Genomic DNA, 91228 nt, shown 5'->3' with positions numbered 1-91228 from the left:
TCCAACAGAACGATAATGAATTGACTGTGCCGATAGTGCTAAAAGCCCTATCAATTTGGTCACTCAGTTCATTGAAACCGAAGTGCTTATTGCTAAGCATTTTGATTATCATCAACGAGTGCCCACACAGATTGATTGGTTTAAATTGTTAAAGAGCTGGCTTGCGAATCTCTCGTTGAGCTTCGAAGCGGAGGTGAATTCTAGCGAGTTAATTTGAAGAGTCAAACACTTTTTCAAATTTTCTTTTTTAGAAGCTTTCCCTCAACCAACACTGCCTGAAGCCTTGCGGCGTCTGCTGTGTCAGTGAGGGCGCATTATAGGGAGTTAGTTTAGCTTAGCAAGTACTTTTTTCTATTAATTTTCCGTTCGCTCAAAAAGCCATCGGATCATTAATTTTTGAATAAAATTCCAACATTTGAAGAGGGTCACAGCAATCGATTGGAAAAACGCCAAGCATAAACGTAAGATTCATGTGTCTATATTGTTAATCTTAGATACGCCTCTTACTTTCATTCTGATTAAGTAGTATTTCAATATGAGCTCGAATAAATCTACATTATTTATTGTTGCACTGGCTATCATTGGTGCACTGGTTTTTTCTCTATTATCGATTCATCCCGCGGTAAGTTTTGTTATTGGTGTTATTTCTGCCGCGATCACTCTGCAAGTTTTATCAAATCCTTCCGTAGTATCAGTGAATGCTCCATCAACCGAGGAGTCATCCAGTAATACAAAAACGCTTTACGTCGGAAACCTACCCTATAAAGCTAATGAATCGGATGTGCGTGATTTGTTTGCTCAATACGGTGATGTGTTTGCGGTCCGATTAATGAAAGATAAACGCACAGGAAAACGCCGAGGGTTTGGATTTGTAGTCATTGCCACGGCCCATGCCTCTGCGGCGATTAATGCACTCAATGAAAAAGACTATATGCAGCGCACACTCAAAGTGAGAGTTGCTAATGATCCAAAACATCCAGATGAGGAAATGGACGAACAGGATTAAAGCCCATTTTAATTAAGTTCGCATTCAGAGCGCTCTCTTTCCAAGGGGGCGCACTGGCGAAAATCGTGTGCGGATGCTGATGCTTTAAGCTAGGTTCTACATCAAGCAACTGCTGTACTCGACGAGCTATCGCCTGACCAGAATCAATCAACATCACATCATCACCTAATACTTGTTGAATCTCTGCTTTAATGAGTGGGAAATGGGTGCATCCTAATACCGCAACATCTATCCGCTGAATCAGTGGACTTAAAATCGTCGCCAATTCCTCTTTATCGACGTCTTGCCCGCGCAGCTTCTCTTCCGCCATATCAACTAAACGTGTCGACCCAAGCAGTTCAACACTTTTTTTACTCGAAAAATTACGGATTAAATCATGTGTGTATTGTCTTGTGATCGTTGCGGGAGTAGCAATCAAGCCAATCGCTTTATGGGCAACGAGTGAGGCTGGCTTTATCGCAGGAACCACGCCTACAACCGGAATGGATAATTTAGCACGCAGCATGGGGAGTACAATAGTACTAGCGGTATTACAAGCTATCACTACTAAATCAAAAGATTGCTGTTTGACTAATGAAATAATTAAACGCTCAACACGGTTAAGCAAAACTTCCTGCGCTAATTCGCCATAAGGATACGCGGCGTTATCAAACAAATAGGTATAATCAAGCTGTGGTAATAGTGAAACTATCTCTTGATAAACTGACAATCCACCAACACCTGAGTCAAAAATTAGAACCTTATGTGACAACTGTTGCTGCATACTACACCCCAAGAAGAAAGAGTCAGTGATCATACTCCCTCTTTATCATTAGGCAACCACTCTCACTGTAATGAAATAGTAATATTATGAGTATGGTTTGTCAGATAGTTCTAAAAAATAAGACCGCTGTAAGGCGGTCTTATTTTTTAGAACTGGTAACTGGCGTTTAGGTAAAAGGCCCGCTCTGGGGCACGATACCCGAGCGCACTTTGATACTGCTCATTAAAGAGATTTTCTATCCGACTACGAATGACCATGGTATCACTTAACCAGTAGCCTACAGACACATCCCACAGGTTAGTGGAGTGAATATAATCGTTACTGGTTGGCTCTGGTGTAGGCAAGTCTAGGCGCTTACCCGTATAGGTATAAGTTGTATTTATATCGAAGTTACCCAATTGTATGGCAGTAATCCACTTGTAGTTTTCTTTTGCCCGACGAGCCAACTGCACATGATTATCATCTTTATGATCTTTGTACTCCGCCACTAAAGTATGATTGATTGGACCCGTATCAAAGTTCACTTCCAATTCCACCCCTTTAATTCGTGCATCGGTATTCAAAGTGCATCCTCCCCAATTCACCACATCACACACGGCACCGTTAGGATCAGAATACCAGATAATCAAATTATCCACCTGGTTGTCATAAGCCGATACACTCACTCGCGCTAATGGATAAGTGATATCGAATCCTATCTCACTATTCTTAGACTTTTCTGGTTCAAGATCAGGTGCCGTTGATAAATCGGTGTAACTCGGTGCTTTAAATGCTGTGCCATAGCTGGCCCGCATACGATAATGATCGTTAACTTGATAACCGGCAGCGAAAGACCAAGTGGTGTAGTCATCATATTTATCATGCTTATCGTGACGAATATTCGCTTCAAAAACCCAATCACTCACCGTCAGTTTGCCAGAACCAAAAATACCGTAGGTATCTCGGCTTTCTCCCGCCAACACATGACGACTACCATAACTGAGCGCATCATGGTCTAATTTTTCCCAGCGGCCATCAATACCCGCTCCAAGTTGAATAATGTCATTCAGCTGATAAAGGTTCGCCCATTGCGTCTGGGTAAGATCGATGTTCGCCTTGGTATTAGCATTATTTTTACCCTCGCTTTGGGTATAATCGAGTTTTTCTGTTTGCTGATAATTAAGCATCAACAAACTTTTTAAGCGCTTCCCTTCGTAATTCATCTTCCCAGTAAAACTCTGGTTGTCGGAAAAACTGTGGTAGAGCGTACCGGAAGAATTGTATTCTACATCACTGTCAAACCAGCTAGCTGATACATACCCCAACCAGTTCTGATTGAAGCGATGTTCATAGCCGCCCATCAAATTCTGGCTTTCATAACCATAGTCCACACCTGTCTGCGGACTTTTTATATCGTAACCATCGGTTTTCTCAAAACCTGCAGAAAGTTGTAGATGCCCCAGCTCATTCACATCCGTCCTCGTGACCACTTCACCTTTACGGGATTGGTTGCTGCCAACACCAAGCGTCACTTGCTTGAGATTATTTCCACGATGAGAGCGAGTGATAATATTGATCACACCACCGATAGCATCAGATCCATACATCGCGGCACCAGAGCCACGAATCACCTCTAAACGCTCAACTAAGCCAATTGGAAAACGATTAATGGCAACCCCACCAGCGGCTGAATCAATCCGAACTCCATCCACTAAAATGAGAACATGACTGCTATTGGTACCTCGCATAAAAACAGAAGCCGTATGCCCTCGACCACCATTTTGAGCTATCTCGATTCCGGGTACTCGACGTAAAACCTCCGTCAAAGATCGCGCTTGATATTGTTCAATTTCTTGGCGTTCAATCACCGTTGTTGCCGCCAGTACCGATACCTGCTTTTGCTCAAACCGATTGGCTGTTATCACCATGGTCTCATCAACGGGTAAACTTTGGGCATAGGTAAGAGAGCAATAAGAGAGCGCTGACATCATCGCCAGGCTTAGATAAGATTTATTCATTATGTTGTTATCCTAAAACGCGTAGATTCTCCTGAGCAAAACACCACTGCTGGCCCAGTTGCTGGCAGGTATTCGGACTCGAGAGCATTAACCTAATAACTCGACTTCCCACCATTAGGCAGTGTCTTGATGAGCGTTCGTTCTCCCTTACCGCTGCGCGTCACAGACTTACAGTTGGGAAAGAATACGTTTAAAAAATAGATTAGATAAGGATAAAGCCTTTAATAATGGGAGCTAGTGCGTCTAAAACTGAAAATATCTACCCAATCCGTATCACTGTCTAAATTTTTCACATTCTCTTATGGTCTGTCTAACTTTTTATTCAATTAGACCATTGAGAATCATGAGATTCGCGTTCTTACTTTCCCTGCAACATAGACGGACAGAAAACCTAAACCTGCCAAAAAAATCGATTTTAATCAAAACCAACTTGATTACCAGTTTAATCTATTGAAATTAAATAAAGTTGTTTATGAAATTTATTAATAGTAACTATTCAGGGGGCAATTGGAGATAAAATTAGAAATCGGGAATTAGTACCACTCATAACTCTTAAGCGATGATTATAAATAATATAAGTGCTATCAATGGAGAAAATATGGCGACCTTATAGTAACCAAGCCATTTACCTGTCGACTTAAAATGTTTGTTTAAGCGACTCTTCATTGCTGTAATTTCAGTATTTAACTCATCTGGGTACTCAGCTTCTTTTCCATCAATAGAGCTAAATACAAGATCTTTAGCTTTCTCCAATGATTCATACTTATTCTTTTGACTTTTAAGCAATCCGTACATAAGCAGAATCGTAACAATAACTCCGATTACTAGCAGGACAAAAACTAGTGCGTCTAACTGACCCTTTTGCATAATTGCGGCTAATGCCATAACAGAGGCTGGGACGGAAAAAAGCTTAAAAACAATGTCACTAGTCAGATTAGTTAATTTTTCAGATAGCTCAATTTCAGCTTCAGCAACTTCTTTTTTAGCCTTATGAAACGAAAAACCACTTAAGTAAGTAGACAGATTATTCTGATATAAAGCAACGAATGCTCCCCAAGAATCAATCAATTTGTTAAAGGCTTCATCTGGGGCATAACCTCCACCTAAAAATTCATGCAATGAAGCATAAAAAACACTCAGTTTATCACTGTAGTGCATATTCAATTCGGATTCGGCTGAAGTCAACTCATTCAAAAGAGAGAAATTAATGTCTTTCGATAGTAAATTTTCAGAAATACTTACACTTAAAACTATAGGTGTTCGATGTTCACCTGAGAGATAAACTAAAGTCCGAGAATCACCCATTTTTTCATCATGATAATGAGCTAAGTTTTCAAGTTTAGCTACACTTCTAATTAGTAATTTCAGCCGGCTAAAAATATCATCGTCATCAGATTCTATTGAGTTAGCTGAATAATATAAATCTTCATCGAATAAATAAAATTCAGGCAATTCAACAACTTCAGAATAAGAAAATGTAAAGTTATCAAGAAAAGCATTTAAGTTTTGGTAAAATTGAGATTCATTAGTTCTAGGCGTTCGAAAAGTTAACTCAATTTCTTGGTCTATATAATCATTAAAATTGACTGAATTTCCATCAATATCACTACCATTTATCTCACGCAGGTATTCACATTGCTCAAGAATTTCAGCTATACCCTCAGTAACATGAACAGAGCAACTAAACACAGGCCGATTAAAGCTATGCTGAGATGCTGCTCTGCGTAACTGAACTAAAGGATAAAAAGACACTGGTTGCTACCCATTAATTTGCTGATTTAGTTTATCAATCAGATCTTGTGGAAGATCCTTGATTATAACTTTAGCTCCATCGAAGTAAACCCTTGCACTGGGATTACCACCTATATCTTCCTTATCAAATTCTAGGTGTAAATCGTCACCTTTGTAGACTAAATGAGTCATTGTTTTGAGTTTTGTCTTATTAACAGGGAACTCAGGTGGAACACCACTTTCTTCGCGGTTTAAATATGTAACAAACTCATCAGCATATCTATCAGCCTGCTCTTCATCATCGGTAGGAAAAAAACGTCGGGCGATTCCTTCGATATCAGGTAAAGTTGCTGGTTCATTAGATTCAGCTTTTTGTTCCAGATAAACAGTCAACGCTCTTTTTAAGTTTGGAGCATGCGCTTTCAAATCTTCTTTAGACTCGAAAAAACCAACACTTTCATCAACAGCCGCTTGAGTTGCTTTTGCTGAAGGTGCACCAGCTTTACATCCCATCGCCTGAATGAAATATCCAGCTGCTGACTGACTTGTTTGTGGACTAACAAAACTTAAATACGTAGAGTCCTGACGTTCAATATCATCAGCGTTTTGATAGGCGCTGTATTTAGAAAAATTAATTTTAATTGCTTGATGAAGCTTACTTAAATCAATGTATTCAAGATCTTCCACACCGAGTGTATCGGAGAATGCGAATCCTGACTTTTGCTTGATCATCGCAGCTAAATAGAATCTAACTCCATCACTCTCATAATCCGAAAATAAGATATGTCCACCAGTAGCGAATGCAACCCCAGTAGCTTCTCGAAATAACTCCTGCATGACTGACTTTGATAGAACCATGAAGTCTTCATCACTAACATCTTCTAGTTCTGAGTATTCATAAAATGAATCGGGTACACTTCCAGAGGCCTCATCGTCCCGAAAAACACCATATCTGGCACTGTTATTCTTTCTTCCATAAATATTAACAACGCCAGCAATTACATTCTGTACACTCTCATTATCTACAGGTAGAAGGGATTGTCGGTAATGCAATGGTTGAGGTTCTTCATTTTTTTCTTTTATCAATTCATGCACAACAGCTCGATGAATAGTGATTGCCATGTAAAGTCCTTGAAGATAATTATAAATATGCAATCGCCTTACTATATAAAAGCCACACGAGAGAGTAAATGAGACCCGCTTACATTTTTTGCACTTTACACATAAAAACAAAGATTAAGAATTGCCTACTTTTTCATAACTTTCCCTGAAGTATTATCCATACGGTACTGTGAGATCGTTCCATCCAAGATATGTTTTATTACTTCAACAACTGTCGCCAGCGGTACATTAAACCACTCTCTGGGCTTGTAGCTCTGCCCATCATGTCCTTTGAGGGTGATATTCAGTCGCTGGTATCCCAAGAAACCATGCACTAAAGTCTCTAGCTTATGAGCATCTATGTTGTAACATTCTGTCGTCATTACCACGCGAACAGGTGCTTCCAAAAACGTACGATCTTTCTCTGCATGTTTAATACGGTCTTCAACACTACCTTCGGTGAACCCAACTTTGTAAAGGTTCGCCTTATAGGGTGCAAGAACACTATCTGGACTCTTAGTAGCAAGCACATATACCAACCCGGTAGGAACTGGGTTACCGTCAGGCTCAAGCAATGCTCCCTCACGAATAATTTTACATCCATGATCGTCACGGACTAATCCGTGTGTCAAAGACTGAAACAGCATATGTAGCTCTGTGCCATTTTCGAAGACTAAATGCAGCCTTGCATTGTAGCTACTGTAACCTTCCAATCTTTCTCCAGCATAATGAACATACCCCATCAAGCCATTAAGAATAAAAAAATCACCAACCTGTATTTTTAGTTCATGGCGAAAACGCTCAAGTGACGCAGCGCCTGCTTTAAGTTCTTTTTGGACTGTTTCAAAAATAGGAGCATATCGAGGAAAATCCGCACATGGCTGACGTTTGGCAATTTCTTCCGGCTGCGATTTTTTTTCTGCAGGAACATGGCGAATAGTGAAAATGTCAGGGGCATCAAACTCTAGCAGATCATCATCATCGTCAAAGATATCATCCAAAGACGTAACTAATTCAGACTTATCTATTTCAGACGAGGGTGTTGATTCTTGAATTTCGTAGGTTGAAGAGCCGACAGATTCCATTGACGGTATGTACGAACACTCAGCTAACAGGCCATAAGAATCAAACTTTTTAAGCGATTCTCTCTGTTCACCGTTTGATTTAAAGGCTTTTAAACGTCTAGCCAACCGCTTTTCATCGAATGAATCCGCATCACTAGCTGGTATACGTCCATTCTTTTCAAAGAACGCTGTAATTTCCTCAAACTGACTTTCAATCAGATTACCAGCAGGTGCTTTTGCCTTTAACGGAGCTACATCAAGCAGCCCCAAGTCATCGTCTTCAGAAAAAATATCATCTAAGTCTCGCTTTGGCGTTTTCTTAGAAGAGCGTAAACAAATCACACCTTATCCCTCTTGTTTTGCCATTCTCTGTTGCTTCATCTTGCGAATATAAGCAAGCACCTCCGCATATCGGACTTCAATAGGATCAGATGCAGTTAATGACGGTTCTCGTTGATGTTCTTTACTGAAAGCTTTAATTCTAGGCCATAGCATCACAGCTTCTTCTTCAGAGACTTTGGCTTGACTAGCTCTTACTGTCTCTTGAATCGTCTTCAACATTGCGGCATTTACAGACTTAGATAATATTTCATAAGCACCATGAAACGGGTTTACAGCATCAATCAAGTCAATATCTAAATTTTCAATGTTGACGAACTTATCACCCATCTTAATAAATTGCCGACTCGCACCAGAATCATTATTCCCAGGCTGATTATTTTTACCATTTCCTGATGTTGAACCATCATCGATATCAGCATCATCTGGCAAATCTTTTTCATCGATAACACCGCCATGTTGACCAATATACAGGCTCTGAAGAACCCCTGAGCGAACCTGCTCAATCTCATGCTCTTCCAAGTCTGGGTATAAAGTTTGAATTACAGAAGGTAGCTCTATTTCATTGATAACTTCTGGCGGTGTTGTTTCGGTAATGACACCTTTTACAACAGGTTCTTTTGCCATTAATGCCGACAATATTTCACCTTTATCACCATTTAAAATATCTAGAACTTTCTGGGATACTGGTGTAGCTGTGTCATCGATGATAAGAGTGTTGGCAGGTAATTCCCCACCTTGCCATTGAGAGCGAGGTTTAAACTGTATACTTGGAGCCAAAATCTGCTCCATAAGTAACGATGTAGTAATCGCTTTAAGCATATTGTTAACCGATACCTTAACATCGTCGTCTTGCGCATCCGGTTGAGCGATGAGGTTCGTAAACTGAGCGTGTGTTTTACCTTTACAATCGCGAGTTGCTCGGCCAATTATCTGAACAATTTCGGTCATTGAACTACGATAGCCGATGGTTAGAACATGTTCACAGAACGGCCAATCAAACCCTTCTTTTGCCATCCCCAAAGCGATAATGATATCCATCTGTTCAGCAGACTCGATATCTCTTAAATATGCTTGGACTTTTGGTCGCAGATGAACGTTATCGTCAACTAAATTGGCAACCAACAGAGTTCGCCCAGTTTGCTTGCATTTTACTTGGTATATACCGGTGTTGGGATCTTGCAGAATAACTTCGCCAAGAACTTCAAGAATTTGATCGACCTCCATGTGCTTATCTTTGGTCGATTCGCCAGAATTTACGTTAGGAATATGAATGATGGTTTTTTTAGAAGGGTCAAGAATTGATGGCAAAGCCTCTACATAAGGGCCTTGATAAAAGTGATAGCCAATACCCAATGTTTTTAAATGGTTATAACCATTCAACTGTTCATAATAGGTGTATGTCACCTTCGTGAACTTTGCTTCATCTTCTGGCACTAAAATAGGCACCGTATCTCCGCGGAAGTACGAACCAGTCATCGCTAGAATGTGAGCAGAAGAGCCATTCATCAATACATCGATAAGATTCCCTAATCGACTATTCTCATCTGCAGACACATGATGAAATTCATCTATAGCGACAAGACAATTATCGAAATCTTTCGGAGACAACTTGTCGAATACACTGCGCAATGTTGAGTGCGTACAAACCAATGTTTGCTCTTCGCTCTCCATGAAACGCTTAAATGCGTTCGTTTTACCTGATTCACTACCACTGATACATAGATTGTATTCTGGCTTAATCGTCCAATCAGAGAAGAATCCATATTCAGTCAAATTGGTATCTTTAAATGAACCACCAATAGACATTTCAGGAACAGCGACAATTACTTTTCGCAGCCCCTGATGAATCAGTTTATCTAGCCCTAAAAACATTAAAGCACGAGACTTCCCTGAAGCCGGTGGCGCTTTAATCAACAGATACTGACTATCACGTTGGGCAAATGCCCGCGCCTGCATTTCACGCATCCCCATTTCGTTATGGTTCGTGCTTTTCCCGGTCTGTTTGTAGTTTACTTCCAAAATATTGTTATTCATTCCTTCAAACCTTTTGCCAACTAAATTAAATTTATTTTTCTTGTTTAACGACCAGTTCTTCATAACGAGCCAATAGGTAGCTTAAGCGGTCAGCAGTATCTTTAAACGGCTTGTCTCGGTAGAGCTTATCAACTGCAGCATCCAATTCTTGATGCGCTATTAGCAACTCTGGAGGCATTGAGTCTGGGTTATATAGCTCAGCAAGAGTTTTCCCTGGGAAGTCCTCTCGAACAAATAAAACATTTTCAGCAAGAGTGATAGCTTTTGCTTTTTGCTTCTCATTAACTTCAGGCCAAGGGAAGGTGTTATAAACTACTGAAGCGGAGTAACGATAATCACTTTTCATTCTTCCTGCGACCAGGCGCATCCATTCGTTGTGAAGCAATGAAGATAGAATTGCAAACTCGTATAAAGTGCCATCTGGTATTATATAGTTTAAGTTTGTAGAGATAATATCCCCTGTAAACATACCAAGAGGAACATATTTCCTTCTAGCAGATGAAACGCTCGGCATCAGAATGAAGCGTTCTGGATTGTTGAGATCTCTAAATTGGTGAGGCCTATCAGCGAGCTTTTGTGTACCTTTATCCGGGCTCATTCTTCTTTTTTCTGCCACCAAAGCTACTCTTTCGGAAACCAATGGCATTGACTTAAGATCAGTCTCACAAGCATCTTTAAGCCATAAACACCAACGTTCTTTAGAGTTTAAAAATTCATCTGCACCCAGAACTTTTTTCAACCACCTTTCAGATTGAGGCTCTTTCTCTATTAATAAAGTTTTCTCTGAACGACTTAACAATAAATGCCCCCCATCATTAGGCATATTGCCAAATAACAGCGATGGCACATTGGGACTTAACGTTTTCTTTGATGCCACAATACAAGTATTGCTGCCTTCTAAAAGATAGGGACTTATGTTGTTGACAGATTTTGAGTGCCAATTGCCTTCAATATATTCAAAAAGTAAACGCTTGTTAGGGCTAGCTGATAAACCGATGATGACCACATGCACAGCGGCTTTATCTTTTGCATTATTCTCCCAAGTAAAAGTTGGATAAGCTAAATGAATATGTAAACCTCGATTTATAATATGCGGCCACAATGTTCCAACTTGTTCCCCTTGCGCAATTGAATTGGTAGAAACTAATGCGAGCTCAGCTTTGGAATTCTGAATGTAGTTACTCCCCAACCAAAACCAACAGGCAACATAATCTAAGGGACCAAGTGATTTAAATCCTTTAAACACACTTTTCATTTCTGAACGTTGACTATCATTTTTACCTTGATGTCCCTTGAAAGGAGGGTTACCAATCAAGTAAATCTCATCGTCCCCGGAGTTAGGACAGACACTATTCCAATCGATCGTTAGACTATTACCACCTACTATTTTACCTGTTGCCTTTAGTGGCAGAGGTGGCTTAGCTGATCCTATATCTTTTTCCCATTGCTTGTTAATTTGATGTTCAGCTAACCAGAGAGAAAGCCTCGCAACTTCGCAGGCAAAATCATCAATCTCGATACCATAAAACTGATCAAGATGAATATTGCTCATAAAAAAGCTTTGGTCGATTTTCATCAACGCTTTAATAACATCAATTTCTAGCAGTCTTAGCTCTTTATAAGCAATGATCAAGAAGTTTCCAGAACCACATGCGGGGTCAAAAACCTTGATTTGGCTTAGTCGAACAAGTAAACGTTTAAGACCATTTATACTGGAACATTGTTTCTCCAGTTCAGCTCGCAGTGAATCAAGAAACAGCGGCTGAATGACCTTCATGATATTACTGTAGGATGTGTAGTGTTGGCCTAAGCGTGCTCGCTGATCAACATCAATCACTGCCTGAAACATGCTGCCGAATATATCAGGATTGATAGCACTCCAGTCTTCATCTCCGCATTCAATTAAGGTTTTTCTACCTTTTTTTCCTAGTTCGGGTATTGGAAAATCAATTTCAAACAAACCACCATTTACGTAAGGAAAATCAGTAAGGTGCTTAGGAAAGTGCTGACGGAGATCGCTACCATCAGGACTATTCATCACCGAAAATATCTGATGAATAAATTGAACTAAATCGCTACCATCTTGTTCTGTATAGCTTTTAATTGCAGAAGTAAATTGACCTTTTTGCTTGAAAATACCGGTATCTTCAGCAAATAAGCAAAACAATAACCGTGTAAGAAACACGTTTAGCGCATGAATATCTTCTGGTTTACTTAAGTGATTGTTCACACGGATTAAGTCGAACAGCTTACCCATTTTGACTGCAGCCTTTACATCTGCAGGCTTTTCGCTGTTCAAAATAGCCTTTTCTAAGCCAACCAGTGGCAGGAAGAAACTGTAGTTGCGATGCAGCACTTCAAAGTCAATATCCAGTCGCTCGCTAGTTGCTGTATCCCACGCAAGAAAACGTTCAAAATCGGTAGTCAGAATAAAGCGAATTTTGTTCTTAGCTATCGATGGATCGGCAATTCGTTCATCCAATGCAGCATCAATATCCTGACCTTCTTCTACTGGAAGATAATAAAGTTTATTCTTCAGCCCAACATGGCCTGGAATCTTAGCTACATTGCGAGCGCCTTCCTGACGAACCTGAGTAATCGTTGCCTTGGGGAAGTTAAAGGCTGTTAGGAATCCATATATAAATTCATTGGTATCTACTGATTCAACAAGAGATTCAAGTTGTTCAAAAATCTTTGCCTGATTGACGGCCATGGTCTTTCCTTCATGAAAGCTGCTAATCTGCAATTCAGTAGCAATCTTGTCTAACGGCAATCAATTCTTATCAAAGGAATTGATTTCCTTTTAAAAATGCTACCAATTATACATCAAGTCAGTTATGCAATCCCATGAGTCGTATCAGATAAACCGCTCATTGATACGTTCGCTCCCCTTATGACTAGCCGATGACTTAAGTCGCTGAAGATATTGTTCAAAAACCTTTACACGAGAGGTTAATCAACCTTTCTTATGTGTGTGGTGTTATATTGGTGACAATTATGGAGACGACTGTTCGTTACTACCAAAGAATAGGCAGCCAAAACCCTGCCATAATATCGTGTAGCAACTGGCACAACAATCATTGTTTAGAAGGTTATAAATGGAAGACTTAGCTAAGGAAGAATTGTTTTCTCAGATAGAAGAACACTTAAAGTGCAGTGAACAAAGTTGGCTGTTGGGTGCAGGAATTAGCTTCGATGCTAAATTACCTTTGATGTATCCCTTAACCAACAAAGTTAAAAAAGACTTGGAAAACAAGCATGAAGAGTTGTTCAACGATATTGTTGTTCCTTTGTTCAATGAATTACCGCTGGAATGCCATATAGAACACGTACTCAGTCACCTAGGCGATTATGCTGCTTTAGCGGAAAGAAACAAGGAAAAGAAGACAACGATTAATGGCAAAGAAATAGAGTTATCTCGTCTTGAAGACATCCATTACGCCATTTTGGAATCTATTTCTAACGTTATTAGATGTGGTTATGTCGAAGATAAAGACGGTAACACAGTTGAAGAAGGTACATTATCTGAACCAATTGTTGATATCGAGGCTCACCTAAATTTCATTAATATGCTTTTCAACCATGCATCCGCTGGAGTTTATGAAAGAAGAAAAACGGTCAATATTTTTACTACCAATTACGACACTTTATTGGAAGACGCTTTAGCTCTGAATAAAGTTCCGTACTGGGACGGATTTGCAGGAGGCGCTGTAGCACATAGAACTCAACGATACGGCGAGCCTATTCCTTTGAACGGTCAACGCGCCAACGTAATTAAAATGCATGGTTCTATAGACTGGTTTCTATGTGAAAAAGGTTATGTATGGCGAGTTAGAGATAATGACTGCTACCCAGAAGTAAACCGTAGAGTTTTAATCTATCCCCAAGCGACAAAATATGTTGCAACTCAGCAAGACCCTTTTTCGGCACAATTTGATCTGTTTAGGAAGACTCTAAATTCCAATAGCAGTAATGTTCTCGCTGTATGCGGCTATAGCTTTGGTGATGAACACATTAATAACGAAATCGAATTTGCCTTTTCTAAAGAAGAAAATAAAACAGTACTCATCGCATTCTTGGAATGTAGAGATCAAACCCTCCCTAATTGCATTGAGAAATGGCGCAATTCAAGTTTTGGTCGAAGAGTTATCATCGCATCCTTACATGGTTTGTATGTGGGCAATGAAGGACCATTTACAAGAAAGGATGGTGATGACTATTGGTGGACTTTCAAAGGTGTCACATCAATATTAGAAAATGGATGCGAGGTATAACATGTTCACACCAGTTGACGAGTTGAGAATAGGACAAGTTGTTGAAGTATCAGGCACCAATATTAAAGTTGAGATATCTGATAAAATTTCCGAGTTGAATCGAACTTTTGATGGACGAGTTTATTCGATAGGACAAATAGGAAGCATGGTTAAGATTCACTATGGCCGAAAAGTGATTTTTGGCTTAGTAACCATGCTTAGAATGCGTTCAGAGGAATTAATTGAAGCTGGTAAACCAGTTAATGCAGATGCCGATCAGAGAGTAATGGAAGTTCAATTATTAGCTGAAGGTAGCTGGAATGCTGTTAAGGAAAAACTAAGCTTTCGCCGTGGTATTAAAACCTATCCTCTACCGCAACAAGGCGTATTTCTTCTAACAAGTGAAGAAATAGCCTGTGTGTATCGCTCAGCTGAAGGAACAAGAGATGAAGAGGTCGATCCATTAGTTCCTTTCGCAACATACAGTGCATCGGAGTCAACTGCTTGCAGAGCTAATATTAATAAGATGTTTGGTATGCATTGTGCCGTTCTGGGATCAACAGGCTCTGGTAAATCAGGTACGGTAGCAGCCATTATTCACAGTGTTCTTTCCCATAAGCACAACCAAGTAGAGCTATCACCACAAATAGTAATCATCGACCCACATGGAGAATATGGTACAGCATTTAAAGAAAGAGCTATTCAATATCGTGCATACAATATTGCGGCTGGGCAAGATGAACAAGAGGAAATAAAACTCCCTTACTGGTTAATGTCTAGTGATGAATTTACTAATTTGGTAATTGGAAAAACAGAACATAGTGCTACTAGCCAAAATAACGTGGTTCAAAAGGCTCTCGCACATGCCCGGATGGTGGCATGTGGTATTGTGAAGCCTTGCCCTAATGAGTTTGGTACTGATGCGCTGGTTCATCTAATTAATATGGATGACCCGGATTTATGTGACGATAAAGATACGTCTGATATCTTAGAGTTTGACCGTGACAAACCGAGACCTTTTTCTTTGGACGAATTTGAAAACCATGTCCGATACATACAAGGAGGCAGAATAAACAAAGGTAAGCATGAGAGTTTAACTAATTCAGATTTAGCCAAATCTCCAGTTCCCTCTGTACTTGAGAAATTGAAAGTTCTTCGTAGAGATACTCGTTTGGCATTTATGATGAAAAACTGGGCAAACAATGGTGATATAAAATTGCATCAAGTTCTAAATCAATTTGTTGGGGCACCTCAACAAGCAGGTAAAGATATCAGAATTATTGATATTTCTGGCCTGCCTAACGAAGTCGCAGGACCTCTAGCAGCATTAATAGCTAGATTACTTTTTCAATACAAAGTGTTCCAAACTCAAGATGAAAAAGAAAAAGATCCCATTCTATTGGTATGCGAGGAAGCCCACCGATACGTTCCAGATCATGGGGAGGCTCAATACGCAGCTGCGCAGGGAGCGATACGACGGATTGCGCGAGAAGGTCGAAAATATGGCATAGGATTGATGTTGGTAAGTCAACGACCTGCCGATGTTGACAGCACTGTAATATCTCAATGTGGTACATGGGTAGTATTAAGGCTTACAAACTCTGCTGACCAGCAGCATGTCGCTCGCTTCTTACCTGATGGTCTATCCGGGATGGTTGGAGCCTTACCTATCTTGTCTCAGCAGGAAGCCATTTTTGTTGGGGAAGGGGCCGCTTTACCCTGTAGAGTTAAAGTTAAAGATTTGAAAGAAGATCAGTTACCTAAATCTAGTACCATTCCGTTTGCTTCTGGTTGGTCAAAAGGTCGATTAGATCTAGAAGAACTTGAAGATATATCTCGAAGAATGTGTTCTTAAGTTAAGTAGGATGCAATCTGTTAATTTATAAGCCATGATTCAATAAAACTAACAGATTGCTCCAAAATCAGGTTTGCGCTGCAGAACGCCCCCCCATAAAATAAGACCTAGAAAATGAAAGTTTACCTTGATGATGAACGACCAACTCCGGAAGGATGGCATAGGGTTTACTGGCCTGAAGAGGCCATTGCCATTTTGAAGCAAGGACATGTTACTGAAATAAGCCTCGATCATGATCTTGGCAACGATGAACACGGCACTGGCTATGATGTTGTTTTATGGATTGAAGAGGCGGTTGCAACTCAAGGTTTTCAACCACCGGTTATACGAGTTCACAGCGCTAATTCATCTGCAAGGCAGAAAATGGAGTTTGGGATTGCCAATATCAAACGTTTGAATATGTTGGGTTAACACCACATGACATGTATTACAGCGCTACCTGATATAGGTATAGAGGTTTCAAGAACAGAATCGCAATCTTGATCTGCAACGACGAAAATTGAAAGCATATCTATGAATCACACAGTTAAGATTCAAAATAATCGGTACGGAGATACGTTCAGCTCACTGTTTTTAAGGTAATAATCGTCCCAGCCACGAGTATCAAATGGAACTTGTTTACCTTGTATATCTATATGCAAATAACCTAGCTTTGCACCAACAACAGCTTTCGAACGAGCAATTGGCATCACAATCGCGTCTATCATCTTTTGAGCATCAGATTTTGAAGCGGGTTTATATACCAAAGCTACTTTATTACCTATCTTCATACACTTACGGCTAAAGGTTATATGTTTATCACCAACTTTACCATAAGCCTGACTTCTAAGTTTGCCTAATTCACATGTTGGTTTCTCTAAATTGACAACCCCAAATCGAACACCATAGTCAGTGTATTGATTTTCTCGGTTCGCATATAAAATAGCGATCAAATCGTCATTAGCACTGAATGCCGGATAAAATGAATGTGACTCTTTCATCCAAAAACTATCCAGTTGTGTCGGCCGGTTGAACTCTAAGTTGTATCCATACTTCGCACTTGCTACGAATCCATCACCGTTGAATTTTAACTGGCGACCAGTTGGCTTTTGATTCAATGAACCACGTTCAGGATCAACGAATCTTGCATTTCGCGTTTGAAGTGAACCATCGCGGTTGAAATACTCTCTGAGCCGGTACAACCCGTTTTCCAGTGTATGAGAACTTATCGAACCATCATCAAAGTGAGTAAACTTTTCTTCTTTATCATTCACGTAAAATGTCGGCTTTGGCGACGTGTTGTCATTGGCTTGAACACAAGGTTCCCCCAAACACATTGCTACTTTTTTCTCGCTCGTTGTTGAGCATCCACTGAGAGCCAATATAGACAGCCCAATTACAAACAACCCCTGCTTTTTCATAAATTACATTCACCTTTTTATTTTAAACCTAATAAACAACCTATCTTTGTATCTATCTGTTTTTTCTTAGATTTTACCTTGCGATAAAATAAGACTCTGCCGTTAATCACCCTCTTAATCACTAAGATTAAAGACTCTGTACAACGAGTAGCGATCTCTTTGTTTTGCAGTAATTTTAGGGTTGAAGTAAAACACCGTATCGTCGCTTAATCGCTTGATATACGGGTTAATCGATATGCGCTGCTGATTATACCAGCCTGTAAAATAGGAAAGATTTTCCTTTCTCCAGAGGTCTTTGTGCCCATTCATTTTTACAGCTGGTACATAAAGGAATTGCTCAACCCCAGCAACGTTAGCAAATTTTATCTGCTCTATTGGAAAACCAATCGGCAAGTAAGTCTTAGCAGCCATATAATCGCCACCTTGCGGCACTAGCGGGATATAACCATTATTGTCGCGGATAAGCATAGGAATTCTGGCTGTGAGTGAGTAGCAAGGCGAATAGACAGCAGTACAACTCTCATCTGAAGTACTGGTCACTTTAATTCTGTCCAAGAAATAAAAACCTTCTGAGCCCACTTTTTGATATTCTTCCTTCGCTTCACTTCCCATTGCCATTTTTATGGTATCTACAGCAATTCGGTTAACGTATTGTGCCTGAGTATCCAAGTCTTTATTGTTATCCACTTGAATAATTGTGTAGAGATATTGTTCGCCTAAAAGGGAATCATAGCCAGATCGCGAACCTTGTTGAGCTAGTAATCCCATCACCGCATCAAATGAGGTGATACTTCCTAATCCAGCGGCGACAACTGTAGCCACAGAAGAAGTATTAGCCAGTTCTTTGTGTGAATTTGTATCGTAATAAAACTTGTCTAAGTTGTTGGCATTACGTCCAGGTTCTATCCATCTTAGTGGATAGTAGAACCGTGTAGCTTCGGAAAATTCTTCCACATTGAGCGCATAGTCATCCGCATATTTACCCTGAGATTCAATGGACTCATTGGGAGTGCTTGCGCATCCAGATATCGCTAAAGTGAGAGCTGAAATCATGACGTTTTTTTTCATAGCACTATTTTTTGATGAGTTACCTAACATTAAATTTCCTATATTTATCAATAAGTAAACTTTTTGGCGAATGGCGTTTTGAGAAGCTTGATACCGAATGAATGAAGTCAGACCAACCCCACAACTTTCATTTTTAAATGAACTGAATTGCAACTATCATGACTATAAAAATTGCAGACAGTTTTATCGCAAAGACTATAGGTACCCTCTTATAGGTTTGATAAATTACCTCATAAAGTTCGTCCTGCTCTCTCTGCATGCTCTTTTCTTGAGACAATAAGACGCCATCACGTACCTTTTGAGCAATTCCTGGTTTCCACTGTTCGTACAGCTTTAGTCTTTCTGGAGAAGGAAATTCATCAACGTAATTTCTGCCCCTGATAGAAGCGAGAATCTGCTCTACGGTTCCGCTCTTTCTTAAAAACACCCTCATTTGTCCCGTAAAATGTTATCAGTCAAATTTGGCATATTGGTCGCTTTTAACCTTAGAATCTGGGCGAGTAATTCACTCGTTACTCCTTTTCCAAATTCTGAACGTAAGTGACGTTCCGGATAGGGTTGTAATAGTTCTTCAGATCCAATTTCGCCGCAGGCGTACCATTGCGCATTCAATCCATGTGCGTGGGCTATCATCCGACGCACAGGGTCGTTGTCGTCCATTTGCATCCTGAAGGGTAATTCTGTATCAGGCGCTAATTCATCAGCGGAAAACACACCATGTTCAATAAGGTATGAACGATCATAAAAAATCCCTAACGGGTAAAGTAGTAGCCCCGATTCTGACGCTGCATTTTTTAGCTTTGCGATAGCTTGAAAATCCGGTTCCACCATTTCTAACAGTGTCTTTGTGCGAGTATGGAACCATTCTTTATACTTAGTGTGCACACTTGCATTACGTTGAAAATACTCATTCGAATAAAGCAAACTAAGCGTATCAAAATATAAAACCTTCACTGAAACCACCTAGTTCGTATTAGGCATAGTTAAAATGGTGCTTCATGAAAAAGTCCAGATGACATCCTCTTTCTAACGCTCTTTCCTCAATTTGCTTCCATAAGAGTGGTAAATAGGCTTTCAGATCTTCCGCTTCCGATTGATGATATTCATCCTCACAGTCCCCTGCAGCAGCTTTTAGCCACTCTGAAGGTGTTAAAATAGTGAGCCCAAGATGAAAATATTCTGGAATGGCTGCCCGTATTGATTCTTCGCTACCGCTAGCAACATACATTGTGAGGCCTTCACCTGTTGCGTAATAATGGCTAACACCGATGTAGAACATATCAATACCTCGCTAACATATTGTCTAATATTAAAAATATTTATTACTGAAATGCAGCAATTACACGCTCTCTGAAATTTCCTAAGTTCAATTGACCAGAAGAAGCTGAGTATGCAGTTATGATTGACGGTTTTTCCAAACGTTCTTTATCCCAACTAAGCTGTGTCTTCCCAATATCAGTTTTTTTCTTTTGTTGATCAGAGAAATAGGCTCGATCTAACGAAACAGAAGCTTGAGGTCTATCTTGCCAATTATCTGGTTTGATAAATAAGCATGAGTCCGGAATATCTTGCTCGATCTGCTCAGCAAAACTCACTAGGCTTTCTTCAGCAAAAGTGTACAACCAAGCTTGCTGATTCGAGGATTCATGCGTTCGCAAAATTCGTCCTAAAACTTGCCTGAAATAAAGTTCTGTCTTCACAAAACTTAAATGGCAACAGACTTGTAGACGTGGGATATCGGTTCCCTCACTAATCATTCCGACGCTGATAATCCACTGAGTCGTTCCGTTTCGATACCCATTGATTTTTTCTAGTGGATTTTCATGATAGTAAGTGACTATCTCTGTACTTTGCTCATATGTCTCAGTCAAAACTTTCTGAATTTCGATTGCATGTCCTACTGATGAAGCAACAACCAAACCACCGGCATTAGGGTTATCCATACGTATATCTGCTAGCTTTTTGCAACCAAGGCCAAGTACATAAGTCATTGCATCAATATTTTGCAAAATGCTTTGATACGGAGTTGCTGATTGCTTTAAAAGGTCAGGAATTGACGAAAATGACTTTGATTGTCCACTTTCTGAAATAGATAAGCGATCATTATCAATTAGTACAATTTTAGGTGAGCGACAGACCTTATCGATAATCGCTTGCTTTAAACCGTATTGATAATCACAGTGGATACGACCTTCTGCGTCAGAATACTGTGCTAACGTAATTGGCAATAAATCTGAGCGCCAAGGAGTGCCAGATAGGGATAATGTAAACGCAGCAATCCCTTGAATTTGTCTCAAAATTTGCTCACCCCATACATTGGCATTTTCAATTTCATCACCTGAACAATGGTGAATCTCATCAAATACAACCAATACGCGGTGCTTTTTAATTGTTTCCCAAAAGCTATCTCTAAGGTATTTCATACTCTGATATGTAAACGATGCACCTATTGAACCAAGTCCACCGGAAAAAGAGCATCCCAATCGCCATGAAAAGGTATTTTTGATACCATCAGCAATCGTTAATGATGGCGAAAAACAGAGGACCAGGTCAATTTTGTCTAAGTCATACAGCCTTTTGGCAATTTCGGCAGCGGCCACCGTTTTTCCAGCCCCTGGAGTCGCCTGAACCTGAAAATGTGAATGTCCAGCTAGATACTTTTCTAAAGCCGATCCAACACACTCCTCTTGCCATAGTCTTAACATTTTACTTCCCCACAATTACTAAGCTTTAGGGCGTGATTAAGAACATTTATTTTGGCTAGATATCTAACAGAGCGTTCTCTAGTTTCTTCGGATAGTTTTAACAATGATGATTTCTGTAAAGGTAACCTTTCAGACAATAGTTGAAATTCTTCGATCTCAGCTAAAGCTATCGCAAGTTCAGCTTCATACTTTCGTCGTTCCAAAGTCAGCTCATCAAGGGTAAGTGCTTCGTCCGAATTTTTTACGACTGTTTTTAGCTTTTGTTGCTTACGCTTTTTCGGTTTGAATACAGTTTCTTTAAACTGCTCTGATTTGTGGTATGTCCTTGTCCGCCCTTGGCCATTAGTCCAAAGTAGCCCTTTCTTTTCTAAAGGCAATAACTGACGATAAAGAAATTTACGCGCTTCCGTTATATCCTCAAATTCTCCCGTAATCGTTAGTAGTTCGTCCCTTAAGGCAGGAACCGTTAATCCATCAAGTCCTTTCTCGATGAATAAGGTAAAAATATATTCATTAATCGCTGTTTTCTTCGTCATAAGAGCTCAACTACGAACCAAAATGCGGATTATAGTCCGTGGCTATAAAATCCGCAATGAAGGATATTCTTTCATTTTGAGTACCATTAAAAATGAAAGACTTAGCGAAACGGTTTGGGGATAACTTACGTAAAGAGCGTAAGCTTAAAGGTATATCTCAGGATAAATTGGCTATTTCAGCAGACATCGACCGAAGCTATGTCGGTCGAATCGAAAGAGGAGAGGTCAATATCACACTGGAAAAAGCATACCAGTTGGCAAGTATTCTTGGTTGTGATGTGCGTGATTTGCTGCCATAAGGTAAACCCTAACTATAAGATTTATAAACACCTAAGGAAGTAAAATATTATTGGAGAAATCGAGAGATAATGGTTTGCAAAACTAATCTAGTTTTTCACGCTTTTTAAAGTCTAAAATGTTACTGTTCATTCCCATATCTTGAACATCAATCATCAACTCAACATGTTTTTTTTCATCAGGAATCTGCCCCCACATGGCAACATTCATTTGATGCATTCTTACTGCTTGCTCTTTTATACGCTCTTTATAGCTCTCTAACTTTGAGTTTTTCGACGTTAATTCTGCCTTGAGCATTTTTATTTCAGCCTTAGCTTTATCTAGATCATTTTTAGCTTTAATGTATAAAGGATGCCTACGGATGGCTTCATCAGACACATCTTTTACAGGACCATATTTACGAGCAGCTTCAGCGCTCAGAATATCTTCCTTTAGTTTTGGATAACGTTCAGGTTTAACTACACCATTCGATAATCCAGCTTCCTTCTCGACACTTGAAACAGTAATTTTCAACTTATTGGCTTTAAGCTTCTGTTTTAACTCCCTTTGGGTTGGCCTTTTGGCAACAAGGCGTGCTAATGCGTCTCTTAACAGCCTCTCGGTCGGGCTTAATTCAGTTTCATCTGTCATATCTTACGCCACCGTTTTTGTTGGTATAACCAAACTCAACACATCTTCTTCAAATTCGTACTTATCATGCTCGAACGCTAAATCATCCATTATTTCTTCAGCAGCTTTTACTTGCATATAGTATTTGGTTGCAGCGCTTGAATTTAACTCATTGTTTTCTTTTAAAAAATCAATATTTCTCATCGCATCCATACGGGACACTTCAGCGTAAACAGCATTTTCAATAAAGTCATATTCACAGTCAACACACTCAGTTAAATCAATATTGATACGCATTGAGCATTGAGTGTTAGTACAATACATACCAGGAGCCACAGCATGTAAATGAGCCTTACCGTTGGTCAACAGATCTATCCAGTATTCCTTTGACAGCTTACGTTTATTTACTCCATCTTCAAAATAGCTTTCACCTTCACGACTTATTGCTTGACCTTTACCCCCTGCAATACGTTCACGGTTTGCCATTTTTTGATATATACGAGCGAAGATCTCAGCCTGTTGCGTGATCCGCTCTTTTTGAATTTCGCTGTAAATTTTTTCAAATGAAAAGGCGTTGCGAGCATACCAGCGTGTCATCGCCATCGACCAATGCGACAACTGTTGCTTCAAAGCAGGGAAAGAACACAACTCATAGCCAATTAGGTAATATGCAAGTGAACGTCGCAACTGATGACACGTAAAGTGAAATTTGTCACCCAGTTTAAAAGATGTCTGGGTTGGATCTGATGTTTGTAAATAGCCCATATCATCTAATGTCAGAATAGAATCAACGTTGTTTTTATTAAAATTATTTACGACACCTTTACCCAACGCAGACTTTCCTACAGACTTGAAATAGGTAACCTTTTGCAAGTTTGCGAACATTCGATGACTGTCATTCTCTGTAAACCTGTTTCGATAAGGTGTATGAATGGCATTTAACACATGAAAGGCTTTCCAACCAGTTTCAGTGGTAACAAAAACATCATTTTTGGTTTGACTGTTGAGTGTAATTTTTGATTGGCGTGTTGTTAGAAAGTAAATTTGTTCCTTGCCTGTATCTGACTCATCGCCATCTTTATCAAACTTCTTTTCCTGCGCTCCATATACAGGACTAATTCGATACAACTCATCTATCCTCATCCCTGATAACGCCAGACATAACCACGAGGCCTTTGCACTAAGGCTAACTAAATACCGTCTAAATTCACCCCAGTCATAGAAAGTGTCACCGATGTACACATTAAAACGGTGAAATTGTGAATCTTTTAAGAGAATACGAGTTTTAAGAGAGGTGAATATTTCCATCCATCGCGGATTTTTGCCTTTATCGACTAAAGCAACTCCCTCGCTTTCTAATGCTTGAGTGAATCGCGACCAGTTTTTCTCATAACCCTTTATAGGTTTATATATCTCTCCATTTCTTATATCTAAAAGCCTCCTTTTTTCTTCATATTTATAAAAAGAAAGCATCTGCTCAACCGCTTGTTCGATTTCATCTCTTAACCCATAGGCTTTTGCAATCCCTTCGCTGTACTCCGTTAATGCCGCAAAATATATCCGCGGAGGGATAACCAATGTTCCTTCAGTGTCATCAGGTCTTGCGTTAAACATTTTATGCGTTAGGCGATTAAAATTAACCGTAAATGGCAGTAAACCTTTTAAAGCGGGAAGATAGTTTAACCCAGTAAACACTTTGGAGTTAGACATGTCAAAAAATCCATCTTCGACCAAAATTTCTAGATGCTCTTGGTTTAACTCTTCAAAAGAAGTAATACCACGCTTAAACAGTTTAACAATATAATTTCGCAAAAGACCTATCTTGCTTGAGAGAGAACCTAACTCAATATGTTGACCTGAAAACCACATATTCGCTACTGCGATACACTTCACTTGATTAACTAAATGACGTTCGTTTTGACGAAGTACAATGACATTCTCGCCTTGTTCTAACTCTATATTAAAATAAATATTTGACTTATTTTTTCCTTTATAAGCAGACTGTGCAAACATCCAAGCATCTTCCCCAAACAAGATTGTCTTTCTCTCATCTTGATAGACAACCATTTTGTCCAACTCTTCCCAATTACCTCGCAGTAGCGCTGGGAAAAGCACTTGCTGCAAATAATCTTTTTGACCACCAATGGAGCGCATGGCATCTAAAGTTAATTCTAAATCTTGCGAATTTTCAAAAGACAACATAAGTATGATCCTTATAGGTATTGGGTAACAGAAGATAATGAGTTAAAAAGTAAATAACGCCCTTTTTCTTCTAGCAAATATTCAGCTTGTTCAATTGTTTCTAATGGTACGTCATCAAGATGGGCTTGAAAGCGTTCTATCTTCGATTGGATGATGGACGCTCGTTCTGGATATTGATCAATACCTTCACTTAGCGCATCGAGAAAACTCAGCAATTTATAAATAGCGTAGGGATCATCAACAAGCTTGGCGCTTTTGCAAAAGGGGCAAAGATCGTATTGATAACAGGTGATATCCTGCCCTTCTTCAATAATCCCCTTTTCTTCTGCAAATTTACGCGCCGCATAATGCCAATCTTTTTCTGAACTCAGATCAATTTGACCGTCACAATCAACACCGTTAGGGTTAGTGGGTCGGTTGCGTTTTTTCCAAATTTCGTATTCTAAGACAGGAATTTTTAGCTCTTTCTCAACTGTTTCTATAGCTTCATTGCGTGTCTTTCCCGCAGCGATGTGACTTAGCACCATCATTCCTTGCGATGTTTGCTTACTATTTGAAACAGGATGCCCATTTCGGTATCGCCTATCAGCCGTTTCAATGCTGTGCTGCAAAATCTTTTGAGCAGTCAACCCACGCTCTTCTGGTTTGTATTCCAAGTCAGAGTGAGTAACTCGAATTCGACTTGAATTTATATTTAAAAAGTAGTCTCCATGATCTATACCGCACAAATTCAACAAATATGAGCTTATAGGCACCTTTCCTTCGGACCACTGGTAAGTATGATTTTGCTTCCCCAAAGGCAGTAGAAAAGGAGGTTTGGTTCCACCACTACGCCGATTACTCAGACCAACTCGCGTTATACCAGGTATCGGGTTTCTCGTTGCTGCATAGCGCTCAACTAATTGAAGGAAACGGCGGTATTTAGAATCAACTGTAAAATCGCCTTTTGAGCCATCAAGATATTTAAAAGAAATCGTGATATTTCCATCTGTATCTTTATCTGAATAGCTGAGTGGCATCAGTACGTTTCGAAGTGAAACATCCGTCATACATGAGATGGCAGCGTAAGCTATGGGAATTGCTCTTTGTGTTACAACTTTTTTACCTAGTTCGATGACCTGCCTGTCCATTACCCATGAGTTATCTTCTCTCTGAACCCAGTTAAAAGTGGTCATCTTTTGATTTTCAACAATATCGGTATAGGTTTTAACTAAGTGAGCGACTAGCTCACCTCTGTCACTAGAAAGTAAATTTAAATTCCTTGATAACGCCGATAGAGCCTGCCCCATCTCCACCTTAGCTTTTTCTCCTTGGCTATTGAGAAGATATATTAAGGTATCAAACGGGTCATCACTGTACGTTTTTGAGAGTAATTCAAAGGTCTGGAGAAATGTGATGCCGTCGGCTTTCCCGACACTGTCTCGTTTATTAATATTAGCAACAATAAACCCAGCACTTTTTTCACTAGCTTCGGGATGCAAGTTTTCTTCTGAACCTGAAAACAACGCCTTTACGTCTTTTGCTGCACGACCTTTATATGCGCGAACTTGAGCTGTTTTCGATGTGCGATTTTCTGCCTTCGATACTACTACTTTAATAGGATGACGAACCTCTTTGATCGGAGTGTCATTAAATGCGGTGTAGTAGGCAAATAAGGTGTAAGCTGCGGCCATACATTGATTAAAAGGACTCCCAGCTCCATCTTTTACATCACCGCCCCCCAACTCAATTGTAATGTCACGACCATTTACCCTATCTACGACAATACCTTCTAAGCATCGAGGGGGAAGTACTTCAGGGTTCTCCTCTTTTAGAGCAATAAGTTGAGTTGCCAAAGAAAAAAAGAAAAGTTGAGTGCGTCGAACTAATCCATACCACTCACTTGATATATAAGGTTGTGTTGATGGTTCATCCTTCATAGTAGAAAAAGGTTTAAGCGTGGCTTGCCACTCAGATATATCAACACCAAGCACCGAAAGAAGATTATCGAGGAACATCTTTCTCCTACAAGCAGTGGATTCCAATATGCCAGCTTCTTCACCATCATAGTATTGAAAGCTATATTTTTTCTGCTCACACCCCTCATGAACTAAACGCCACAATTCACCAGCGTTCCCAACATAAGAAAGGTATCCAGCCTGACAAAAAGGGGAGTTCTTTTTAAAGTCACAAAAAACAAGGTACTGCTTTAAAATGGATAACCTAGCAAATATAGAACCTTCACTACTGTTATTTTTTTTCTCTTGATCAACCCAGAACCTTAGCTTTTGCATTATTTTCAAGCGAGATGGTTTTACTAATGGCCTTTGGGGATCGCACTGCTCATGACACCAATCAAGAAGACTGAATTGATAACCATACGCATTCTCTTTTCGATACAGTTTAAAACTCAAATCTAATGAAGTAACGTTATCTTTCGCTTTTGGTTGAGTAATGAGTTTATTTTTATTTCTAGATGCTGCTAATCGACTTTTTGCCATATGCTCACCTCAACACTTCTTGTGCAAATTGATTTTTTCGCTGAGAGAACTCAAACCATGTTTTATCATCATTTAGATAGTTAATGTATTTTTGAGTAGTACCTGTATTCTCATGCCCCATCAAGTATGCTAGTTCGGAGATGAGTGCCTCAAAGGGCTTACCTGTTTCAATATGTCTCTTGTACAGCCAATCGGTCGCAAAAGTAGCTCTTAAATCATGCGTAACAAAATAAATATCAAGCCCGCTAAGAATCATATCATTGCGTACAGCTTCCACATGCTTTTGAATTGTGTTTGGTGCGTAAATACTGCCATTAGATTGAACGAATAAGTGATTATGACGCAATAACCCACTGTCAATAGCTTCCTTCCTTGCCTTACTTAGCTTGTACTCATACAAAAGATCCATAACGTAGTCTGGAATTTCGATCGTTCTCTCTTTTCTGTATTTGGTAAGACAACCATTGATGCGCTCACCAATTGGCACTTTCATAACTTTAGATTTTGGCCTCTCTACGACAGAAGCAGGAAAAGTTATCAGTTCCTCAAGTCTTACCCCAACCTCAGTTGCCGTGTACAACATTAAGTCCTTAGTATCAGATGAATTTTGCACATCGATATATCGGTAAAAGGCTTGTTTTTCATCTTCACGCAAGGGACGTAGCTCTCGGATATCAGCATCTTGAGGCTTTTGTCTGTTCTTAAATGGCTTGGTGAGACCCGTCGTATACACGGTAATATCGCCGCGATAACTATTGAGATGTGAGAGCATGTCATGTTGCGCTCTCTTATTTTTGTTCTGTATACGAACTTTCTTGGCTGAAAACTCAAATGGGCGAAAAGTTTTGCTAAGTGGGACTATCCGTTGGCGATGAAGATAGGTGTAGTAAGCAACTACTTTTAGTACATAGCTAGAAGCCGTATTTGGAGAACCACCGATTTTTCCATTTTCATCTTCGGTATAAAGATTCTCTAATAAGTAATCACGATATCTAACGACCGGGCTTTCTTCTACTTTCTCTGTGCAGTCAAATATTGTTAATGGTAGCTTCTCTTCAATCAAGACACCTGTTCTTTTGTCAGTATGTTCTGGGATTTCCATACTCATCCAACGATAGAAGCTTAATAAGGCATTTGCATGAGATTCAATTGTATCAACGGATGATATATCTGGATTTGACAATAGAGAGTGCAGGTATAAATTGACTGGCACTACATTAATGCCATCTGGGTCAACTAAAATCGGAAGTTTATAAATAAATGGTTTTGAATTGTCATTTACTTCGTGGACTATTTCTCCACTATCAGGGGCCGCCCTACTGGTAAAAGAAGGATATTTATCCGTATTGATCCACATAAGACAGTAATCAACACCATAGTCCTCTGGAAATGCCTTACTCTGCTCAATCAAATTAGCACCAAATAATCAAACAATTATAGCACTACACTAAGCTAATAAATCCATTATGTCTAATTTTTTATACTAACAGCTTATTAACTTGCGTCGTCTAATAAAGATCCCAACCGTAGTTCTGGATTTACACCAGATTCCCTTTTCAGAATTTAGCCATCTAGGCAGCTAAATATCACCAGCTATAATGATACTATTGACCAATGGTGAGCTTGTCTAGTATCACCGATGATAATCAAGTGATTTGTCATTACCTTAAACTTGGTAAATCACCAACAAAACTGGACATGTAGGTCAGATTGAATAAAATCTGCGCTCTTTCAATAAATGCACCAGTAAAAGGTAATACCATCATGGCGACGCTTGACGTAAATCCTGAACATTATTCAGCACAACTGGCTGAGAAAATCACCCGCCTTACTGAAATGTTTCAGCCCTATCACGTCCCAAAGCTAGAAGTATTTGAATCTCCAGAGCAATATTACCGGATGCGCGCAGAGTTTCGGGTTTGGCATGAAGGGGATGAAATGTATTACGTCATGTTTAATCCAACTACTCGAGAAAAGTATCGAGTTGATCAGTTCCCCGCCGCCAGCCGTTTAATTAACGACCTAATGCCACTGTTAATAGAAGCGATGCAAGGTAATAAAACATTGCGTCACAAACTGTTTCAGGTGGATTTTTTATCAACCTTGAGTGGCGAGCTATTAGTTTCTTTGATCTACCATCGTCAGCTTGATGAAGCATGGACATCTGAGGCTAAGCAACTCAAACAACGACTGAACGATGAAGGCTTTAATCTCAACGTGATCGGACGAGCTCGGAAAATGAAAATTGTCCTAGACCGAGACTATGTCGTAGAAAAACTACACGTTAACGATAAAGCATATCTTTACCAACAAGTTGAGAATAGCTTTACCCAACCCAACGGAAAAGTTGCCGAGAAGATGCTCGAATGGGCAGTAGACTGCACGCAAGAAAGCCAAGGTGATCTACTAGAGTTGTATTGTGGCAATGGTAATTTCTCGCTCGCTCTCGCGCAAAATTTCGATCGCGTATTAGCGACAGAATTAGCGAAGCCTTCAGTAGAGTCCGCACAATACAATATTGCCGCGAATCATATAGACAATGTGCAAATCATTCGTATGTCTGCGGAAGATTTTACTCAAGCGATGGAAGGCAAACGCGAATTTAATCGCTTAAAAGAGGCTGGCATTGATCTTAAAAGTTACCGCTGTAACACTATTTTTGTTGATCCGCCGCGTGCAGGAATGGATGTTGATACCTGTAAAATGGTACAAGGGTATGAGCGTATTTTGTATATTTCTTGTAATCCTGAGACCTTAAAAGAGAACCTAGATATTTTATCTACTACGCATAACATCACTCGCTTCGCTTTATTTGATCAATTCCCGTACACCCACCACATGGAAGCAGGCGTGATGCTAGAGCGTAAAGCATAAAAGAAATTAACGAGCCTAACGGCTCGTTAATTTTTGCGTCCGATAAAGCCGAGCTTTTTACCAATCCACCACAAAAGCCCTAATACCACAATCACTGAAAACAGCATTGAACCTGAATCGGGGTATTGAGCCTTCATAAACGCCGAGTGGCCAAAAGCTCCGACAAAAAAACAGGCTAAACCAACCAACGGAATATCGTCTGCTACTGGATGACGTAAATAGTCTTGGTATAACATTTGTACCGACAACACGAGAGCAATCAGTGGAAAGAGGGAGAAAGAGACCTCGCTGATCGTCAGCCATGATAAAAGTGCGTCACCGCACATGCCACTAATTAAGGCCAGCAGCAATGTTTTACTATTGGAAGTGGGTGATGTTTCGTTACTCATTACTCTATCCCATTTTTTAGTCGATTACGTTCACGCTCTTTGCGATACCAAAGAGCCCCTTTCGCCATCATACGCAACTGCATAATCAGTCGCTCTGACAATTCATCACGCGCTTGTCGTTCTAGATCTAATGCTTGCGCGCCGGAGCTAAAGACTAACGTCACTGACGCTTCAGCTTGGATGACCGCTTCTTCTCGTCCCATACCGGTATTGATCAGGTATTCGGTAAGCTCAGCAGAAAAATGTTGAATTTCACGCACTACTGCGGCGCGAAACTCAAACGAAGTTCCAGAACGTTCGCGCAACAGTAAACGAAACACATTAGGACTACTTTCAATAAATTCCATAAAGGTTTCCACTGACGTACGTATGACACTGCCCTCTTTAACAATTCTCTGCCGCGCTTGACGCATCAGTTGACGTAGCAGCAGTCCACCTTCATCAACCATGGTCAACCCTAACTCATCCATGTCTTTAAAATGTCGATAAAAAGAGGTGGGGGCAATCCCAGCTTCGCGTGCGACCTCACGTAAACTTAAATTAGAAAAGCTGCGATCCGCACTCAATTGGCTAAACGCTGCGTCAATCAATGAACGACGAGTTTTTTCTTTTTGTAGCGCGCGAATTCCGGTAGATTTCATACTGAACCTATTCTCATAGCCTTATCATCAACCGCATACTATAACGCGAAATGCACCATTGTCGATCCCAGCTTGCATAGCAGTGTCAGCATTTTCTCAACCATTCAAACAACACAAAAATACCACACTTAAATTCTCCAGCCGCTATCCTATAAAATGTCGTGATCCTAAACACCCTATCGGGGAAATGGGATTTACCTAGCAACACAATCAGTTACAATCTCGCTACAGCACTGATAAGCATCGATAACAACAAGGATATCCTATGACACAGAAGCACCAGTTTGACGTTATCGTCATCGGCAGCGGACCTGGCGGAGAAGGCGCAGCAATGGGATTAGCCAAAGCTGGCATGAATGTCGCGATCATAGAAAAGGAAAGCACCGTCGGCGGCGGTTGTACACACTGGGGAACTATTCCCTCGAAAGCTTTACGTCACGCCGTCAGTCGAATCATTGAATTCAACAGTAACCCGCTGTTTTGTAAAAACAACACCAGCATACACGCCACATTTTCATCCATTCTCGGTCATGCAAAAACCGTTATCGATAAACAAACTCGCTTACGACAAGGCTTTTATGACCGAAACCAATGTAGCTTAATTTTTGGTAGCGCCGAATTTATCGACCCTCACACTGTCGCAGTTCATAAACACGATGGCAGCATCGAGCACTATCAAGCCGATAAATTTGTGATTGCCACTGGCTCTCGACCTTACCAACCGAATGATATCGATTTTACCCATCCTCGGATCTACAACAGCGATTCGATTTTAAATTTAAAACACGATCCACAGCATATTATTATTTATGGTGCAGGGGTGATTGGTTGTGAATACGCCTCTATTTTTAGAGGGTTAGGCGTAAAGACCGACCTGATCAACACTCGTGATCGCTTATTGGCTTTTTTAGATAATGAAATTTCTGATGCGCTCTCTTACCACTTTTGGAATAGTGGCGTGGTGATTCGCAACGATGAAACCCATCAGAAAATTGAAGGCACTGATGATGGCGTGATTGTCCACTTACAATCGGGTAAAAAGATGAAAGCGGACTGCTTGTTGTACGCTAACGGCCGTACGGGTAATACCGATCAACTGAATTTATCAGCGGTTGGTCTCGCCGCCGACGCCCGTGGTCAATTAACCGTCAACCACAATTATCAAACCGATGTCGAGCACATCTATGCGGTTGGGGATGTGATTGGTTACCCAAGCCTTGCCAGTGCTGCTTACGATCAAGGCCGTTTTACCGCCCAAGCGATTACTCAGGGCCAAGCGGTGAATAAGTTGATCGAAGATATCCCAACGGGTATCTATACCATCCCAGAAATCAGTTCAGTTGGAAAAACCGAACAAGAACTTACCGCAGCGAAAATCCCTTACGAAGTAGGACGCTCCTCATTTAAGCATTTAGCACGCGCACAGATCTCTGGTAAAGATATCGGTAGTTTAAAAATTCTCTTTCATCGCGATAGCAAAGAGATTTTAGGTATTCACTGCTTTGGGGAGCGCGCGGCAGAAATCATCCACATTGGACAAGCAATCATGGAACAAAAAGGCACTGCTAATACCATCGACTATTTTGTCAACACGACCTTCAATTATCCCACCATGGCTGAAGCTTATCGTGTTGCCGCGCTCAATGGATTAAACCGCTTGTTTTAACCATGGTTTGTTTTAACCATGGCTTATTTTAACAATGGTTGATGACGGCGACTTAAACAAAAGAGTCGTCGTCAGTTTAAGCTGTCTCTTCCTAAGCTAGAGAAAATCGCCTCGCTGCCACTGGCGCTTTAATACCCAACCTAAACTCAGACCACGCAATGCCATAAACGTTAACATCGCTAGCCATAAAGCGTGGTTTTGCCAAGCAGAGAAAAGTATAAACACCAGAAAAAAACCACTGGCGGCAATAAACATGCTGTTACGCATCTCTCGCCCTTTCGTGGCACCAATAAATATCCCGTCGAGCAAAAAACACCACATCGCCACTAGCGGCATCGCGACTAACCACGGCAGATATTCCTGAGCGGTCTGCTGTACACTTGGAATAGACGTAATTAAACCAATCAGGTTCGAGCCTGAAAACGCAAAGACGGCCGTTAGCCCAAGGCAAATTAGTAAGCTCCAAAACGTACTGCCAATAATAGAAGCTTTAAGTTGCGACGGGCTTTTCGCTCCTACCGCTTTGCCCACCATCGCCTCAATCGCGTATGCAAAACCATCCATGCCGTAAGAGATCATCATCAAGAAGCTCATCAGCACCGCATTCGCAGCGACAACTTGATCACCAAAAGCCGCGCCTTGAAACGTCATAAAACTAAAGGCAGCCTGCAAACATAACGAACGCAAGAAAATATCACGATTTAAACGTACAAAACGACTCATCCCTTGAGTACTTTGCAACAATAAAGCCCAAGGTGATGGTAAACCTTTAGCACGCCAAAAGCGCCAGACACACCATAAACCAAAAGCCATACCAAGGTAATCGGCGATCACTGAAGCCAACGCGACGCCAGAGACTTTCCAACCAAAACCGAGCACAAACAGGACATCGAGCACAATATTGGTCAGATTGGTGATGATCACCATCCACATTGGCGCTTTAGCATTTTGCGTCCCCAATAACCAACCAAGCAGCACAAAGTTGATCAATACAGCCGGCGCACTCCAAGCTCGAATCATAAAGTACTGCTGAGCATAATGTTTCACTTGTTCACTGGCTTCACTTAAGGCAAAAACGCCTTCACCAATCAAACGGTGCAGTAACAAAAAGACCGCCGCAAATCCAAGAGACATCAGTACGCCCTGTACCCAGACTAAAGCCAACTGATTACGGTCATCAGCGCCATAGGCTTGTGCTGTTAATCCGGTCGTCGACATGCGTAAAAAGCCCAATAACCAGAAAGAAACGCTGATCAGCATGCCCCCAAGCGCGACGCCACCGAGATACCATGCGTGCTGTAAATGACCAATCACCGCCGCATCGACCAAGCCAAGCAATGGAATGGTAATGTTGGACAACACCATAGGAATGGAAAGCAGTAAGACTTGACGATGAATGGTGCGGTTGGTAAGAATTTGGACTAGCGACGCCACATAGAAATCCTCTTAAGATCGGCCATCCAGTGTACCGAAAATAATCAGCATTCCCAAGTGATGACGACGGACAGCGCTTAATGAACATCAATCCCAATAACGCCAAGACATTACCAACGAACTTGGACCACCACGGGGGTTAGGCGATGTTTGAATCCGTTGATTTTACTCACCAAACGTTGCCAAAGTTTCCAGCGATGGCAATGGCGGTCAAGGGGCGATAACAGCAAGGCGCTATGTGCCCAAGGCAAAGCATTGAGTATCGCTTGATCCGGTTTAGCAAAACCATGTTGATAATGACCAGAGCCCATTTTTTGTCCAAGACGTGTCATGGTTTTATCACCCGCCAGTACTAAACAAGCGCGAGCATTAACGAAATGCAGCCCCAACGCACGAATAAAAGAGGAAATCTGCTTTGCGTGGCAATCTAATAACGCATGCTCACATAAGATCAATACCGGAGCCGAATCAGGAATGATTAACCGCTCTAACCAGTCAAGATTATCGACACTACCGCAGCAATGCTGATAACGCTCACTACGATGAAACAGTTTTTGCCGCCATAACAAATGCTCACTCACATCGACTTCCACCCAGTGACAGCGCCCATTATCGACTCGGTAAAAACGCGTATCTAAACCAGCGCCAACATTAATGATCCAGCCATCAGGATGGGTCGCTAAAAAACGATGAATTTGCTGATCGCACAGTCGAGCCAGCGTAACATGCAATAGCTGTTTTTGCGGAATGTCGCCCGCGAGACAGTCTGGCGCAAGGTGACAACGCTGACAGGCACGAGCGGCTATCGGATCATAGACCAAGCCATCATCGACGAAACTTTCACGGCTACGCAACCAAAGCGGCTGCAGTAAACGAGTGGGTACTTGATAACGTGGTGATGAATGAGTGTACTTAGAGGGCATTATCATCTTCCTTATGTCACCATAAAAAGATGATAATGAATATCAATTAGATTGGCAAGCTAATGCGTGATATTTGAGCAGGGGTCACATCCAATCGGTATTACGGATAATACCAACGGCAATCCCTTCAATCGCTAAATCTTGACAAGTTAAGTCAACTTCAATCGGTGCAAAAGCGTCGTTCTCAGCATGCAGCCACACTTTCGCGCCTTTACGCTCTAAACGTTTGACCGTCACATCTTCTTCGACACGAGCGACAACAACTTGCCCATTACGCACATCCTGAGTTTTATGAACCGCGAGCAAATCACCATCCATAATACCAATGTCCTTCATGCTTTCCCCCTGAACACGGAGTAGAAAGTCGGCTTGAGGTCGAAACATACTCGGATCAACATGATAATGCGCTTCGATGTGCTCTTGCGCGAGGATCGGTTCACCAGCCGCGACTCGGCCGATCAAAGGTAAACCAAGATCTTGCTCAGCATCATTGGCTGCCCCTACTAAAATACGAATCCCACGTGAAGCACCGGGAACAATTTCAATCACTTGTTTACGAGCGAGAGCTTTTAAGTGCTCTTCTGCCGCATTGGCTGAACGAAAGCCCAGTTCGCGAGCGATTTCAGCGCGAGTGGGTGGCATTCCGGTTTCTTCGATCTTACTTTTAATTAGCTCGAAGACTTGTTGCTGGCGTGGCGTTAACGGCTTCATGACTCACCTGTCTTTTTATACAGTTAACTGTGAGTATATCCAGTAATTCACGAAAAGCAAAGTGGATTGCTGCTTTTTTGATTACTCCACCGCCCGTCACGGCTGGGCAGCGTTTCGAACAGGAATCATGAAACAAATCAAACCTCTAGTAAGCAATCAACTGACATGACGGAATAGTATTAAAAGGTTTGACCAGTTTCTGGTATTCTTGCGCTTCAAAAAAAGACACCGACTCAAATCGATCGTTCTCGGTTTGAGTTTTAGTACAGCATCTTGAGGCCTTGAACTCTTATGTCTTCCGGACACTCATTTTCTCGCTCTTTATTAAAATTACCGCTATCGGTAATGGTAAAAGGCACGGCGATCCCATCGAACCCGATTGATGATTTAGCCATTGATCTGCATAAACCGATTGTTTATGTCTTACCGTTTCGCTCGAATGTTGATCTACTGACGTTACAAACTCATGCGCTCAATGCGGGGCTCCCCGACCCACTGACCCCACTGACCATTAATGGTCAAACGCTAAAACGTTATGTTTTTATCGCTTCTCGTCCAGCGCTACTGCAAGACGACCACAATGTGCCTAACGAATCGATTACTACCTTTTCTGAACTGTTAGCCTTACATAAGCATGATTCTGAATTGGATGTTCAAATGATTCCTGCAAGTGTGCTATGGGGAAGACGTCCGGGTAAAGAGGGGCAAGAAAAACCTTACTTACAAGCTCTAAACGGGTTACAAAAAGCCATCGCCGTGGTGATCTCTGGACGTGACTGTTTGGTCCGTTTTAGCCCTGTAGTTTCATTGCGTTACATGGCCGATGCTCACGGTACCGATAGTTCAATTGCCCATAAACTCGCACGTGTGGCACGCATTCACTTCTCTCGTCAAAAATTAGCCGCTTCCGGCCCTAATTTACCTCAGCGTCATCAGTTATTTTCAAGACTAATGACCTCCCCTGCGATAGAAAAAGCGATTGCCGATGAAGCCAACCGTAAAAACATCTCATTAGAGAAAGCTCGCAAAGAAGCGCATAATATTTTGGATGAGATCGCCGCCGACTTTTCATACTCTTTAATCAAAAAAGGGGATCATGTTCTTAGCTGGCTATGGAATCGCATTTATCAAGGGCTGAACATCAACAACGCGGCCACGGTGCGTCGACTCGCTCAAGATGGTCATGAAATTGTCTATGTTCCTTGCCATCGTAGCCATATGGATTATCTTCTACTCTCTTATGTGCTCTATCACGAAGGGTTAGTTCCTCCGCACATTGCCGCAGGCATTAATTTAAACTTTTTCCCTGCCGGACAAATATTCCGCCGTGGCGGAGCATTTTTTATCCGTCGGAGTTTTAAAGGCGATCCTCTTTATTCGACGATTTTCCGCGAATACCTGGCAGAATTGTTTGCTAAAGGCTACTCGGTAGAATATTTCAGTGAGGGTGGCCGCTCACGTACCGGACGTTTACTGCAAGCCAAAACCGGTATGTTAGCAATGACCATTCAAGCGATGCTGCGTGGCTTGAACCGTCCTGTAACCCTAGTGCCCGTCTACATTGGCTATGAACACGTGATGGAAGTGGGCACTTACGCCAAAGAGCTGCGCGGTAAACGCAAAGAAAAAGAGAATGCAGGCTTAGTGTTTCGCACGCTACGTAAACTACGTAACTTTGGCCAAGGCTACGTTAATTTCGGTGAGCCAATCCCTCTTAATCACTATCTTAATGAACATGCACCAGAGTGGACTCAAGACATTGATGCCATGGGGGGCAGCAAACCCCAATGGATGATGCCTATCGTTAACCAATTAGCGACCAAAATGATGACACACATTAACGATGCTGCTGCCGCCAATGCGATGACCTTGTGTGCGACCGCATTATTAGCCTCAAGGCAACGTGCATTAGCTCGGGACAATTTGGTCAAACAAATCGATTGTTATTTAGCACTACTACGCAATGTTCCTTACTCGACGACCTTTACCGTACCTAGTGATAGCGCAGAGCAATTGGTCACCCATGCAGAGTCGTTAGATAAGTTTTTGGTTGAAACCGACAGTATTGGCGACATTATCTCATTAGATCGTAACCAGTCGATTTTGATGACTTATTATCGTAATAACATCATTCATTTACTGGCACTACCATCGCTAATTGCGCAGATGCTGATCCGTCAGCAATCATTATCGATCAGTGCTATCCAGCAAACCGTTGCTCAAGTCTATCCTTTCCTTAAGCAAGAGCTATTTTTAAGCTATGCCGAACATGAATTGGATGAAATTGTTGAGCGTTACCTATCCGAGCTTGAGCGCCAACACTTAGTGACGATTGAACAGCAAACGGTAACCATCAACCAAGCTCAGACACAAGTCTTGATGCTCCTTGGTCGAACGATTTCCGAAACTCTGCAACGTTATGCGATTGCCTTGAATCTACTGGTTGCTAACCCAGATTTAGCCAAAACGGATCTGGAAGCTAAGAGCCAAGAGATTGCTCAACGGCTGGGACGACTGCATGGGATTAATGCGCCAGAATTTTTTGATAAAGGTGTTTTTTCGGCGCTGTTTGTCACTTTAACCGAACAAGGCTACTTAGATCATGATGGTTATTGCCAATTGGAAAAAACTCAGCAGTTTGCCGATGCACTTTACCTGATGCTCTATCCTGAAGTCCGTTTAACCATTCAAGAGAGTATCTGTCAGGTCGAGTGGTAACGAGTTAACGTCATCACGGTTACAGACGCTGGTTATCACTGACCCAATAACACTAAGGCATCCCACGGGATGCCTTAGTCGTTGATCATCGAGTTACCACCACAGTGAGAGTATTAACCCCAATGTAATGACCATACCGACATAGTTATTGTTCAAAAAAGCATGAAAGCAAGGCATGCGTTGTCGATGACGAATTAAATGCTGCTGATACACAAATAAACCACTGGCAATTAAAATCGCCCAGTAATAACTGGCTCCTAGCGAATAAACCCAACCCAGTGCGATCAATAAAACGATCGTCATCAGTTGCAACATACCAATGATCGCTTTATCGCGACGACCAAATAAAATCGCGGTGGATTTCACTCCAATCAACAGATCGTCATCACGGTCAACCATCGCATATTGAGTATCATAAGCAATCGTCCACAGCAGGTTTACCCCAAAAACTAACCAGATGATTGGAGGCAAGGCATTGGCTTGAGCGGCCCATGCCATCGGAATCGACCAACTGAATGCTAAGCCCAGAAAAAGCTGAGGTACTTGAGTATAACGTTTCATGAAAGGATAGATGAAAGCCAGTAACACCCCGACTAAAGAGAGTTTTATTGTCAAAGGATTCATGGTTAGTACCAGTAAAAAAGACAGGATCACCAAGACTAAAAACAACCCAATCGCTTCTTTCTCACTCACTTTCCCAGTGGGTAACGGACGTTGAGCTGTGCGCTTCACATGCCCATCAACATGACGATCGGCAAAATCATTAATCACACAACCGGCAGAACGCATCGCAAACACCCCAACCACAAACACCACAAGTACGTGAAAATCCGGCATACCTTGCGCTGCTAAAATCAGCGCCCATAACGTTGGCCATAACAGCAACAACGAACCAATAGGTCGATCCATACGCATCAGTTGCCAATAGGCATGCACTTTTGCTTGGTTCATTTACACACTCTCCTTCGCGTAAATTGGGCAATCGGGCAAAAATAATTCAGCGACTAACATCGGTTTATGATTCATCCATAATCGTGAACGTCGCGCAAGTAACGGGCCATCCGAGGTCATCGCCCAGCCAACTTGTAATCCATCCCGTCGAACATGATCACTGTTAAAGACGGTAAGGCCAAGCGGAATATCCCCTTGTTGAGTCAAATCCTCTGGCTGATCTTGCAAAGAGCTTTGAGGAATGAGTGTACGACCGAAGACCCAGGGTCTAGTATCTCCGGCTAAAATAACCTGACGTAATAGACACGTTTCTGCCGTTAACCACGTCACTTCCGTAAAATCCAGTTGTGCAGGTTCCAGCCACTGGTTATGGTGCTGAATAATACTCAGTCGCTGACAATACTGAGCCATCAGACGCGATAACGACCCTTGCTCTAATAGCCAAGATTGGGCGTTATCCGTAGGATAAGTAAAATCTTCCGGCCATTGCCAATTAACTTGGCGTAATGAAGAAAGATAGAGCGGAGTCATTCTATTCATACTAGTATTCAATATGACGCTTAATCGTCATACAATAACGCCGACATGCAGGTAAACCGCGCAGCGTTCAGACTCTATTAAGCATTTTATTTACAATCAGATGCGCTATTGTAACAAGAGTCGGGCGATTCGAATATCGTGAACAGAAGAAAGAACAGGCACAACTATGCTTAAACGTTATCTAGTCCCAATAATGCTCGCCTTTGGCCTGCTAGCCCCCTACTCTGCGATGGCGAGTACGGAGAATAGAACTCAATTCGCCTATTTTACATTAGAGCCGGAATTGACCACCAACTTCCATACCCGAGGTAATCGTCTTGGCTATATTCAGGTCAGAATTGATATTATGGTCGCCAATAGTGCCGATCTACCATTAATCGAGCTCCATCAACCACTCATTCGTGATGCGGTCATTGAGCAGCTTGGTAAACAAACCGAGGATTCCATCCGCTCTCTTGCTGGCCGAGAAAACTTACGAAAAACCCTCGTCGAGGATTTAAACAATATCTTATTGCCTGAAACCGGACGTACACTGATCGCTGATTTACTGTTTACCAAATACATTTATCAATAAAACAGAGTCAACGAATCTCTCACGGTCATCGAACTATCGCTCAATGGAACGCTTTCGATGACCGACTTGCATCGTGTAAACCCAATAACATACCGCTAACTAATCCGACCAAGTGCGCCGTATTGGCGATCGCCATAAATGGCTGAACAAATCCCAACACCAACCAAATCAGCATAAAACCAATTAACGGTTTAGGCATCTCTAAACCAAGTTGAGGCGCTCGCCAGCCCAGCAGCCATAAATAACCCACCAAAGCATACACAACCCCAGATAAGCCACCAAAATTCGCGCCTTCCACCCAGTATTGTCCAGCACCAGAGAGAGCCGCAGCGATCAATGCTAGCTGGGTGAGTTTAAGACTACCAAGCCGCTTTTCAATATCACCGCCAAGCTGCCACCACCACAGTAGATTAAACGCAATATGCATGATGGAAAAATGCAGCAGCGCATGGCTAAACCAACGCCATAATTGCCATTGTTGACCCGCGAAAGCCGGAAAATGCAACCCCGCAAACACCTGACGAGCCAAACCAAGCTGTTGTAAAACAAAAATCCCGATGCAGACCATCATCACCAGTAATGTGATTGGCCCAGCTTTGGCTTTTACCAGTGATAGAAGACTCGGGGCTTGATAAGTAAACGGCGTTGGTTGAGTATTGGCTACCTGCCAAGAAGCCGCTTGATATTTACTGTCTTGAGGATAACGCAAGAAATGCTGTAGTTCGCTGTCGGTTTCTATTTGGTGCTGCTCATCGATGAGCCATAAAGAAACCTGACCACCTTCCTCTGGCTGCATCTGTACCTCGATATGCCGTGAGGCCATATAATCAATGAAAGCTTGTGCCATCCGAGGATGAGCTAAGGTGATCAATTTTATCATTTGGGTTAACTCGTTGTTGTCGGTAAATGAGCGTGATGCCAGGCTTCAAAGCCTCCATCAATACTATACACCTGTTCAAAACCTTGGTTAACCAAGTATTGAGCCACACCTTGACTACTAATACCGTGGTAACACATGACTAAAATGGGCCGTGTTAATTCATGCTCTTTAATAAAAGCATTGAGCGTGTCATTGGTTAAATGAAACGCATCCCGAGGATGAGCTAACGCAAAGGACTGCGGATCACGGATATCAACCAGCGTGGCCTCCGTTTGTTCAAGTAACTGTTGTGCACTGATAACATCAATATGTTGAAATGGGTCCATGAAGTGATTCTCGTTAAGCCATAATTAGTTAGCACACATTGTAACCTAACCCACATTGAACAAGTACATAACGACTGTGGGGTTATGCTCAATAATCTTCAAGCATTATATTGTGGATAATTCTGTGGATTGCGTTGATAAGGTATCTCAAGAGAAAATGATCCACTACATGTTGTGATGATCTTTATTTTTCTGTGTGTAAGAAAAACATATCCCCAAATAGAAAACAGCGTTCAAGCCTTGATTTATCGTCACTGATGATCATTCGTGATACTTTTCATCACAGAGTTATCCACAGAAAATCGACCCGACGTTGATCACTGTTTTCGATCCTAATAAAAAAGCCGAGATCGATTGATCTCGGCTTTCTACCCATCCGTTGTCTAGCGGCTAAAAATCACCGACCGCTTCTTTGAGCTTTTTCATCGCATTCTTTTCTAGCTGGCGAATCCGCTCAGCAGAAACTTGATAAAGATCCGCTAATTCTTGCAAGGTCGCCTTTTGGTCATCCAGCCAACGAGAGCGCACAATATGCTGACTACGTTCATCCAAACTTGCCAAAGCTAAACTAAGGCGATGATTGGTATGATTCTCCCAGTTTTGCGCTTCGATATTTTCCGCTAAATCCGATTGCTTATCTTCCAGATACAGCACTGGCGCAGTGTAAGCATTCGGGTTGTCGTCATCTTCAGCAGAAAATTCAAACGTTGAATCGAGCGCCGCTAAACGAGATTCCATTTCTCGAACTTCAGCAGGTTCAACCCCGAGTTCACGAGCAACGGTTTCAACTTCACCGTTATTAAACCAACCGAGACGCTTTTTCGATTTACGTAGGTTAAAAAACAATTTGCGCTGCGCTTTAGTGGTCGCAATTTTCACGATACGCCAGTTGCGTAACACGTATTCATGAATTTCGGCTTTGATCCAATGCACCGCAAAGGAGACCAATCTTACGCCGACCTCTGGGTTAAAGCGTTTGACCGCTTTCATTAAACCAATGTTTCCCTCTTGAACAAGATCCGCAATCGGTAACCCATAACCCGAGTAGCCACGAGCAACATGAACAACAAATCGAAGATGCGATAAGATCAACGTTTTCGCCGCTTCAATATCACCTGAGTAGTGCAACCGCTCAGCCAGTTCACGTTCCTCTTCAGCCGTTAGCATTGGGTAGCTGCTGACTGAACGGATGTAGCTATCTAAGCTATCTTGTGAAATAAGAGCCATTGGGTACGCTTGGTTAGTCATTCAAATCCTCATCAATCTGTGATTTTGAGTTAATTTTAACCTGACAATCTTGAACCGAAAATGAATTGGTTTCAAGCCTTGATTGCCGATAATTTTACTCTCAGCTCTGGGAGCCGATCAATAAGACCGCGCTATTTTATAGCGGTTCAATTTCTTTTAAATGCCGCTGCGCAGAAAGACGCGCCGCCAAACACCCCAACAGAGTTCCTAGCATCATTAGCAATAACGACTCATCCCAATTAAGGCCAATCAATCGAAAACGGCTATCATAAAGTGTCGCTAATTCAGCCACAGCACCATTGAGGATAATGGTCACTAAAGCCGTTAACAGCCAAGCGGATAAGCTACCCAGCAAACCAAGCCACATCCCTGAATACAGGTAGGGACGTAGAATATAACTGTCCGTCGCGCCAATCAGTTTCATGGTTTGAATTTCATCTTTATTGGCTTGAACATTAAAACGCAAAGTATTACCGATGATCAAAAAGATCGATGACAACATCAGTATCGATAGACTAATCACGATGATCATCGCTAAATGTCGAATCGCATCTAACCTCGCTAACCAATCTTCATCTAATCTGACATCGGTGACGTTGGCTTGCTGACGAGCCTCCTCAGCAATCCGTTTGATTTGCTGATTGTCTTCAACACTAGGAGTAATGACGAGTACCCCTGGCAGGGCGTATTCATCCAGTAAACTAATGGCCTGATCAAACCCAGCATATTGACTGAGTTCAGCTAAACCTTGCTGTGGGGATATATAATCAACCAAAGCGATATCAGGGCGACTTTCTAACTGATCTTTTAATATCATCACCCGCGATTCAGGTGTCCCTTGTTGAAGATAAACACTCACTTGAGAAGGACTGGTGACATTCACCGCAACCGAAGCGATATTTTTCGTCAATAGATATAAGCTGGCCGGTAACGCTAACGCCATTGAGATCACCGCTAATGTAAGCAAATTACCCAGTGGACGTTGCCATAATGCCGAAAATGCCATTTTGGCTTGCTTACTATGAGTGGTAATAAAGCTGTCTCGCGGGGCTCTGGGATAAGGCTGGCTGCGTTTTTTAGGATTGACTTTATTGCTGACCATACTCTTCCACCTCACTCAAAAAGCCTTGGTTCAACTCAAAGTGACGATACTGAGGTCGAGATTGCACCAAGTTAATATCATGAGTTGCCAATAAAATCGTTACACCTGCGCGATTAAATTCTTCAAAGAGCCGTAAAATACGATTCGATAAATCAGGATCTAAGTTACCTGTCGGCTCATCCGCCAACAATAAGGTCGGCCGGTTCACTACCGCGCGAGCAATACCAACGCGTTGCTGCTCACCGCCCGATAATTGGCTAGGTAGACAACGGGCTTTGTCTAGTAAGCCGGTTTTATCTAATGCTGCTGAAACGCGCCGCTTGATATCTTGCTCTGCAATCGATTCGATACGCATGGGTAAAGCGACATTATCAAATACCGTTCTGTCCATCAGTAGGCGATGATCTTGAAACACAATCCCAATATTGCGCCGTAAAAAAGGAATGTCGCGGTTAGGAATACGAGTAATATCATGACCATTAAAACTAATTTTACCGTCACTGGGACGCTCAATCGCACAGATCAACTTAAGTAAGGTGCTCTTACCTGCTCCAGAGTGTCCGCCTAAAAAAGCCATTTCACCCCGACGCAGATGAAAATCGACTTTTTGTAACGCTTGCCGACCGCCACGATAAGCTTTACTGACTTGTTGAAACTTAATCACCCGTGATCCCTCTATGACACATAACACATCGCTGGCTAAAAATATTAACGGCGACAGGCAGGCCGGTCAGCCATGCATGATCGCCGGATTCAACACCGTAGTGGTTACTCTTCTCGGCTAAATAGCGCGTCGATAAATTCTTGGGTAACAAACGGACGCAAATCATCAATCCCCTCACCAACGCCAATATAACGGATGGGTATTTGAAATTGGTCAGCAATAGCAAAAATAACGCCGCCTTTCGCGGTGCCATCCAATTTAGTCAAAGTGATCCCGGTGAGTGGCGCGGCTTGGCTAAACAACTTGGCTTGGCTAATCGCATTTTGTCCCGTTCCCGCATCGAGAGTTAACATGATCTCATGCGGCGCTTGCGGATCAATTTTCTTCATTACACGGACAATTTTTTTCAGCTCTTCCATTAAATTGGCTTTATTTTGTAGTCGACCTGCCGTATCAGCAATCACCACATCAATACCTCGAGCTTTAGCAGCTTCAATCGCATCATAAATCACCGAAGCGCTATCTGCTCCCGTATGCTGAGCAATAACCGGAACGTGATTACGCTCTCCCCAGACTTGCAATTGCTCAACGGCCGCGGCGCGAAACGTATCCCCTGCCGCCAGCATGACTTTTTTACCTTGCGCTTGGAATTGTTTGGCTAACTTACCAATCGTTGTGGTTTTACCAACCCCGTTAACCCCCACCATTAAAATCACATAAGGCATGGTTTGGCTATCAATCTGCAACGGTTTTTCTACTTTGGCCAACATTTCTGCCATTTCTTGCTTTAATAACGCGTACAGCGCTTCACCGTCACGCAACTGCTGACGAGACGCTTTTTCGGTTAAACTGGTAATGATTTTAACCGTAGTTTCCATTCCTACATCAGCCATCAATAATTGCTCTTCAAGCTCCTCGAATAGCTGATCATCGATTTTTTTACCTTGAAACAACCCAAAAAAGCCAGCGCCGATATTTGCTTTAGTACGACTTAAACTCCGTTTAAGACGCACAAAAAAGCTTTCACTCGGTTTTTCTTGCTCTTGAATTCTAGGCGGTATTTGTTCTGTTTCTGTTTCTGAAAAAGCGTCTGAACTGGCTATTTCTTGTTCAACGGGTAAGATCGATGTGTCTAAAGCGGTACGCTCCGCTTCGGTTATTGACTGTGATTCTTTCTCTTCTACTACTGTTGTTGTGTTTGGTTGTTCATCCCCAAACCCTAACCATGACAATAAGCCACGTTTCTTTTTTTCCGTCATTGGGAGCTATCCTGAATTTGACATAACGATGACTCTTTTCTTGCAAGATTATCCTTTTAAGAAAAGAAAAATGACAAAGCAGTGAAAACTTTCTCGTTCGCTTGATAAACTTTGTCATAATATTGAATTCTGCTGGCTATTTATCTCAATGTTTAAACACAAGCTAAATAGATCAGTCATATAGTAACACTTAATTCACGGTCAAAAAATCTATGCTAAAACGTCGCCCGCAAACCCTATCACAAAAACGCCTCCCCAGTGGCCATGTTCGCATTATCAGTGGATTATGGCGCGGCCGAAAATTACCCGTGCATGACGCACAGGGATTACGCCCCACCACTGACCGAGTCAAAGAAACCGTGTTTAATTGGTTAGCGCAAGACATCGCAAAAGCAAAATGCTTAGATTTATTTGCCGGTTCAGGCAGCTTGGGATTTGAATGCGCCTCCCGTCAAGCAAACCTAGTGACCATGCTCGAACTCAACGGGGCGGCTTATCATCAGTTGAAGAGTAACATCGCTCGCTTACAAGCCAATAACATCAATGCTGTGCATGGCGATACTTTGCAATATCTCAAACAATCCGCCAGCGAATACGATGTGGTTTTTATTGATCCCCCCTTTCACCAAGGATTGATCAACCAAGTAGTACCGTTACTTGAATCCAACGGCTGGTTAGCAGAACAAGCGATTATTTATATTGAATGTGAAAAAGAACTCTCATTGGATGAGCTACCTGACAACTGGCAACTGCATCGAGAAAAAACCGCTGGCCAAGTGTGCTACCGTTTATACCTCAGACAAGCGACGTCGGTATAACGTCACCGACGATCGCTATCATTTAGTGATGCAAGATAAATAGCATTGATAGGGAGCGGAGCTATCTGCTCTCGATTACGCCATGCCCATGTAGCTTTTCACACCATTAAGGAACATTTGGGTCGAAATCATTACCAATAACAACCCCATTAAGCGCTCTACTGCTTTTAACCCGCGCTCGCCCAATACACGATGGAAGAAATTGTAGAACATTAAAATAACAAAAGTTCCTGACCATGCAAGAATCACCGCCGCAGAGAGCTCAAGCATATGTTGAGGATGCTGAGTTGAAAGTAAAAGTAGCGCGGCAATGACAGAAGGCCCTGCAATCATCGGGATCGCCATCGGTACTAAGAATGGCTCTTCTCCTGCCGCTAAACCTGTAATGCTACCCGCACTGGGAAAAATCATTTTAATCGCAATGATAAACAGAATAATGCCGCCAGAAATACTCAAGGTTTCAGGCTGAACATGCAAGAAACCGAGAATCGATCGCCCTGCAAACAAAAATAGCATCAGAATCACTAAGGCAAAGAACAGTTCGCGGATCAGCACTTTACGGCGACGTTTAGGATCAAGATGCTTAAGAATGGATAACACAACAGGCAGGTTACCCAGCGGATCCATGATCAAAAATAACATGGTTGCCGCCGATAAAATTTCCATAAAACCTCAATAGACACAGGGGGTGATAAATGGGTATGTCCGTGGCAAGGGAAAAGTTGAATTAAAAAAGCAAAACAACAGAAGCGACCATCAAAGATTGAGCGAGCAGATAACTCCCAGAAATCCAATATTGTCCCCAAGGTAAAGTGTGTCGATAGTCATGAATGGCCAATAATAACGCCGACAAAATAAACAGCAAGCTACCCACAAACCCTGCCAAAGATGCCAAAGAAGGGCGCTGCAGCAATACCTCACCGGACGCCCAAGCTAATTGTACCAGCACAAGCCCCATGATCGTAACCGGAAAAAGTAACGTATCGATTTGTGGCAGAAGAAGGAAAAAAGTCACAATGCTGGTTGCAATCAATAAAGCGGGCAGCCACCACACCATATTACCGGATAATTGAATCCAAAATGCTTTGCTATAACAGAGCTGAGCAAATAGAAAGCCTAAAAAGCACAATTTAGGTCGCAAATGAAACGTATGTAATCCATCCGCCAACATAGCAATAACTAGACCGGTGGTTATCCATATTGCAGGCATAGAGCGAGAAAATAGTGGTTCAATGATCATCGCTAGTAGTAGTACTAAACTGACCATTTTAAACAATACGGCTTGCCGTCTATGATGGTTTTCCAACGCAGAAATGCTGATGAATCCCGATAATGCCACAGAAATCCAGCTCCACATGTCGATACCTCTTATCAATTCTGCCGCCAGTGTAGGCATGTCATCGATGAAGTCCAGAAGTGAACTGCAAAAATTGGATCTTGATTGCGATTCGATAGTGGTAAATTTACCATTGAAAGCTTATCCGCATCTCTACCTCGTTAACTATTCTTTGACTGAATTAGCCTCGACACACAACCAATAAACTATAAAAAACATCGTTTTAAAGCAAAAACAAACACCAAAAACCCATAAAAAATCAAAGTTAAAAAATAAAAAAACAAAAAATAATAATAAAAAATCATACACTTAAAAAAACAAAATCAATAAAAAATCCACCTTAAATTAAAAACAAATAAAAGACACAAAAACAACAATAAAAAACAAACAACGACTCATCCAACCAGAATCAAATGATAACTTATATCATTAAGCTATTAGTGTATTCTTAAAAAAACAGCAATTAACTGAAAAATGACAAAACTCGCCAAGTAGTCGCCAAAACCAGAATAAACACATCACATAAACATTAAATCAACATTATAAATAACAATAAATTCAATAACTTAAATTGAAAATGAATAATTCAGCGCCAATAAGAACAAGAGGTAACCAGCTCATAAACTCCTCTTCATCAAGCCGTAATCGGATAAACCATCACACTTTAAAGCCAACTTTTAAGGCTTTCAGCAAGATCCCCTTGATCAAGTCAATAAAGCAAGCTATTCTGATTACATAGATGAAACAGACAACAGAGGAGCAGTGTTATGATTTCTTCATCTCAAAAACAGGGATTGGTAATGATCGCGGTCATCGTAGGCTTAATGACACTGCCACTACTTTACTAACCCTTTGTTAAAAAAAGAAAACAATAAAAAACACATATAAAAAAGGACACTAGGTGTCCTTTTTTATATGTGTTTTTTATTGGCATCAGTAACAGATAAACCGAACGATAGCGCTAGCCTTGCTTAACTTATCGATACGGTTTAATTTTATTAATCGATAGCATAAGTCTCTAATCTAAAGCGCAAGATTCAGTCTCTGTGCTAGCTCTTGGGTAAAAAGTGGGGGAAAAACTTAGATAACTCATCCCAATGCAGGTAATAAAACGTTACTGCCGCCATCGTCATTAATAACATCAGCATCACAGCAACACGCCAAATAAAGCGCCCACTACGTGGAGCGAGTTCTTTTTCACACTGAAGACACGCAAGTAAAAACGCTTTCCTATCCGGCAAATGAAAATGATCTTCATGGACAATTTTATTGCGAATCGTAGCGATGTATCTCAACTTTTCAATAATGTCATGCGGTAAACGCTCCTCGCAGCTAGAAATCAACTGATGCAAACCTTTACCTTGAGCATGATAATGCTGACGCAATACGGTCTCTAATCTTCTCGTTCGTAATACGACTTGTTCTATCTCGGACATGTCTGCCTCCTTGCTTATACCTTTGCTACTTGAAGCTGCAACGGTGTTGGCTACGGTCGTTCACCCCAATCATAGAGTCTGTCTATGCTCATGGGGACTCACTTGCCGCCTACCTGCAACTCCAAGTGGTTTAGGTATACACTACCACGATCCTATTGTTACCGATCGTAAAACGTGGCACGACTGAATTGTCGCGCCAGAAAAAATCTCACCGCCAAAATGTGAACTCAACCGAAAAATCTTGTTGTTCAATGCTGAGTTAATCACGCAATTTCGCTTCACTCCCCCTAAAGTCAACCACTTCGGTAAACTCAGTCTTCACTCTTTGTCTTTGGCTACTATCGAGCCCCGTCATGAGTTTAGCTCAGCGGCTTTTCCGGAGAATATAATGTCACCTTCTCTGTTACTTATCGTAACTATACTGGCCCTATTATTGATTGGCTTATGGTTATTTAGTCGTTTTTTTCGTCAACATGTTCAAGGTGAAAATGCCCCTGAACGTACCGCCTTCGTCACCGTTTTAGACAAACAAATCGTGGTCATAGATAACCCACTTCCCGAACAAGAGGAACAAGAATATTGGATTTATGTCCAAAAAGGGACATTGGGCCCGAAACGAGAATTTCAAATTGGCCCGCATTACTACCACGCTTTAAATCCAGGCGATCAAGGCATACTGACCTACCAAGGACGAAAATTTCTCCACTTTGCTTTGAAAACTTAAGGCAGTAACCAACGAGTGGCTGTCGACCTTGATAAAGCATAACTGGTGAGTAATGCCCCCGCGCCACTCAATAATACCCAAAGTGGGATGACCCATAAGGGATGGCCGTCATACCATGCGTAAGTTTTCATTGGCCATAGGAAAATCGGATGCAATAAATAAATGCCCAAACTGTGCTGGCTGATGATCACTACCCAACGCTGCACTGCACTTGGTAATCTTTCAGCTAATGAGCGACACAACACAAAGACCATGATCGCCGCAGCAACGACATTAAGCGTTTTATACGATAACCAACGCCCAACCGTATACCGCCCGTGCATGAGACTCAATTCCAGTACCGCTTGGACCGTCATATACAGTGCAAACGAGCCCAGAATGACAACTAATAATAGACTAAAAGACGATAGCCGCAGCTTTTGGTACAGCAGGTAACCTAGAGGCAAATAACCGCTATAGAGCCAAATCTCATGACTCCATGGCCCGTCAATACCAAATAAGTACAAGCCTGTTGTAATTAACCATATCGTCACCAAACTGTACCAAAAGCCATCATCGACTCGATTAACTAACCAATGTAAACAAGGAATAAGTAAATACAGCGGGATAAAATAGTAAAAGAAGCCTAAATGGTAATAGGTCTCTTGATGAGGGCTATCAATCAACGTTTGTTTTACTACGTTGAGGTCAAATCCGCGAATACTCCAGCCGCTTAAGTAAGCGTAAAACAGCGACCAAATCACAAAGGGAACCACCACTTTGCCTAATCTTCGCTGAAGGTAATAGCGTAACTCAAATGGCCTAGGGTCGCTCAGCATCAAGGCGCCAGAAATCATAATAAAAATCGGCACAGCCCAGCGACTAAGGCCATTAATCGTCACCGCACTGATCCATTGTGGATCAGCAATGGTCCCCATCATCGACCGATAAGGCGCTAAGACATGAATCGCAATCACTGCAACGGCAGCAACACAACGCAATAAATCAAAAAAAATCACTCGCTTAGTCATAACGTGCTCTAGAGGTGGTGAATAAGCAACAATCCCGCTCCCCCTAGAGCATAGACTGATGGACTTAGGGTTACCCAAAATAGAAAAATAACTATAACGGATGGATTTAAAAGAGAGGTAAAAATAAAGCTAATCGTCTGTCAATGGTGAGTTCATCAATCAAAGCGCAACCCAGTTCCATCGGTTTAACCTATTAAAACAATACCCACAACCCATTTTCTTAACACCTCATCGGGCGATAACATAGCTTCAACGTTTGCAAAACAGCAAAATCTTGTCATCGATTACCATCGATCGTTATAAAAATATTAATGAGGTGAGTGTATGAAAACCAATCTTATCGGCCTAGACAGTCATCAAAGCCAGCAACTCGCTGCATCCTTAAACCAGTTATTGGCTAATTACCAAGTGCTGTACATGAACACTCGTGGTTACCATTGGAATATCAAAGGCAAAGCTTTTTTTGAATTGCACAGTAAATTTGAAGAGATCTACACCGATCTACAAGCCAAAATTGATGAGTTAGCCGAACGCATCTTAACGCTCGGCGCTCAGCCCTTGCACAGTTTTAGCGCCTATTTACATGCCACGGAAATTGAAGAACACACTAACGCCACCGATGGTCAAACGACCATGCAAGGGCTGGTGAACGGCTTTGGTGCATTAATTACTCAGCAACGCGCGATCCTCGCATTTGCCGCTGAAGTCGGCGATGAAGGCACTAGCGCCCAAATGAGTGACTACATTCGCGAGCAAGAAAAACTGGTCTGGATGCTTAACGCTTGGCTGCAATAAACCGAAATCGAAGCTTAAACAGATCACGATTACTGAATCATTAAACCATCCATAAATAATCACCACCCTTTTGACCGGCGCGTATTCCCTCCCCAAAGACAAGGATGAATAAGCGCACGGTCTTTTTTATTGGCGGATCCAATCCATCAACAAAGTGAATGGGTGCACTACTAATATTGTCATGCCTTTATACAAACGATTTGGCGTTGCAGGTAGGCATTGCAATTCTGGTTGACTGGCTTATGCTAGCCAAGTCGGTCCTTTGCAGACGGCACCTCATCATCCATAGATTAGATAAGCTCATGCCAAACTCTTATACTCAAGAAGCCCAGTTTCAATACGCGATGCAGCACGATATCGCACCATGTTGGCAATCTCGTCAGCAAGGTTATCACCTGACGCTTGATAATAAACGGCTCTATTGGTGCTCGCTTACCGCTGCGCAGCATAATAAAGTGATTATCATTGTTAATGGCCGTATTGAGTCTGCGTGTAAGTATCAAGAACTCTTCTATGACTTATTTCACCAAGGGTATGATATTTACTCTTTTGATCATCGAGGCCAAGGACTGTCAGAGCGACTTATTGCTGACCCACAAATGGGCTATGTCGAGCAGTTTGATGATTATGTACGGGATATGGATGAACTTATCACTAGGTTTCCACTGCAAAACTACACGCAACGCTATCTGTTGGCTCACTCAATGGGCGGCGCCATTACCACACGCTACTTAGAAAGTTATCCAAACCACCCTTTTGATGCGGTTGTACTTAGCGCCCCCATGCTGGGGATCAATATGCCTTGGCAGTTGCGGCCAATCGCCTTCACTCTGACCAAGCTGCTCAGTGCTACCTATGCGACTCCCCATTACGCTCCCGGCTATGGCGCTTATCTGCCAAAACCTTTTGCCACTAACCAACTTACCCACAGCGCTGTTCGCTACCAATGGTTTCGTGAGCTGTATGAACAACAGCCACAACTAAAATTGGGGGGACCAAGTGCACATTGGGTTTGGCAAAGCCTACTGGCGATTAAACGTTGCTTTACAGAGATGAAAAGTATTCGTCTCCCCTTGTTATTGCTGCAAGCAGGACAAGATACGATTGTCAGTAATCACGCTCAAACTCGCTTCATGACGCAATTAGCACGCACCAACCCTCAAGCCAAGATCGAGATTATTGATGGCGCAAGGCATGAGTTACTGTTTGAAAGCGATCATTACCGCACTCCCGTGTTAGATAAAATCCTGGCTTTTTTTGCACAGCATTCCCAATAATGACCACGCATTGCCAATAGAGGAAAAGAACCCGTTCTAGGTTTACCCTCTTTTAGACAATCATTTTCACTTACACTAGTCTGCCACAGTTATGCCTTGGCATTTTAGCAGTACAACGAGGGTTTTATGACCACTGAACAAACAACACCGGTACGTATTGTCGCTTCCGATCTCGATGGCACCTTGTTAGCGCCTAACCATCAATTAAGTGAAATCACCAAGCAGACGCTGCACGCTCTTCATCAACAAGGTTTTACTTTCGTATTTGCTACCGGACGACATCATATTGATGTTGCTGGCATTCGTGAAATTGCTGGCATCCCTGCCTATATGATCACCTCAAATGGCGCTCGTGTGCATGATCAGCATGACAAAGAACTGTACAGTAAAAATGTACCTGCAGAGTTAGTCCAAGCGATCATCGATCTGGTCAAACACGATGACGATATTTATGTGCATATTTATCGCGATGACGACTGGTTACTCAATCGTGAAGATGAAGTACTGCGCCATTTCCACGAAGACTCCGGCTTTACTTATCAAGTCTTTGACGTCAATGCAGCCCCGAATCAAGGCGTCGCTAAAATCTTCTTCACTAATACCAAACAAGATCATGAGCAGCTCGTCCACTACGAAAACTTAATTAACCAACATTTCGCCGGACAGCTGAGTGTCGCTTTCTCAACCCCTTGGTGTTTAGAAGTGATGAGAGCGGAGGTATCGAAAGGCGAAGCGCTACAAGCGATTGCTCAATCTCTAGGCTTAACACTGGAACATTGTATCGCGTTTGGTGATGGCATGAACGATGTGGAAATGCTCTCAATGGCAGGTAAAGGATTAGTGATGGCAACGGCACATGAAAAAGTATTTCGCGCCTTACCCAATAACACCGTTATCGGCAGTCACGCCGACGACGCCGTCGCTCATTACCTACAGCAGCACTTACTGGGTCATAACCAACAATAGCTGTCAACAAACCACGTGAAGTCAAACAAAAGGGGATAATCACACCTAACTCTGGTTGTGTTCATCCCCTTTATAACTCGCTCCAAAAGAAATCAATAAACAATATCAACCCTTCACCACTTCTTGAGCGATGATCGCTTGCCACTCTGACGCGCTGAGTGGCATCACCGATAACCGATTCCCTTTTTTCACCAAAGGCAATGCCGCCAGTTCCTGCAGTAGTTTTAGCTCTGACAGTGGGATCAAACGTTGAGTTTTACGTACAAACTCAACATCAACCATCAACCAATGCGGTGACTCTGGGCTCGATTTAGGGTCGAAATACGCGCTGTTGGCATCAAATGCAAAATGATCGACATAAGCTTCCCGTACCACTTGCGCAATGCCCGCCACACCAATATTCTGACAAGATGAATGATAAATCAGCACCTTATCACCTTCTTTGACAGCATCGCGTAGCCAATTTCTTGCCTGATAATTGCGTACCCCTTCCCAAGGCGAAACCTTTTGTGTTCGTAAAGTGTCAATAGAGAAGGTATCCGGTTCAGTTTTAAACAACCAATATGCCATAATGAAGCCCTATATTTTTGTATGTTCTGCCACGAGGAAGAGAGAACATGAAGCAGCTAACCACACTAGCCGCCCTTTTTGCGCTGCTTGCTATCCAAGCGTGTTCATCACCACCACCTGAGCAATCAGCGGTGGCGCCAAGCTCAGAGCCGATCCCTGCGACTCTCGATAACCCTGCCAGTGTAAAAATGCAAACCTTTATCCTGCGTGGCGAAGTCGTTCTCGGCCCAGATGTCAGCTCATTAACCCCTTGTGATAGCAATAACCAGTATTGGTTAGACTTATCACCGGAACTCAAACAACAAGCGAGAGCAGTGGCTCATCAACCTTATCAAGCTCTCTATGGTGAGGTCATCGGTTATCTGACGCCACCGAGTCAAACGGGATTTAATGGTGATTATACCGCACGCTTTGTCGTCCAGCAGATCAACCAACTGAGCGCAGAAAATCCTCAGCGCTGCCAGCATCCCTCACGTCCGACCCGCGCTTTTGGTACGGAACCGTTTTGGTCCATTCAATTCACGCCTCAAGGGCTAGAATTTCAGCCTTTAGGCGGCGATAAACAGCATTTTATGATTGAGAATAGCCAACTGTCGACTCAGCAACGTCATTATCAGTTTCCAGAAGGCCAGCTCAGTTTAGTGCGTGCCGTTTGCTCCGATAACATGAGTGACACGCTTTACAGTTGGCGATCAACCTTAACTTTATCCGCAACCACTTATCAAGGCTGTGCAACATTGAGCAACGTCGATACCACGCAAACTTGGGCGGGTACCTACTTTGCAAGTGCCAGTGATCAACGCGGATTTGGCGTCACGCTAGAGCTGAACGCTGATCACAGTGCCATCACACGTTATCGTTATTTGAGTGGCGAACGGGAACTGGTTGAAAAAGGTTATTGGCAACAGCTCAATCCTAAGCAAGTGCAAGTAGTCATGACCCACCATCAACAGCAATACTTATTATCAGAACGGATTTACACCCGTGATGGCTTCCAGTTGCATGCTGATAAAGAAAAAATTGGCCACCAAGTCTATCCGATTAGTGAAGGGGGCCTGACGCTCTTTCAAGCCAAAAGCGTCACTGACGAGCAAGCGACCTTTCATCGACCAACCTTAAATGACCGTCCGCAGTCTATCCCCTCTCGCGGTGATTATGATGAGCAAGTCGACCAAGCGATCAAACGCTATTTTGCTCTGCACAAGACCGACCCAAGTCATGTCCATTATCGCTGGTTGAAGTACGACTTAAATGGCAACCAAACACCAGAGTTGCTCGTTCAACTGGACTGGTGTCAGCAAGATCAATGCACCTTACTGATTTTCGAGCAAAAAGCCGGTGAGTGGCGTTTTAACAGCCGTATCAATCAGGTCGCCACGCCTTTTCAACTCGGTAAGCTCGCTCATCATGGCTGGCAAGATCTGATTTTACCTCTCAGACGTGATCAGCAAACCCAGCATTATCAATTAGCCTATAATGGCATCAGCTATCCGGTCACCACTCGCGGCGCTCAACCGGCACAAACAACACAGATCAGCGGTGTCACGCTGTTTGCCGATGGATTAGCACCCAAAAGTGGAGTGAAATTATAATGGCTTGCTTAGAATGTGGTCTCGAATGGCAATGTCTTTGCTCTGCGGTTCCATCGCTCACCGGCCCATTAGCCCTCTCGTTACTGATGCATGAAAATGAATATCAACGTGAGACCAATACGGGTCGCTGGCTGGTTAAAGCCTTGCCCGATTGCGCAGACTATCTCTGGCAGCGACGCACGCCGCCCCCTGCCTTGCTCGAACGCCTCAATGATCCAGGCTATTACTCGCTGTTAATTTATCCCAGTGAGCACAGTGAACCTGTCGAGCAGCATCTGCAACATGCACAAGATAACGGGCAAATCCCTCACTTTATTGTCTTAGATGGCACTTGGCAGGAAGCGAAAAAAATGCTGCGCAAAAGCGCATGGTTAAACCTACCACATGCCCATTTAACGACCATGCAAACCTCTCACTACCAGCTAAGGCGTAACCAGCAAACGGGACATTTATGCACCTTAGAGGTAGCCAGTGAATTGCTCAAGCACATCCACCAACCTCAGCAAGCGCAGGCATTGACCGATTTTCTCGACACATTTATGAAAACCCTACAGGCCGACAAAAGTGGCCATCGATTACGCGAGCACTCGCTGACGTAAGCGCACAGGCTGACCTAAGTAAAAACCTTGCAGGTAATCAACGCCCATGTCTTCGCTTATCTGACAGACGGTTTGGTTATGGACAAATTCAGCCACCGTTTTGGCATTCAAAACTTGGCAAAGTTTGATCAATTGCTGAGCAATTTTACGCTGCTTAATATCTTGATCGATATTACAAATTAAGCTGCCATCTAGCTTAATGACTTGCGGCTCTAATTTAATAATCTCGTCAATATTCGAGTAACCACTGCCAAAATCGTCAACAATAATTCGCACGCCTAAACGCTTAAAGTGCTCACATACTTCAATCATCTGACCATAATCTTTAATCTGTTCATTTTCGAGCACTTCTAAACCTACTCGCGATGGATCAGCCAGCGATTTCACGGCTTCCTCAAGACGCAGTAGCGTGCGTTCACTCATTAAATCTTGCGGAGAGAGATTAATAGAAAATGCTTCATGACGATCACGCATGATATCAAAGGTGCTTTTTATCATTTGCCGACTTAAGCGCGTGTAAAGATGACTGCCTTCGATGATCGGCAAAAATCGTCCCGGTAGAATAATCTCCCCGTCGTCTTCAATGCGCACCAAACACTCATAAGAAGCCAGTTGATGAGAATGAGCATGTACGATCGGCTGGCCGTACACCAACACATTATTATCCAAAACCGCCCGGCTCACACAGGATAACCAGCCTAATCGTTTTTGACGTAATTCATCTTGAGCACGTAATCGCGTCGCACTGCAAAAATGCCGATTACGCTGAAAGGCATGTCGACGTGCTTCAATCGCGCGTAGCAATAAATCGTCCGCATCTTCAGCCGGAAATTCTTTACGGCTGACTAATCCCGCGCACAACGAAACAGAAACATAATCCACTTCCGGTAAACCATAAGGTTCAAAATTGACATGCTCAAGCTGCTCAACAAATTGCGAAAACAGACGATGAATCTCTTCTTCATCGCGATCAGCGCTAAACACCGTCGCCCACTCGCCAACACCAATCGCATACAGTGAACTTAGGCCTAGCAGATGTTGAGTCAGGTAATCTTGGAAATGGCCGGTTAAATCAACCAATAACTGATCACCAACTTGATAACCGTATTTTTCATTAATCTGATGGAAGTTGGTCAATTTTAGCGCGAGTAAATGTTCACCATTCACCATCTGTAATAGCCGTTCACGCAGCACCACTCGATTAGGTAAACCAGTACGTCGATCGACTCGATAGCTCGCGGTAAGCAAGGAAGCTTGATCTTGAATCTTCTGGGTCAAATCACGATTCATCTCGTCCAGATCATCTAACGCATTACGAATCAGACTGAATAACGGGGCAATTTCATCGTGTTTGGTGACATAGGCAGGGCTTAACGTAGTCTGAGCTGGCGTGCCTTCACGCAGAGCGAGATAGGTCATACTGTGATGAAGCATGCGTTGTGATTGTCCGTCATGCCACCACTCACCCGCTAAATAGCCACCATGAGTGGCCGCTTGGTTTTGTAAAGGCAGCAGTTCTTGGTTACCAGCAATAAAGTCCAAACGTGAAGTACAACTGTAAATCACGATTTGCTCGGCTTGGAATTCACGTAGTCGCTCAGCACCGATCGAGATTTGTTCCAAGGTTATCGATGGATGATCAAAACAAAACCGCACCTCATCCCCTACCGCTAATGGCGCATTAAAAAGTAAGCTCACATCTTGTTCGGCAAGCGGCATGTATACGTCTTGTAAAGTGGCCTCACCTTTCATTAGCGGGAAATGGCTCAATCTCTCCAGCGGTACCGATTGACCATTGCCCAAGTAACGGTCATACAATTGACGAATCGGTATATCATCGATACGTTGTACCATGCAGCCATTGGCAGCCGTGACCCGAAAGGTTCGCCCAACCGGATTCCACTCCGTATAAGCCCCAGTTTGAACGTGTAAGCTCTCACTATGCAAGGCGACACTCACCATCGCTTGATGATATAACTGTCGCCCGAGCAAAACCCATTGCCCTTGTTTCGTTTCGGTGGCTAACCCCCCTGCGACGATAATCCCCGGAGCAAAGGTATTCAAGGCATGAAAACGCGCCTTATCATCAATGTGAGTTTGACTGACAAAACACACCATTAGCTGAGAGTCGGGCTGTAACATCAAGCCATCAACTAACGCTTGGGTGTCTTTTCTTCCAGAGTGGGAAAGCGCTTGCGCGGAGCAGGTAAGTTGAGTATTAGCAAAGTGACTGAAGATCAATAACGTACCGTCGTGGTACAACTGACCATCATGAATCATCGGTTCAGCGCTCAAACCAATCACCTTGGCCTCAGGATATAGGGTCAATAATCTATCAACCCATGCTTGAACTTTCTCTATCGATTCACTGGACATTAATTGGATCAGTAATTGACCCGCCTTGGCCAAGGCGTGATGAATCGGTAATTCAGGAACCTCAGATTGTGCCGGAAAAAATAACGATGTTGTGAACATACTCTCACTAACTCAGACTGCGAATACAACTTGTATCATTTGTGCAACTACGTTAATGATTAACCATATAGATCACAATGTTTATTCAAGAAATCAATTGATTAAGTTGCTCTAGTCGATGAATTTCAACATCAGGCAAAACCGTTGTACGTGAGTTTTCACGCAAAGTGAGACCTTGATCGTTATACCAACACGATTGGAAACCATTTTGCTTCGCCCCTTGCACGTCGGTGACCAAGTGATCGCCAACATGCAAAATCATTCTGGCCGGAAGCGCTAACCTGTGACTCGCTTTCTCAAAAAGATCCGCATAAGGTTTAGCTCGCCCATCGGGACCAGCCTTCAGTACGCTCTGAAAGTATTCACTTAACCCAATTTGCTCAACATCAACATTACCATTGGTGATCGCAATCAACGGCAGCTTTTCCGCTAGAGAACTCAATACCTGATGTGTCATTGGTGGTACATCAACCAAATTACGTAAGCGTAAGACTTCATGGATCGTTTCTTCTGCGACTTGTTGCGCCAAAGATGCAGAGTAGCCTAACTGCAACAATCCTTGTCTTACCTGCTCAAAACGCCACTGGGTAACATCGTGGCGCAACCAAGGATCTTGCACTGCAATCTGCCGCTTGAGGCTTACCCACCATGCGTTAGGTTGGCTAGCGGTCAATGGATGCTGCTGATGCAACCATTGCGTCACCTGCTGTTCTAAACGCTCAATCACTGGATGGTTATCGTACAAGGTGTCATCCAAATCAAAGCTCATCGCTCGAATCGGTCCTAACTGACGGTAAAACAGCATCAACTACTCCTTGGTTTTCTTTTTGGCTCGTGGATGAGCTTGGTCATACACCTCAGCAAGATGTTGAAAATCAAGGTGAGTATAAATTTGCGTAGTTGAAATGTTCTCATGGCCTAGTAATTCTTGTACGGCACGCAAATTATTACTCGATTCCAACACATGAGTGGCAAACGAATGACGCAGTTTATGAGGACTGATATGACTGGCCACCGACTGCTTGTGCCCCCACTCTGCCATGCGTTTTTGTACGCTGCGATGCGAGATTCGACCACCGAGCTTAGAAATAAATAACGCCACTTCCTCGCCTTTCAATAGCGAATCACGCACCTTCAACCATTTACCCACCCACTCTTTGGCTTGCCCTGAAAACGGTACTTTCCGTTCTTTATCGCCTTTACCAATCACTCGAATCTCGCCGCGGCTAAAGCTGAGATCTTTAAGATTAATCGCCACCAGCTCTGCCAAACGCAAACCAGCGCCATACATTAACTCCATCATCGCTCGATCACGAATCGACAAGGGGTCATTGTCGGTCACCTCAAGCAACTGGGCCATCTCATCAACATCCAGGTTTTTCGGCAGTGGCCGCTGTTTTCGTGGCGCAGAAACTCCTTTGGCAGGATTGGCGCTCAACTCACCCCGTAAAATTAAAAAATCAAAGAAGCTACGTAAAGAAGATAAACGCGTCGCTAAGCTGCTGGCTTTCATCCCATCGCGCATCCCTTTACTGGCTAGCTGACGAACCCAAGCCGCATCGACGTGTTGCCATTCACTCACACCGAGATGATGAAGATGACCAGCCATAGCCTGTAGCTGCTGCTGATAATTACGCTGAGTATGTAAACTCAAACCTTTCTCACTGCGCAAATACTCATAAAAGCGCAATAGCGGCTGAGCTAACCCGCTCGGTAATACCGACGTTTCTTCACTCATGGCGATCACATTGCCAAGGTAACACGGTGATCAAGTGGCTCAGCAACAGCGCCAAATGACGTAAAAAAAGCGTATCCATACAAGGTTGAAAATGGCCACCATCGGGGCTGGAAAAGGCCAGAATACCTTGTGCGGCATTCTGACCAAGAGGCAATACGACATAAGAGCCCATTTCGGGTGCCGCGCACTGATCGCCAAATAATAACCCGCGATCGGCTTGCCGTAATCGACCTAAATAGGCTTGTTTGCCATTAAAATGATTGGTTGAGAAACGCTGCAACGACTCTTGGTTGATGCGGTATTCCGCCAGCGTTGTATCAACTAAGCGCAGATAAGCCATTAGCCCAAGTCGCTGCGCGGTCGCTTCAATCGCTCGACATACGGCAGGTAAACTCGAACACTTTAATAACTGTTCTTGTAAATCCATAAATTCATGGAAAGTGCGATCATTATTGGCGGCAAGAGACATTAAAGCGGTGATCTCTTCTTCCAACTCTTCAATCCGCTGCCGTTGACGGGCCATTTGAACATGAACCAGAGAAACGGCCCCTGCCTGTGGATGTGGCAGGGACAAGCGTTCCACCAATTGAGACCGGTGCTGGAAAAAATCGGGATGATCGGTTAAATATTCGGCCACGACCTCTGCGGTCAGAGCCTCTACCTGTGGTTGCAACAAAACACATCCTTACTTTAGCAAGAGAGTTGACCATCAAACACGTGAGTTGCCGGTCCTGTCATATACAAAGGCTGTCCTGGGCCTTTCCAACTGATCTCCAAACGACCACCGGGCAAATTAACCGTAACGGTATCATCCAACAAATCTTGTAAGATGCCGACCGCAACGGCGGCACAAGCACCACTACCGCACGCCTGAGTTTCACCAGCACCACGTTCGTAAACCCGCAGATTAATTTGCTGACGATTGACAACCTGCATAAAGCCAGCATTAACACGCTCAGGGAAACGTTCATGCGACTCCAATAAAGGACCGATTCGTTCAACTTCAGCGCTAGCGATATCCTCTACCACGGTCACCACATGAGGATTACCCATACTGACGGCGCCACAAAATAGCGTCTGTTCATCGACGCGCATAATGTACGTTTTTTCCGCTTGCTTAGCGCGAAACGGAATTTTACTCGGTTCGAATTCAGGAATGCCCATGTTCACGCACACCTGATCGTCCTCTTCAATGCTCAGAATGATTTTGCCTTTTTTGGTGCTGACACTCAGGCTGTACTTATTAGTTAAGCCTTTCATGCGCACAAAGCGCGCAAAGCAGCGTGCGCCATTGCCACACTGCTCCACTTCACTGCCATCAGCATTAAAAATCCGATAGTGAAAATCGGTTTCTGGATCATACGGCGCTTCAACCACCAAGAGCTGATCAAAACCGACCCCAGTATGGCGATTGGCTAAACGACGAATCAGCTCCGGAGAAAAGAACACGTTTTGGGTAATACAATCAACGACCATAAAATCATTGCCCAAACCGTGCATTTTAGAAAAATGGAAATGCATAAATGATCACTTTACTCCGGCAAAATAGTTTCTAACGCCCAAAGACTCGCTAGCGCTTCACGTTGACGAACAAGATGAATCTTATTGTCATCCACCATCACTTCTGCCGCTCGGGTCCGAGTATTGTAGTTGGATGACATCACAAAACCATACGCGCCCGCAGAACGAACTGCCAACAAATCGCCTTGCTCTAGCACCAACGCGCGATCTTTACCTAAGAAGTCGCCCGTTTCACACACCGGGCCAACCAAGTCATAAGTCACGGCTTCACCGGCACGCGGCGCGACCGGCACAATATCCTGCCAAGCTTGATACAACGCTGGACGCATCAAATCGTTCATTGCCGCATCAATAATCGCAAAGTTTTTATGCTCAGTGTGTTTTAAGAACTCAACTCGCGTTAATAACACCCCAGCATTGGCAGCAATGGCACGACCAGGTTCAAAAATCAGCTCTAAATGTGGATGATTGTGCAAGCGAGCCAACAGGGCTTTCGCGTAATCTCCCGGCTGAGGTGGACGCTCATCACGATAGACAACACCCAGACCACCACCGACATCCAAATGCGCGATGGCGATCCCTTCGGCGTGTAATTGGTCAATCAACGCCAGTAGACGATCGGTAGCATCAATGAATGGCTCGAGCGCCGTCAACTGAGATCCGATATGGCAATCAATACCGCGCACATTGATGTGCTCCAGACTGTGGGCCAGACGATACACTTCTGGCGCACGTTCAAAGGCAATGCCAAATTTATTATCGCGCAGGCCTGTCGAAATATAGGGATGAGTATGCGCATCGACATCTGGATTGATCCGCAACGAGACCGGCGCTGTCACGCCAAGCTCACCCGCCACTTGATTTAATAACAGTAGCTCAGGTTCCGACTCAACATTAAAGCACTTAATCTGCAATGTCAGTGCACGTTTCATCTCAGCCGCCGTTTTTCCTACTCCAGAAAAAACCACTTTACTTGGGTTACCTCCCGCAGCCAGTACACGCTCTAATTCGCCACCAGAGACAATGTCAAACCCTGATCCCAAACGAGCTAACGTATTTAACACGCCTAAATTGGAATTGGCTTTCACCGCATAGCAGACTAAATGTGGGTGTGCGCCAACGGATTGATCAAAGGCATGCCAATGGCGCTCAAGCGTGGCTCTTGAATAAACGTATAACGGGGTGCCGAATTGCTCAGCTAACTGCGCGAGAGAGACGTTTTCTGCCCAAAGCTGACCATCTTCCTGATAATTAAAGTAATCCAAAATAATGTCCCTTAATCTAATGTCTTGAATTTACTGATTCTGTTCACTCGGTTGAGCACGATCAGGCGGATATAGCGGACCCGTTTGTCCACACCCTGCTAACGCAAGAGCAGATAACAAAAATAGGGCTGTTATGGTTTTTTTCATTGTGCATATCGTAATTATTGACTCAATGCTCTCTATAATCGCACCACAATCAGGAAAAGCAATAGCATAGACAGGATGAACGACGCTGAATTTTATCCACGGGTTGGCAGTTAATTCGAATACATCAGACAAATAAGGGGGGAATCATCATCGAATATTTCGCGCAACGCAGCCAAGCTGTCGGCTGGCTGGTGGCATATCAAAACATCATACCTCACCAAAATGAGGTGGTTCGATAGCCGTCGAGAATCAATCACAGGCTGCGATAAACTCAAACGATGTAAAATGGCAGAGAGGAAACAGCCTAAATCAGGCATCACGCGACTAGGGTCTGTTGACCTTAGGCATTGATCACTTTTGAAGGACGAGAATAAACGGAGGAGTCATTACGATAAGGCACCACATAGCTCTCTCCTTCCTCAGGATGAATAATTTGGTAATACTGGGGCAGATTAAAGTTAATTAATTTAGCAGCAATCTGATTATCATCTTTTACTGACGTATAGAAGCTGTTAACACTGGTGATCATCTCATCTTTTTCACCGCTACACTGATGATACACCTCAATCCGATTCGCTTCATCGAGCACGTAAATGTTAAAGCCCTGCTCAGTATCCTCAAAAAAGAACTGCACTAAACCTTCACTGGCAAAGCCATCAACCACATCCGGCAGTTGATAATCTTGCTCGCGATCCAACATCAGTAATGGGGAGCCTTTAAGTTTATTACTCGAAATGCTGCGATAAAAATCGACGGAATTTTCTAAGCGTTGTACCGAGACCCCTCGTCGCTCAAAAAACAGGCCATACATCTGTTTGCCAATCCGCATCGCTTTAAACCGACGCCGCTTCTCTTGCTCAACAGGCTTCAAACGCAAATCAATACACTCTGCAAGCAATTGATAAATCAAATTACGCATCACGCCACGCAAATGTTTGCTGTAGCAAAAGACATCCACCGACTCAGGAGGAATCGCATCTTGGTGCATCTTACCTAATACCGTTTTCAGCGCATCCAATATCGCAGTTTCGCCTTTAAAGTGCAGGGTACGCACTTCTTGCCAAGAATTGCGATACACCAGATCAACACTGCCGACTAAGCATTGCTGCTGCTCAGAAAAACTAAAAATATCCAAACGCTTAACGTCAACCTTAAGCGATTTGCCCGTGAGTTGGGTAGTTGGATCATTTTCAAAATTAATGAACATCGCCAGTTGGCTGATTTCGCAAGGGCTAGCGAGCGCGGCCATCGTCGGGCGACGTTTATGTAACGAGAAGGTATTTCTTAGATCACTGACCATTTGATAAAACTTATCGAGGTCGAGATGCGCATCACGCACAATAGAATGTAAATGCGTCGATTCGGTGATTAAGCCATTAAAGAAGGCCCACGCGACAAGTTTACTTAAATATTCGTGATGATCTAAACAGCGCTGACCGATCATGCGCTCTGCCCGTGGCGGCTGCTTATACAAATACCACCCTGGAGGGTTGCTTCGCCCCGGACGAACTTCAATAAAAGTCAGATCCGGTTCATGTAAATCTGGGGAGATTTGTGGATTAAGCAGCGTCACTTTACCGGGCAGCACTTCAAACGCGGCATACAATTTACGCGCGAGAATAGAAATGTCTTGAGGGCTGATCGCCGAAGTGATGTCATGCCGACGCGCAAATTGAATCAAGTTACGATAACTGAGCATTAACGCATCCAATAAAGCATGATGAACAGTTTTTACTTGCTCTACTTTCCAATGACGGCGGTTATCTAGCTGCTCAATTGTTGCTGCATCCCACTGCCAATCTTGAACCATTTCAGTTAAGGCTTCACGCCGCCACGCAACTGACCCCGCGCTTGGATCTCGCGATAATTTCTCATGGGTTTTAAGATAAAAACAGCGGCGAACTAAATCGAGTCGTGAATAGTCACCAATTCGCTCTAAGTAGCGAGTGACTTTTTTCAGCATCAAATAGTACGCGTCCATCCCATAGAGATCGGGCTCATGGGCAAAAAAGCGTCGTTTGGTATCAATGCTGAGTAATTGAGTATGGGGATATTCCCAAGAGTAAGCTTCTAATAAGGTCGCTTTTAAGACCGATTTATAAGGCGAGTCAATACTTTTATACAATTGCCATAAATTGGCACCAAAATACTCTTCGGCAGGAATTCGATTTAGGCGTCCAAAATCAATCCATTCACTGCAATCAATGTAGTGATTAGCACACAACACATTGACGTATTCATCGTAGCACTCTTCCATTTCAGGCGGTACGATTTGCCACAATAAGCGCTTACCGGCCAAGCGAACCGCAGAACGATAGAACTCATCCAACAACAAAAGGTGTTGAGAAGAACCGCAGTTCTCACCGGTCATTTGATCCGATTGATTATGACGAAAACGTTGTTCATCCATAATAAAGAAATTGGCTTCGACACCTTGGCTTTTTGCCCAATCGGTGATCAGCAAACATTTGTTGCTTAAGCGTTCACGCTGTTCGCAGCTCATACTGGCCGCCACACATACCCAAATGTCTAAATCACTTGAGGTACTTTGGCCAATCGATGACGTGCTTCCCATCGTGTATAAACCTAAAATACTCAGCTGACTAGGAACCGGCAGCGTTTCTCCTAAAGCCAATTGCGTATCATCGATTAATTGTTGCTGAATCGGATCTAGGCTAAAACACTCAATACCGTGTGGAACTTGCTGTTCAAAATAGCCGGGGATCAAAGGATGGTTGTAGTGCAGCAAAGCGGGGATCAGATGAAAAACACGCTGACCTTGTAAATCCATAAGCGCCAGCGCACGCTCAGTGCGTTGCCGGTTAAGATTATCTAATCGCTGAATTAAGGTTTTTGTGTAAGCCTGCAAGGTTGGTTCCTTGGTTGAAACATTAACGCCCGCTTTGGATATGTTTTGTACGACAGACTAAACAAAACGTGATCAATTTAACACTTTAAATCCGCTGGGTAAAGTCATCTGCACTCTCTATCATACTAAAGTCGTAATTGATTGAGCAAATGACGACTCTAAAACACAAACGCGGCAGTACTGCTCATTTACTGTCTATTTTACTCGATATCGCCACAAACACCACTCAACTTGCTGGCTTACTTCGTCAAGCGAAGAGCGGTTTAGGAGGATACCAACGAGAAGCTCATCACACTATTTTCACTAAAAATCATCAATTTAGTCACAAATGAGCTTCATCGCCATCTAGTATTAAAACTTTCCTGCGCACAATGTTAGGATGTCAGTATTGTTGACTGTTTATCGGGATTATCATGACTTCCACGCCTCCAATTCGTATTGCCACTCGGCAAAGCCCGCTCGCTTTATGGCAAGCGCATTTTGTAAAAGATGCCTTACAAGCTGCTCATCCACACTTAGCGGTAGAGCTGGTGACTATGGTTACTCGTGGTGATGTGCTATTGGATACGCCTCTCGCCAAAGTCGGTGGGAAAGGGCTATTCGTTAAAGAATTGGAAGTCGCGATGCTGGAAGGACGCGCCGATTTAGCCGTCCATTCGATGAAAGATGTGCCGGTGGATTTTCCTGACGGATTAGGATTAGTCACGATTTGCGAACGTGAAGATCCCCGTGATGCTTTTGTCTCTAATACCTACCACTCCCTTGAAGCGCTGCCTCATGGTGCCATTGTCGGTACTTGCAGTCTCCGCCGCCAATGCCAAATTAAAGCAGCGCGCCCTGATATTATCATTAAAGAATTACGCGGCAATGTAGGAACGCGCCTAGCAAAATTGGATGCTGGGGAGTTTGATGCCATTGTCCTTGCCGCGGCAGGATTAAAACGCTTGAAACTGGAACAGCGCATCGCCAGCTTTATATCTCCAGAACAATCGCTCCCAGCGGTCGGTCAAGGCGCTGTCGGTATTGAGTGTCGCTTAGATGACCAACGTCTCCTCACCTTACTCGAACCCTTAAATCATGCCGATACTTATGATCGCGTGATCTGCGAACGAGCAATGAACCTGACCTTACAAGGTGGCTGCCAAGTGCCTATCGGTAGTTACACCGAATTAGACGGTGAGCAGATCTGGTTACGTGCTTTGGTTGGCGAGCCAGATGGCTCACGGATCATCCGTGGTGAGATTCGAGGCCCACGCCAACAAGCCGAACGCCTAGGCGTTGAATTGGCCCAGCAACTGCTTGACCAAGGTGCGCGTGATATCCTCAATAAACTCTACGCTGATCACGAGTAAACCATGGCGATCTTGGTCACTCGCCCAGAGCCACAAGGCGAAGCTCTGTGCCAATTGCTCCAGCAACATGGACATCACGCACTGCATCATCCATTAATCCGTATCGACGCCGGAATGGACTTAGCCTTACTCCGCTCAGAACTCTACAGCTATGAGGTGATTGTTGTCGCCAGCCAACATGCGGTTAGTTGGGTTGAACACACGCTCCAAGCGGAGCGACTCTCGTGGCCAACCAGTGCGATTTATGTTGCCATTGGTCAAAAAACCGCACAGGTTTTAAGCAAAGCCAGCCAACAACTCGTACACTACCCCGATATCAGTGATAGTGAACATCTTTTGGCGTTGCCAGCGCTACAATCGGTAGCCGGAAAACGAGTGGTCATCTGGCGTGGTAATGGCGGGCGAGAGTTAATTTACCAAACACTGCACCAACGAGGAGCCAACGTTGACTACCGTGAAATGTATCAGCGACGCCCCTTGCCTTTTGACGGTGAAACGGCGTTAGCACGTTGGCAAGCAGCCAACGTCGATACCTTAATCATTACCAGCGGTGAGCAGCTGGCGTTTTTTTGTTCACAACTGCCTCGCAAAGCTCAAGCTTGGACGAGGGCATTACGCTTATTGATCCCCAGTCAACGTATCGCTGAACAAGCACGAGAATTGGGGTTTCAGCATACAGTGATAACAGGAAGTGCGGCAAACCGCGATTTAGTGGCGGCTGTTTAGCCTTAACCCAGGATTTAGCCATGACAGATAATAACCAACCCTCTCCACAAAAACCGCAGCAAACTTCACCTCAATCCGGCGATCCGGTCGATAAGAGTGACCAAGCAAAAACCAAACAAACCGAGCGTAAGGCAGACTCAACAAGCCATGCCAATTCGCCGAAAACCGTCAATCCGCCAACAACCACCTCCGTCAGTAGTCCAGTAAGCGGTGGCAGTAAACTCGCCAGCATTGCGATTGTGTTAACGGTGTTGTTTAGTGGCGGCCTCACTTTACATATGCAGCAGCAGCGTGCCGACCATCAAGCGCAAATAGGCGCGCTACGAGCAGAACTCAATCAAGCTCGCAGCACCATCAATACTCAGCTTGGCGAAGCGAAAGAACAAGCGATTAGCGCTACTCGTGATATAGCGACTCAAGCTGAACTGTTGCTTAATCAGCAAAAACAGAGCGTCGATAGCTTGCATCTCGCACTTGCTGAAATTCAAGGTCGACGCCCCAATGACTGGCTATTGGCAGAAGCGGATTACTTAGTCAAACTCGCGGGACGCAAACTGTATTTAGAGCGTGATATCGAGACTGCGACTCAATTAGTCCAAGAAGCTGATTTACGTGTTGCGGAGCTCAATGATCCAAGTTTAACTTCACTGCGTCGCGCACTACGTCATGATATCGCTCAGTTACAAGCAATGCCGCTCATCGATAGAGATGGCTTAGTACTGCGTCTGATGAGTCTGCAGCAGCGTATCGACCAACTACCGCTCGCCAATGCACTATTGCCAGAGGAAACTCAGCCTAGCCAACCGACCGTTTCAGAGGATATTGCTGATTGGAAAACCAATCTACGCACCTCTTTGCAAGCCTTTGCCGATAACTTTATTACCTTTCGCGTAAGAGATGGACAAGCGATACCGCTGTTATCACCACAGCAAGATCTTTATCTTCGTGAGAACCTTAAAGCCAAATTAGATACCGCCATCCAAGCGATCTACAGCGAGCAACAAGAGATTTATACGCTCTCCCTCAATATGGCCCTAGAATGGTCAAACGATTATTTCAATCGATACGATCAGCAGGTCAAAGCCTTTACTCATAGCCTTGAGCAACTGGCTGAACAACACATTCAGCTTGATACGCCTCAGCTCACCGCTCAACAGTCACTCGCTGATGTGATTCGTGAACGGTTACGTCGCTCTGTGGCACCAATAATGACGGAGGGACAGCAATGATTCGTTTACTGTTTTTACTGGTTGTCCTCGGCCTAGGCTTATTTGTGGGTAGCCAATACGCTGGCCAACAAGGCTATGTTTTGATCTCCATCGCTAATACCAGTATCGAAATGAGCGTCACCACGCTGATCATTTTGATGGTCGCTTTACTGGCGGGACTATTTTTTCTTGAATATCTGATAAAAAAAATCCTTCGTGCCAGCAGCAGCACATGGAACTGGTTTACGATTCGTAAACAACGTCGCTCCCGCCGTTACACCGATGAAGGTATGATTAAACTACTTGAAGGGGATTGGAAACAGGCCGAGAAAAAAGTCACTCGCTGGGCGAATCATCATGATATGCCGCTACTCTGTTATTTGGCCGCGGCAGAAGCGGCTCATGAACAAGGCGATCAGCGTAAACGAGACGACTATTTGACGTTAGCCGCTAAACAACCGAATGCCACCCTAGCGGTTGAATTGACTCGCGCCAAACAGTTATTGAGCGACCAAGCATGGCAGGCAGCGGTTGATATTCTGACTCCGTTAGCACAGGCTTACCCTGATAATATTTTGGTTTTAAAGCGCTTAAAACAAGCTTATCTCGCCTTAGAGCAATGGCAACCTCTCCTGGCCTTAATTCCAAAATTGACTAAAGCTCAATTACTCACCCCATCACAGGCCGATGCGCTGACCTTACAAGCTCAACAAGCAATGCTTAGCGTTGTGGCAACTCAAGGAGGTAGCGAAGGATTACTGGCTTATTGGCAATCGCTACCCAAAACCCTTAAAAACGAAACCCGTTTAATGGTTGAAGTGATTGAACAGTTATTACAGCGTCAAGCCGACCCAGCGGCGTTTAAATTACTCAAAGAGTGGCTAAATAAGCAGCCTACGAGTGAGTTATATCGCTTTCTGCCTAAGTTAACGCTAAAAGATAAACAGCCACTTATCGCCTTACTGCAAGACAAGCTACGTCGCGATAAAAATAATGCCGAAGCCCACAGCGCGCTAGGCCAAATTCTGCTCCACCAGAGACAGTGGGCACAAGCGCAACAGCACCTTGAACAGGCTTTATCACTTCGAGTGAATATTGAAGATTACGCCTGTTTAGCTCAAGCATTAGAGCAGCAAGATCGCCCACAAGCGGCGCACGATGTCAGTCGTAAAGCCTTATCCTTACTGACCACCGCTTAATAGAAAAAGCGGTCCCTCTGTACGATGGACCGCTTTTTATACTCTTCTGATGCTCTTCCCAATCGTCGTGAGCGATCACGATATCAGGTATGATACGTGAGATTAGATAACCCGAGAAAACTGCTGCTGACGGGCGCGCTGACGTAAATACTTGTCAAAACACATGCAAATATTGCGGATCAGCAATCTGCCACGTAAGGTGACGCGGATAAAACGCGAGTCCACTTCAACCAATTGATCATCAATGAAGGTTTGTAATAACGCGAGCTCTTGCTGGAAATAGTCATTAAAACGCAGCTTAAAATCCTGTTCTATTGCCTGTTTATCCAATTGGAAATTACAAATAAGTTGTTTAATGACTTCACGGCGTAGCAGATCATCACTGTCTAATGACACCCCTTTCCATAGCGCGTGACGCATCTCATCCACTTGCTGATAATAGCGTTTCAGATCTTTTTGATTTTGGGCATACACATCGCCAACCATTGAAATGGCAGAAACACCAAATCCCAGTAAATCACAATCGCCCTGCGTGGTGTAACCTTGGAAGTTACGATGTAAAACACCGTTACGCTGCGCCACGGCTAACTCGTCATCGGGTAACGCAAAATGGTCCATGCCAATAAACTGATACCCCGCTCCCGTTAAGGTGCTAATGGTATCTTGCAAGATGGCCATTTTTTCCTCTATCGAGGGCAGAAAGTCAGATTTGATTTTACGCTGTGCGGCAAATAACTCAGGCATATGCGCATAATTAAACACTGACAAACGCCCCGGACGCATCTCAATCACTTGTTGTAAAGTGGCGTGGAAACTGGCGACCGTCTGCTTGGGTAAACCATAAATTAAATCAAGGTTAGTGGAGCGAAATCCAAGCTGCTTGGCGCGCGCTACTAAATCAACAATAAACTGTTCATCTTGTTCACGATTAACGTACTGCTGAACTTGTTTATCAAAATCCTGCACTCCGATACTGATGCGATTAAAACCTTCACTCCGCAAATGATCGAGTACCGAGAGTTCAATCTCACGTGGATCAACTTCAATGCTGATCTCCGCATCGGGCTGAAAGTTAAACTCAGCCCGTAATAACGTCATTAAACGACTCATTTGAGCGTTGGTTAAAAACGTCGGTGTACCACCACCAAAATGCAATTGAGTCACTGGACGCGAAAGCAGCAATGGTGCGCGTTGACGAATTTCGTGTTCCAGCACATCTAAATACTCATCCGCTTTATGTGAATGGCGAGTGATGATTTTGTTGCAGCCACAGTAGTAGCAAAGCTTGTGACAAAAAGGAATATGGATATACAGGGATACCGGTCGCTGTGGATAACGCGCACAAGCCATATCAAATTCGGCAATCGTGAACGCTTCGTGAAATTCCACCGCGGTTGGATAGGAAGTGTAACGCGGCCCCGAGTAGTTGTACTTGTCTAAAATGGTTTGATCCCAAACAATCTGCTGACTGGGTACGACTGGCGACAACATAGTGACTCTTCCGTTATTGAACGTGGACTGATTATTTTGCCACACCAGAGACATAGCGTCGGGCAGCAAAAGAAGATTTACCGATAAAATAGTCTAAATTGCTAGCCGGATCACTTCTTATTACCCGTTAAACAAGGGCAATAGAGATCGTCTGCGTGTTGGCACCGCAACGGCTTTCGAGATATAACGCGACAAGCGTACACCATCGAAAGCATTCACTGAAAACCGGATGAATAGATTAAACGAATTGAATAGGAATTTGTTGATTCAACGGCTGAATACGCTGTTGTAAGGCTTTTAGCTCAACAACAATCGCATCATTAAGACGCACTTCTGCTTTCTGACGCGTCAGGTTATGGCGCATTCTTTCTTGCTTTGGCATCGCTTGTCGAGCGTCGCCACGAGGCATATCTTTAACAATGTGGTACAGCTCTGCGGTGGCTGGATAGTCACGCTCAAAATCTACCCGTTGTTCACCCTGCACATAATCCATAATGCAGTAAACTCGAATGGCGATTTCCGATAAATCACACTGACCTTGAATACCGGCCAAACAGAGTGTATTCACACTATCAAAAATATTGGCGTTACGTTTTTCTATTGCCAGTGTTTGATGTTGCTGCTGTAACTGAGTTTGTTTTTTAACTTGCAATAACAAGTAAACGGCATAGCTTGCCAAACCAAGAATGATCAGTCCACCAACCATCATCAACAAAAGCGTATTCATACCATTGCCCTACTGTTTGTATCCATCCACATCTAGATTTTCAAATTGCGCCAACAACTCATCATCGGATTGAACTTTACGTACCTTAGATTGAGTCGCTTGTGGGATAGAAAAATCATCTTCAGGCTCATCGTCTTCATCAGCAGCATCATCGAACAACCCAAGTTGCTTCATCAAGACTTCGATGCGATCGAGTTTTTCGTCGACGTATTTTTGTAAACCCGCACCCAGATTTTCACCACTATCAATTCTATCGAGCAGAACGTTCAACTGAGGATCATTTTCCAGCATCGCTAACTCTTGTTCAGCATCTAAACGGCGCTGCTGCTTACTGGCTTTTTTACCCGTTTCTACGATCAATGGAATTTTTTTCTTGCTTCCCAAGCGCGGATCGCGAGCTTGCTCAGCAGTACGTTGACTTTGCTCACCGCCATCGGAATGGCGACTACCACTTTTCAGTCCTTTGCGTTTTTTCAATTTTTTGCGCTCACGGCTTTCTACATCAGCCTCACTACGATTACGTTTACGAGCAACAATCAGTTCACCGTTAAAGCCGGTTTTTGCTTTCTTTGTACGAGACATTACTGGGGTTTCCTCAGTAAAATTACATCATTTCCGATAAATTCAAGTTCGAGCTTATCCCGCTCGGCCAGAAACTGAAAGGTATCACGACTAAAAAAACTCACATGAGTAAGATCATTTTTATAGTGCCATCCAGCAAACGCATCCACGTTTTTCACTAGTTTGGTCATGATACCAATCCAGCCTCCTGGCTTAACTAAATTCAGCCATTGCTGCCAAATACGGTGAGGATCATGTAAATGCTCAATCACTTCACTGGCAGTCATAAAATCATAGTCCCTTTGTAGGACTTCTTGCTGTCGATAATAAAAGAAGTCATACAATGCGACGTCGTGTCCAGCTTCTTCAAGCATGACCGACAACGTCGGGCCTGGGCCACAGCCAAAATCCAATCCCTTCGATTGAGGAGCAAGTCTCTCAAGCATTGGCTGAGAGAGACGCGATAAAAAACGGCGATAGCCCAGATCGTTGGGATTATTGTCGTGCAAATCGTAGAAACTTTTCTCACGTTCAGCGCTCAATCGATCAACCGGAGGCACAAAGACCAATCGACAAACCGAACACTCTCTATAAGCACGATGATTATCGGCAAAATAAGCGTGGGTTTGAACGCTGTGGCACAAAGGACAAGTATGCATTGTCGCCTCCTGATTGGGGGATGCGCAACATACCAGAAACTGTCGATAGTGTGGAGCCTCTTTGTTCAAAAACAGAGCAATTATTGTAAAAAGATCATCAATCCATTTATCACACGACAAAAAGGCCCGACCGCCGCGAATAAGCGATGCGCCATGCTTAACCTAAAAATCAACAACGGCTCTTCATCGCCCAGCGAAGAAGACAACACCCTTGGCGAGGTAAGTCATTAATATAAAAAACTAAAACGTAATTTAAGACGAGCGGATGACTTTCTTCCCATCCGCTCGTTGATAATTGTCCAGCTTACCCGAGCACTCATGGTACAATCATCGGTCTTGTACCGAGTACGATTCTTCGACTAAGTTTTTATAAAAGCAATCAATCGACTACGCAAAGTCGAGATGGAGTTAACATTGAGCGTAAAAATTCACTATCAAAACACGCATTTCATTACCAGTGCGCCAGACATTCGCCATCTTCCCGCCGATGACGGTATCGAAATTGCGTTTGCCGGACGTTCAAATGCTGGCAAATCAAGCGCTCTCAATCGCTTAACCAACCAAAAAAGCTTGGCGAAAACCAGTAAAACTCCTGGAAGAACTCAGTTAATTAATCTATTTAAAGTCACCGATGGTTGCCATATCGTTGATTTACCGGGTTATGGCTTTGCACAAGTACCACTAGAAATGAAAAAGAAGTGGCAAAAATCACTGGGTGAGTATCTGCAACAGCGCTCTAGCCTAAAAGGCTTGGTGGTGTTAATGGATATCCGCCATCCAATGAAAGATCTCGACCAGCAATTGGTCTTGTGGGCGGTTGAATGTGCCATTCCGGTGCAAGTGCTACTGACGAAAGCGGACAAATTGAAAAGTGGTGCCCGTAAAGCCCAGCTCAACAAGATCAGAGAAGAGTCATTATCGTTCGGTGGTGATGTCAGTGTCGATGTGTACTCGTCGCTAAACGGTTTAGGGGTTGATACCTTACGCAGTAAACTCGATAGTTGGTTTATGCCAGAAGTATTGCGTCGTACCGAGCAACCGTTATCAACCGACGAGCCACCTGTCGCTTAGTCATCATTCGTTTGTTGATTTATCTCCAAGCAATAAAAATCCCCACCATCCTGGTGGGGCAACGGGAGAGAAATAGGAAGTCATTATTGTTATAGCGCTAGCATTCCTCAATCCCGCAAAAATTACAAGACGCTACCACCGACAATCTTGCTTCAACACCACAAAACATATCGCCATTTTTAATTTATTAATCAATAAATTAAATCAAAAAAACCACCATCCTATAGACTTGGTTTTTCGCTAAAAAGAATCGAAAGTGTGAATGACGTTTAATGACAATACTGATCAAAAACCATCGTCAATCAGCTTTATATTGAGGCGCTGCTTAGCCGAAATAATCGACCAGATTTCAGCCGCGAAGATTGATGATACGAGAGATAAAAAGATGGGAAGCGCACAATAAAAAACGCCCCAGTCAATAATCGACTGGGGCGGCTGAATCAGCCTAATCCAATAACGTGAAACAAAAGGTCTGAAAGATAGAACATCTTACCTCTGTACCCTACGGAATTAAATCTACAGCAACTGGTCATAAATGAAAATAGTTTTTGTAGTTTTTTTTCATTAAAATTTTATTAAAATACATAAACACTTGAAAATCACTCAATTTTTTTCGATTAAAAAAAAGCCAGCGATAAGACGCTGGCTAGAATAATTGATTGATTTTATGCTAAATCGACGTTAATGGGCTTCATCCCAGTTGTTTCCGTGACCAGCATCAGCCACTAACGGAACGTTAAGTTGGGCAGCAGATTCCATCAATTCTTGTACTTTACTTTCAATTTCGGATAAAGCTGACTCTTGCACTTCAAAAACTAGTTCATCGTGTACTTGCATTAACAGTTTTACGCGTCCTTGCCCCTCTGTCTCGATCCAATTATCCACTAATAGCATCGCTTTTTTAATGATATCAGCGGCAGTACCTTGCATCGGTGCATTGATCGCCGCCCGCTCAGCGGCTTTACGACGCATGCCATTCCGTGATTGAATTTCAGGTAAATGCAAACGACGACCAAAGAGCGTTTCCACATACCCTTGCTCTGCCGCCATACTGCGCGTCTCTTCCATATAACGCAGCACACCCGGATAACGTTCAAAATATTTGTCCATATAATGCTGAGCTTCAGAACGCGGAATACCGAGTTGCTTAGCAAGACCAAAGGCGCTCATGCCATAAATCAATCCGAAGTTGACCGCTTTGGCGCGGCGACGCTGCTCACTGGTTACCTGATCAATACTCACGCCAATGATTTCTGCTGCCGTCGCGGTATGGATATCCTTGCCTTGCTGGAAAGCGTCCAGCAACGCAGGATCGCCAGACAAATGAGCCATGATTCGTAATTCAATCTGTGAGTAGTCGACTGCCATGATTTTCCAGCCCGCTGGAGCGATAAAGGCCTGACGAATACGACGTCCTTCTTGATTGCGGATCGGAATATTTTGTAAGTTTGGATCGGTTGAAGACAAACGTCCTGTCGCCGTTACCGCTTGATGATAAGAAGTGTGCACCCGCCCAGTTGTTGGGTTGATCATCTTTGGTAGCTTGTCTGTGTAGGTCGACTTTAATTTAGCCAATCCACGGTATTCAAGGATCACCGCTGGTAACGGATAATCTAACGCCAATTCTTGCAGCACTTCTTCGTTAGTCGATGGCGTACCTGATGGCGTTTTTTTCACCACAGGTAACTTCATCTGCTCAAACAAAATCGTTTGTAATTGCTTTGGTGAGCTTAAATTAAATTCTTGATCAGCCAGCTCATAGGCTTTGCGCTCGAGCTCAACCAAACGCTGGGCAATTTCTTGAGATTGAATCGCCAGTAATTGATCGTCAATCAATACGCCTGTGCGCTCCATACGTGATAACACCGGCACTAATGGCACCTCAATATCACGATAAACAGCGAATAGCGGCGCATCCGCCTCAAGCAAGGCTTGTAAACGATGGTGTAACCTTAGTGTCACATCGGCATCTTCCGCGGCGTATGGCGCAGCCTGTTCAAGATCGATTTGATTGAAGGTCAGTTGATTTTTGCCCTTACCAGCCACTTGCTCAAAAGAAATGCAGCTATGTTGTAAAAAGCGTAGCGCTAAGCTATCCATATCCTGCTTACCACCAACGCTGTTATAGACATAAGAAGCCAGCATCGTATCATGAGCAATGCCACGCATCGTTATCCCATAACGCGCCACAACACTGGCGTCGTATTTCAGATTTTGACCAACTTTAGCCAATTGAGGATCTTCTAATAGCGGTTTTAGCTGCGCCAGTACCCAATCACGGTCCAGCTGCTGAGGCGCATCAAGATAGTCATGCCCAACGGGCACATACGCCGCCTCTCCTTCTGCTACGGCAAACGAGAGACCCACCAAATTAGCGACCATATAATCGAGACTGTCTGTTTCCGTATCAAACGCAAACACTTCGGCTTGTTTGAGCTTGGCTAACCATATCGCAAAACTCTGTTCATCAAGGATCGTTTGGTACTGACTGCGATCAATCGTTACCGCTGAGTGCTCACTCATCACCGTGTGCGCTTGGCCAGAGGCCACTTCTCGCTGGGTGATAGGTTCACGAGCTTCAACCACGCCATTACCGCCGTCTAAGAGTTCCGTTAACCAAGATTTAAACGCCATTTTTCCATACAGCGCAATTAAGGCGTCGCAGTCGGGAGTGGTTTTCAATAAAGACTGCGGCGTGTGATCCAATGCAACATCGAGCTTAATCGTGGCTAACTGATAAGATAACCAAGCATTGTCACGATTTTCTTCCAGCTTCTTGGCCATGGTTTTTGAACCACGGAAGCCTAACTCCGCAATTTTATCTAAATTGGCATATAACGCCTCAAGGCCACCAATCCCTTGTAACAAGGCGGTCGCGGTTTTATCACCCACACCGGGAACGCCAGGAATGTTATCGACTTTATCGCCCATCAAAGCGAGATAATCGATGATCAACTCAGGCGGAATACCAAATTTTTCAATCACCCCTTCGCGATCCATGACGACATTGGTCATGGTGTTAATCAAAGTGACATGATCGTTGACTAATTGCGCCATATCTTTATCACCGGTACTGATCAGCACTGGCATTCCCGCTTGCGATGCTTGCGCCGCTAAGGTGCCGATCACATCATCCGCTTCCACACCTTCAATCGAAATCAGCGGTAAACCCATTGCACGAATAATCTGATGCAAAGGTTCAATTTGACATCTTAGGTCATCCGGCATCGGAGGGCGATGAGCTTTATACTGATCGTACATGTCATCACGAAAGGTTTTACCCTTCGCATCGAAAATCACGGCCATGCGCTCTGAAGCAAATTGACGCATCATGGCACGCAACATATTAACGACCCCATACACCGCATTGGTCGGGATCTCACCATTGGTCATGGTGCCTGGATAGGCGTGAAACGCGCGGTATAAATAAGAGGAGCCATCGATCAAAATGAGGGGGTTATCAGGGATACGAGCCATAGTTTTGCTATCCGATCAGAAACAATAAGCGCCTAGGATGCCATGACTGCTGCTTGGTTTCCATGCTGATCAAGCTGACTCGTTGCCTAAGCGTGCACCGAGATCGGTTCTGCCTCCCCTTCATCTGTGGATAAGTCTGTTCATAGATTTTATCCACACCGCCATCACTCTCTTTTTACCACTGCCAATCAAAATAAAAGTTACTGATATTTAAGGGTTTTAATCCAGATCGACAAAGACAGCAATGATCCTTTAACGATCATCCATTGTGGAAAAGATACTTGCTGTCCTTTTGCTCACGCTGAGATCCCGCTCGAAATTAGCTGATTACAATTACAACAGTCTCATCCAATCTTGCTGACGTCATTGAGTAAAATCTACTCATGTGACAGATTGACTTGCCGAACTCATAGCATAAAAAAAGCGACACCCGAAGATGTCGCCTAGCCGTATGCTGGTGAAGCTAATGGTAAAATCAACTCCCCAAAAAGCTAAATATTACACTGGAAGCAATGTGAGCAATGTCGTGTCAAAAAGAATCTGTGTTACCCAATAACCTCTCCTCTGCTTATCCGCTAGCAATAGATAAAGCTAACATAATCAGCAGGTCTGTTGTTGAACTCGACTTATCCCCTAAGACAAGGTTAATAATAATCGTTCTCATCTTAATGTCAACACCCAAATGAGAAAAAATCTCATTTGTTGATCTGCCCCACTTTTATTGTGAGTGTGAGGTAGCTTTTATTTTGAGTGTGAGGTAGCTTTTATTTTGAGGTGGCTTTCTGACGCAAATGCTTCGCCGCTTGAGCGTGATCATCGGCTAACCATTCAGCGACTTGTTTAGCAAAATAGGTCAAAATGCCGTCGGCTCCAGCGCGCTTAAAGCACAATAGTGACTCCATAACGGTTTCACGTTCTTTAAGCCAACCATTTAAGATCGCCGCTTTATGCATCGCATATTCACCAGACACTTGATAAGCAAAAGTGGGCACTTGCAACTCACTTTTCACTCGGCGTACCACATCAAGATAGGGCATACCGGGCTTAACCATCACCATATCCGCGCCTTCGTTAATATCCATCGCGACTTCATGCAATGCTTCATCACTGTTGGCCGGATCCATCTGATAGTTTTTCTTATTGCCCCCTTTGAGATTACTTGCCGATCCGACCGCATCACGAAACGGCCCATAGTAACAAGACGCATATTTCGCCGAATAAGCCATGATCTGAGTATGGATATGCCCCGCCTCTTCAAGCGCTTGGCGAATTTTACCAATTCGTCCATCCATCATGTCTGATGGTGCGACAACATCCGCGCCGGCTTGAGCATGGGACAATGCTTGCTTAATCAATACCTCGGTCGTTGCTTCGTTGAGCACATAGCCACTTTCATCAATGATCCCATCTTGGCCATGCGTGGTAAAAGGATCTAAAGCCACGTCGGTAATCACGCCCATTTGAGGGACATGCGCTTTCAGTAATTTGATCGCACGCTGCACTAATCCATCCGGATTATAGGCTTCTGAAGCATCGAGACTTTTTGCATCTGGAGTCACGACCGGAAACAGGGCGATGGCTGGAATTCCTAATTGCGCTAAATATTGCGCTTCTTCTAACATCAAATCGATAGATAGACGTTCAACACCGGGCATCGACTCTACCGCTTCACGACGATCTTTACCCATTAAGATAAACATCGGATAGATCAAGTCATTCACCGAGACGCTGTGCTCTGCGACTAAGCGACGACTAAAATCATGTTTGCGTAAACGGCGTAAACGACGGCCAGGGAACTGACCTTGGATTGATACAGACACTCGACTCTCCTTAGTTGTCGAACCGCACAGCAGTGATAGGACCACCAGCGGTCGTGATTGGAACGTGTAGTCGTGAAATCATATCACTCTAATCACTTGGCGCTAGGCTCAATCCAAGAAAAGGCGAAAAATGATCTCCGTGGCCCACTCGCGTATACTGCTTCTTTATCGAATATCATCCCGCTGACGATAGCTCGGAAGCGTCAACAGCCACTAACCATAAAGAGATTACGATGATTGATACCCATGCCCATGTTTACGCCAGTGAATTTGATCACGATCGCGACCAAGTGATAAAACGTGCGATTGAACAAGGTATTGAGCACATTTTGTTACCCAATATCGATCTCGACTCTATCGCTCCTATGCTCGCTACCGAAGCGGCTTATCCTGATTTATGCCGATCGATGATGGGCCTGCATCCTTGCTATGTAAACGCCGACGTCAAACAAACGCTCGAGCAGATAGAATACTGGTTTACACAACGCGAGTTTATTGCCGTAGGTGAAATCGGCATTGATTTGTACTGGGACAAAACCTATCAAGCCGAACAAGAGATGGCATTGATTACCCAACTGAACTGGGCAAAAAGTCTTAACTTACCGGTCGTCATTCATACTCGTGATTCCATCGATCAAACCTTAGCCCTACTCAAGCAAGAGCAAAATGGTCAATTACGCGGTGTTTTCCATTGTTTTGGCGGAACGATTGAACAAGCCAAAGCGATCAATGATCTTGGCTTTCACTTAGGTTTAGGCGGAGTATCAACGTTTAAAAATGGCGGAATGGATAAAGTAATTCCAGCGCTCGATTTGAACTATCTGGTATTAGAAACCGATTGTCCTTACCTAGCGCCAGTGCCGCATCGCGGTAAACGTAATGAGCCAGCGTACACTCGATTAGTCGCAGAGCGAATTGCAGAGTTACGCGGCCTAAGCACCGAGTACGTCGACCAATTCACCACTAACAATGCCAAAGCCTTATTTAAGTTATAACCAACGACGACCAAGCCATCGCGATATCGCGATTACTCTTGCGCCTCACGCGGCTCTCGCTGGCCGTAAAAGCGCGCAAAAAACAGCCCAACTTCAAATAACAAGCACATAGGTATGGCTAATAGGGTTTGAGAAATAATATCCGGTGGCGTGAGTAGCATGCCAATCACAAAAGCGGCGACCACAATATAGGGCCGCTTTTCACTGAGCGCTTTCGGTGTTGTCGCGCCAGTCCAACACAGCAAAATAATCGCCACGGGAACCTCAAACGCAATACCAAACGCCAAAAAGAGCGACAACACAAAGTCTAAATAACTAGCGATATCGGTAGCAAATTGTACGCCCCCCAGCGAAATAGCAGTAAAAAAGCCAAACACTAACGGAAACACTACAAAGTAAGCAAAGGCAACACCACAATAAAACAGCAAAGAACTGGAAACCAACAGTGGAAAAATCAACCGACGCTCATGTTTGTACAAACCAGGGGCAACAAACGCCCAGACTTGATACAAGATATACGGCACCGATAAAAAGATAGCGACAATTAACGTCAGTTTCAGGGGCGTAAAAAATGGCGAAGCGACATCAGTAGCAATCATCGTCGCACCAGCAGGCAAACGCTCAACCAAAGGCCGCGAAACAAACTCGTAAATCGTATTTGAAAAATAAATCAAACCAATAAAAACGACGATCACCGCCGCAATACTGCGTAATAAACGGTCACGTAATTCAAGTAAATGGGCGATGAGCGGCTGGGTTTGTTCAGCGGATGACATAACAACCTCGGTTAATATGGAGTACAAGTAATCAGTATCAGCTGATGACGGTTTCATCACAGAAAGAGACTATCGCTGTCGTGGCGCGATACTACGCCAACTCAATCACCGTTTTTATAAAGCCGAACCGTTCGGCTTACTCTGGCGCTTTGTTGGGTGTTTTTTTTGTCACAGGTAAGTCTGCTGTCGGGTTTGTTGGTTTCAGCGCAGAAACCGAGTCTGGCTCGACAATGTTCTCAGCATTAGCACCATAAGAACGCTGCACATCCTGTGCTGCTTTTTTTAGTGTATCGACCGATTCTTGTAGCTCTGGCGATAGATTTTTCATCCCCATTTGCTCAGCTTTACGTAATTGCTCTTGCAGTTCCTGCACTTTTAGCTCTTGGGCCAACTCTTCTTTGACGCTATTTGCCATCCCTTTGGCAGTAGCAACAAATTTAGCCACACTGCGTATTGCATGAGGTAAACGCTCTGGGCCCAGCACAACCAGTGCAACCACCGAGATCAATACCAGCTCCCAAAAACCGATATCAAACACAGCTTACACCTTCTCTTGGTCTTTTTTGGCTTCCGCCGTACTTTCCGTTTTCTGTTGCTGTAGATTTTTCTGCTCAAAATCGGCATCTTTCTTCGTCGGATCTTCTTCTTCAGCCATCGCCTTTTTGAAGCCTTTCACCGCACTGCCTAAGTCACTACCTATGCCACGTAATTTCTTAGTGCCAAATAATAAAACAACGATCACCGCAATAATAAGCAGTTGCCAAATACTGATACCACCCATTTTCTCTACCTCGGGTTATGTGTTACACAATGATGAATTCTTCAGTGAATCCAAGTTATCGACGATACACTCGCCAGCTTAACCACCAGCTAATTGCACCCGCCATCACCGCTCCCATCGCTAATGAAGGGTAGTCGGTTAATAATAAAGCAGAGCATACGACTAAAGTGGCGCCAACACCAAATAAAAACTGCCCGGTCGATTGCTGCCGCTTCGATGTACAGTAGCCTTGATAAAACTGCTCCATACGCAGATTGAGGTTTTTCCCCTGTTTTAAGCTGTCATAGAGTAGCTCGGGTAATTCTGGGAGTTTCTCCGCCCAAAATGGCGCTTTCTCTTTGACCGCGTTAATCACCGCCTGAGGACCAACCTGATTACGCATCCATTTTTCTAAAAAGGGTTTTGCGGTTTGCCACAAATCTAATTGCGGATAAAGCTGACGACCTAATCCCTCAACATACAACAACGTTTTTTGCAGTAATACCAGTTGGGGCTGCACTTCCATTTCAAACCGTCTGGCGGTATTAAACAAATTCAATAACACGTGACCAAACGATATTTCACACAAAGGCTTAGCAAAAATCGGCTCACAAACAATGCGAATCGCGACTTCAAACTCATCGATATTGGTATCGTAGGGCACCCATCCTGAGTCAACATGCAACTGCGCCACTTTACGGTAATCACGATTAAAAAATGCTAAAAAATTCTCTGCCAAATAACGCTTATCTTCAGCATTTAACGTGCCGACAATCCCGCAATCTAAACCAATCCATTGCGGATTTTCTGGATGTTCAGGATTAACAAATACGTTACCCGGATGCATATCTGCATGGAAAAAACTATCGCGAAATACTTGGGTAAAAAACACTGTCACTCCACGCTCGGCCAACAGTTTCATATTGGTGCCGTTGGCTTTTAACCCCGCCAAATCTGACACTTGAATACCATAAATGCGTTCAGAGACCATGACCGTTTTATTACTAAAATCGGTGATGATTTCTGGTACGTACAGTTCTTCGCTGTTTTCAAAATTACGACGCAGTTGGATTGCATTGGCGGCTTCTCGTCGTAGGTCCAGTTCATCGAGTAAGGTTTTTTCATACTCACGTACCACTTCAACCGGTTTTAAACGACGTGCTTCTGGCGTCATTTTGGCAATAATACGCGCTAAGCGGTACATCAGTTTTAGATCCGCATCAATAACGGGGCGAATATCGGGACGGATCACTTTCAAGACAATGTTGCGACCATTAGATTTGAGTTTCGCGGTATGCACTTGAGCAATGGACGCCGAAGCTAAAGGCTCAATATCAAACTCATCAAACCAAGTATCTAATGGCCCGCCGAGCGCTTGCTCCATATGTTGCTGCGCTAAAGCACCATCAAACGGAGCAACTTTGTCTTGCAACATCGCCAATTGATCAGCGATATGCGGTGGGAATAAATCTCGTCGAGTTGACATCATCTGACCAAATTTAATCCACACTGGACCAAGTTCTTGTAACGCAAGGCGCAGCCGTTCACCCAGAGGCTTATCGGAATGTTGATTACGAATCCAAAACAACATTTTACGTGCCAGTAATGGCGCTTTGCTTAATTGGTGTTGTGGGATCAGCTCATCTAAACCATATTCAAGCTGAACTTTGATGATGCGATATAAACGCTTAACTTCTGCAGGAGTCATACTTTTCCCAGTAACTGATGCAATTTGGCTTCTAAACGAGCGGCATGACTTTTTACTTCATCCACTTGATCACAAAAATCAGCGATTTCTAATGGCGGAGGAGCAATACGCCACTCTTCGGTGAGGACTTGGGCGACATAATGTTGCTGTTTGACAAAGTGGCTGGTCACTTGCTGATGCACATCCTTAATGCCTTGCACTACAGTATGAGCGACCACATCGCCAGTAATACGTGATAACCACTCTTCAAGATCGGGCTTACAATCTGTCAATAATTGAGCAAATTTTTGTGCTAGCTGAATATCGCCTTGTAACACTAGTTTGTCTTGTTTAATCAGTTGCGTGATATTGGCCTGCTCACGCAACTCAGGCAAAATAGTCAATGATAACGACAAGTAGCAATCGGGCTGAGCTTCATAAGCACCAAGCACATCAATTTGCTGACTGAATACAAAAGTAAAGGTTTGATCGATCTCTTTAATATGCAGCTGTATCACTTGCCCTTTCAAACGAGTAAGTCGACGGTGCAGTTGTGGATCATCCTCAATTAAGGTATTGAGCGTGGTTTCCATCACCGCAGTGATCAAAGATTGAAACGGCATAACATAAGACCCCTTAGAATTTGTAACCACGGTGTAAAGCGACAATACCGCCAGTGAGGTTATAGTAAGTGGTTTGTTCAAAGCCTGCGCTCTCCATCATGCCTTTTAACGTCTCTTGATCAGGATGCATGCGAATCGATTCAGCCAGATAACGATAACTTTCTGCGTCATTAGCAATCAACTGGCCCATTTTCGGCAACAGATGAAACGAGTAGGCATCGTATATTTTGGAGAGTGGTTCAAGGACAGGTTTAGAGAATTCGAGCACGAGTAAACGACCACCCGGTTTTAATACTCGATACATCGAGCGTAGCGCTTGATCTTTATCGGTCACATTACGCAAACAAAAACTGATCGTGATGCAGTCAAAATAGTTATCGGGAAACGGCAATTCTTCGGCATTAGCTTGCACATAATGCACGTTACCGACAATGCCTCGATCGCGCAGCTTATCACGGCCCACATTGAGCATTGAATTATTAATGTCCGCTAAGATCACATGGCCTTTTTCACCGACAATACGCGAAAACTTGGCAGTTAAATCCCCCGTACCACCGCCGAGATCAAGAATTTTCTGTCCAGGACGCGCACCCGCACAATCAATCGTAAAACGCTTCCATAAGCGATGAATACCACCAGACATCATGTCATTCATGATGTCGTATTTGGCAGCGACAGAATGAAATACTTGCGCCACTTTGGTGACTTTTTCGTCTTTGGCGACGGTAGTAAAACCGAAATGGGTGGTTTCTTGATTGTCTATTGTTGTATTGGTTTGCACGCTGATATCCGTCATTGTTATTCCTCTTGGGCAGTCTTACACCTAAACTGCAACTGCGGACGATTAGTTTACTTTATCCTCAGTGGGATGTCTTTCTAGTAAAGGCGCAAAATCAGGATCCGATTCACGCTGCGCTTGTTCAACCAACTCACTCGCTATCGAACGTTTAATCTCCACCCCAAGCTGCTTAAAACTTTCCGCCTGACGTATCGCATTACCACGCCCTGTGGCCAGTTTATTCATCGCCGATTGATAGCTCTGATTAGCGCGATCCAGTGCACCGCCTAAACCTTGCATATCTTCTACGAACAAACGCAGCTTATCGTACAATTTACTGGCTCGTTCTGCGATCTCTTGCGCATTTTGATTTTGACGTTCATAACGCCAGAGGTTATCAATGGTACGTAGCGCTACTAATAAAGTGGTTGGGCTGACTAAAATAATATTTTGCTCAAGGGCATCTTTGACTAGGCTTGGATCCGCTTGAATCGCCACCTGAAAGGCCGGCTCGACCGGAATAAACATCAGCACATAATCTAAACTGTGTAGCCCTTTCAACTGGTGATAATCTTTTTGACTCAAGCCTTTCAGGTGATTACGCAGCGCCGATAAATGGTCGTGCAGAGCACGATCGCGTTCACTATCGGTCTCGGCATTAAAGTAGCGCTCGTAAGCCACCAGTGCCATTTTTGAATCAATCACCACTTGCTTATTGTGTGGTAAATGGACGATCACATCGGGTTGATAACGTTTCCCAGCGGAATTTTGTAGGCTGACTTGGGTGTGATATTCATGCCCTTCGCGCAAACCTGATTCTGCCAATACCCGAGCAAGCACCACTTCGCCCCAATTGCCCTGCTGCTTATTATCCCCTTTTAAGGCTTGGGTGAGATTGAGCGCTTCTTTGGCCATTTGCTCATTCAATTGCTGCAAGTTACGCAGCTCATGTACTAAGGTATGCCGCTCTTTCGCTTCTTGGTTAAAACTGTCATTGACCTGTTTTTTAAACCCTTCGAGCTGCTCTTTCAGTGGATTAAGCAGCCCAGCTAAACTCTGTTGGTTTTGCGCATCAACTTTTGCCGTTTTGTGTTCAAATACCTGATTAGCAAGTTGCTCAAATTGCTGCTTTAAACGCTCTTCAGCTCGCTCAAGCAATTGCAGCTTATCTTGACTGGCCGCGAGTTGCTGCTCATGTCGGGCTTGCTGCTCATGGAGTTGCACTTCCAATTGAGTTTTGAGATCGCGCATCTGGTTCAATTGCTCAGCATAAGCCAAACGCTCTTGTTTGATCGCTTCAAAATGGCGTAATTTTTCTATCACCGCCATCATCTTGCCATGCGCTTGTTTTAACTCAAATTCCGCTTTATCACGCTGCTGATCAAGCTCATCTAACTCTTGCTGAGCTTGCTGTAACGACTGCTCTAGCTGCGTTTTTTGTTGTTGATGCCAACGGGCTTCGCTCGCTAATTGCTGCTCTAGTAGTTGCAGTGAGAACTGCATTTTCTGTTTTACCCACCAGCCAGTGGTAATCGCGGCAACGCCAGCGGCAGAGAGCGCAGCCAACCAGGTGGCTGCCTGTTCAATGATCCATTGCATATCAAGCACTTCATCAATTATCACTTTAATTAAAAATGGTATGGTGATACTGGATAAATGTCCAGTTTACTGACTGGTTTTTCCACCGTAGATTAGCACTTTGCACAAAGTAACCACACAATGACGTGTCACAGTGCGGGCTGCCAATCAAGGTCGCTAACCATTAGCAAGGAGTAGAAGCATGAATGAGCGCCGAGCGCTTGGACTGGCGTTATCCGCCGTGTTACTTTGGTCAACGGTCGCGACCGCGTTCAAACTCACCTTAGCCGAGCTGACTCCAATTCAAATGCTGACCATGGCGAGCATCGTCTCCGCGTGTACCTTAGCCATCATTTGTGGCCTACAAGGTAAACTGGCACAGCTTATCCCGACCTTTATCGCCAATCCGTTTTACTATTGCTTGCTCGGTTTGATTAATCCGCTCGCCTATTATTTATTGCTCTTTAAAGCCTACGCTTTACTGCCCGCCTCTCAAGCACAAGCGATTAACTACAGTTGGGCAATTACACTCACCTTAATGGCGGCGCTATTTCTAGGCCAAACGATCCGCAAGCAAGATTGGCTCGCCTGCGCAGCAAGTTATTTTGGCGTATTGGTGATTGCCACTCAAGGCAACTTACTGGAATTACAATTTGAAAGCCCACTTGGCGTCACTCTGGCTTTATGCTCAACGTTATTATGGGCAGGATATTGGATTTTAAATACCAAGAACCAAGCGGATCCGGTGGTTGGCCTACTGCTCGGCTTTCTGGTTGCTATTCCCTGCGCGATGGGTTTAAGCCTTTATGAGGGAGCCTCATGGCTAACTATTTCGTGGCAAGGCTGGCTGGCGGTGAGCTATGTTGGCTTATTTGAGATGGGAATTACCTTTGTGCTCTGGCTGAGCGCTTTGAAAAGTACTCAAAATACCGCGCGGATCAGTAATCTTATTTTTGCCTCGCCATTTATCTCTTTGATTTTATTGGCGACCATTATCGGTGAGCGCATTCATCCCACCACCATTATCGGTTTAGTGTTTATTATTAGCGGATTAGTGATTCAGCAAATGAAATTCTCAGCCCGCACTAAGCCAAGAAAAGCACGGCCATAAAACCCACCAGCGCAGCGGGTCAGGTACTTGTGCAGTGACAATAAAGTTTGCCTGTAAGACTCAAATGAGACAATAAAGTTTGCCCGTAACAATTCACACAGTGTGTTTCGAATAAGGTTCTATGTTACGGCTAGTAACTTGGGTTGAAAGGTATGAAGAAGACCACTTCCCATTTTAAGTTAGCTAATCATCAGCTGGCTCAGCTTTGCCCCATTATTGGTTAGAGCTGGCACTTCCTCTCACCTCATTGACTCGTCATTTGGCAAAATTTTGTTTATGTATGAATGTGTCTACAGAATCGAGGCGACATCAGTATGAAATCGGTTCATTATCTAATGTAGTTAAGGTATTTTTGATGTTTTGCGGTTCGAACGATAATACCCGTAAATTTAATGATGGTGTTGGTATGACAATAGGTAAGAAAATCGAGCAGCTTCGTACTGGTGATTTGGTTCTACATTGCGTTCAGGTCGAAGTGTTTCAAAAAATGGATAATGGGCTCAAAATGTTAGGCCACGGAACTATTAAGGTTAACGATGTTGGGACAATTTATATGGAGTTCATTTGCACCTCCAGTGCGAATGTACCACGTGGGTGTTCATTTGGTGCTATGCTCTGAGGGATCCCCTCATAATTTCCCCAAAGCGCAACCGTACCTGAATAGATTTTGAGCAAGTATGGTTGCAGCTACGAGCAAGTCTTTCCTCGTTATTGCGTAGCCAGAATGCCGCAGAACTTCCATACCTAAGCGCACTGTTGAGAGTACATTTCGATTACTGACAGTGTTCGCTTGAAAGTGTTTATCCCAACCTTGTTTCTGTGCATGTACGCCAACAAGCCAAAATGTCAGTTGAAGCATTAGGGCGATTAGTAGCATGATATCAAAGCGCTCTGGGTTGCTAGTTCGGCTATGGCGGAGTCCTAGACCGTATGCTGGGCTTTTCAAGTCTCGGAAGGTTTCTTCTATCTGCATACGCTTTGAGTAGATCCTAACGAGTTGCTTGGGTGTTCGGATTTCAACGGGCAAGTTAGTCGCTAAAACCCATGGTTCTTTTGTCGAAGCGGAGTAGATTTTAGGTGATGGATGATGACAATTAGTCCGTGTCGAACGCTGATTTTTTCGGCCTTTAGGACGTGATTTATACAGT

The 91228-nt window shown here is 43.5% G+C and carries 83 protein-coding genes and 1 riboswitch; of the genes, 25 read left to right on the top strand and 58 right to left on the bottom strand.

Features of this window, described 5'->3' with window-relative positions; genetic code table 11:
- Nucleotides 1-535: 535 nt before the first annotated feature.
- Complete coding sequence (locus CAG58_RS03340; protein WP_154169876.1) at nucleotides 536-1006, top strand: RNA recognition motif domain-containing protein; 471 nt, start codon at nucleotides 536-538, stop codon at nucleotides 1004-1006.
- On the opposite strand, the gene murI is transcribed toward CAG58_RS03340, so the two are convergent.
- The 7 genes from murI to CAG58_RS03305 all read right to left on the bottom strand — a co-directional run bounded on the left by murI (nucleotide 960) and on the right by CAG58_RS03305 (nucleotide 12751).
- The gene (gene murI / locus CAG58_RS03335; protein WP_161425227.1) at nucleotides 960-1769 is read right to left on the bottom strand and encodes a glutamate racemase; all 810 of its coding nucleotides are present in this window, start codon (nucleotides 1767-1769) and stop codon (nucleotides 960-962) included. The genes CAG58_RS03340 and murI overlap by 47 nt on opposite strands.
- 146 nt (nucleotides 1770-1915) lie before the next feature.
- Nucleotides 1916-3766 (bottom strand): TonB-dependent receptor domain-containing protein, encoded by a 1851-nt coding sequence (locus CAG58_RS03330; RefSeq protein ID WP_161425225.1) that lies wholly within the window; start codon nucleotides 3764-3766, stop codon nucleotides 1916-1918.
- A gap of 46 nt (nucleotides 3767-3812) precedes the next feature.
- Nucleotides 3813-4113, bottom strand: a riboswitch (cobalamin riboswitch).
- 205 nt (nucleotides 4114-4318) lie between these two features.
- A complete protein-coding gene (locus tag CAG58_RS03325; protein WP_161439471.1) occupies nucleotides 4319-5518 on the bottom strand; it encodes a hypothetical protein in 1200 nt (399 codons plus the stop codon).
- 6 nt (nucleotides 5519-5524) lie between these two features.
- A complete protein-coding gene (locus tag CAG58_RS03320) occupies nucleotides 5525-6619 on the bottom strand; it encodes a nucleoid-associated protein (protein WP_038160567.1) in 1095 nt (364 codons plus the stop codon).
- A gap of 125 nt (nucleotides 6620-6744) precedes the next feature.
- Nucleotides 6745-8004, bottom strand: coding sequence for a GIY-YIG nuclease family protein (locus CAG58_RS03315; protein WP_161439472.1), 1260 nt, complete (start codon nucleotides 8002-8004; stop codon nucleotides 6745-6747).
- 3 nt (nucleotides 8005-8007) lie between these two features.
- Complete coding sequence (locus tag CAG58_RS03310) at nucleotides 8008-10038, bottom strand: DEAD/DEAH box helicase (protein WP_161439473.1); 2031 nt, start codon at nucleotides 10036-10038, stop codon at nucleotides 8008-8010.
- Between the two features lie 31 nt (nucleotides 10039-10069).
- Nucleotides 10070-12751, bottom strand: a complete 2682-nt coding sequence (locus tag CAG58_RS03305; RefSeq protein ID WP_161439474.1) for a class I SAM-dependent DNA methyltransferase — start codon at nucleotides 12749-12751, stop codon at nucleotides 10070-10072.
- Between the two features lie 385 nt (nucleotides 12752-13136).
- Here CAG58_RS03305 and CAG58_RS03300 point away from each other — a divergent pair, with 385 nt between their 5' ends.
- From CAG58_RS03300 to CAG58_RS03290, 3 genes are all read left to right on the top strand, one after another.
- Nucleotides 13137-14312, top strand: a complete 1176-nt coding sequence (locus CAG58_RS03300; RefSeq protein ID WP_161439475.1) for an SIR2 family protein — start codon at nucleotides 13137-13139, stop codon at nucleotides 14310-14312.
- A gap of 1 nt (nucleotide 14313) precedes the next feature.
- Nucleotides 14314-16146: an ATP-binding protein gene (locus CAG58_RS03295; protein WP_038160581.1), complete on the top strand. Its 1833-nt coding sequence runs from the start codon at nucleotides 14314-14316 to the stop codon at nucleotides 16144-16146.
- A 114-nt stretch (nucleotides 16147-16260) separates the two neighbouring features.
- Complete coding sequence (locus tag CAG58_RS03290; RefSeq protein ID WP_094147019.1) at nucleotides 16261-16557, top strand: cyclic-phosphate processing receiver domain-containing protein; 297 nt, start codon at nucleotides 16261-16263, stop codon at nucleotides 16555-16557.
- A 122-nt stretch (nucleotides 16558-16679) separates the two neighbouring features.
- On the opposite strand, the gene CAG58_RS03285 is transcribed toward CAG58_RS03290, so the two are convergent.
- From CAG58_RS03285 to CAG58_RS03260, 6 genes are all read right to left on the bottom strand, one after another.
- Nucleotides 16680-17546, bottom strand: a complete 867-nt coding sequence (locus CAG58_RS03285) for a hypothetical protein (RefSeq protein ID WP_038160585.1) — start codon at nucleotides 17544-17546, stop codon at nucleotides 16680-16682.
- Between the two features lie 114 nt (nucleotides 17547-17660).
- The gene (locus CAG58_RS03280) at nucleotides 17661-18644 is read right to left on the bottom strand and encodes a hypothetical protein (RefSeq protein WP_094147018.1); all 984 of its coding nucleotides are present in this window, start codon (nucleotides 18642-18644) and stop codon (nucleotides 17661-17663) included.
- A 399-nt stretch (nucleotides 18645-19043) separates the two neighbouring features.
- The gene (locus CAG58_RS03275; protein ID WP_011149153.1) at nucleotides 19044-19568 is read right to left on the bottom strand and encodes a hypothetical protein; all 525 of its coding nucleotides are present in this window, start codon (nucleotides 19566-19568) and stop codon (nucleotides 19044-19046) included.
- A gap of 19 nt (nucleotides 19569-19587) precedes the next feature.
- Nucleotides 19588-19893, bottom strand: a complete 306-nt coding sequence (locus CAG58_RS03270; protein ID WP_011149152.1) for a hypothetical protein — start codon at nucleotides 19891-19893, stop codon at nucleotides 19588-19590.
- Between the two features lie 43 nt (nucleotides 19894-19936).
- Nucleotides 19937-21319 carry a DEAD/DEAH box helicase gene (locus tag CAG58_RS03265; protein ID WP_038160595.1) on the bottom strand — a complete coding sequence of 461 codons (1383 nt, stop codon included), beginning with the start codon at nucleotides 21317-21319 and terminating at the stop codon, nucleotides 19937-19939.
- Nucleotides 21313-21855 carry a hypothetical protein gene (locus CAG58_RS03260; protein WP_011149150.1) on the bottom strand — a complete coding sequence of 181 codons (543 nt, stop codon included), beginning with the start codon at nucleotides 21853-21855 and terminating at the stop codon, nucleotides 21313-21315. Before CAG58_RS03260 ends, CAG58_RS03265 begins: the two co-directional genes overlap by 7 nt.
- A 92-nt stretch (nucleotides 21856-21947) precedes the next feature.
- On the opposite strand from CAG58_RS03260, the gene CAG58_RS03255 reads away from it, so the two are divergent.
- The gene (locus CAG58_RS03255) at nucleotides 21948-22154 is read left to right on the top strand and encodes a helix-turn-helix domain-containing protein (RefSeq protein ID WP_161439476.1); all 207 of its coding nucleotides are present in this window, start codon (nucleotides 21948-21950) and stop codon (nucleotides 22152-22154) included.
- 82 nt (nucleotides 22155-22236) lie between these two features.
- On the opposite strand, the gene CAG58_RS03250 is transcribed toward CAG58_RS03255, so the two are convergent.
- Genes CAG58_RS03250 through CAG58_RS03235 form a run of 4 tightly spaced genes read right to left on the bottom strand, consistent with a single transcriptional unit; the run spans nucleotide 22237 to nucleotide 28854 of the window.
- The gene (locus CAG58_RS03250; RefSeq protein WP_161439477.1) at nucleotides 22237-22782 is read right to left on the bottom strand and encodes a hypothetical protein; all 546 of its coding nucleotides are present in this window, start codon (nucleotides 22780-22782) and stop codon (nucleotides 22237-22239) included.
- Nucleotides 22783-22785: 3 nt separating this feature from the next.
- Complete coding sequence (locus tag CAG58_RS03245) at nucleotides 22786-24963, bottom strand: integrase (RefSeq protein WP_161439478.1); 2178 nt, start codon at nucleotides 24961-24963, stop codon at nucleotides 22786-22788.
- An 11-nt stretch (nucleotides 24964-24974) separates the two neighbouring features.
- Nucleotides 24975-27443, bottom strand: a complete 2469-nt coding sequence (locus tag CAG58_RS03240) for a hypothetical protein (protein WP_161439479.1) — start codon at nucleotides 27441-27443, stop codon at nucleotides 24975-24977.
- Nucleotides 27444-27447: 4 nt separating this feature from the next.
- Nucleotides 27448-28854 (bottom strand): tyrosine-type recombinase/integrase, encoded by a 1407-nt coding sequence (locus tag CAG58_RS03235; protein ID WP_161439480.1) that lies wholly within the window; start codon nucleotides 28852-28854, stop codon nucleotides 27448-27450.
- A 353-nt stretch (nucleotides 28855-29207) separates the two neighbouring features.
- Here CAG58_RS03235 and trmA point away from each other — a divergent pair, with 353 nt between their 5' ends.
- Nucleotides 29208-30317, top strand: a complete 1110-nt coding sequence (trmA, locus tag CAG58_RS03230) for a tRNA (uridine(54)-C5)-methyltransferase TrmA (protein ID WP_161429831.1) — start codon at nucleotides 29208-29210, stop codon at nucleotides 30315-30317.
- A gap of 26 nt (nucleotides 30318-30343) precedes the next feature.
- On the opposite strand, the gene CAG58_RS03225 is transcribed toward trmA, so the two are convergent.
- A complete protein-coding gene (locus CAG58_RS03225; RefSeq protein ID WP_040903607.1) occupies nucleotides 30344-30706 on the bottom strand; it encodes a YijD family membrane protein in 363 nt (120 codons plus the stop codon).
- Nucleotides 30706-31347 (bottom strand): HTH-type transcriptional repressor FabR, encoded by a 642-nt coding sequence (fabR, locus tag CAG58_RS03220; protein ID WP_154169851.1) that lies wholly within the window; start codon nucleotides 31345-31347, stop codon nucleotides 30706-30708. The genes CAG58_RS03225 and fabR overlap by 1 nt, the downstream gene beginning before the upstream one ends.
- A gap of 265 nt (nucleotides 31348-31612) precedes the next feature.
- Between fabR and sthA the strand changes: the two genes are divergently transcribed.
- Nucleotides 31613-33013 (top strand): Si-specific NAD(P)(+) transhydrogenase, encoded by a 1401-nt coding sequence (gene sthA, locus CAG58_RS03215; RefSeq protein WP_161425724.1) that lies wholly within the window; start codon nucleotides 31613-31615, stop codon nucleotides 33011-33013.
- Between the two features lie 96 nt (nucleotides 33014-33109).
- Here the strand turns inward: sthA and dinF are convergent, their stop codons facing one another.
- The 3 genes from dinF to lexA all read right to left on the bottom strand — a co-directional run bounded on the left by dinF (nucleotide 33110) and on the right by lexA (nucleotide 36081).
- A complete protein-coding gene (gene dinF / locus CAG58_RS03210; RefSeq protein ID WP_161425725.1) occupies nucleotides 33110-34447 on the bottom strand; it encodes an MATE family efflux transporter DinF in 1338 nt (445 codons plus the stop codon).
- Between the two features lie 110 nt (nucleotides 34448-34557).
- Entirely contained in the window at nucleotides 34558-35376 is an 819-nt protein-coding gene (locus CAG58_RS03205; RefSeq protein WP_115152674.1) for a class I SAM-dependent methyltransferase, read from the bottom strand.
- Between the two features lie 78 nt (nucleotides 35377-35454).
- Entirely contained in the window at nucleotides 35455-36081 is a 627-nt protein-coding gene (lexA, locus tag CAG58_RS03200; RefSeq protein ID WP_004393945.1) for a transcriptional repressor LexA, read from the bottom strand.
- Nucleotides 36082-36372: 291 nt separating this feature from the next.
- Between lexA and plsB the strand changes: the two genes are divergently transcribed.
- On the top strand, nucleotides 36373-38799 hold the full coding sequence (gene plsB / locus CAG58_RS03195; RefSeq protein WP_161425726.1) for a glycerol-3-phosphate 1-O-acyltransferase PlsB: 2427 nt from the start codon (nucleotides 36373-36375) through the stop codon (nucleotides 38797-38799).
- Between the two features lie 93 nt (nucleotides 38800-38892).
- Here plsB and ubiA read toward each other — a convergent pair whose 3' ends face one another.
- Together ubiA and CAG58_RS03185 are read right to left on the bottom strand one after the other, a co-directional pair.
- Entirely contained in the window at nucleotides 38893-39750 is an 858-nt protein-coding gene (ubiA, locus tag CAG58_RS03190) for a 4-hydroxybenzoate octaprenyltransferase (RefSeq protein ID WP_158137501.1), read from the bottom strand.
- The gene (locus CAG58_RS03185) at nucleotides 39751-40290 is read right to left on the bottom strand and encodes a chorismate lyase (protein WP_158137502.1); all 540 of its coding nucleotides are present in this window, start codon (nucleotides 40288-40290) and stop codon (nucleotides 39751-39753) included.
- A gap of 166 nt (nucleotides 40291-40456) precedes the next feature.
- Between CAG58_RS03185 and CAG58_RS03180 the strand changes: the two genes are divergently transcribed.
- Nucleotides 40457-40864 carry a flagellar basal body-associated protein FliL gene (locus CAG58_RS03180; RefSeq protein WP_040903599.1) on the top strand — a complete coding sequence of 136 codons (408 nt, stop codon included), beginning with the start codon at nucleotides 40457-40459 and terminating at the stop codon, nucleotides 40862-40864.
- Nucleotides 40865-40904: 40 nt separating this feature from the next.
- Here the strand turns inward: CAG58_RS03180 and glpG are convergent, their stop codons facing one another.
- The 6 genes from glpG to ftsY form a co-directional block, all read right to left on the bottom strand.
- Nucleotides 40905-41744: a rhomboid family intramembrane serine protease GlpG gene (gene glpG, locus CAG58_RS03175; RefSeq protein ID WP_161425727.1), complete on the bottom strand. Its 840-nt coding sequence runs from the start codon at nucleotides 41742-41744 to the stop codon at nucleotides 40905-40907.
- Between the two features lie 5 nt (nucleotides 41745-41749).
- Complete coding sequence (glpE, locus tag CAG58_RS03170) at nucleotides 41750-42070, bottom strand: thiosulfate sulfurtransferase GlpE (protein ID WP_161425728.1); 321 nt, start codon at nucleotides 42068-42070, stop codon at nucleotides 41750-41752.
- A 390-nt stretch (nucleotides 42071-42460) separates the two neighbouring features.
- Nucleotides 42461-43318, bottom strand: a complete 858-nt coding sequence (gene rpoH, locus CAG58_RS03165; protein ID WP_004393939.1) for an RNA polymerase sigma factor RpoH — start codon at nucleotides 43316-43318, stop codon at nucleotides 42461-42463.
- Between the two features lie 136 nt (nucleotides 43319-43454).
- On the bottom strand, nucleotides 43455-44420 hold the full coding sequence (ftsX, locus tag CAG58_RS03160) for a permease-like cell division protein FtsX (protein WP_161425729.1): 966 nt from the start codon (nucleotides 44418-44420) through the stop codon (nucleotides 43455-43457).
- Complete coding sequence (gene ftsE / locus CAG58_RS03155; protein WP_004393937.1) at nucleotides 44407-45084, bottom strand: cell division ATP-binding protein FtsE; 678 nt, start codon at nucleotides 45082-45084, stop codon at nucleotides 44407-44409. Before ftsE ends, ftsX begins: the two co-directional genes overlap by 14 nt.
- Before the next feature lie 104 nt (nucleotides 45085-45188).
- Nucleotides 45189-46343 carry a signal recognition particle-docking protein FtsY gene (gene ftsY / locus CAG58_RS03150; protein WP_161425730.1) on the bottom strand — a complete coding sequence of 385 codons (1155 nt, stop codon included), beginning with the start codon at nucleotides 46341-46343 and terminating at the stop codon, nucleotides 45189-45191.
- A 212-nt stretch (nucleotides 46344-46555) separates the two neighbouring features.
- Here ftsY and rsmD point away from each other — a divergent pair, with 212 nt between their 5' ends.
- Nucleotides 46556-47161 (top strand): 16S rRNA (guanine(966)-N(2))-methyltransferase RsmD, encoded by a 606-nt coding sequence (rsmD, locus tag CAG58_RS03145; protein WP_158137505.1) that lies wholly within the window; start codon nucleotides 46556-46558, stop codon nucleotides 47159-47161.
- Nucleotides 47162-47236: 75 nt separating this feature from the next.
- Here rsmD and CAG58_RS03140 read toward each other — a convergent pair whose 3' ends face one another.
- From CAG58_RS03140 to CAG58_RS03130, 3 genes are all read right to left on the bottom strand, one after another.
- Nucleotides 47237-47827: a YhgN family NAAT transporter gene (locus CAG58_RS03140; RefSeq protein ID WP_004393933.1), complete on the bottom strand. Its 591-nt coding sequence runs from the start codon at nucleotides 47825-47827 to the stop codon at nucleotides 47237-47239.
- A gap of 61 nt (nucleotides 47828-47888) precedes the next feature.
- Nucleotides 47889-48524, bottom strand: coding sequence for a lysoplasmalogenase (locus tag CAG58_RS03135; RefSeq protein WP_170904976.1), 636 nt, complete (start codon nucleotides 48522-48524; stop codon nucleotides 47889-47891).
- 1022 nt (nucleotides 48525-49546) lie between these two features.
- The gene (locus CAG58_RS03130) at nucleotides 49547-49933 is read right to left on the bottom strand and encodes a DUF4145 domain-containing protein (RefSeq protein ID WP_161426384.1); all 387 of its coding nucleotides are present in this window, start codon (nucleotides 49931-49933) and stop codon (nucleotides 49547-49549) included.
- A 388-nt stretch (nucleotides 49934-50321) separates the two neighbouring features.
- On the opposite strand from CAG58_RS03130, the gene CAG58_RS03125 reads away from it, so the two are divergent.
- Nucleotides 50322-50657 (top strand): DUF2500 domain-containing protein, encoded by a 336-nt coding sequence (locus CAG58_RS03125; RefSeq protein WP_154169828.1) that lies wholly within the window; start codon nucleotides 50322-50324, stop codon nucleotides 50655-50657.
- On the opposite strand, the gene CAG58_RS03120 is transcribed toward CAG58_RS03125, so the two are convergent.
- Nucleotides 50654-51667 carry an acyltransferase gene (locus CAG58_RS03120; protein ID WP_154169826.1) on the bottom strand — a complete coding sequence of 338 codons (1014 nt, stop codon included), beginning with the start codon at nucleotides 51665-51667 and terminating at the stop codon, nucleotides 50654-50656. The two genes, CAG58_RS03125 and CAG58_RS03120, sit on opposite strands and share 4 nt — an antisense overlap.
- A gap of 324 nt (nucleotides 51668-51991) precedes the next feature.
- On the opposite strand from CAG58_RS03120, the gene CAG58_RS03115 reads away from it, so the two are divergent.
- The 3 genes from CAG58_RS03115 (at nucleotide 51992) to CAG58_RS03105 (ending at nucleotide 54705) form a co-directional block, all read left to right on the top strand.
- A complete protein-coding gene (locus tag CAG58_RS03115) occupies nucleotides 51992-52462 on the top strand; it encodes a Dps family protein (protein ID WP_161426385.1) in 471 nt (156 codons plus the stop codon).
- A 302-nt stretch (nucleotides 52463-52764) separates the two neighbouring features.
- On the top strand, nucleotides 52765-53739 hold the full coding sequence (locus tag CAG58_RS03110) for an alpha/beta fold hydrolase (protein WP_161426386.1): 975 nt from the start codon (nucleotides 52765-52767) through the stop codon (nucleotides 53737-53739).
- A gap of 126 nt (nucleotides 53740-53865) precedes the next feature.
- On the top strand, nucleotides 53866-54705 hold the full coding sequence (locus tag CAG58_RS03105; RefSeq protein ID WP_161426387.1) for a Cof-type HAD-IIB family hydrolase: 840 nt from the start codon (nucleotides 53866-53868) through the stop codon (nucleotides 54703-54705).
- A gap of 105 nt (nucleotides 54706-54810) precedes the next feature.
- Here the strand turns inward: CAG58_RS03105 and CAG58_RS03100 are convergent, their stop codons facing one another.
- Nucleotides 54811-55275, bottom strand: a complete 465-nt coding sequence (locus tag CAG58_RS03100; protein ID WP_161426388.1) for an EVE domain-containing protein — start codon at nucleotides 55273-55275, stop codon at nucleotides 54811-54813.
- 47 nt (nucleotides 55276-55322) lie between these two features.
- Here CAG58_RS03100 and CAG58_RS03095 point away from each other — a divergent pair, with 47 nt between their 5' ends.
- Both CAG58_RS03095 and CAG58_RS03090 read left to right on the top strand, forming a co-directional pair.
- Nucleotides 55323-56867: a COG3650 family protein gene (locus CAG58_RS03095; RefSeq protein WP_161426389.1), complete on the top strand. Its 1545-nt coding sequence runs from the start codon at nucleotides 55323-55325 to the stop codon at nucleotides 56865-56867.
- Nucleotides 56861-57466 (top strand): tRNA-uridine aminocarboxypropyltransferase, encoded by a 606-nt coding sequence (locus tag CAG58_RS03090; RefSeq protein ID WP_187026870.1) that lies wholly within the window; start codon nucleotides 56861-56863, stop codon nucleotides 57464-57466. Before CAG58_RS03095 ends, CAG58_RS03090 begins: the two co-directional genes overlap by 7 nt.
- On the opposite strand, the gene CAG58_RS03085 is transcribed toward CAG58_RS03090, so the two are convergent.
- From CAG58_RS03085 to CAG58_RS03050, 8 genes are all read right to left on the bottom strand, one after another.
- Nucleotides 57443-59941, bottom strand: coding sequence for a bifunctional diguanylate cyclase/phosphodiesterase (locus CAG58_RS03085; RefSeq protein WP_161426391.1), 2499 nt, complete (start codon nucleotides 59939-59941; stop codon nucleotides 57443-57445). The two genes, CAG58_RS03090 and CAG58_RS03085, sit on opposite strands and share 24 nt — an antisense overlap.
- Nucleotides 59942-60026: 85 nt before the next feature.
- The gene (yigB, locus tag CAG58_RS03080; protein WP_158144562.1) at nucleotides 60027-60746 is read right to left on the bottom strand and encodes a 5-amino-6-(5-phospho-D-ribitylamino)uracil phosphatase YigB; all 720 of its coding nucleotides are present in this window, start codon (nucleotides 60744-60746) and stop codon (nucleotides 60027-60029) included.
- Between the two features lie 3 nt (nucleotides 60747-60749).
- Entirely contained in the window at nucleotides 60750-61679 is a 930-nt protein-coding gene (gene xerC / locus CAG58_RS03075; RefSeq protein WP_004393922.1) for a tyrosine recombinase XerC, read from the bottom strand.
- The gene (locus CAG58_RS03070; protein WP_004393921.1) at nucleotides 61672-62355 is read right to left on the bottom strand and encodes a DUF484 family protein; all 684 of its coding nucleotides are present in this window, start codon (nucleotides 62353-62355) and stop codon (nucleotides 61672-61674) included. Before CAG58_RS03070 ends, xerC begins: the two co-directional genes overlap by 8 nt.
- 14 nt (nucleotides 62356-62369) lie before the next feature.
- The gene (gene dapF, locus CAG58_RS03065; protein ID WP_161426392.1) at nucleotides 62370-63200 is read right to left on the bottom strand and encodes a diaminopimelate epimerase; all 831 of its coding nucleotides are present in this window, start codon (nucleotides 63198-63200) and stop codon (nucleotides 62370-62372) included.
- A gap of 11 nt (nucleotides 63201-63211) precedes the next feature.
- Entirely contained in the window at nucleotides 63212-64465 is a 1254-nt protein-coding gene (gene lysA, locus CAG58_RS03060; protein WP_161426393.1) for a diaminopimelate decarboxylase, read from the bottom strand.
- Between the two features lie 30 nt (nucleotides 64466-64495).
- Entirely contained in the window at nucleotides 64496-64612 is a 117-nt protein-coding gene (gene lptM / locus CAG58_RS17130) for an LPS translocon maturation chaperone LptM (RefSeq protein WP_411847833.1), read from the bottom strand.
- Nucleotides 64613-64952: 340 nt separating this feature from the next.
- The gene (locus CAG58_RS03050; RefSeq protein WP_004393918.1) at nucleotides 64953-67481 is read right to left on the bottom strand and encodes a class I adenylate cyclase; all 2529 of its coding nucleotides are present in this window, start codon (nucleotides 67479-67481) and stop codon (nucleotides 64953-64955) included.
- Between the two features lie 149 nt (nucleotides 67482-67630).
- On the opposite strand from CAG58_RS03050, the gene CAG58_RS03045 reads away from it, so the two are divergent.
- The 5 genes from CAG58_RS03045 to CAG58_RS03025 all read left to right on the top strand — a co-directional run bounded on the left by CAG58_RS03045 (nucleotide 67631) and on the right by CAG58_RS03025 (nucleotide 71966).
- A complete protein-coding gene (locus CAG58_RS03045; RefSeq protein WP_004393917.1) occupies nucleotides 67631-67813 on the top strand; it encodes a hypothetical protein in 183 nt (60 codons plus the stop codon).
- An 81-nt stretch (nucleotides 67814-67894) separates the two neighbouring features.
- Entirely contained in the window at nucleotides 67895-68833 is a 939-nt protein-coding gene (gene hemC / locus CAG58_RS03040) for a hydroxymethylbilane synthase (protein WP_004393916.1), read from the top strand.
- 3 nt (nucleotides 68834-68836) lie between these two features.
- Nucleotides 68837-69559: a uroporphyrinogen-III synthase gene (locus CAG58_RS03035; RefSeq protein WP_161426394.1), complete on the top strand. Its 723-nt coding sequence runs from the start codon at nucleotides 68837-68839 to the stop codon at nucleotides 69557-69559.
- Between the two features lie 20 nt (nucleotides 69560-69579).
- Nucleotides 69580-70788 carry a uroporphyrinogen-III C-methyltransferase gene (locus CAG58_RS03030; RefSeq protein ID WP_161426395.1) on the top strand — a complete coding sequence of 403 codons (1209 nt, stop codon included), beginning with the start codon at nucleotides 69580-69582 and terminating at the stop codon, nucleotides 70786-70788.
- Complete coding sequence (locus tag CAG58_RS03025) at nucleotides 70785-71966, top strand: heme biosynthesis protein HemY (protein WP_161439694.1); 1182 nt, start codon at nucleotides 70785-70787, stop codon at nucleotides 71964-71966. Before CAG58_RS03030 ends, CAG58_RS03025 begins: the two co-directional genes overlap by 4 nt.
- A gap of 102 nt (nucleotides 71967-72068) precedes the next feature.
- Here CAG58_RS03025 and hemN read toward each other — a convergent pair whose 3' ends face one another.
- The 4 genes from hemN to CAG58_RS03005 form a co-directional block, all read right to left on the bottom strand.
- Nucleotides 72069-73457, bottom strand: a complete 1389-nt coding sequence (hemN, locus tag CAG58_RS03020) for an oxygen-independent coproporphyrinogen III oxidase (RefSeq protein WP_161426396.1) — start codon at nucleotides 73455-73457, stop codon at nucleotides 72069-72071.
- A 238-nt stretch (nucleotides 73458-73695) separates the two neighbouring features.
- The gene (locus CAG58_RS03015) at nucleotides 73696-74184 is read right to left on the bottom strand and encodes a DUF2489 domain-containing protein (RefSeq protein WP_161426397.1); all 489 of its coding nucleotides are present in this window, start codon (nucleotides 74182-74184) and stop codon (nucleotides 73696-73698) included.
- Between the two features lie 9 nt (nucleotides 74185-74193).
- Nucleotides 74194-74766, bottom strand: coding sequence for a Der GTPase-activating protein YihI (gene yihI / locus CAG58_RS03010; protein ID WP_154169782.1), 573 nt, complete (start codon nucleotides 74764-74766; stop codon nucleotides 74194-74196).
- On the bottom strand, nucleotides 74766-75404 hold the full coding sequence (locus CAG58_RS03005; protein WP_161426398.1) for a class I SAM-dependent methyltransferase: 639 nt from the start codon (nucleotides 75402-75404) through the stop codon (nucleotides 74766-74768). The genes yihI and CAG58_RS03005 overlap by 1 nt, the downstream gene beginning before the upstream one ends.
- Before the next feature lie 414 nt (nucleotides 75405-75818).
- Here CAG58_RS03005 and yihA point away from each other — a divergent pair, with 414 nt between their 5' ends.
- Nucleotides 75819-76475 carry a ribosome biogenesis GTP-binding protein YihA/YsxC gene (gene yihA / locus CAG58_RS03000; RefSeq protein WP_004393907.1) on the top strand — a complete coding sequence of 219 codons (657 nt, stop codon included), beginning with the start codon at nucleotides 75819-75821 and terminating at the stop codon, nucleotides 76473-76475.
- 440 nt (nucleotides 76476-76915) lie between these two features.
- Here yihA and CAG58_RS17125 read toward each other — a convergent pair whose 3' ends face one another.
- From CAG58_RS17125 to hemB, 3 genes are all read right to left on the bottom strand, one after another.
- Nucleotides 76916-76963, bottom strand: a complete 48-nt coding sequence (locus CAG58_RS17125) for a hypothetical protein (RefSeq protein ID WP_438356636.1) — start codon at nucleotides 76961-76963, stop codon at nucleotides 76916-76918.
- Nucleotides 76964-77156: 193 nt separating this feature from the next.
- On the bottom strand, nucleotides 77157-79952 hold the full coding sequence (gene polA / locus CAG58_RS02995; RefSeq protein ID WP_154169778.1) for a DNA polymerase I: 2796 nt from the start codon (nucleotides 79950-79952) through the stop codon (nucleotides 77157-77159).
- A 764-nt stretch (nucleotides 79953-80716) separates the two neighbouring features.
- Nucleotides 80717-81772, bottom strand: coding sequence for a porphobilinogen synthase (gene hemB / locus CAG58_RS02990; protein ID WP_161425977.1), 1056 nt, complete (start codon nucleotides 81770-81772; stop codon nucleotides 80717-80719).
- Between the two features lie 233 nt (nucleotides 81773-82005).
- Between hemB and CAG58_RS02985 the strand changes: the two genes are divergently transcribed.
- Nucleotides 82006-82767, top strand: a complete 762-nt coding sequence (locus CAG58_RS02985; RefSeq protein WP_161425976.1) for a TatD family hydrolase — start codon at nucleotides 82006-82008, stop codon at nucleotides 82765-82767.
- A 32-nt stretch (nucleotides 82768-82799) separates the two neighbouring features.
- Here the strand turns inward: CAG58_RS02985 and tatC are convergent, their stop codons facing one another.
- The 7 genes from tatC to rmuC all read right to left on the bottom strand — a co-directional run bounded on the left by tatC (nucleotide 82800) and on the right by rmuC (nucleotide 88990).
- Nucleotides 82800-83543, bottom strand: a complete 744-nt coding sequence (tatC, locus tag CAG58_RS02980; protein ID WP_154169772.1) for a twin-arginine translocase subunit TatC — start codon at nucleotides 83541-83543, stop codon at nucleotides 82800-82802.
- 136 nt (nucleotides 83544-83679) lie between these two features.
- Nucleotides 83680-84081, bottom strand: a complete 402-nt coding sequence (gene tatB / locus CAG58_RS02975; RefSeq protein WP_161425975.1) for a Sec-independent protein translocase protein TatB — start codon at nucleotides 84079-84081, stop codon at nucleotides 83680-83682.
- A 3-nt stretch (nucleotides 84082-84084) separates the two neighbouring features.
- Complete coding sequence (tatA, locus tag CAG58_RS02970; protein WP_004393899.1) at nucleotides 84085-84324, bottom strand: Sec-independent protein translocase subunit TatA; 240 nt, start codon at nucleotides 84322-84324, stop codon at nucleotides 84085-84087.
- Between the two features lie 55 nt (nucleotides 84325-84379).
- Nucleotides 84380-86011, bottom strand: a complete 1632-nt coding sequence (gene ubiB, locus CAG58_RS02965) for a ubiquinone biosynthesis regulatory protein kinase UbiB (RefSeq protein WP_161425974.1) — start codon at nucleotides 86009-86011, stop codon at nucleotides 84380-84382.
- A complete protein-coding gene (locus CAG58_RS02960) occupies nucleotides 86008-86613 on the bottom strand; it encodes a ubiquinone biosynthesis accessory factor UbiJ (protein WP_161425973.1) in 606 nt (201 codons plus the stop codon). Before CAG58_RS02960 ends, ubiB begins: the two co-directional genes overlap by 4 nt.
- Before the next feature lie 13 nt (nucleotides 86614-86626).
- Nucleotides 86627-87409 (bottom strand): bifunctional demethylmenaquinone methyltransferase/2-methoxy-6-polyprenyl-1,4-benzoquinol methylase UbiE, encoded by a 783-nt coding sequence (gene ubiE, locus CAG58_RS02955; protein ID WP_154169764.1) that lies wholly within the window; start codon nucleotides 87407-87409, stop codon nucleotides 86627-86629.
- Nucleotides 87410-87457: 48 nt separating this feature from the next.
- The gene (gene rmuC / locus CAG58_RS02950) at nucleotides 87458-88990 is read right to left on the bottom strand and encodes a DNA recombination protein RmuC (protein ID WP_161425972.1); all 1533 of its coding nucleotides are present in this window, start codon (nucleotides 88988-88990) and stop codon (nucleotides 87458-87460) included.
- Between the two features lie 181 nt (nucleotides 88991-89171).
- On the opposite strand from rmuC, the gene CAG58_RS02945 reads away from it, so the two are divergent.
- Both CAG58_RS02945 and CAG58_RS02940 read left to right on the top strand, forming a co-directional pair.
- A complete protein-coding gene (locus CAG58_RS02945) occupies nucleotides 89172-90080 on the top strand; it encodes a DMT family transporter (protein WP_161429597.1) in 909 nt (302 codons plus the stop codon).
- A gap of 355 nt (nucleotides 90081-90435) precedes the next feature.
- Complete coding sequence (locus tag CAG58_RS02940; RefSeq protein ID WP_161429598.1) at nucleotides 90436-90699, top strand: hypothetical protein; 264 nt, start codon at nucleotides 90436-90438, stop codon at nucleotides 90697-90699.
- A gap of 9 nt (nucleotides 90700-90708) precedes the next feature.
- Here the strand turns inward: CAG58_RS02940 and CAG58_RS02935 are convergent.
- Nucleotides 90709-91228: IS4 family transposase (locus tag CAG58_RS02935; RefSeq protein WP_161429599.1), on the bottom strand; the 520-nt coding region annotated here is incomplete at its 5' end.

The sequence above is a fragment of the Vibrio sp. V31_P5A7T61 genome (genome assembly GCF_009904895.1).
Lineage (GTDB): Bacteria > Pseudomonadota > Gammaproteobacteria > Enterobacterales > Vibrionaceae > Vibrio > Vibrio metschnikovii.
Note: the sequence above shows the minus strand (reverse complement) of the source record. Positions and strands in the feature narration are given on the sequence as shown.

Excerpts from the sequence above, each read along its gene's own strand:
- CAG58_RS03250 (WP_161439477.1), bottom strand. The coding sequence starts at position 22,782 with ATGACAGATGAAACTGAATTAAGCCCGACCGAGAGGCTGTTAAGAGAC.
- polA (WP_154169778.1), bottom strand. The coding sequence starts at position 79,952 with ATGGCTCGTATCCCTGATAACCCCCTCATTTTGATCGATGGCTCCTCT.
- CAG58_RS03140 (WP_004393933.1), bottom strand. The coding sequence starts at position 47,827 with ATGGAAATTTTATCGGCGGCAACCATGTTATTTTTGATCATGGATCCG.
- CAG58_RS03330 (WP_161425225.1), bottom strand. The coding sequence starts at position 3,766 with ATGAATAAATCTTATCTAAGCCTGGCGATGATGTCAGCGCTCTCTTAT.
- tatA (WP_004393899.1), bottom strand. The coding sequence starts at position 84,324 with ATGGGTGGTATCAGTATTTGGCAACTGCTTATTATTGCGGTGATCGTT.
- CAG58_RS03280 (WP_094147018.1), bottom strand. The coding sequence starts at position 18,644 with ATGTTAGGTAACTCATCAAAAAATAGTGCTATGAAAAAAAACGTCATG.
- lexA (WP_004393945.1), bottom strand. The coding sequence starts at position 36,081 with ATGAAGCCGTTAACGCCACGCCAGCAACAAGTCTTCGAGCTAATTAAA.
- CAG58_RS03225 (WP_040903607.1), bottom strand. The coding sequence starts at position 30,706 with ATGAGTAACGAAACATCACCCACTTCCAATAGTAAAACATTGCTGCTG.
- glpG (WP_161425727.1), bottom strand. The coding sequence starts at position 41,744 with ATGATAAAATTGATCACCTTAGCTCATCCTCGGATGGCACAAGCTTTC.
- CAG58_RS03265 (WP_038160595.1), bottom strand. The coding sequence starts at position 21,319 with ATGTTAAGACTATGGCAAGAGGAGTGTGTTGGATCGGCTTTAGAAAAG.
- plsB (WP_161425726.1), top strand. The coding sequence starts at position 36,373 with ATGTCTTCCGGACACTCATTTTCTCGCTCTTTATTAAAATTACCGCTA.
- CAG58_RS03320 (WP_038160567.1), bottom strand. The coding sequence starts at position 6,619 with ATGGCAATCACTATTCATCGAGCTGTTGTGCATGAATTGATAAAAGAA.
- CAG58_RS03025 (WP_161439694.1), top strand. The coding sequence starts at position 70,785 with ATGATTCGTTTACTGTTTTTACTGGTTGTCCTCGGCCTAGGCTTATTT.
- CAG58_RS03285 (WP_038160585.1), bottom strand. The coding sequence starts at position 17,546 with ATGAAAAAGCAGGGGTTGTTTGTAATTGGGCTGTCTATATTGGCTCTC.
- ftsX (WP_161425729.1), bottom strand. The coding sequence starts at position 44,420 with ATGGTCAGCAATAAAGTCAATCCTAAAAAACGCAGCCAGCCTTATCCC.
- CAG58_RS03035 (WP_161426394.1), top strand. The coding sequence starts at position 68,837 with ATGGCGATCTTGGTCACTCGCCCAGAGCCACAAGGCGAAGCTCTGTGC.
- CAG58_RS03295 (WP_038160581.1), top strand. The coding sequence starts at position 14,314 with ATGTTCACACCAGTTGACGAGTTGAGAATAGGACAAGTTGTTGAAGTA.
- CAG58_RS03030 (WP_161426395.1), top strand. The coding sequence starts at position 69,580 with ATGACAGATAATAACCAACCCTCTCCACAAAAACCGCAGCAAACTTCA.
- CAG58_RS03205 (WP_115152674.1), bottom strand. The coding sequence starts at position 35,376 with ATGATAATGCCCTCTAAGTACACTCATTCATCACCACGTTATCAAGTA.
- hemN (WP_161426396.1), bottom strand. The coding sequence starts at position 73,457 with ATGTTGTCGCCAGTCGTACCCAGTCAGCAGATTGTTTGGGATCAAACC.
- yigB (WP_158144562.1), bottom strand. The coding sequence starts at position 60,746 with ATGCTGTTTTACCGTCAGTTAGGACCGATTCGAGCGATGAGCTTTGAT.
- dapF (WP_161426392.1), bottom strand. The coding sequence starts at position 63,200 with ATGCATTTCCATTTTTCTAAAATGCACGGTTTGGGCAATGATTTTATG.
- glpE (WP_161425728.1), bottom strand. The coding sequence starts at position 42,070 with ATGGACCCATTTCAACATATTGATGTTATCAGTGCACAACAGTTACTT.
- sthA (WP_161425724.1), top strand. The coding sequence starts at position 31,613 with ATGACACAGAAGCACCAGTTTGACGTTATCGTCATCGGCAGCGGACCT.
- CAG58_RS03300 (WP_161439475.1), top strand. The coding sequence starts at position 13,137 with ATGGAAGACTTAGCTAAGGAAGAATTGTTTTCTCAGATAGAAGAACAC.
- ubiA (WP_158137501.1), bottom strand. The coding sequence starts at position 39,750 with ATGAACCAAGCAAAAGTGCATGCCTATTGGCAACTGATGCGTATGGAT.
- lptM (WP_411847833.1), bottom strand. The coding sequence starts at position 64,612 with ATGAAAAAAACCATAACAGCCCTATTTTTGTTATCTGCTCTTGCGTTA.
- CAG58_RS03270 (WP_011149152.1), bottom strand. The coding sequence starts at position 19,893 with ATGTTCTACATCGGTGTTAGCCATTATTACGCAACAGGTGAAGGCCTC.
- CAG58_RS03245 (WP_161439478.1), bottom strand. The coding sequence starts at position 24,963 with ATGTTGTCTTTTGAAAATTCGCAAGATTTAGAATTAACTTTAGATGCC.
- CAG58_RS03310 (WP_161439473.1), bottom strand. The coding sequence starts at position 10,038 with ATGAATAACAATATTTTGGAAGTAAACTACAAACAGACCGGGAAAAGC.
- CAG58_RS03240 (WP_161439479.1), bottom strand. The coding sequence starts at position 27,443 with ATGGCAAAAAGTCGATTAGCAGCATCTAGAAATAAAAATAAACTCATT.
- CAG58_RS03115 (WP_161426385.1), top strand. The coding sequence starts at position 51,992 with ATGAAAACCAATCTTATCGGCCTAGACAGTCATCAAAGCCAGCAACTC.
- tatC (WP_154169772.1), bottom strand. The coding sequence starts at position 83,543 with ATGTCATCCGCTGAACAAACCCAGCCGCTCATCGCCCATTTACTTGAA.
- fabR (WP_154169851.1), bottom strand. The coding sequence starts at position 31,347 with ATGAAATCTACCGGAATTCGCGCGCTACAAAAAGAAAAAACTCGTCGT.
- CAG58_RS03255 (WP_161439476.1), top strand. The coding sequence starts at position 21,948 with ATGAAAGACTTAGCGAAACGGTTTGGGGATAACTTACGTAAAGAGCGT.
- CAG58_RS02985 (WP_161425976.1), top strand. The coding sequence starts at position 82,006 with ATGATTGATACCCATGCCCATGTTTACGCCAGTGAATTTGATCACGAT.
- CAG58_RS03305 (WP_161439474.1), bottom strand. The coding sequence starts at position 12,751 with ATGGCCGTCAATCAGGCAAAGATTTTTGAACAACTTGAATCTCTTGTT.
- CAG58_RS03290 (WP_094147019.1), top strand. The coding sequence starts at position 16,261 with ATGAAAGTTTACCTTGATGATGAACGACCAACTCCGGAAGGATGGCAT.
- ubiE (WP_154169764.1), bottom strand. The coding sequence starts at position 87,409 with ATGACGGATATCAGCGTGCAAACCAATACAACAATAGACAATCAAGAA.
- CAG58_RS03110 (WP_161426386.1), top strand. The coding sequence starts at position 52,765 with ATGCCAAACTCTTATACTCAAGAAGCCCAGTTTCAATACGCGATGCAG.
- ubiB (WP_161425974.1), bottom strand. The coding sequence starts at position 86,011 with ATGACTCCTGCAGAAGTTAAGCGTTTATATCGCATCATCAAAGTTCAG.
- rsmD (WP_158137505.1), top strand. The coding sequence starts at position 46,556 with ATGCTAAAACGTCGCCCGCAAACCCTATCACAAAAACGCCTCCCCAGT.
- CAG58_RS02945 (WP_161429597.1), top strand. The coding sequence starts at position 89,172 with ATGAATGAGCGCCGAGCGCTTGGACTGGCGTTATCCGCCGTGTTACTT.
- rmuC (WP_161425972.1), bottom strand. The coding sequence starts at position 88,990 with ATGCAATGGATCATTGAACAGGCAGCCACCTGGTTGGCTGCGCTCTCT.
- CAG58_RS03260 (WP_011149150.1), bottom strand. The coding sequence starts at position 21,855 with ATGACGAAGAAAACAGCGATTAATGAATATATTTTTACCTTATTCATC.
- CAG58_RS03125 (WP_154169828.1), top strand. The coding sequence starts at position 50,322 with ATGTCACCTTCTCTGTTACTTATCGTAACTATACTGGCCCTATTATTG.
- hemC (WP_004393916.1), top strand. The coding sequence starts at position 67,895 with ATGACTTCCACGCCTCCAATTCGTATTGCCACTCGGCAAAGCCCGCTC.
- CAG58_RS03180 (WP_040903599.1), top strand. The coding sequence starts at position 40,457 with ATGCTTAAACGTTATCTAGTCCCAATAATGCTCGCCTTTGGCCTGCTA.
- CAG58_RS03100 (WP_161426388.1), bottom strand. The coding sequence starts at position 55,275 with ATGGCATATTGGTTGTTTAAAACTGAACCGGATACCTTCTCTATTGAC.
- trmA (WP_161429831.1), top strand. The coding sequence starts at position 29,208 with ATGGCGACGCTTGACGTAAATCCTGAACATTATTCAGCACAACTGGCT.
- CAG58_RS03105 (WP_161426387.1), top strand. The coding sequence starts at position 53,866 with ATGACCACTGAACAAACAACACCGGTACGTATTGTCGCTTCCGATCTC.
- CAG58_RS03085 (WP_161426391.1), bottom strand. The coding sequence starts at position 59,941 with ATGTTCACAACATCGTTATTTTTTCCGGCACAATCTGAGGTTCCTGAA.
- yihI (WP_154169782.1), bottom strand. The coding sequence starts at position 74,766 with ATGTCTCGTACAAAGAAAGCAAAAACCGGCTTTAACGGTGAACTGATT.
- CAG58_RS03005 (WP_161426398.1), bottom strand. The coding sequence starts at position 75,404 with ATGCATACTTGTCCTTTGTGCCACAGCGTTCAAACCCACGCTTATTTT.
- CAG58_RS03015 (WP_161426397.1), bottom strand. The coding sequence starts at position 74,184 with ATGAATACGCTTTTGTTGATGATGGTTGGTGGACTGATCATTCTTGGT.
- CAG58_RS03130 (WP_161426384.1), bottom strand. The coding sequence starts at position 49,933 with ATGTCCGAGATAGAACAAGTCGTATTACGAACGAGAAGATTAGAGACC.
- CAG58_RS03045 (WP_004393917.1), top strand. The coding sequence starts at position 67,631 with ATGACGACTCTAAAACACAAACGCGGCAGTACTGCTCATTTACTGTCT.
- ftsY (WP_161425730.1), bottom strand. The coding sequence starts at position 46,343 with ATGACGGAAAAAAAGAAACGTGGCTTATTGTCATGGTTAGGGTTTGGG.
- CAG58_RS02940 (WP_161429598.1), top strand. The coding sequence starts at position 90,436 with ATGTTTTGCGGTTCGAACGATAATACCCGTAAATTTAATGATGGTGTT.
- CAG58_RS03340 (WP_154169876.1), top strand. The coding sequence starts at position 536 with ATGAGCTCGAATAAATCTACATTATTTATTGTTGCACTGGCTATCATT.
- CAG58_RS03185 (WP_158137502.1), bottom strand. The coding sequence starts at position 40,290 with ATGAATAGAATGACTCCGCTCTATCTTTCTTCATTACGCCAAGTTAAT.
- CAG58_RS03120 (WP_154169826.1), bottom strand. The coding sequence starts at position 51,667 with ATGACTAAGCGAGTGATTTTTTTTGATTTATTGCGTTGTGTTGCTGCC.
- murI (WP_161425227.1), bottom strand. The coding sequence starts at position 1,769 with ATGCAGCAACAGTTGTCACATAAGGTTCTAATTTTTGACTCAGGTGTT.
- CAG58_RS03095 (WP_161426389.1), top strand. The coding sequence starts at position 55,323 with ATGAAGCAGCTAACCACACTAGCCGCCCTTTTTGCGCTGCTTGCTATC.
- rpoH (WP_004393939.1), bottom strand. The coding sequence starts at position 43,318 with ATGACTAACCAAGCGTACCCAATGGCTCTTATTTCACAAGATAGCTTA.
- xerC (WP_004393922.1), bottom strand. The coding sequence starts at position 61,679 with ATGAGTGAAGAAACGTCGGTATTACCGAGCGGGTTAGCTCAGCCGCTA.
- CAG58_RS02960 (WP_161425973.1), bottom strand. The coding sequence starts at position 86,613 with ATGCCGTTTCAATCTTTGATCACTGCGGTGATGGAAACCACGCTCAAT.